Source organism: Roseovarius sp. (assembly GCF_030373445.1).
In the GTDB taxonomy this organism is placed as follows: domain Bacteria; phylum Pseudomonadota; class Alphaproteobacteria; order Rhodobacterales; family Rhodobacteraceae; genus Roseovarius.
The window spans coordinates 1-108,211 of sequence record NZ_JAUCYU010000015.1; the positions used below are offsets into that span (position 1 = coordinate 1).

At 65.9% G+C, this 108,211-nt stretch carries 113 protein-coding genes and 1 tRNA gene (1 of these 114 cut by a window edge); 53 read left to right on the plus strand and 61 right to left on the minus strand.

All coding sequences use genetic code 11. The features are described 5' to 3' along the window. From QUV18_RS21610 to QUV18_RS21625, 4 genes are all read left to right on the plus strand, one after another. Positions 1-1,080: phage major capsid protein (locus tag QUV18_RS21610; protein WP_300896232.1), on the plus strand; the 1,080-nt coding region annotated here is incomplete at its 5' end. Further along, positions 1,080-1,691 carry an HK97 family phage prohead protease gene (locus QUV18_RS21615; RefSeq protein WP_300896234.1) on the plus strand — a complete coding sequence of 204 codons (612 nt, stop codon included), beginning with the start codon at positions 1,080-1,082 and terminating at the stop codon, positions 1,689-1,691. The genes QUV18_RS21610 and QUV18_RS21615, both read left to right, overlap by 1 nt. Continuing rightward, positions 1,691-2,227, plus strand: coding sequence for a hypothetical protein (locus QUV18_RS21620; protein ID WP_300896235.1), 537 nt, complete (start codon positions 1,691-1,693; stop codon positions 2,225-2,227). The genes QUV18_RS21615 and QUV18_RS21620 overlap by 1 nt, the downstream gene beginning before the upstream one ends. Before the next feature lies 1 nt (position 2,228). Then, positions 2,229-3,293, plus strand: a complete 1,065-nt coding sequence (locus QUV18_RS21625; protein WP_300896237.1) for a phage portal protein — start codon at positions 2,229-2,231, stop codon at positions 3,291-3,293. 424 nt (positions 3,294-3,717) lie between these two features. Here QUV18_RS21625 and QUV18_RS21630 read toward each other — a convergent pair whose 3' ends face one another. Together QUV18_RS21630 and QUV18_RS21635 are read right to left on the minus strand one after the other, a co-directional pair. Continuing rightward, on the minus strand, positions 3,718-3,966 hold the full coding sequence (locus QUV18_RS21630) for a hypothetical protein (RefSeq protein WP_300896238.1): 249 nt from the start codon (positions 3,964-3,966) through the stop codon (positions 3,718-3,720). A 111-nt stretch (positions 3,967-4,077) separates the two neighbouring features. Continuing rightward, positions 4,078-4,305 (minus strand): helix-turn-helix transcriptional regulator, encoded by a 228-nt coding sequence (locus QUV18_RS21635; protein ID WP_300896239.1) that lies wholly within the window; start codon positions 4,303-4,305, stop codon positions 4,078-4,080. A 74-nt stretch (positions 4,306-4,379) separates the two neighbouring features. Between QUV18_RS21635 and QUV18_RS21640 the strand changes: the two genes are divergently transcribed. The 6 genes from QUV18_RS21640 (at position 4,380) to QUV18_RS21665 (ending at position 7,025) form a co-directional block, all read left to right on the plus strand. Further along, complete coding sequence (locus tag QUV18_RS21640) at positions 4,380-4,607, plus strand: hypothetical protein (RefSeq protein ID WP_300896240.1); 228 nt, start codon at positions 4,380-4,382, stop codon at positions 4,605-4,607. Continuing rightward, positions 4,600-4,824 carry a hypothetical protein gene (locus QUV18_RS21645; protein WP_300896241.1) on the plus strand — a complete coding sequence of 75 codons (225 nt, stop codon included), beginning with the start codon at positions 4,600-4,602 and terminating at the stop codon, positions 4,822-4,824. The genes QUV18_RS21640 and QUV18_RS21645 overlap by 8 nt, the downstream gene beginning before the upstream one ends. Continuing rightward, positions 4,821-5,087: a hypothetical protein gene (locus tag QUV18_RS21650; protein ID WP_300896242.1), complete on the plus strand. Its 267-nt coding sequence runs from the start codon at positions 4,821-4,823 to the stop codon at positions 5,085-5,087. The genes QUV18_RS21645 and QUV18_RS21650 overlap by 4 nt, the downstream gene beginning before the upstream one ends. Positions 5,088-5,187: 100 nt before the next feature. Then, positions 5,188-5,748 carry a hypothetical protein gene (locus QUV18_RS21655; RefSeq protein WP_300896244.1) on the plus strand — a complete coding sequence of 187 codons (561 nt, stop codon included), beginning with the start codon at positions 5,188-5,190 and terminating at the stop codon, positions 5,746-5,748. Between the two features lie 3 nt (positions 5,749-5,751). Then, a complete protein-coding gene (locus QUV18_RS21660) occupies positions 5,752-5,925 on the plus strand; it encodes a hypothetical protein (RefSeq protein ID WP_300896245.1) in 174 nt (57 codons plus the stop codon). After that, complete coding sequence (locus QUV18_RS21665; protein WP_300896246.1) at positions 5,922-7,025, plus strand: tyrosine-type recombinase/integrase; 1,104 nt, start codon at positions 5,922-5,924, stop codon at positions 7,023-7,025. The genes QUV18_RS21660 and QUV18_RS21665 overlap by 4 nt, the downstream gene beginning before the upstream one ends. Before the next feature lie 10 nt (positions 7,026-7,035). Here the strand turns inward: QUV18_RS21665 and QUV18_RS21670 are convergent. After that, positions 7,036-7,112: transfer RNA gene (locus tag QUV18_RS21670), tRNA-Arg, on the minus strand. 46 nt (positions 7,113-7,158) lie between these two features. After that, the gene (truA, locus tag QUV18_RS21675; RefSeq protein WP_300896247.1) at positions 7,159-7,926 is read right to left on the minus strand and encodes a tRNA pseudouridine(38-40) synthase TruA; all 768 of its coding nucleotides are present in this window, start codon (positions 7,924-7,926) and stop codon (positions 7,159-7,161) included. Positions 7,927-8,173: 247 nt separating this feature from the next. On the opposite strand from truA, the gene QUV18_RS21680 reads away from it, so the two are divergent. Both QUV18_RS21680 and QUV18_RS21685 read left to right on the plus strand, forming a co-directional pair. After that, the gene (locus QUV18_RS21680) at positions 8,174-9,601 is read left to right on the plus strand and encodes a YcjX family protein (protein WP_300896248.1); all 1,428 of its coding nucleotides are present in this window, start codon (positions 8,174-8,176) and stop codon (positions 9,599-9,601) included. Beyond that, the gene (locus QUV18_RS21685; RefSeq protein ID WP_300896249.1) at positions 9,598-10,599 is read left to right on the plus strand and encodes a YcjF family protein; all 1,002 of its coding nucleotides are present in this window, start codon (positions 9,598-9,600) and stop codon (positions 10,597-10,599) included. Before QUV18_RS21680 ends, QUV18_RS21685 begins: the two co-directional genes overlap by 4 nt. Before the next feature lie 39 nt (positions 10,600-10,638). Here QUV18_RS21685 and QUV18_RS21690 read toward each other — a convergent pair whose 3' ends face one another. Further along, entirely contained in the window at positions 10,639-11,049 is a 411-nt protein-coding gene (locus tag QUV18_RS21690; protein WP_300896250.1) for a group III truncated hemoglobin, read from the minus strand. Between the two features lie 215 nt (positions 11,050-11,264). Here QUV18_RS21690 and QUV18_RS21695 point away from each other — a divergent pair, with 215 nt between their 5' ends. Both QUV18_RS21695 and ileS read left to right on the plus strand, forming a co-directional pair. Continuing rightward, on the plus strand, positions 11,265-11,684 hold the full coding sequence (locus tag QUV18_RS21695) for a hypothetical protein (protein WP_300896251.1): 420 nt from the start codon (positions 11,265-11,267) through the stop codon (positions 11,682-11,684). A 29-nt stretch (positions 11,685-11,713) separates the two neighbouring features. After that, positions 11,714-14,626 (plus strand): isoleucine--tRNA ligase, encoded by a 2,913-nt coding sequence (ileS, locus tag QUV18_RS21700; RefSeq protein WP_300896253.1) that lies wholly within the window; start codon positions 11,714-11,716, stop codon positions 14,624-14,626. 80 nt (positions 14,627-14,706) lie between these two features. Here ileS and QUV18_RS21705 read toward each other — a convergent pair whose 3' ends face one another. Continuing rightward, positions 14,707-15,696, minus strand: coding sequence for a hypothetical protein (locus QUV18_RS21705; RefSeq protein ID WP_300896254.1), 990 nt, complete (start codon positions 15,694-15,696; stop codon positions 14,707-14,709). Positions 15,697-15,951: 255 nt separating this feature from the next. On the opposite strand from QUV18_RS21705, the gene QUV18_RS21710 reads away from it, so the two are divergent. Together QUV18_RS21710 and folD are read left to right on the plus strand one after the other, a co-directional pair. Further along, positions 15,952-17,628, plus strand: a complete 1,677-nt coding sequence (locus QUV18_RS21710) for a formate--tetrahydrofolate ligase (RefSeq protein WP_300896255.1) — start codon at positions 15,952-15,954, stop codon at positions 17,626-17,628. 78 nt (positions 17,629-17,706) lie between these two features. Continuing rightward, complete coding sequence (folD, locus tag QUV18_RS21715; protein ID WP_300896256.1) at positions 17,707-18,609, plus strand: bifunctional methylenetetrahydrofolate dehydrogenase/methenyltetrahydrofolate cyclohydrolase FolD; 903 nt, start codon at positions 17,707-17,709, stop codon at positions 18,607-18,609. Positions 18,610-18,877: 268 nt separating this feature from the next. Here the strand turns inward: folD and QUV18_RS21720 are convergent, their stop codons facing one another. The 16 genes from QUV18_RS21720 to QUV18_RS21795 form a co-directional block, all read right to left on the minus strand. Further along, positions 18,878-19,303, minus strand: a complete 426-nt coding sequence (locus QUV18_RS21720) for a PaaI family thioesterase (protein ID WP_300896257.1) — start codon at positions 19,301-19,303, stop codon at positions 18,878-18,880. A 60-nt stretch (positions 19,304-19,363) separates the two neighbouring features. Next, positions 19,364-20,026: a ligase-associated DNA damage response endonuclease PdeM gene (gene pdeM / locus QUV18_RS21725; protein ID WP_300896258.1), complete on the minus strand. Its 663-nt coding sequence runs from the start codon at positions 20,024-20,026 to the stop codon at positions 19,364-19,366. A 53-nt stretch (positions 20,027-20,079) separates the two neighbouring features. Continuing rightward, positions 20,080-22,485: a ligase-associated DNA damage response DEXH box helicase gene (locus QUV18_RS21730; RefSeq protein ID WP_300896259.1), complete on the minus strand. Its 2,406-nt coding sequence runs from the start codon at positions 22,483-22,485 to the stop codon at positions 20,080-20,082. 145 nt (positions 22,486-22,630) lie between these two features. Continuing rightward, the gene (locus QUV18_RS21735) at positions 22,631-23,941 is read right to left on the minus strand and encodes an ATPase (protein ID WP_300896260.1); all 1,311 of its coding nucleotides are present in this window, start codon (positions 23,939-23,941) and stop codon (positions 22,631-22,633) included. 113 nt (positions 23,942-24,054) lie between these two features. Beyond that, positions 24,055-24,555 (minus strand): prepilin peptidase, encoded by a 501-nt coding sequence (locus QUV18_RS21740; protein WP_300896261.1) that lies wholly within the window; start codon positions 24,553-24,555, stop codon positions 24,055-24,057. Then, a complete protein-coding gene (locus QUV18_RS21745; protein ID WP_300896262.1) occupies positions 24,556-25,413 on the minus strand; it encodes a tetratricopeptide repeat protein in 858 nt (285 codons plus the stop codon). It abuts the gene before it with no gap. Positions 25,414-25,442: 29 nt separating this feature from the next. After that, positions 25,443-25,991, minus strand: coding sequence for a tetratricopeptide repeat protein (locus QUV18_RS21750; protein ID WP_300896263.1), 549 nt, complete (start codon positions 25,989-25,991; stop codon positions 25,443-25,445). 27 nt (positions 25,992-26,018) lie between these two features. Continuing rightward, complete coding sequence (locus QUV18_RS21755; RefSeq protein ID WP_300896264.1) at positions 26,019-26,996, minus strand: type II secretion system F family protein; 978 nt, start codon at positions 26,994-26,996, stop codon at positions 26,019-26,021. A 4-nt stretch (positions 26,997-27,000) separates the two neighbouring features. Then, positions 27,001-27,969: a type II secretion system F family protein gene (locus QUV18_RS21760; protein WP_300896265.1), complete on the minus strand. Its 969-nt coding sequence runs from the start codon at positions 27,967-27,969 to the stop codon at positions 27,001-27,003. A gap of 5 nt (positions 27,970-27,974) precedes the next feature. Further along, positions 27,975-29,420, minus strand: a complete 1,446-nt coding sequence (locus QUV18_RS21765; RefSeq protein ID WP_300896266.1) for a CpaF family protein — start codon at positions 29,418-29,420, stop codon at positions 27,975-27,977. A 15-nt stretch (positions 29,421-29,435) separates the two neighbouring features. Continuing rightward, positions 29,436-30,674 (minus strand): AAA family ATPase, encoded by a 1,239-nt coding sequence (locus QUV18_RS21770; protein WP_300896267.1) that lies wholly within the window; start codon positions 30,672-30,674, stop codon positions 29,436-29,438. 250 nt (positions 30,675-30,924) lie between these two features. Further along, positions 30,925-31,581 carry an OmpA family protein gene (locus tag QUV18_RS21775; protein WP_300896268.1) on the minus strand — a complete coding sequence of 219 codons (657 nt, stop codon included), beginning with the start codon at positions 31,579-31,581 and terminating at the stop codon, positions 30,925-30,927. Positions 31,582-31,597: 16 nt separating this feature from the next. Then, the gene (locus QUV18_RS21780; protein ID WP_300896269.1) at positions 31,598-33,016 is read right to left on the minus strand and encodes a type II and III secretion system protein family protein; all 1,419 of its coding nucleotides are present in this window, start codon (positions 33,014-33,016) and stop codon (positions 31,598-31,600) included. Between the two features lie 225 nt (positions 33,017-33,241). Next, the gene (cpaB, locus tag QUV18_RS21785) at positions 33,242-34,111 is read right to left on the minus strand and encodes a Flp pilus assembly protein CpaB (protein ID WP_300896270.1); all 870 of its coding nucleotides are present in this window, start codon (positions 34,109-34,111) and stop codon (positions 33,242-33,244) included. A 177-nt stretch (positions 34,112-34,288) separates the two neighbouring features. Next, positions 34,289-34,495, minus strand: coding sequence for a hypothetical protein (locus tag QUV18_RS21790; protein WP_300896271.1), 207 nt, complete (start codon positions 34,493-34,495; stop codon positions 34,289-34,291). A gap of 188 nt (positions 34,496-34,683) precedes the next feature. After that, positions 34,684-34,872 (minus strand): hypothetical protein, encoded by a 189-nt coding sequence (locus tag QUV18_RS21795; protein ID WP_300896272.1) that lies wholly within the window; start codon positions 34,870-34,872, stop codon positions 34,684-34,686. Positions 34,873-35,281: 409 nt separating this feature from the next. On the opposite strand from QUV18_RS21795, the gene QUV18_RS21800 reads away from it, so the two are divergent. After that, positions 35,282-36,064 (plus strand): lytic transglycosylase domain-containing protein, encoded by a 783-nt coding sequence (locus tag QUV18_RS21800; RefSeq protein WP_300896354.1) that lies wholly within the window; start codon positions 35,282-35,284, stop codon positions 36,062-36,064. A 44-nt stretch (positions 36,065-36,108) separates the two neighbouring features. Here QUV18_RS21800 and QUV18_RS21805 read toward each other — a convergent pair whose 3' ends face one another. The 8 genes from QUV18_RS21805 to tldD form a co-directional block, all read right to left on the minus strand. Further along, positions 36,109-36,735, minus strand: a complete 627-nt coding sequence (locus QUV18_RS21805) for a CoA transferase subunit B (RefSeq protein ID WP_300896273.1) — start codon at positions 36,733-36,735, stop codon at positions 36,109-36,111. A gap of 2 nt (positions 36,736-36,737) precedes the next feature. Further along, entirely contained in the window at positions 36,738-37,433 is a 696-nt protein-coding gene (locus QUV18_RS21810) for a CoA transferase subunit A (protein ID WP_300896274.1), read from the minus strand. 294 nt (positions 37,434-37,727) lie between these two features. Next, positions 37,728-38,300, minus strand: coding sequence for a L,D-transpeptidase (locus QUV18_RS21815; protein WP_300896275.1), 573 nt, complete (start codon positions 38,298-38,300; stop codon positions 37,728-37,730). A gap of 139 nt (positions 38,301-38,439) precedes the next feature. Beyond that, the gene (topA, locus tag QUV18_RS21820) at positions 38,440-40,980 is read right to left on the minus strand and encodes a type I DNA topoisomerase (protein ID WP_300896276.1); all 2,541 of its coding nucleotides are present in this window, start codon (positions 40,978-40,980) and stop codon (positions 38,440-38,442) included. A gap of 118 nt (positions 40,981-41,098) precedes the next feature. Next, positions 41,099-43,078, minus strand: coding sequence for an acyltransferase family protein (locus QUV18_RS21825; RefSeq protein WP_300896277.1), 1,980 nt, complete (start codon positions 43,076-43,078; stop codon positions 41,099-41,101). A gap of 156 nt (positions 43,079-43,234) precedes the next feature. Next, complete coding sequence (dprA, locus tag QUV18_RS21830; RefSeq protein WP_300896278.1) at positions 43,235-44,461, minus strand: DNA-processing protein DprA; 1,227 nt, start codon at positions 44,459-44,461, stop codon at positions 43,235-43,237. 121 nt (positions 44,462-44,582) lie between these two features. Then, positions 44,583-45,398: a class I SAM-dependent methyltransferase gene (locus QUV18_RS21835; protein ID WP_300896279.1), complete on the minus strand. Its 816-nt coding sequence runs from the start codon at positions 45,396-45,398 to the stop codon at positions 44,583-44,585. Positions 45,399-45,412: 14 nt separating this feature from the next. Next, positions 45,413-46,834 carry a metalloprotease TldD gene (tldD, locus tag QUV18_RS21840; protein WP_300896280.1) on the minus strand — a complete coding sequence of 474 codons (1,422 nt, stop codon included), beginning with the start codon at positions 46,832-46,834 and terminating at the stop codon, positions 45,413-45,415. 190 nt (positions 46,835-47,024) lie between these two features. Between tldD and coxB the strand changes: the two genes are divergently transcribed. The 10 genes from coxB (at position 47,025) to QUV18_RS21890 (ending at position 55,534) form a co-directional block, all read left to right on the plus strand. Next, complete coding sequence (coxB, locus tag QUV18_RS21845; protein WP_300896281.1) at positions 47,025-47,870, plus strand: cytochrome c oxidase subunit II; 846 nt, start codon at positions 47,025-47,027, stop codon at positions 47,868-47,870. 77 nt (positions 47,871-47,947) lie between these two features. Further along, entirely contained in the window at positions 47,948-48,889 is a 942-nt protein-coding gene (gene cyoE, locus QUV18_RS21850) for a heme o synthase (protein ID WP_300896282.1), read from the plus strand. Next, on the plus strand, positions 48,889-49,050 hold the full coding sequence (locus QUV18_RS21855; protein WP_300896283.1) for a hypothetical protein: 162 nt from the start codon (positions 48,889-48,891) through the stop codon (positions 49,048-49,050). The genes cyoE and QUV18_RS21855 overlap by 1 nt, the downstream gene beginning before the upstream one ends. Next, entirely contained in the window at positions 49,050-49,631 is a 582-nt protein-coding gene (locus QUV18_RS21860; protein ID WP_300896284.1) for a cytochrome c oxidase assembly protein, read from the plus strand. Before QUV18_RS21855 ends, QUV18_RS21860 begins: the two co-directional genes overlap by 1 nt. A 27-nt stretch (positions 49,632-49,658) precedes the next feature. After that, positions 49,659-50,465, plus strand: coding sequence for a cytochrome c oxidase subunit 3 (locus QUV18_RS21865; protein WP_300896285.1), 807 nt, complete (start codon positions 49,659-49,661; stop codon positions 50,463-50,465). 88 nt (positions 50,466-50,553) lie between these two features. Continuing rightward, entirely contained in the window at positions 50,554-51,237 is a 684-nt protein-coding gene (locus tag QUV18_RS21870) for an SURF1 family protein (protein WP_300896286.1), read from the plus strand. Continuing rightward, positions 51,234-52,622: a threonine synthase gene (gene thrC, locus QUV18_RS21875; protein WP_300896287.1), complete on the plus strand. Its 1,389-nt coding sequence runs from the start codon at positions 51,234-51,236 to the stop codon at positions 52,620-52,622. Before QUV18_RS21870 ends, thrC begins: the two co-directional genes overlap by 4 nt. Beyond that, complete coding sequence (locus QUV18_RS21880; RefSeq protein ID WP_300896288.1) at positions 52,619-53,881, plus strand: pitrilysin family protein; 1,263 nt, start codon at positions 52,619-52,621, stop codon at positions 53,879-53,881. Before thrC ends, QUV18_RS21880 begins: the two co-directional genes overlap by 4 nt. After that, positions 53,881-54,465 carry a GNAT family protein gene (locus QUV18_RS21885; RefSeq protein WP_300896289.1) on the plus strand — a complete coding sequence of 195 codons (585 nt, stop codon included), beginning with the start codon at positions 53,881-53,883 and terminating at the stop codon, positions 54,463-54,465. Before QUV18_RS21880 ends, QUV18_RS21885 begins: the two co-directional genes overlap by 1 nt. A 244-nt stretch (positions 54,466-54,709) precedes the next feature. Further along, positions 54,710-55,534, plus strand: coding sequence for an MBL fold metallo-hydrolase (locus QUV18_RS21890; RefSeq protein WP_300896290.1), 825 nt, complete (start codon positions 54,710-54,712; stop codon positions 55,532-55,534). A 95-nt stretch (positions 55,535-55,629) separates the two neighbouring features. Here the strand turns inward: QUV18_RS21890 and QUV18_RS21895 are convergent, their stop codons facing one another. Then, positions 55,630-56,229 carry a GcrA family cell cycle regulator gene (locus QUV18_RS21895; protein WP_300896291.1) on the minus strand — a complete coding sequence of 200 codons (600 nt, stop codon included), beginning with the start codon at positions 56,227-56,229 and terminating at the stop codon, positions 55,630-55,632. 148 nt (positions 56,230-56,377) lie between these two features. Between QUV18_RS21895 and QUV18_RS21900 the strand changes: the two genes are divergently transcribed. Then, on the plus strand, positions 56,378-57,163 hold the full coding sequence (locus QUV18_RS21900) for an ABC transporter permease (protein ID WP_300896355.1): 786 nt from the start codon (positions 56,378-56,380) through the stop codon (positions 57,161-57,163). A 3-nt stretch (positions 57,164-57,166) separates the two neighbouring features. Here the strand turns inward: QUV18_RS21900 and QUV18_RS21905 are convergent, their stop codons facing one another. The 4 genes from QUV18_RS21905 to QUV18_RS21920 all read right to left on the minus strand — a co-directional run bounded on the left by QUV18_RS21905 (position 57,167) and on the right by QUV18_RS21920 (position 60,077). After that, positions 57,167-57,874: a class I SAM-dependent methyltransferase gene (locus QUV18_RS21905; protein ID WP_300896292.1), complete on the minus strand. Its 708-nt coding sequence runs from the start codon at positions 57,872-57,874 to the stop codon at positions 57,167-57,169. 28 nt (positions 57,875-57,902) lie between these two features. Beyond that, positions 57,903-58,253 carry a hypothetical protein gene (locus QUV18_RS21910; protein WP_300896293.1) on the minus strand — a complete coding sequence of 117 codons (351 nt, stop codon included), beginning with the start codon at positions 58,251-58,253 and terminating at the stop codon, positions 57,903-57,905. Positions 58,254-58,401: 148 nt separating this feature from the next. After that, complete coding sequence (locus QUV18_RS21915) at positions 58,402-58,968, minus strand: hypothetical protein (RefSeq protein ID WP_300896294.1); 567 nt, start codon at positions 58,966-58,968, stop codon at positions 58,402-58,404. A 62-nt stretch (positions 58,969-59,030) separates the two neighbouring features. Beyond that, entirely contained in the window at positions 59,031-60,077 is a 1,047-nt protein-coding gene (locus QUV18_RS21920; RefSeq protein WP_300896295.1) for a Glu/Leu/Phe/Val dehydrogenase dimerization domain-containing protein, read from the minus strand. 125 nt (positions 60,078-60,202) lie between these two features. On the opposite strand from QUV18_RS21920, the gene QUV18_RS21925 reads away from it, so the two are divergent. Then, on the plus strand, positions 60,203-60,658 hold the full coding sequence (locus QUV18_RS21925) for an Lrp/AsnC family transcriptional regulator (protein WP_300896296.1): 456 nt from the start codon (positions 60,203-60,205) through the stop codon (positions 60,656-60,658). Between the two features lie 16 nt (positions 60,659-60,674). Here QUV18_RS21925 and QUV18_RS21930 read toward each other — a convergent pair whose 3' ends face one another. Both QUV18_RS21930 and QUV18_RS21935 read right to left on the minus strand, forming a co-directional pair. Next, positions 60,675-60,953: an acylphosphatase gene (locus tag QUV18_RS21930; protein WP_300896297.1), complete on the minus strand. Its 279-nt coding sequence runs from the start codon at positions 60,951-60,953 to the stop codon at positions 60,675-60,677. A 68-nt stretch (positions 60,954-61,021) separates the two neighbouring features. Further along, positions 61,022-61,420: a DUF2177 family protein gene (locus tag QUV18_RS21935; protein WP_300896298.1), complete on the minus strand. Its 399-nt coding sequence runs from the start codon at positions 61,418-61,420 to the stop codon at positions 61,022-61,024. Positions 61,421-61,568: 148 nt separating this feature from the next. Between QUV18_RS21935 and lepA the strand changes: the two genes are divergently transcribed. Further along, the gene (gene lepA, locus QUV18_RS21940; protein ID WP_300896299.1) at positions 61,569-63,368 is read left to right on the plus strand and encodes a translation elongation factor 4; all 1,800 of its coding nucleotides are present in this window, start codon (positions 61,569-61,571) and stop codon (positions 63,366-63,368) included. Positions 63,369-63,413: 45 nt separating this feature from the next. Here the strand turns inward: lepA and QUV18_RS21945 are convergent, their stop codons facing one another. Further along, positions 63,414-63,557, minus strand: a complete 144-nt coding sequence (locus QUV18_RS21945) for a hypothetical protein (protein WP_300896300.1) — start codon at positions 63,555-63,557, stop codon at positions 63,414-63,416. Between the two features lie 385 nt (positions 63,558-63,942). Here QUV18_RS21945 and QUV18_RS21950 point away from each other — a divergent pair, with 385 nt between their 5' ends. Beyond that, entirely contained in the window at positions 63,943-64,125 is a 183-nt protein-coding gene (locus QUV18_RS21950) for a CTP synthetase (protein ID WP_300896301.1), read from the plus strand. An 892-nt stretch (positions 64,126-65,017) separates the two neighbouring features. Then, positions 65,018-65,263: a hypothetical protein gene (locus QUV18_RS21955; protein ID WP_300896302.1), complete on the plus strand. Its 246-nt coding sequence runs from the start codon at positions 65,018-65,020 to the stop codon at positions 65,261-65,263. Positions 65,264-65,717: 454 nt separating this feature from the next. Here QUV18_RS21955 and QUV18_RS21960 read toward each other — a convergent pair whose 3' ends face one another. Continuing rightward, on the minus strand, positions 65,718-66,473 hold the full coding sequence (locus QUV18_RS21960) for an alpha/beta fold hydrolase (RefSeq protein ID WP_300896303.1): 756 nt from the start codon (positions 66,471-66,473) through the stop codon (positions 65,718-65,720). Positions 66,474-66,550: 77 nt separating this feature from the next. Here QUV18_RS21960 and QUV18_RS21965 point away from each other — a divergent pair, with 77 nt between their 5' ends. Then, positions 66,551-66,925: a hypothetical protein gene (locus QUV18_RS21965; RefSeq protein ID WP_300896304.1), complete on the plus strand. Its 375-nt coding sequence runs from the start codon at positions 66,551-66,553 to the stop codon at positions 66,923-66,925. Here the strand turns inward: QUV18_RS21965 and QUV18_RS21970 are convergent. Together QUV18_RS21970 and glyA are read right to left on the minus strand one after the other, a co-directional pair. Next, complete coding sequence (locus tag QUV18_RS21970) at positions 66,864-67,754, minus strand: DUF817 domain-containing protein (protein WP_300896305.1); 891 nt, start codon at positions 67,752-67,754, stop codon at positions 66,864-66,866. The two genes, QUV18_RS21965 and QUV18_RS21970, sit on opposite strands and share 62 nt — an antisense overlap. 70 nt (positions 67,755-67,824) lie before the next feature. Further along, complete coding sequence (glyA, locus tag QUV18_RS21975; RefSeq protein WP_300896306.1) at positions 67,825-69,132, minus strand: serine hydroxymethyltransferase; 1,308 nt, start codon at positions 69,130-69,132, stop codon at positions 67,825-67,827. A gap of 169 nt (positions 69,133-69,301) precedes the next feature. Between glyA and QUV18_RS21980 the strand changes: the two genes are divergently transcribed. From QUV18_RS21980 to QUV18_RS22000, 5 genes are all read left to right on the plus strand, one after another. Then, positions 69,302-70,069 carry an NAD kinase gene (locus QUV18_RS21980; RefSeq protein ID WP_300896307.1) on the plus strand — a complete coding sequence of 256 codons (768 nt, stop codon included), beginning with the start codon at positions 69,302-69,304 and terminating at the stop codon, positions 70,067-70,069. 267 nt (positions 70,070-70,336) lie between these two features. After that, positions 70,337-70,843 carry a hypothetical protein gene (locus QUV18_RS21985; RefSeq protein WP_300896308.1) on the plus strand — a complete coding sequence of 169 codons (507 nt, stop codon included), beginning with the start codon at positions 70,337-70,339 and terminating at the stop codon, positions 70,841-70,843. A 65-nt stretch (positions 70,844-70,908) separates the two neighbouring features. Continuing rightward, entirely contained in the window at positions 70,909-71,322 is a 414-nt protein-coding gene (csgH, locus tag QUV18_RS21990) for a curli-like amyloid fiber formation chaperone CsgH (protein WP_300896309.1), read from the plus strand. Positions 71,323-71,366: 44 nt separating this feature from the next. After that, on the plus strand, positions 71,367-71,747 hold the full coding sequence (locus QUV18_RS21995; protein ID WP_300896310.1) for a curlin repeat-containing protein: 381 nt from the start codon (positions 71,367-71,369) through the stop codon (positions 71,745-71,747). Positions 71,748-71,929: 182 nt separating this feature from the next. Then, entirely contained in the window at positions 71,930-72,127 is a 198-nt protein-coding gene (locus QUV18_RS22000) for a CsbD family protein (protein WP_300896311.1), read from the plus strand. Between the two features lie 60 nt (positions 72,128-72,187). On the opposite strand, the gene QUV18_RS22005 is transcribed toward QUV18_RS22000, so the two are convergent. The 3 genes from QUV18_RS22005 to QUV18_RS22015 form a co-directional block, all read right to left on the minus strand. Next, positions 72,188-74,080, minus strand: a complete 1,893-nt coding sequence (locus tag QUV18_RS22005; protein ID WP_300896312.1) for a propionyl-CoA synthetase — start codon at positions 74,078-74,080, stop codon at positions 72,188-72,190. 552 nt (positions 74,081-74,632) lie between these two features. Then, positions 74,633-75,070, minus strand: a complete 438-nt coding sequence (locus QUV18_RS22010; RefSeq protein ID WP_300896313.1) for a hypothetical protein — start codon at positions 75,068-75,070, stop codon at positions 74,633-74,635. 6 nt (positions 75,071-75,076) lie between these two features. Then, positions 75,077-77,356, minus strand: a complete 2,280-nt coding sequence (locus QUV18_RS22015) for an NADP-dependent malic enzyme (RefSeq protein WP_300896314.1) — start codon at positions 77,354-77,356, stop codon at positions 75,077-75,079. Between the two features lie 164 nt (positions 77,357-77,520). On the opposite strand from QUV18_RS22015, the gene QUV18_RS22020 reads away from it, so the two are divergent. From QUV18_RS22020 to QUV18_RS22040, 5 genes are all read left to right on the plus strand, one after another. Next, positions 77,521-77,913 carry a cytidine deaminase gene (locus tag QUV18_RS22020; protein ID WP_300896315.1) on the plus strand — a complete coding sequence of 131 codons (393 nt, stop codon included), beginning with the start codon at positions 77,521-77,523 and terminating at the stop codon, positions 77,911-77,913. Between the two features lie 4 nt (positions 77,914-77,917). Beyond that, a complete protein-coding gene (locus QUV18_RS22025; RefSeq protein ID WP_300896316.1) occupies positions 77,918-79,222 on the plus strand; it encodes a thymidine phosphorylase in 1,305 nt (434 codons plus the stop codon). Then, positions 79,222-80,418 carry a phosphopentomutase gene (locus QUV18_RS22030; protein WP_300896317.1) on the plus strand — a complete coding sequence of 399 codons (1,197 nt, stop codon included), beginning with the start codon at positions 79,222-79,224 and terminating at the stop codon, positions 80,416-80,418. Before QUV18_RS22025 ends, QUV18_RS22030 begins: the two co-directional genes overlap by 1 nt. Before the next feature lie 74 nt (positions 80,419-80,492). Continuing rightward, a complete protein-coding gene (upp, locus tag QUV18_RS22035; protein ID WP_300896318.1) occupies positions 80,493-81,125 on the plus strand; it encodes a uracil phosphoribosyltransferase in 633 nt (210 codons plus the stop codon). 63 nt (positions 81,126-81,188) lie between these two features. Then, the gene (locus QUV18_RS22040; protein ID WP_300896319.1) at positions 81,189-82,457 is read left to right on the plus strand and encodes an SPOR domain-containing protein; all 1,269 of its coding nucleotides are present in this window, start codon (positions 81,189-81,191) and stop codon (positions 82,455-82,457) included. 210 nt (positions 82,458-82,667) lie between these two features. Here QUV18_RS22040 and QUV18_RS22045 read toward each other — a convergent pair whose 3' ends face one another. The 3 genes from QUV18_RS22045 to QUV18_RS22055 all read right to left on the minus strand — a co-directional run bounded on the left by QUV18_RS22045 (position 82,668) and on the right by QUV18_RS22055 (position 86,441). Beyond that, entirely contained in the window at positions 82,668-83,039 is a 372-nt protein-coding gene (locus QUV18_RS22045) for a hypothetical protein (RefSeq protein ID WP_300896320.1), read from the minus strand. 205 nt (positions 83,040-83,244) lie between these two features. After that, on the minus strand, positions 83,245-84,270 hold the full coding sequence (locus QUV18_RS22050; protein ID WP_300896321.1) for a hypothetical protein: 1,026 nt from the start codon (positions 84,268-84,270) through the stop codon (positions 83,245-83,247). Positions 84,271-84,803: 533 nt separating this feature from the next. Then, complete coding sequence (locus tag QUV18_RS22055; RefSeq protein WP_300896356.1) at positions 84,804-86,441, minus strand: AMP-binding protein; 1,638 nt, start codon at positions 86,439-86,441, stop codon at positions 84,804-84,806. 736 nt (positions 86,442-87,177) lie between these two features. Between QUV18_RS22055 and QUV18_RS22060 the strand changes: the two genes are divergently transcribed. Then, entirely contained in the window at positions 87,178-87,825 is a 648-nt protein-coding gene (locus QUV18_RS22060) for a sulfotransferase family 2 domain-containing protein (RefSeq protein ID WP_300896322.1), read from the plus strand. 171 nt (positions 87,826-87,996) lie between these two features. Beyond that, positions 87,997-88,638: a Hint domain-containing protein gene (locus QUV18_RS22065; RefSeq protein ID WP_300896323.1), complete on the plus strand. Its 642-nt coding sequence runs from the start codon at positions 87,997-87,999 to the stop codon at positions 88,636-88,638. A gap of 79 nt (positions 88,639-88,717) precedes the next feature. On the opposite strand, the gene QUV18_RS22070 is transcribed toward QUV18_RS22065, so the two are convergent. The 11 genes from QUV18_RS22070 to QUV18_RS22120 all read right to left on the minus strand — a co-directional run bounded on the left by QUV18_RS22070 (position 88,718) and on the right by QUV18_RS22120 (position 98,278). Continuing rightward, on the minus strand, positions 88,718-90,916 hold the full coding sequence (locus tag QUV18_RS22070; RefSeq protein ID WP_300896324.1) for a 3-hydroxyacyl-CoA dehydrogenase NAD-binding domain-containing protein: 2,199 nt from the start codon (positions 90,914-90,916) through the stop codon (positions 88,718-88,720). Between the two features lie 12 nt (positions 90,917-90,928). Next, positions 90,929-91,444: an NADAR family protein gene (locus tag QUV18_RS22075; RefSeq protein ID WP_300896325.1), complete on the minus strand. Its 516-nt coding sequence runs from the start codon at positions 91,442-91,444 to the stop codon at positions 90,929-90,931. A gap of 5 nt (positions 91,445-91,449) precedes the next feature. Then, the gene (locus QUV18_RS22080; RefSeq protein WP_300896326.1) at positions 91,450-91,578 is read right to left on the minus strand and encodes a hypothetical protein; all 129 of its coding nucleotides are present in this window, start codon (positions 91,576-91,578) and stop codon (positions 91,450-91,452) included. Next, complete coding sequence (locus QUV18_RS22085) at positions 91,575-92,048, minus strand: cupin domain-containing protein (protein ID WP_300896327.1); 474 nt, start codon at positions 92,046-92,048, stop codon at positions 91,575-91,577. Before QUV18_RS22085 ends, QUV18_RS22080 begins: the two co-directional genes overlap by 4 nt. Further along, on the minus strand, positions 92,048-93,259 hold the full coding sequence (locus QUV18_RS22090; RefSeq protein ID WP_300896328.1) for an acetyl-CoA C-acetyltransferase: 1,212 nt from the start codon (positions 93,257-93,259) through the stop codon (positions 92,048-92,050). Before QUV18_RS22090 ends, QUV18_RS22085 begins: the two co-directional genes overlap by 1 nt. A 13-nt stretch (positions 93,260-93,272) precedes the next feature. Beyond that, the gene (locus QUV18_RS22095) at positions 93,273-93,911 is read right to left on the minus strand and encodes a glutathione S-transferase family protein (protein WP_300896357.1); all 639 of its coding nucleotides are present in this window, start codon (positions 93,909-93,911) and stop codon (positions 93,273-93,275) included. A gap of 151 nt (positions 93,912-94,062) precedes the next feature. Next, complete coding sequence (locus QUV18_RS22100; RefSeq protein WP_300896358.1) at positions 94,063-95,223, minus strand: acyl-CoA dehydrogenase family protein; 1,161 nt, start codon at positions 95,221-95,223, stop codon at positions 94,063-94,065. A gap of 13 nt (positions 95,224-95,236) precedes the next feature. Then, positions 95,237-95,782 carry a hypothetical protein gene (locus QUV18_RS22105; protein ID WP_300896329.1) on the minus strand — a complete coding sequence of 182 codons (546 nt, stop codon included), beginning with the start codon at positions 95,780-95,782 and terminating at the stop codon, positions 95,237-95,239. After that, on the minus strand, positions 95,779-95,991 hold the full coding sequence (locus QUV18_RS22110; protein ID WP_300896330.1) for a hypothetical protein: 213 nt from the start codon (positions 95,989-95,991) through the stop codon (positions 95,779-95,781). Before QUV18_RS22110 ends, QUV18_RS22105 begins: the two co-directional genes overlap by 4 nt. A gap of 55 nt (positions 95,992-96,046) precedes the next feature. Continuing rightward, positions 96,047-97,825, minus strand: coding sequence for an acyl-CoA dehydrogenase C-terminal domain-containing protein (locus tag QUV18_RS22115; RefSeq protein WP_300896331.1), 1,779 nt, complete (start codon positions 97,823-97,825; stop codon positions 96,047-96,049). A gap of 51 nt (positions 97,826-97,876) precedes the next feature. Further along, a complete protein-coding gene (locus QUV18_RS22120; protein WP_300896332.1) occupies positions 97,877-98,278 on the minus strand; it encodes a MerR family DNA-binding transcriptional regulator in 402 nt (133 codons plus the stop codon). A gap of 304 nt (positions 98,279-98,582) precedes the next feature. Between QUV18_RS22120 and QUV18_RS22125 the strand changes: the two genes are divergently transcribed. Beyond that, positions 98,583-99,359, plus strand: a complete 777-nt coding sequence (locus QUV18_RS22125) for a methyltransferase domain-containing protein (protein ID WP_300896333.1) — start codon at positions 98,583-98,585, stop codon at positions 99,357-99,359. 99 nt (positions 99,360-99,458) lie between these two features. On the opposite strand, the gene QUV18_RS22130 is transcribed toward QUV18_RS22125, so the two are convergent. Then, a complete protein-coding gene (locus tag QUV18_RS22130; protein ID WP_300896334.1) occupies positions 99,459-99,830 on the minus strand; it encodes a MerR family DNA-binding transcriptional regulator in 372 nt (123 codons plus the stop codon). 120 nt (positions 99,831-99,950) lie between these two features. Here QUV18_RS22130 and QUV18_RS22135 point away from each other — a divergent pair, with 120 nt between their 5' ends. The 5 genes from QUV18_RS22135 to QUV18_RS22155 all read left to right on the plus strand — a co-directional run bounded on the left by QUV18_RS22135 (position 99,951) and on the right by QUV18_RS22155 (position 104,629). Beyond that, entirely contained in the window at positions 99,951-100,373 is a 423-nt protein-coding gene (locus QUV18_RS22135) for a PaaI family thioesterase (RefSeq protein ID WP_300896335.1), read from the plus strand. Then, positions 100,373-100,882 (plus strand): PaaI family thioesterase, encoded by a 510-nt coding sequence (locus QUV18_RS22140; RefSeq protein WP_300896336.1) that lies wholly within the window; start codon positions 100,373-100,375, stop codon positions 100,880-100,882. The genes QUV18_RS22135 and QUV18_RS22140 overlap by 1 nt, the downstream gene beginning before the upstream one ends. Beyond that, positions 100,875-102,194 (plus strand): MATE family efflux transporter, encoded by a 1,320-nt coding sequence (locus QUV18_RS22145; RefSeq protein ID WP_300896337.1) that lies wholly within the window; start codon positions 100,875-100,877, stop codon positions 102,192-102,194. The genes QUV18_RS22140 and QUV18_RS22145 overlap by 8 nt, the downstream gene beginning before the upstream one ends. A 119-nt stretch (positions 102,195-102,313) precedes the next feature. Next, the gene (locus QUV18_RS22150) at positions 102,314-103,132 is read left to right on the plus strand and encodes a bifunctional allantoicase/(S)-ureidoglycine aminohydrolase (RefSeq protein WP_300896338.1); all 819 of its coding nucleotides are present in this window, start codon (positions 102,314-102,316) and stop codon (positions 103,130-103,132) included. Positions 103,133-103,633: 501 nt separating this feature from the next. Then, the gene (locus QUV18_RS22155; protein ID WP_300896339.1) at positions 103,634-104,629 is read left to right on the plus strand and encodes a type I glyceraldehyde-3-phosphate dehydrogenase; all 996 of its coding nucleotides are present in this window, start codon (positions 103,634-103,636) and stop codon (positions 104,627-104,629) included. Between the two features lie 144 nt (positions 104,630-104,773). Here QUV18_RS22155 and QUV18_RS22160 read toward each other — a convergent pair whose 3' ends face one another. Both QUV18_RS22160 and puuE read right to left on the minus strand, forming a co-directional pair. Continuing rightward, positions 104,774-105,259, minus strand: a complete 486-nt coding sequence (locus tag QUV18_RS22160; RefSeq protein ID WP_300896340.1) for an ureidoglycolate lyase — start codon at positions 105,257-105,259, stop codon at positions 104,774-104,776. Further along, positions 105,256-106,674: an allantoinase PuuE gene (gene puuE, locus QUV18_RS22165; protein WP_300896341.1), complete on the minus strand. Its 1,419-nt coding sequence runs from the start codon at positions 106,672-106,674 to the stop codon at positions 105,256-105,258. The genes QUV18_RS22160 and puuE overlap by 4 nt, the downstream gene beginning before the upstream one ends. A 147-nt stretch (positions 106,675-106,821) precedes the next feature. Here puuE and uraH point away from each other — a divergent pair, with 147 nt between their 5' ends. Then, on the plus strand, positions 106,822-107,175 hold the full coding sequence (uraH, locus tag QUV18_RS22170) for a hydroxyisourate hydrolase (RefSeq protein WP_300896342.1): 354 nt from the start codon (positions 106,822-106,824) through the stop codon (positions 107,173-107,175). 422 nt (positions 107,176-107,597) lie between these two features. Beyond that, a protein-coding gene (locus tag QUV18_RS22175) for an HWE histidine kinase domain-containing protein (RefSeq protein WP_300896343.1) crosses the window boundary here: on the plus strand, positions 107,598-108,211 show its 5' portion. Its footprint extends 973 nt past the window's final position; 614 of the gene's 1,587 nt are visible here — the first part of the coding sequence; its start codon is at positions 107,598-107,600; the stop codon falls past the right edge of the window.

The window sequence follows — 108,211 nt, forward strand, 5'->3', positions numbered from 1 at the left end:
AGGCTCGGGCCTTACCGAAGGTCGGCGCTCTTACACCATTCGATGGGACACTATCGTTTCGAGGTTCGCCAGGTCGCGGCGGCTCTCGACCATGGCCACCAGATCGACGGTGAGACGGCCGAGATTGTGCAGGAGCTTCGGAGCCAAGGCACCTATCAGGGCATTCCGGTGCCATGGCAGGCGCTCGAACAGCGAGCCGGCGAAACGATCGCATCGGGCACACCCGATCCCGTACAAACCCGTCCGATCATTGACCGGCTCTTTCCGCAATCGGTCGCTGGCCGCATGGGGGGCGCGATGATCAATGTGGGCCAGGGCGAGGTTGAATATCCCGTCACCACATCCAGCGTTTCGGCAGGCTGGCAGACTTCGGAAACGGGTGACGTAGCGGGGCCGACCGCCTACGCCACGACCGACCGCCCGCTTGCCCCGGATCACACGCTGGGCATCACGATGAAGATCACCCGGAAGTCTCTTAAACAATCGGGTGCGGCTCTTGAACAGGCTGTACGGCGCGACATGAATGGCGCCATTGCTCAAGAGCTTGATCGCGTGGTGTTTCTCGGTAGCGGTGCGAGCGGTGAGCCTGATGGGGTTGTTGCCGGAGCTTCTGGTTACTCCATCACCGAAACCGCTGTTGACGCAGCGGCGTCCTGGTCGGCCTTCCGCTCGGCGGTGGTCCGTTTCATGACGGCATCGGCGGCAGGTTCGCCCAATGCTGTGCGGATGCTGATCCGCCCGGAAATCTGGGACGCAATGGACGGCACCGTATTTGACAGCGGCTCGGGCATCACCGAATGGGACCGTCTGGTGAAACATATCCCGGCTCAGAACGTCTCGATGACCCCGAATGCGCTTGCCGCACCTAGCGGCTCGCCAACGGCATCCAAGGCGCTGCTCACGACCACGACTGGCGGCGTTCCCCCGTTCTGGGTGGCGACTTGGGGCGCGGTAGATATGATCCGCGACCCCTACACCGATGCAGCATCGGGCGGGCTTCGGATTACCGGGCTCGCGACCATGGACGTGACTGTGAGCCGCCCGGCGCAGCTCGAAGTGCTGACTGGGGTGCAAGACTGATGCTGTTCGGCGGCCATAGCGGCGGGCTGGAACTCCGCAAGCGGGCATCCGGCGCTTTGGCGCTGCGTGGCCGCTTTCCCTACAATAAGCGTGCGGTCCTCAGTGATGGGGGCCGCACCGGCAGGCCGCGCAAAGAGGTCATTGCACCCCGCGCATTTGCTTACCGCGTCAATATTCCGACCGAGGACATTCATTTCCTAATTGGGCATAGCTATGACCGGCCCCTTGCGAGTCGGGGTGCGGGCACTTTGCTGCTGAATGACAGCGATGAAGCTCTGACTTTCGAAGCGGAAATCTCGGAAGAAATGCAGGACGTAACCTATGTTCGCGACTTTCTCGCGGGCTTCACGGCTGGTCTGATTATGGGGCTTTCCCCTGGTTTCCGCATTCCTCCGGCGCGCACGGTGCCCGACGCCGAGACAGTCGAAGAAGAAGATCCCGAGGAAGGCGAGGCGATTATCCGCACTGTCAATCAGGCGCTTCTCTATGAGATCAGCGCGGTTACGCGTCCCGCCTATGACGAGGCTCAGATTGAAGCCCGCACTTGGGCCGCGTCTGAAGCTGCCGGACATCGGCCGCTGGTCAATCACTTGAACAGATGGAGGTTGTGATGGTTGAAGTTCTCGACAGAACAGAGGCCACACCGGCAAGTTATCCAGCGCCACCTTCGGGGTTATCTGACGCTGCCATGACGCTCAACAGCGATATGATCTGGCAACGGATCGAGGGATACATCGCCTACCGATGGACAGAGCGTGAAGTGAAATGGGTCGTGGAAGGACCGGGCAACTGGGAGCCTTCATTGGGGCCGGCCACGATCACAGCCGTGGAAGTATGGCAGGACTTTGCGTGGAGTAGCACCTCGCTCAATGCCAGCCCGCTCGGCGGTTATGAACTTACGGGACCAGGACCATATCGCTTCACAGCGAACGTAGGCGGCGCGGACGTGCCTGAAGATGTTAACCAGGCATTCAGGCGCTTGGCCGAGTACATGGCCGACTCATCGGGTGAATACGCTGGATCCACCACAGAAAACTATTCGGTCGGTCCGGTCGCAATGCAATTCCAACGTCCAGTAAACTGGCTTGCTCGTGCGCTGCAACATAGCGGCGCGGCTGACCTGCTGCGCAAATATAGGAGAGTTTGAAATGTGGCCCTTTTCTAAACGAGTTGAACCGGAGACGGAAAAGCGTTCCGCTATGTCTGGCTTTACCGCCGAACTCATGGCAGCACGGGAATCCTACGTTAGTGGTAGGCGTGGTATTGCAGAACTCACGGGCACGGTGCAGGCGTGCGTGTCCCTCTGGGAGGGTGGTTTCGCGCTCGCAGATGTAGATGGCGCGCCATTATTGAGTCGCCAGCACATGGCGATGGCGGGCCGTGCCCTGGCTCTTCGGGGCGAGGCCGTATTCCTCATCCGTGATACGGGTCAGGTCGTGCCGTGCGCCGATTGGGATTTGCGCACTCGGGACGGAGTGCCGCGCGCGTATCGTGTCAGCATGTCCGAAATTGGTGGCGGTAACACCGAGACAGCGTTGGCGGCAGAAGTGTTGCACTTCCGAACCGGTGTTGATGGCGTGGCACCGTGGGCCGGTTCTGCGCCGCTGAGACGTGCGCAACTCACGGCAGGATGGCTGCAGGCTATCGAAACGGCGCTTAGCGAAGTCTACGAGAATGCTCCGCTCGGCTCGCAGATTGTGCCGTTCCCTGAATCGACCGAGACCGACATGGATAAATTGGGCAGTCAGTTTCGCGGCAAGCGGGGTAGAGTGTTGATCCGAGAGAGCGTTAACGTGGTTTCGGCCGGTGGCCCTGCGCCCCAACAGGATTGGCGGGCTTCGGATGTGTCTCCGGATTTAAGCAAGGCCATGACGCGCGAGTCTTTGGACGCGGCACGCAACTCAATTCTGAATGTCTTTGGCGTGCTGCCTGGTTTGGTGTCTTCAACGGCAACCGGCCCGATGGTGCGCGAGGCTCAGAGGCATTTGGCGCAGCTCGTTTTGCAGCCGATCGCGATGCTAATGGCCGAGGAAGCGACGGAGAAGTTTGGTGCCCCGATTAAGATCGACTTGGTGCGGCCGGCTCAGGCGTTCGATGCAGGGGGGCGGGCGCGCGCGTTCGCGGGCATGGTGCAGGCAATGGCGCAGGCCAAGGAAGCGGGCCTCGATCCTCAGCAAGTCGAAAACAGTCTGAAATTCATAGACTGGGAATAGGGTTGGTCGCCCGCGGGATACTCTACCTCATTCTGTCCCGCAAAAGACCCGGATCAGTCGGAAAGTGCCGAAAAACCCCGACACGGTGCAGCGGTTCTTCCCACCGCGTGGCGCCAAAATGGGCCGGGGCGGGAAGCCTCGGCCCTACTTGTTAGCTTCGCTGCCCTTCGCAGTAATGACGAAACTTCGCGAGTCATCACAACAATCGCAGTTCTCGATCAGGCCCTTTTCCTGAAGTGCAAACCATACGCTATCGCTAATACCGCGTACCTTTCCGATACTTTCGCAACCACCTGAAAAGCAACCCAACACCTTGCGTTCCTTATCCGTAAGCCCGTCCATCGATCTCCTTTCAGCGCCTAACGTTGCCCATATACCCCCGCGATTGACCGTGACTATTCGGTGCTCGATCTTTCGCGTGTTGCTATAGTATGTCCGTGCAACTGCCTTCACGCTGAAGCTTTTTTGCACGTGTTAATTGCTCAATAGCTTTTTCATCCCTGTTCATCTCAAGGTATTCTCGAGCTAATCCTATTGCACTCCTGTAAATTATGCATGTGGTGCTCTGATCGCGTTCTAGCTGGCGCTGTTCCTGCCATTGAGGAATAAAAATGATTGCTCCTGCGCCGAAGGCAACTGCTCCAACAATAATTCCAAGCTGCGAATTTTTCATGCTTTGGCCCTCAATAAATGCCGACCTCTGAAGATTAGCACTGTAAATTCACAGTCGCGACTTTTCACTTCCGGGCAGGCGCCGTCCAATTCCGTTCTTTGGAAGTGCGAACTACCCTTTTCGAAGCCTCACGCCTGGCCCGCCGCCATTTTTCTCGATGAACTCTACCCCGGCGGCTTCGAGGGCGGAGCGGATTGCAGCGATCGTTTTCTGTCGCGGGACACGCGACCCTTTTTCGTAGTCAATCAACGTCGCGCGCGCGATACTGGCAGCCTTCGCCACCTCCGATTGTTCTAGGTTCAAGATGGCGCGGGCCGCGCGGCATTGTTCTGGTGACATATTAAGTCCGACTTGAAGTCAGATTTAGAATCTGACATGGTGACTGATATTAACCCAATCCGGAGACTGAAACAATGATCAAGACAATTTCCGACCTGCAACTTGAGGCGGTTTACCTGGCCGGGCTGATCGGCGGTGCTGAGGTGCTGACCGAACAAGCTTCGGACGGGGCCGAGGAAGACCCCCTGACGAAGATGGCCAACAACTCTCTGCCAGCAATCTTTGAAGACCTGCGGCGGCGAGCCGATGCGATTGCCGATGATCTGGAGAAGCTTGAGAAACAGGAGAGACAAAATGCGTGAAGAACTCAGTGACATGACCCCGCAGGAAAAGATCATCGCCGCTATGAGCATCATACAGCACAGCATCCTCGCTGAGGATTCGAGGTGCAATCCGGGCAAGATGTTCACGCAGCGGCACTTTCCGACTGCCGGCTTGGAGCTTGCCGAAAAGCTTCTGGCCGATGTTCTTCCACTTATGGACGAATTGGAGACACCGGCAACTGGAGGTGCAGCGTGACAAGCCCATATTCAGAAGCGTTCAACGGCACCAACCAAGTGCTGGGCCTGACAAGCAACTTGCTCGACGCGCTCTATGACTTGGCGATGGATAGCAACACGCTCGGAACGTCTGAGCCGGAGGCAATGCAGCTAATGGCCGTGTTGGAGGTTGCCCGCGAGAAGGCACACAAGGCGGCGGAGTTGCATGAGGCCGAATGGGAGGTGGTGCGTGAAATGACGCCACCGGCGCAGGACACACACCAGAAGGCAGACGGAAATTAAGAGCAAGTTGATTGCCGGGGCTTTGCCCCGGCATTCGTTATTGACCATAAGGCTCTTTGCATCTATATTAGATTTCAATGAAACTTAATGTGGTGATCTAATGAAGCGTGAGGCGCTGAAATACCTAAGCGAAAATTGGCATGTTGGCCTCGTCGGTTCTGCAGAAGCGGCAACACTTTTGCGGATGAGGCCGAATACCCTGCGAACGCGAATCGCGCGCAATCAAGCATTGGCGATTAGGGACGGAGATGACCGCCAGCGGGCGGCCGTATCTTTCACGGGTTATCAACTCGTATACAATCTCATCCAAGACCGCCTCCTTGAAAACCATTTCCCGCTTGAGCCAAGGGTGGGTGAGGGTTTCCCCGAAGCGTACGCCGGCTGGGTCCACAGCAGTATCCTGAATGAGCCTTACCAATTGGGCGCAATCATCAGGTTTGACAGACAGAACGGGAATGGTGTGAGCCATCTTTTTGAAGATGGGAACGTCGAAGCGTGGACAGGCGATGCCGCGTTGATCCTACCTATAGGAACAATGGTCCTGCGAATGGCTATAAATCTCTATGTTAAAAGCGGTAAGCCGGAGGTTGTCGAGGCTCTGGCAAAGGCGCGGGACTTTTTGTCCGACACAGAGATATCCGTTTCCCATCCTGACGAGTAAAGTATGCCCGCACGCCGAACCACCATCACCCAAGCCGAGCTTACCCGATACCTGAAAGCGTATCGGGATGCAGGCATTCCGGTGGCGCGGACGGAAATCAGCCGTGACGGCAAGGTGGTGATCTTCACGACCGACAACGCGGCCAGCGACGATGCGAACCCATGGGATGCCGGATGAAGCATCGGAAGCAATATCCGGGCGCATCGCCCTACACGGACCGCCACGGACGGCGGCGCTGGCGCTTTCGTAAAGGTGGGTTCTCCGCCGAACTTGGCTCCGACTACGGCTCAGACGACTTCCAGCGCCGGTATGAAGCCGCAGTGGAAGGGCACCGGACACGCGGCCTTGTAGGCGTGGAACGCACGCGGCCGGGCTCTGTCTCGGCGCTTGTCGCGTCCTACTATCGCTCGCCCGATTTCCTCGGACTATCCGACAGCACGAAGCGCACCTATCGCGGCGTGATTGAGCGTTTCCGGCAAAAGCACGGCGACAAGCCGGTTAAGCTGATGCAGCGTCGGCACGTACAGAAGATCCTCGCTGAGAAGTCCGAGACACCGGCCGCCGCGAACAACCTTCGAAAGCGGCTTATTACGTTGCTGGATCATGCCGTTTCGCTCGATTGGCGCCCGGACAATCCGGTCCGTGCAACGAAACCCTACCGGCTCGACAGCGGCGGGCATCACACGTGGGACGAGGGCGAGATTGCCCGCTTCTTCGAAGTGCATCAGCCTGGCACGCTCGCACACAGGGCGGTAACGCTCATGCTTTATACGGGCGCGGCGCGTGTCGATGCCGTGGCACTCGGATGGCAGAACGTGAAGGGCGAGCGGCTCGAATATCGGCGCAGCAAGACGGGCTCGGCCGTTTCCATGCCGATACACCCGGACCTCGCCGAGGTGATGGCAGACTGCCCGCGCGATGCTCTGACCTTCCTGCAGACCAATCGGGGCGCGTCCCGCTCGCCGAACGGACTGGGCAATATGATGCGCGAATGGTGCGATGAGGCCGGCTTGCCGCTGTGCAGCGCTCATGGTCTGCGTAAAGCCTGCGCCCGGCGTCTGGCAGAGGCTGGAGCCACCGCCCACGAAATCGGCGCTGTGACCGGGCACAAGACCCTGGCCGAGGTTCAAAGATACACCGCGGAGGCGCAGCGCGGAGGCATGGCCGACTCTGCATTTGGCAAGCTCATCGCAAGGCCGAATGGTGAACAAAACGTGGTGAACCTGCGGAATAGGTTCGCCAAAGATGCGCATAAAGCACTGAAAAAAGGAGACTAATCGGTATGGTTGGCGATCCCGCGAGGACTCGAACCCCGAACCTGCTGATTAGAAGTCAGCTGCTCTATCCAGTTGAGCTACGGGACCGCTGGGGTCTCGTTTAGCCGCCCCTCGGGGCAAGATCAAAGGCTAATCACGCGAAGGGATCGTCCGGGTAGCGCACCTCGGCGAGGTAGAGACCGTGGGGCGGGCAGACCGGCCCGCAGGCGGCGCGGTCGCGGGCGGCCAGCGCGGTGGCGACATCGGCGGGCGCCCAGGCGCCGGCGCCAACGCGTTCCAGCGTGCCGACGATGGAGCGGACCTGGTTGTGCAGGAAGGATCGGGCGCGGAGGCGGAAGTGAAATTCGGGGCCGGAGAGGCCTGTCGCGGGTTCGATGGTGATCTCGTCGAGGGTTTTGACCGGGCTTTTCGCCTGGCAGATGGTGGAGCGGAAGGTGGTGAAGTCGTGGTGGCCGATGAGGTGGGCCGCGCCCTCGCGCATGCTGTCGAGGTCCAGCGGGTTGCGGACGTGCCAGACGAGCCCCTTGTCATGGGTGGCGGGGGCACGGCGCATGAGGAGGCGGAAGAGGTAACGGCGCTCGGTGGCGGAGAATCGGGCGTGCCAGTCGTCGTCAACCCGGGCGCAGGCGAGGATGGCGACGGGTTGCGGTTTCAGGTGGTAGTTGAGGGCCTCGGAGAGGCGGAACGGGTCCCAGTCCTTGGCGAGGTCGCAATGGGCGACCTGGCCGAGCGCGTGGACGCCGGCATCGGTGCGGCCGGCGGCGGCGACGGTGTGCGGGCCGGGTTCGAGGCGGTCGAGCGCCGTCTCGATCGCGCCCTGCACCGAGGGCTGGTCGGCCTGCCTTTGCCAGCCGGCAAAGGGGGCGCCGTTATATTCGACCTTGAGCGCGTAGCGTGGCATGACGCGGCTCTTAGCGCGGGGGCGGGTTTCGGACAATCCCTTGACGAAAGGTTAACGGCGGGGGCTTTTGCGCTAGCTGGGCTCGCCGCGATGGCACGGTCGATGGGGTGCTTTCTAGGCAAGGGCTGTTGACCGTTTCCTCCCCCAGCGCACGGTGCCGGATGCAACGCCCCCACTGGCAAGTGCCCGCCGTGGTGTCTATCTTGACGCAAGACAGTGAACGGACAGGCAGACAAGGGCAGGCCCATTGGTCATTTCCTCCATCGCAGACGGGCTGACACGCGGGATCGAAGGCGTGTCGGACACGATTTCCGAGACGTTTTTCGAGCCGGTGATCCGGCTGGGGGTGACCGGGCTGTCGCGGGCGGGCAAGACGGTGTTTATCACCTCGCTTGTGGCCAACCTGATGGACCGGGGGCGGATGCCGGGGCTGGTGGCCGCCGGTGACGGGCGGATATCGGCGGCGTTTTTGCAGCCTCAACCGGACGACACGGTGCCGCGGTTCGATTACGAGACGCATCTTGGGGCGCTGACCGGGGCCGCGCCGCACTGGCCCGACAGCACGCGGGCGGTGTCGGAATTGCGGTTGTCGTTAAGGGTGCGGCCCTCCGGTTTGCTTTCGGGGTTTTCGGGGCCAAGGACGGTGCACCTGGATATCGTGGACTACCCCGGCGAGTGGCTGCTCGATCTCGGGTTGATGGACAAGGATTTCGCCACGTGGTCGGCGGAGATGCTGACGCGGCTGGAGGGCCGGGGCGAGGGGGCGGAGTACCTTGCCTTGGCCAAGGAGACGGATGGGGCCGAGCCCTTGGAAGAGCCCAGGGCGCAGGCGCTGGCACGGGCCTACACGGCGTACCTGACGCAGGCGCGGGGCGCGGGGTATTCGGATTGCACGCCGGGGCGGTTCCTGTTGCCGGGGGATTTGGAGGGTTCGCCGGTGTTGACCTTTGCGCCGTTGCCCAAGCCCGGGACCACGCCGCGCAAGTCGCTCTGGCGCGAGATGGAGCGGCGGTTCGAGGCGTATAAGTCGCGCGTGGTGACGCCGTTCTTCCGCGATCACTTTGCCCGGATCGACCGGCAGGTCGTGCTGGTCGACGTGCTGGGCGCGATCCACCGGGGGCCGGCGGCAGTGGAGGATATGCGGCAGGCGATGGCGGATATCCTCGGCGCCTTCCGGCCGGGTCGGAATGCGTTTCTGAGCCGGCTGCTGCGGGGGCGGCGTGTGGAAAAGATCCTGTTCGCCGCGACCAAGGCGGACCATCTGCATCATACCCAGCACGGGGCGCTGGCCGGGATCATGTCGGCGCTGATGCGCGAGGCAAGGGACCGGGCGGATTTCGCCGGGGCCGAGACGCGGGCGATGGCGATTGCCGCCTTGCGGGCAACGACCGAGGAGACAAGGCCGCATGAGGGCGGAACGGTGGAGTGCGTGCGCGGGACGTTGTTGAACGAGGACGGGTCGCGCGGGAAGCAGGCGGCGTTCTATCCGGGCGCATTGCCGGACGATCCGGCGCGGCTGTTGAACCCGGCGCGCGAGGGGGCGGAAAAGTGGCTCGATGCCGATTACCAGGTGATGCGGTTCGCGCCGGCGCCGCTGACATTGCGGCCCGGCGATGGGCCGCCGCATATCCGGCTCGACCGGGCGGCGCAGTTCCTTTTCGGAGACCGGCTATGACGAAGGGCCCTATCCTCTTTGACCTTGACGAAACCGACGCGGCACCGGGCCCGGATGCCGCGCCGCCGGTGCCGGACCCGGAGATGCCGGACGCCCCGGAGGGGCGGGCGATGCTGACCGTGGCGACGCTGGCGGCACGGCGGCCGTCGCGGCTGGCCCGGTGGTTCTGGGGGCTGTTGCTGACGCTGCTGGGGGCCGTGCTGTCGGTGGCGGCTTGGGATTTCGCCATGGGGCTGATCGGGCGGTGGCCGGTGGTGGGCTATGGGATTTCGGCGCTGATCGTGGCGGTGCTGGTGCTTTTGCTGGCGATCGCGGTGAAGGAGCTGGCGGCGTTTGCGCGGCTGGGGCGGCTGGATACGCTGTTCCGCAAGGCCGAGGAGGCGCTGGCGGGCGATGACCTTGGCAAGGCGCGCGAGGTGACGCGGGGGCTGGTGGCGCTTTATTCGGGGCGCGAGGATACGCGCTGGGGGCGGGAGCGGCTGGCCGAGGCGCAGGCGGACCAGTTCGACGCTGCGGCGTTGCTGGGCGTGGCGGAGACGGAGTTGCTGGGGCCTTTGGATGCGGTGGCCACGCGCGAGGTCGAGGCGGCGGCGCGGCAGGTGGCGGCGGTGACGGCGGTGGTGCCGCTGGCGCTGGCCGATGTCGTGGCGGCGCTGACGGCGAACCTGCGGATGATCCGGCGGATTGCCGAGGTCTATGGCGGGCGGTCGGGCACGCTGGGAAGCTGGCGGCTGGCACGGGCGGTGATGACGCACCTGGTGGCGACGGGGGCGGTTGCCGTTGGCGACGATATGCTGGGCTCGATCGCCGGCGGCGGGATGCTGTCGCGGCTGTCGCGCCGGTTCGGCGAGGGGGTGGTGAACGGGGCGCTGACGGCAAGGGTCGGCGTGGCGGCGATGGAGGTGTGCCGGCCGCTGCCGTTCGCGCGGGTGGCGCGGCCCTCGGTGACGTCGCTGGTGCGGCGGGCGCTGACGGGGCTGTTCGGGCAGGGCGGATAGGTTCCGGATTCCGGTGGGTTGGCCCCCACCCTACGGGCGCTAGCGCAGCTTGGGGATGCCGCCTTCGTGGGTTTCGCGCTCGGTCACGCTGGCGCGGAGGGAGCGGCCGATGCGGTGGGCGAGGGCCGACCACGCGGCGGCCTGGTCGGGGCGGAGTTCGGCGTTCAGGACGATGTCGAAGAGCGCGAGCCAGGTGGAGAACATGCCGGGGCGGACGTTGCCGGCGTTGACATGGGCGGCGACGGGGGTGCCGTCATAGCCGCGCTCGTGCAGGATGGTGTTGGCCCAGAATGCGGCGACCTTGGCCTCGTGGGCGGGCCAGTCGGTGACGTGCCTGGCGAAGACGGGGCCCAGGCCGGGATGGTGGCGGATGCGGTCGTAGAAGACCGCCACGACCCGCTCGATCTCGGGGCGGGTGATGTCGAAGCGCGGGGGCAGGGCGGTGGTCATGGGGGAGATTTGACCGTGGCGGCGGGGAGTTGCAAGGGCTGGGGGCGATTCGAAGGTTAACGGCCTTGTTTTGAAGGGAGGCCGACGTCGGTATCACGTCGGTATTTCGTCGGTATCGCGTCGGTGTCGGGGGCTGTGGAGCGATGGGTTGATGTGGCGTTCCGGGCGCAACGGGCGAGATGTTGTGTCGGGCGCAACAGGGGTGGGGCGGAATTTTGGAAAATTCCGGGTCGGAAAATTCGAATTTTCCGTCGCGGGCGGTGAGGTTGGGTGGTGCGGAATTCGCGCGAATTCCGGGGCTGGAAAATGCGCATTTTCCGGGTCGTTTTCCGCGCGGAAAACGGGCGCGTGGAGGGCGGGTGCCGGCGGCGAGCGTGGCGGCGCTGGCGGGGACGGGATTTGAGTATTTTTGGAAAGATGAAGCGGGGGCCGGGGTGTATCTCGTGTCGGCAGGGGATGGCTGCAAGGGCTGCGGCGCCTCGGCTCTGGACGCCGCCGGGCGCGCGGCCTATAACCCGCCCCATGATGCACCTGTTCGCGATCATCATTCGAATTACATGCCCGGCGCTCTGAGACTGACGAGCCGCCGGGACAAGGCGCATGGCAAGCCGCGCCGCCCCCTCATCCAGACCTGAGACCACCCAAGTGACAAAGGACGTCACCCATGTGTGCCGACATGCCCGAATACAAAGACACGCTGAACCTGCCGAAAACCGATTTCCCGATGCGCGCCGGCCTGCCCAAGCGCGAGCCCGAGTGGCTGGAGCGCTGGAACGCTCTGCGCATCTACACCCGCCTGCGGGACAAGGCCGTGGTCGAGGGGGACCGGACACCGTTCACCCTGCATGATGGCCCTCCTTACGCCAACGGGCATCTGCATATCGGGCACGCGCTGAACAAGATCCTGAAGGACATGGTGGTGCGCAGCCAGCAGATGATGGGGCGCGATGCGCGTTACATCCCCGGCTGGGATTGTCACGGCCTGCCGATCGAGTGGAAGATCGAGGAGCAGTACCGCGCCAAGGGCGAGAGCAAGGACAAGGTCGATATCGTCGATTTCCGGCAGGAATGCCGGAAGTTCGCCGAGGGCTGGATCGACGTACAGCGGGACGAGTTCAAGCGGCTGGGCGTGACCGGGAAATGGTCGAAGCCCTACCTGACGATGGATTTCCGGGCCGAGCGGATCATCGCGGAGGAGTTCCAGAAGTTCCTGATGAACGGGACGCTGTACCAGGGCTCGAAGCCGGTGATGTGGTCGCCTGTGGAGAAGACCGCGCTGGCCGAGGCGGAGGTGGAGTATCACGACAAGGAGAGCTTCACGATCTGGGTGAAGTTCGAGGTGGCGACCGAGGGCGAGTTGCAGGGCGCGAGTGTGGTGATCTGGACGACGACGCCGTGGACGATCCCGAGCAACAAGGCTGTCGTTTATGGCGAGGACTTCGCCTATGGCCTTTACGAGGTCACTGGTACGCCGGAGCAGTGCTGGGCGAACGTGGGTGACCGGTTCATCCTGGCCGACAAGCTGGCGGGCGACGTGATGGGCCGGGCAAGGCTCGAGCCCGACATGTGGAAACGCGTGCGGGATGTGAGTGCCGAGGAATTGTCGGGGCTGAGCCTGAAGCATCCGCTGGCCGGGGCCGAGGGGTCGAACGGCGAGTGGGATGATCTGCGTGATTTCCGTGCGGCCGATTTCGTCACGGACGAGGAAGGCACCGGGTTCGTGCATTGCGCGCCGAGCCACGGGATGGAGGAATATGAGCTCTATCGCGGGCTGGGGATGCTCGAGCAGGTGATCACCTATAACGTGCTGGATGACGGCACCTTCCGCGAGGACCTGCCGTTCTTCGGGGGCACCGAGATCCTCAACCGGAAGGGCAAGGAGGGCAATGCCAACAAGGCCATCATCGACAAGCTGGTCGAAGTGGGCGGCTTGCTGGCGCGGGGCAAGATCAAGCACTCCTACCCGCATTCGTGGCGGTCGAAGGCGCCGGTGATCTACCGCAACACGCCGCAGTGGTTTGCGGCGATCGACCGGGCCGTCGGCGACGGGCAGGACGCGTGCGGCACCACGATCCGCGAGCGCGCGCTGACGTCGATCGACCAGGTGAAGTGGACGCCGAAGACGGGGCGGAACCGGCTGTATTCGATGATCGAGGCAAGGCCGGACTGGGTGTTGTCCCGGCAACGGGCCTGGGGTGTGCCGCTGACCTGCTTCAAGAAGGCGGGGGCGATGCCGACCGATCCGGAGTTCCTGCTGCGCGACGAACGCGTCAACGCGCGGATCCTGGAGGCGTTCGAGGCAGAGGGCGCGGATGCGTGGTACAAGCCCGGCGCCAAGGAACGGTTCCTGGGGAATGACTATGACCCCAGCGAGTGGGAGAAGGTCGACGACATTCTCGACGTTTGGTTCGATTCCGGATCGACCCATGCCTTCGTGCTGCGCGACCGGGAGGATGGCAGCGAGGACGGGATGGCCGACCTCTACCTCGAAGGGACCGACCAGCACCGGGGGTGGTTCCATTCCTCGATGCTGCAGGCCTGCGGGACGATCGGGCACGCGCCTTATCGCGGGGTGCTGACCCACGGCTTCACGCTCGACGAGAAGGGCAACAAGATGTCCAAGTCGTTGGGCAACACGGTGGCGCCCGAGGAGGTGGTGAAGCAGTATGGCGCGGATATCCTGCGGCTTTGGGTGGCGCAGTCGGATTATACCGCCGATTTGCGGATCGGGCCGGAGATCCTGAAGGGCGTGGCGGATGGCTATCGGCGGCTGCGCAACACGATGCGGTTCATGCTGGGGGCGCTGAGCCATTTCAGCGAAGAGGATCGGGTTGATCCGGCCGATATGCCGGAACTGGAGCGCTGGGTGCTGCACCGGTTGGCGGAGCTCGATCACAAGGTGCGGACGGGCTATGCCGAGTATGACTTCCAGGGCGTGTTCCAGGCGCTGTTCAACTTTGCCACGGTGGAGCTGAGCGCGTTCTACTTCGATATCCGGAAGGATGCGCTTTACTGCGACGGCGACACGCAGCGGCGGCGGGCGGCAAGGACGGTGATGGATATCCTGTTCCACCGGCTGACCACGTGGCTGGCGCCGGTGCTGGTGTTCACCATGGAAGAGGTCTGGCTGGAGCGGTTCCCGGGCGAGGAGAGCTCGGTGCACCTGGTGGATATCCCCGAGACGCCGGCGGACTGGATCGACGAGCCGCTGGCGGCGAAATGGGCGCAGGTGCGGCGGGCGCGGCGCGTGGTGACTGCGGCCCTGGAGGTGCAGCGGACCGACAAGGTGATAGGGGCGAGCCTGGAGGCCGCGCCGGTGGTGCATGTCGAGGATTCCGAGATGCTGAAGGTGCTGAAATCGGTGAATTTCGAGGATATCTGCATCACCTCGGCGATCTGGCTGACCGGCGACCCGAGCCCGGCGGAGGCGTATCGTCTGCCAGAGGTCGAGGGTGTGACGGTGGTGTTCGAGAAGGCCGAGGGCGAGAAGTGCCAGCGGTGCTGGAAGATCCTGCCGGACGTGGGTACGCATAAGCATCCGGGCACCTGCAAGCGGTGTGACGAGGCGCTGGGCTGAAGCTTCTGCCCGGTTGACACACAAGGGGAAAGCCCGCCGCGAGGGATCGCGGCGGGCTTTTTCATCGGGTCGTCAGGGGGTTACATGACCCGGATGTAGTAGTGGTAGACCGGCACGACATAGGCTTCGCCCTGGTCGTTGGCCGCCTGGTCTTCATTCGCGGTCATGTCGGTGTCGGCTTCGGCCGAGCTGCCGGTGCCCTGGGTCGTGCCATCGGCGGCGTTGTTGGCCGCGCTTACGCCGCCGGTCGTATCGGCGTTGTCGGACAGGCCGTCGGCCGCGACGCTGGTGTTGTTCTCACCATCGACATAGTCCTTGGCGCTGGCCGAGCTGCCGCCACTGGCGGCGTCGCCACCGGTCGTGGCGTTCGAGCCGCCTTCGGCCTTCAGGCCGGCCGGCTGGGCCGCCCAGACGCCGGCGCCGCGGTATTCCTGCGGGGAAATGCCGCCGCTGCTGTCGGCGTCGAGCTCGTCGAAGCGGGCCTGGATGGCCTGATCGTCGAAGCTGGTTTCGGAGACGTCGGTCTCGTACTCGCTGGCCGTGATGATGCCGTCGCCGTTGGTGTCGTGCATCTTGAAACGCTGGGTGGCGGCGCGGGCGAATTCCTCGCTGGTTTCCGAGTCGGAGCCGCCATAGCTCATGGCGTCCTGGGTCTCGGTGTCGCCGTCTTCCCAGGCGGTCTGTGCCTGGTCGGCCCAGTCTTCGGCGCTGAGTTCGGACGTGTCGTCATCGGCGAGGTGCGACCAGTCGGCCATGTTGTACTTGCCCTGCTCCTGGCCGGTTTCGGCGGCGTCGCGGGTCATCTTCTCGGACTTGCCGAGGCAGTCGACATATTCCTGCTTGGTGATCTCGCCGTCTGAGTTGGCGTCGAGGGCGCCGTAATCCTGATCGCGCATGTCCTCGATCTCGGCGCGGGTCAGCTTGGCGTTCTCATCGGTGTCGCCCCAGTTGAAGGCGTTCTCGCAGATGTTGTTGCCTGCGCTGCTGGTGTCGGCGGTATCGGTCGCGGCGAGCGCGGGGGCACCGGCCAGCATGGTGGTGGTCAGAAGCGTGGTGAAAATCCGTGTCATTCTTTTCCTCCTTTCAGGAGCCGGGAGGATCCCGGCGGGCGATCTGTCGCCGCCTTCTGACCTGCCAACGGGACCTCCCCCTTTCGGGTTCCATGGGAGCCGTCGGGCGCAAACCGTTTCCGATATGAAACGATTCCGCCGCCTCTCGCCGCAAGAGGTGCGGGAAATGTCGGATTCGCAATTCGCTTGTTTTGCGGGGTTCTGTATTGACCGCACCGAGAGACTCCGCCGCCTGCGGCCACCAGAGGACCAGACATGAGCCACAAATCCGACATCGAGATTGCCCGCGAAGCCAAGAAGAAGCCGATCCAGGAGATCGGCGACAAGCTGGGCATCCCGTCCGACCACCTGCTGCCCTATGGCCATGACAAGGCGAAGGTGAGCCAGGAGTATATCGACTCGGTCCAGAAGAACGGGACCGGCAAGCTGATCCTGGTGACCGCGATCAACCCGACGCCGGCGGGCGAGGGCAAGACAACGACGACCGTGGGCCTGGGCGACGGGCTGAACCGGATCGGCAAGAAGGCGATGATCTGTATCCGCGAGGCGAGCCTCGGCCCGAACTTCGGGATGAAGGGCGGCGCCGCCGGCGGTGGGTACGCGCAGGTGGTGCCGATGGAGGACATGAACCTTCACTTCACCGGCGATTTCCACGCGATCACCAGCGCGCACAGCCTGCTGTCGGCGATGATCGACAACCACATCTACTGGGGCAACGCGGCCGATATCGACACCCGCCGGGTGACGTGGCGGCGCGTGGTCGACATGAACGACCGCAGCCTGCGGCAGATCACGTCGAGCCTTGGCGGGGTGGCCAACGGGTTCGCCCGCGAGGACGGGTTCGACATCACCGTGGCGTCGGAGGTCATGGCGATCCTGTGCCTTGCCTCGAACCTCAAGGATCTCGAGGAGCGGCTGGGCGCGATGATCGTGGCCTATCGCCGGGATCGCACGCCGGTCTACTGCCGCGACATCAAGGCGGAAGGGGCCATGACCGTCCTGCTGAAGGACGCGATGCAGCCGAACCTGGTGCAGACGCTGGAGAACAACCCCGCCTTCGTGCATGGCGGCCCGTTCGCCAACATCGCGCATGGCTGCAACTCGGTCATCGCGACGACGACCGCGCTGAAGATCTCGGATTACGTGGTGACGGAGGCCGGCTTCGGTGCCGACCTTGGCGCCGAGAAGTTCATGAACATCAAGTGCCGCAAGGCCGGACTGGCGCCGTCGGCGGTGGTTCTGGTCGCCACGGTGCGGGCGATGAAGATGAACGGCGGCGTGGCCAAGGCCGACCTTGGCGCCGAGAACGTGGAGGCCGTCAAGAAGGGCTGCCCGAACCTTGGCCGGCATATCGAGAACGTCAAATCCTTCGGCGTGCCGGTGGTGGTGGCGATCAACCACTTCGTCAACGACACCGAGGCCGAGATCCAGGCGGTGAAGGATTACGTCAAGGAGCATGGCGCCGAGGCGGTTGTCTCGCGGCACTGGGCGGACGGGTCGAAAGGCTCGGAAGACCTGGCGAAGAAGGTGGTCGAGGTGGTCGATGCCGGGAACGCGAATTTCGGCCCGCTCTACCCCGACAGCATGCCGCTTTTCGAGAAGATCGAGACCATCGCCAAGCGCATCTATCGCGCCGACGAGGTTCTGGCCGACAAGAAGATCCGCGACCAGCTGAAGCTGTGGGAAGAGCAGGGATACGGCAACCTGCCGGTCTGCATGGCCAAGACGCAGTACAGCTTCTCGACCGATCCGAACCTGCGCGGGGCGCCGGTGGGGCATTCCGTGCCGGTGCGCGAAGTGCGGCTGTCGGCGGGGGCCGGGTTCGTCGTGGTGGTCTGCGGTGAGATCATGACGATGCCGGGCCTGCCCTCGAAGCCTGCGGCCGAGAACATCCGGCTGAACGACGCGGGCGAGATCGAAGGGTTGTTTTAAGAGGTTGGTGGGTTGACACCCACCCTACGGTCAGGTCGTAGGGTGGGTGGAACCCACCATTTTGTCAGGGATGGATAAATGACCGCTCAGATCATCGACGGGAAAGCCTTCAGCGCGAAGGTTCGGGAAAAAGTCGCGGCGCATGTCGCGAAACTGAAAGACGAGCACGGGATCACGCCGGGCTTGGCGGTGGTCCTGGTGGGCGAGGACCCGGCGAGCCAGGTCTACGTGCGCTCGAAGGGTGAGAAGACCGTCGAGGCGGGGATGAACTCCTATGAGCACAAGCTGGACGCCGGCACGTCGGAGAAGGACCTGCTGGCGTTGATCGACCAGTTGAACAACGACCCGGACGTGCATGGGATCCTTGTGCAATTGCCGCTGCCGAAGCACCTTGACGAGGACCTGGTGATCAACTCGATTAGCCCCGAGAAGGATGTGGACGGGTTTCACATTTCGAACGTCGGGCTGCTGGGGACCGGGCAGAAGAGCATGGTGCCCTGCACGCCGCTGGGCTGCCTGATGATGCTGCGGGAGCATCACGGGAGCCTGTCGGGGATGGATGCGGTCGTGATCGGGCGGTCGAATATCGTGGGCAAGCCGATGGCGCAGCTTCTGCTGGGCGATAGCTGCACCGTGACGATCGCGCATTCGCGGACGAAGGATTTGCCCGAGGTGGTGCGCCGGGCGGATATCGTGGTGGCCGCGGTGGGCCGGCCGGAGATGGTGCCGGGTGACTGGATCAAGGAAGGCGCCACGGTGATCGATGTGGGCATCAACCGGATCGATGCACCGGAGAAGGGCGAGGGCAAGACGCGGCTCGTGGGTGACGTGGAGTTCGCGTCGGCCTCGGAGCGGGCGGGGGCGATCACGCCTGTGCCGGGCGGTGTCGGGCCGATGACGATCGCCTGTTTGCTGGCCAATACCGTGACGGCCTGTTGCCGGGCGAACGGGGTGCCGGAGCCGGAGGGGCTGACGGCCTAATTTGTCGGGTTTTTGAATGAAGGGCGCCCCGGGGGTTCCGGGGCGTTTTTTTTGTATGAGGGTGTTAGGTGGGTTGGCACCCACCCTACGGTGCGGAGACGCGCGAGGGCCTGCCCGTGGGGTGGCGCTGCCCACGCTTGGAGTTGGTACTTTATGGTGGCCAAGCACATCCGACATTCCAGCGTGGCGTGACGACCGCAAAAGCGCCAGCCCGTGGGGACGGGCAGGCGCTCGCGCGGCGGGCTTACGCCCTTGATTCCGCGCGATGTCAGGCGGCGGGCTTCACCGCGATCGTGGTGCCCATGAGCATGGCGATGTGCGTCTCTTTCCCGTCCTGCACGGCGTAGACATCCGATTGCACGATGACCAGCCGGCGGCCGGGTTTGATGACCTTGCCGCGGGCGATGAGCTTCTCGCCCTGGCCGGGGGCCAGGAGGTTGATCTTGAGCTCGGTGGTGAGGATTTCGGCGTCGTCGGGCATGACCGAGAGGGCCGAGTAGCCGGCGGCGGAATCGCCGATGGCGAAGGTGAGGCCGGCATGGGCGAAGCCCTGTTGCTGGAGGCTGCCGGGGAGGATGGGGGCCTCGACCTCGATGGCGCCGGTTTCGAGATGGCCGAGGCGGGCGCCGAGGGTGGTCATCATCGACTGCTTGGCGAAGCTTTGGCGGATTTTCTCTTCCATTTGCGGGGTCATGGCGAGCCTTTCCTGTTCGCTTCGCAGGGTAGCGGGGCGGCGCGGGAAGGGGAACGGGTTTCAGCGGGGCAGGGGCACGGCGTGGGGCACGGGGCCGGTCAGCACGGCGATGGCCTCGTCGCGCATGAGGGGGGCGAAGGCGCGGTCGTTGCTGCGCAGGCCCCCTGTATAGGTGCCGTAGGCGGGCATGATCACGCGGTCGGCGTCGATCAGGAAGGCGGGGCGGGTGATGGCGCGGCCGCGGGTGCGCAGGGTGGTTTTCGGGTGGTAATGGCCTGAAATCTCGCCGCTTTGGCCGGGTTTGGCGATGTGGCGGAAGGTGAGGGGCGGGAGGGGAAGCTCTGCGAGGTGGGTGCCGCCGAGTTCCACGGGGCCGGGATCGTGATTGCCCTCGATCCAGACCCAGCGGCGGCCGGCTTGGAGAGCTGCGATCCAGAGTTTTTCCTCGTCGCGCAGCGCATCCGCCGCGGCGCGGTCGTCGAAGCTGTCGCCGAGGCAGATGACGGTGGTGGCCTCGGTCAGGCGGAGATCGTCCTCGAGGCGGGAGAGGGTATCCTGGGTTTCGTAGGGGGGCAGGTAGCCGTCGCCCAGCCGGGCGCGGCGTTCGGCCTTGCCCAAGTGCAGGTCGGAGATGCAGAGCAGCCCCTCGGCGGGCCAGTAGAGCGCGCCGGAGCCGAGCGCCACGAGCGGCGCGCCTGCGAGGGAGAAATCATGCCCGTTCATGCATTGTTCTTCGCTTGGAAAGGGGGCGATTTCAAGGCCCTGCGCACGGAAATTCAGGTGGAGAGGCCGGCGGCGGCCATGAGCCGCTCGGTTTCCTCGGCCAGCAGGCGTTCCTGTGCCGCGCCTTCGACGGGCATGCGGCCGTGTTCGAGGAAGAGGGGGGCGGCAAAGGGGGTGACGCGGGGCAGGCGGAGCAGGTCGATGCGGCCGTCGATGCGGGTGATCATTTCCTCGATGCGGCCGAAATCGATCAGGCCGCGCATGGCCTCGGTGCGGGTGATCTGCAGAAGGAGGTGGTCGGGGTCGTACTTGGCCAGCGTGTCGTAGAGGATGTCGGAGGAGAAGGTGGCCTGGCGGCCGGATTTCTTGGCGGACGGCGTGTTGCGCTGGATGAGGCCGGCGATGGTGGCCGAGGCGCGGAAGGTACGTTTCATGAGCTGGTTGCCGGCGAGCCAGCGGTCGAGCCCGTCGCGGAGGGCGGAAAGCTCGAAGAGCGGGCCCGGGTCGGTGAGCGGGTCGAGGCCCCAGATGAGGGTGGCGTAATCGGTGGAGACGAAGCCGAGGGGGTGAAGGCCCAGTTCCTCCATCCGCTTGGTGAGGATGAGGCCGAGGGTCTGCTGGGCGTTGCGGCCGGCGAAGCCGTAGATGCAGGCGTGTTCGCGGCCCTCGTGGGGGAAGCTTTCGATCAGCAGCTCGCCGGATTTGGGCAAGCGGGACATCTCGGCCTGCAGGCGGAGCCAGTCGGCGGTGTGGGCGGGGAGCGAGGACCAGTCGCCGCCGTTCAGGAGCGAAAGGATGCGCTGGCTGAGCTGGGTGGAGGTGGCGAACTTGGTGCCGCCGAAGACGGCGATCTTGGGCTGGCGGCCGCGGTCGCGGCTGACCTCGACGGTCATTTCACGCAAGCCCTCGTAGCGGACGATCTCGCCGCCGATGAGGAAGGTGTCGCCGGGGGTGAGGGAGGCGGCGAAGGCTTCCTCGACCTCGCCCAGGGGTTTGCCGCCGCGGGAGCGTTGCATGCGGACCTTGAGGAGGTCGGTGTCCTGGATGGTGCCGATATTCATGCGGATGAGGCGGGCGCTGCGCGGGTCGCGGAGGTGCCAGAGGCCGTCGGTCTGCTTGAGGCGCTGCCATTGGTCGTAGGCGCGGAGCGCGTAGCCGCCGGTGGCGCAGAAGTTGAGGCAGGCGTCGAATTCGTCGCGGGTGAGATCGGCATAGCCGCCGGCGGTGGTGACCTCGGCGTAGAGGTCGGAGGCCGAGAAGGGGCCGGAGCAGGCGCGGATCAGGATGTGTTGGCAGAGCACGTCCTGGGGGCCGCGGCCGCGCGGTTCGCCGTCGAGGTCGTGGTCGCGGACGGCTTGCAGGGCGGCCTGGCATTCGACGACTTCGAAGCGGTTGGCGGGCACGAGGAGGGCCTTGGAGGGAGCGTTGTAATTGTGGTTGGCCCGGCCGATGCGCTGGACGAGGCGTTTGACGTTCTTGGGCGCGCCGACCTGGATGACGAGATCGACATCGCCCCAGTCGATGCCGAGGTCGAGCGAGCCGGTGCAGACGATGGCGCGGAGGAGGCCCTGTTGCATGGCGGCCTCGACCCGTTCGCGCTGGACCCGATCGAGGGAGCCGTGGTGGATGCCGATGGGCAGGCTTTCCTCGTTCGCGAGCCAGAGGTTGTGGAAGAAGATTTCCGCCTGCGCGCGGGTGTTGTGGAAGATGAGCGTGGTGCGGTGGCGGCGGACCTGGTCGAGGACGGCGGGGATGGCGTAGGCGGCGCCGCCGCCGGCCCAGGGGGGCCGTTCCTCGGTGGTGAGCATGGCGATGTCGGGTTCGGGGCCGGGGTCGGCCTGGAGGATGTCGCAGGGGTCGGGGTGGCAGGCGAGGAGGCGGGCGATGGCGGCGGGGTCTTCGACGGTGGCCGACAGGCCGACGCGCCGGAGGTTCGGGCAGAGGGCCTGCAGGCGGGAGAGGGCGAGCATGAGCTGGTCGCCGCGTTTCGACTCGGCCAGAGCGTGGATTTCGTCGATGACCACGCGTTTGAGGCCGGCGAAGGTTCTGTGGGCGTCCTCGTAGGAGGTGAGGAGGGCGAGGCTTTCGGGGGTGGTGAGCAGGATATGGGGCGGGTCGGCGCGCTGGCGTTTCTTGCGCGACGACGGCGTGTCGCCGGTGCGGTCGTCGATGCGGATGGGCAGGCCCATCTCGCTGACCGGGGTGGTGAGGTTGCGCTTTATGTCGGCGGCCAGCGCCTTGAGGGGGGAGATGTAGAGGGTGTGGAGGCCGTCGTGATCGGTCGTGGCAAGGTCGACCAGCGTGGGCAGGAAGCCCGCCAGCGTCTTGCCGCCGCCGGTGGGGGCGATGAGGAGCTGCGCCGGGGCGTCGGCGCGGTCGAGCATGGCCTGCTGGTGCGGGTGGATGTGCCAGCCGCGGGCGGCGAACCAGTCGATGAAGAGCGGGGGCAGGGTGGTCATGCCCCGGTATCTAGACCGGCGGGGGGGCGAGGGCGAGGGGTGTTTGCTCGCCGGCCCTTTCGGGCCGTCTCGCGCCGTTCTGCTCGTCCGCCCTTGCGGGCGGCCTCGCGGTTCCGGGGGAGTGAAGCGGTCGGCTATCCGGCCGTCACTTCACGATCTTCTCGTCCGCGACGAACATGTTGGCCCAGGCGCGGTCGATCAGTTCGGGGGTCATCTGGTAGGGGATGCCCTCGAATTCGCAGGTGGCGATCATCTGGTCGATGAGGAAGACCGGCTGGTAGTTGGCGTAGATGTTCTTGATCGTCGGGTATTTCTTCTTGAGCAGGTGCAGGAGCGAGGCCTCGTCGAGCGGCATCTGCTTCTTCTTGGCGACCATGGCGAAGATCTTGAGGAAGTCGGCCTGGCTGGGCCCGTCGATCTTGATCTTGAAGAAGATCCGGCGGAGCGCGGCCTGGTCGAAGATCTCGTTGGGGTGGAAGTTGGTCGAGAAGATCACCAGCGTGTCGAAGGGCACCTCGAATTTCTCGCCCGATTGCAGGGCGAGGATGTCTTTCGATTCCTCGAGCGGCACGATCCAGCGGTTGACCAGCGCCTGCGGCGGTTCGGCCTGGCGGCCGAGGTCGTCGACGATGAAGATGCCACCGGAGGATTTGAGCTGCAGCGGCGCCTGGTAGGTGCGGGCCGTGGGGTTGTAGACGAGGTCGAGCATCGACAGCGACAGCTCGCCGCCGGTGACCACGGTGGGGCGTTCGCAGCGGACGTAGCGGGTGTCCCATGTGCGGCGGCGGCGGAGGCTCTTCGGGTCGTCGGTTTCGACCTCGGCCTTGGAATGGACGATCGGGTCGTAGACGGTGATCACCTGGCCCGCGTACTCGATGGCGCGGGGGACGTAGATCTTGTCGCCCATCGCGTCGCGGATGCCGTTGGAGATCGAGGACTTACCGTTGCCCGGCGGCCCGTACATCAGGATCGAGCGGCCGGCCGAGACGGCGGGCCCGAGATAGTCGAGCAGGCTGTTGGGCAGGACGAGGTGGCCCATGGACTGGACCAGTTCCTCGCGCGTGATCTGGATGTTGCGGATCGACTGGCGCTTGACCTGTTCGCCGTAGACGGCGAGGGGCACGGGCATGGCGCCGAAATATTCCGATTGCGAGAGCGCGTCGAGGGCACGGGCCTTGCCGCTGTCGGTGAGCTGGTAGCCCATTTCGGAGCCGGCGGTGGCGCTGAGCGTGCCCATCGCCTCGACCATCGACTGGGAGCGGGCCATGTCCATCAGTTCCTGGGTGACGGCGCGGGGCAGGCAGATGGCTTCGGCCAGGTCGCTGACGAGGTCGAGGTTCTTGCGGAACATCGTCTTGATCAGGATGTCGCGCATCATCACGACGGGGAGTTGCATGTCCTCCAGCCCCTTGGGGGGCGGGGGTGGCTGGACGCCCTGGGATGCCTGCATGTTCATTGGAGTCTGCCCCTGTTGTCGGTTCCGGTCGGGGGCAATATCGGGGGGAAAAACGGTGAAAATGTGGAAGCGGGCGGGCGTGGTGTGGGCATCGCGGCGCGGATGGCCGGGCGTCAGGTTCCGTAGGCCGCGCCGAGGGCGAGGTAGACGATGAGCGTGGCGCCGAGGGCAAAGCCCATGGGGAACTTGCGGCCGCGGTCCCAGCTTGTCCAGTCGGGGGCGAGGCGGCGGAGCGCGGTGTGCTTGGCGATGCGGTGGGTGACGAAGCAGGCCAGCAGGTTCGCCGCGAAGATCAGGCAGAGCGGGCCCACGTCGCCCGGGTCGATGAAGGGGGCGGCGGCGGCGATGAACTTGCTGTCGCCCGCGCCCATCAGGCCTATGACGTTGGCGCCGAACATCAGCACCAGCACCACCACCATGGTCAGCAGGCGCCAGGGGTAATCGGCCCAGGGCAGGGCGATGAGGCCGACCACGAGGAAGACCGCCGCCAGCGCCAGCACCGATAGGTTGGGGATGCGCATGGCGGACAGGTCGCTCCACATCACCCAGAGGCAGAGCGGGACGACGAAGGGCAGGAACCAGAGCGCCTCGGATGGCGAGATCGCGAGGGCCATCTAGTTGCTCACGTTGGCCTCGAGCGCGGCAAGAGACCGCGCGGCGGCCTCGAAATGCTGGGGATGGGTGTCGATGGCGTCGCGCAGGAGGCCCTTGCCGATGGTGGTGTCGCCCTGCTTGATGGCCGAGAGCGCCAGCGTGTAGAGGAGCTGCGCCCGTTCGGTCTGGGAGGTGTCGACCACGGGCAGGGAATAGTTCTTCTGCGCGCCGCGGGCGAGGACGAGGTTGTTCTTGGCGGTGAAGAGCGTCTTGTCCTGCCGGATGGCATCGGTGAAGAGGCGTTCGGCCCCGGCATAGTCGCCGCGGGTCAGCTTGGAATAGCCCCAGTTGTTCATCACCCCGGCGGGGCGGGTGGTCAGGCCGATGGCGGTTTCGTAGAAGCTGTCGGCTTTCTGCCATTCCTGGTTGCTGTCGGCGACCATGGCCTCGAGCCGGTAGCGCTTGAAGCTTTCGAAGGTCGGCGGGATGCGGTCGAGCACCTGCTCGGCGCGCTCCCAGTCGTTGTTGCGGATGAGGGCGTCGGCAAAATCGACGCGATCCTCGTCGGTGGCCTCGGGGTGTTCGGCCACGGTCTTCCATGCCGAGACGGCCTCGGTCGAGCGCTTGGCGCGCACGAGCGACTTGGCAAGGCCGCGCGACAGTTCCAGCCGTTCGGGCTGTTCGCCGGTGGCGCGCTGGAAATAGGAGACGGCCTCGTTCGGGTCGGCCACGGAGAGCATAACGTCGTTGAGGTTGGTTTCGTCGACCACGTTGACGCCCTGGAAGGCGCGGTCGACATCGGTGCCTGACTTCTTGTCGCATGCGGAAAGCGCAAATGCGCTGACAGCGCATACGCTCATGATCATCAGTTGGCGCATTTTTGCGTCCTTTTACTGCCCTTGCCTCGTCATGGTATCTTGCGGATCAGGTAGTCGCTGGTGCCCCGCCGTACCAATTTGTAATCTTGTTCTTCCTCGGGAGTGTACTCGGAAATTTCGGATTTTTCGAGTGCTAACCGCAAATTGTCGCGAATTGAGTCACTTTGGCCATTATCGAGGGCGTAGGCGCGGCGGAAGACCTGTTCCGCTTCCGCAATTTCGCCACGTTCCATCAGCACGACGCCCAGATTGTTCCAGATTTCCGGGCTGCGCTCGTCCTTGTCGAGCGCCTGGCGGAGCAGGCGTTCGGCGGTGTGCAGGCGGCTGAGCTTGAGGTTTGCGGTGCCGATGCCGGAGAGCACCTCGGCGGTCATGCCCTGCTGGAGGGCGGCGCGGGAATAGGCGTCGATGGCCAGTTCGTATTCGCCCGCATCCATCAGCCGGTGCCCGACGAGCATGCCGTCGACGGCTTCGGCACCGGACTTGATGCCCGGCGCGAAGGGGTTGTCACGCGAAACGCCCTCGCTGCATGCAGCAAGGGCGATGCAGGTCAGGAAAACTGCCCGTGCCCGTATCATGTCTGCCCCGCCATTTCGGCGTTGTGGTTACTTGCCCGCCATCGTGAACAGTTCCATGATGCCCAGAACCGACGGCCCGACAAGGATGATCAGTAGTGGGGGCACTGTAAACATCATCGTGGACAATGTCATCTTCGTCGGCAGCTTGTTGGCCTTTTCCTCGGCGCGCATGACCCGTTTGTCACGCATCTCGCTGGCGTAGACCCGCAGGGCGTCGGCGATCGAGGTGCCGAAGGTCTGCGACTGGATCAGCACGGTGACGAAGCTGGAGATGTCCTGGACGCCGCAGCGTTCGGCCATGTCGCTGAGCACGGAGGGCTTGTCGCGGCCGGCTTTCATCTGTTGCGAGACGATCTCGTATTCCTGGGCCAGCGCCGGGTAGGAGGCTTGGATCTCGCGGGCGACGCGGACGATCGCCTGGTCCATCGACTGGCCCGCCTCGACGCAGGTGAGCATCATGTCGAGACTGTCGGGAAAGCCCTGTTCGATCTCTTCCTGGCGCTGTTGCAGGCGCTTGGTGACCCAGTACTTGGGCAGCATGTAGCCCACGCCGCCCGGCCCGAGCGTGTACATCAGCGTCTGCTGGGTGGTGGTTTCATCGTTGGAGACGAAGAAGACGAAGTAGATCACGCCGAGCACCAGACCGCCGAGGCCGAGGGCGAACTGGGCGAAGTGGAAGTAGCGCACGGCGTCGCGGTCGCGGTAGCCGGCCTGCATCAGCGTCAGGCGCATCTTGCTGAGCGCCTTCTCGTCCTGCGGTTCGAGGAAGGTGGCGTATTTCTCCAGCTTCTCGTTGCGCGACTTGGCGCGCAGGCGATCCTTGCCGGAGTCGGGGGCCTTGCCGGAATTGTTGGCCTTCTTCAGCTTTTCGAGCGGGTCCTGGGACTGTTTGATCAGGATCGGGATGCAGATCAGGATCAGGACCACGCCGAGCGTGCCGACGGCAATCAGCGGGCCGAAGGGGCCGAGCTGATCGGTGAGGGTTCCGGTGAGTTGATCGAGCATGGCCTCAGACCTTGATGTTCACGAGCGACCGCATGACGAAGATGTTCGTCACGAGGAACCCGCCCACGGCGATACAGGCCGGGATAAAGAGCGGGTGGGTCATCGCTTCGTCGTAATAGTCGGGCTTGACCATCTGGATGCCCACAAGGGCGAGGATCGGGAAGGCCGACAGGAAGTTGCCGGACCACTGCGCCTCGGCGGTGATGGCCTTGACGCGGCGGAACAGGCGGAAGCGGGCGCGGATCACCTTGGCGAGACCGTCGAGGATCTCGGCCAGGTTGCCGCCCGATTGCTGCTGGATGGTGACGGCGACGGCGAGGAAGCGGAGATCCTGCATTTCGAGCCGTTCGGCCATGTCTTTCAGCGCCTCGCCCACGTCGCGGCCATAGGCGCTTTCGTCGGCGATGATGCCGAACTCGGTGGCGAGCGGGTCGGAGACCTCGTTGGCGACGATGGAGATGGCCGACGAAAAGGGGTGGCCGACACGCAAGCTGCGGACCATGAGTTCGATCGCGTCGGGGAGCTGTTCCTCGAGCAGCTGCATGCGCTTGGAGGCCTTGGAGTTGATCCAGACGAAGACGCCGCCGATGCCGATGCCGATGGAGACCGCGGCGCGGACCGGCACCTCGGTATCGGTGCCGACGGTAAGCCCGGCGAAGGCCACGACCGACACCGCGCCCATCAGCATGATGAGCTGTTTCGGGGTGAAGGCGATGGCCGCCTTCTGCGCCTTGGAGGACAGGATCGCGTAGATCGGGATGTTGCGCGCCTTGAGGTGCTGGGTCATCTCCTTGCGGAGTTTCTCCATCACCTGCTCGCGGTTGCCCATCTTGTCGAGCATGTCGAGCCGGCGGTTGACGCGGCTGTTGAGGCTGATCGATTTGCCGAAGACGGTCAGGTAGATGCCCTCGACGAGGACGAGCACGCCGAAGAAGATCAGGCCGTAGATGATGGGTTCGATACTGAGGCTCATGTGCGTTACTCTGCCGCGACGGGTTCATAGATGCTGGGGGGCAGGTCGTAGCCCCACAGGCGGAAGCGTTCCGAGAAGTTCGAGCGCACGCCGGTGCCGGTGAAATGCCCGATGATCTTGTTGTCGGGGGTCAGGCCGGTGCGCTGGAAGCGGAAGATTTCCTGCATGGAGATGACATCGCCTTCCATGCCGGTGATCTCGGTGATCGAGACCATGCGGCGCGAGCCGTCCTGGAGGCGCGAGGCCTGCACGATGAGGTTCACGGCGCTGGCGATCTGGCTGCGGACGGCCTTGAGCGGCATCTCGATGCCGGCCATGGCGACCATGTTCTCGAGCCGCGAGATGCCGTCGCGGGCGTTGTTGGCGTGGATCGTGGTCATCGAGCCGTCGTGGCCGGTGTTCATGGCCTGCAGCATGTCGATCACTTCCTCGCCGCGCGTCTCGCCGACGATGATGCGGTCGGGGCGCATCCGCAGGGCGTTCTTGAGACAGTCGCGGGGCGAGACCTCGCCCTTGCCCTCGACGTTGGGGGGGCGGCTTTCCATACGGCCGACATGCGTCTGCTGGAGCTGAAGTTCGGCGGTGTCCTCGATGGTGAGGATGCGTTCGGAGTTGTCGATGAAAGACGAGAGCGCGTTGAGCGTGGTCGTCTTACCCGAGCCCGTACCGCCCGAGACGATGACGTTGAGCCGGGTGGCGACAGCGGCCTGGAGGTAGGCGGCCATTTCCTCGGAAAAGGCGCCGAAGCGGACGAGATCGTCGATACCGAGCTTGTCTTTCTTGAATTTCCGGATCGAGACAAGGCTGCCGTCGACCGCGATGGGCGGCACCATGGCGTTGAAGCGCGAGCCGTCGGCGAGGCGGGCGTCGACGTAAGGGTTGGATTCGTCCACGCGGCGGCCCACGGCGGAGACGATCTTGTCGATGATCCGCAGGAGGTGTTTTTCATCCTTGAAGGTGACGTCGGAGAGCGAGAGCTTGCCGTCGCGCTCGACGAAGATCTGGTGCGGGCCGTTGACGAGGATGTCGTTGACGGTGTCGTCCTTGAGCAGGGTTTCGAGCGGGCCGAGGCCCTTGACCTCGTCGTAGAGCTCTTGCGTGAGGGTGGAACGGTCTTCGCGGTTGAGGACGATCGAGCGCTCTTCCAGCACCTCGGCCGCGATCGAGCTGATCTCGGCGCGGAGGTCGGATTCGGTGGCGGTGTCGAGCGCCGCGAGGTTGAGGTTGTCGAGCAGGGAACGGTGCAGGTCGAGCTTGATCTCGGCCAGCCGCTCCTTGCGCTTGCGGTCCTTGTCGATCGGCGAGGGCGCGGCCGCCTGCGTGGGCGAGGGCCGGCGCAGCGAAGTGGGCTTGGGCGCCTCGGCCTGCTGCGGCTTGGGCATCTCGACCGGGGTCTTGACCTTGGCGGCCTGTTCGGGCGCGGCGCCCGATTTCTTGTAACGAGAGAACATGTGTTAACTACCTTTTCAAGCCGCTTCCTCGGCGTCGGGCTTGCCGATTTCGTGCAGGGAGGCGGCCAGTTTGGCGATTTCCTTGCGCAGCGGGTTCTTGGCCGCCGAATGGGCGAGCGGCGTGCCGTGATCCCCGGCCTGGGTGACGACGCGGCCGCCATCGGGCAGCTGGACCTCGATGCTGATCTCGAGGCTTTCGGCCATGCGCTTGACGCGGCTCTTGCCGTTGAGATCGGTGAACTTGGGCGAGCGGTTCAGGCAGAAGCGAAGCTTCTCGACCGGCAGGTCCTCGGAGCGGAGCGCGCGTTTGAGGCGCAGGGCGTTCTGTGCCGAGCGCATGTCGAGCTCGAGCGTCACGAAGTAGATCTGCGCGGCATTGAGCACGGTTTCCGTCCACTGCACGAGGGTGGCGGGCATGTCGACGATCACGTAGTCGAATTTCGAGCGGGCGAATTCGAGCACGCGGCCCACATCCTCGGGCGTGATCATGTCGAGGGGCAGCATGTCGGTGGGCGCGGTGAGCACCCAGAGCTTGTCCTCGAAGGCGATCAGCGACTGCTTGAAGATGTCTTCGTCCATCGATTCGGTGTCGGACCACATCTCGAACACCGCGTCGCGGCGGGGCAGGTCGAGATAGGTGGCGGTGGAGCCGGTCTGAAGCCCGAAATCGAGCAGGCAGACGCGCGGCGGGTCGTTCTTGTCGACGGTGGCCAGTTCCCAGGCAAGGTTGACGGCCATCGTGGTGGCGCCGGTACCGCCTGCAAGGCCCTGGACGGCGAGCAGGACGCCGTCGCCGGGCGTGTTGCCGGCGGCGAAGGGGGTGCCTTCGACGGTGGCCTGTTCCTCGCGCCGGCGGATGCGTTCGATCGCCGCCTCGAGCTCGCCCTCGGGAAGGGGGTAGGGCACGAATTCGTCGGCGCCCTGGCGCAGGAGCTGGTGCAGGACGGCGGGGCTGACATCCTCGGCGATGAGGATGACGCGGATGCCGCGGGCGCTTGCCATGGTGATGATTTCGCTGAGCAGCGGGATGTCGTCCTCGTCGGAATCGTCGATCGCGACGGCGGCGAACTCGATTCCGGCGGCCTCGGGCTGACCGAAGAAGGCCAGCGCCTCGTTGATGTTCAGATCGCCCCAGGCTTCGCCCAGCGCGGCTTCCATGTCCTCGATGAGCAGGTCGAAGTTCTGCACATCTCGGCTGACCGTGCAGGCGACAAGCGGTATCTGGTCCGTATTGCTGCTCTCACTACTCGTCATTCCGGGTCCCATTCATCAATCTGCGGCGCATCGGTGCGCCCCTGCGCCCCTCGCAGCGCCGCCCCCGATCACGTCCCGGGGAACTCGTTATGGTGGGAACTTCGCCGAAAATCTGGGCAACATTTGGGCCAAAAAACTCCAATTGTGCGGAAGCGGTAGACAAAAAAAGCCCGCCATTGTGGCGGGCTTCTTCAGGTGGCCCGGCAGTTGCCGGACAGGGAGATTCCGGTGTGGCGGCCCCGAAGGGCGCCTATTCGGCGGCGCCCGCCAACTCGTTGCCGACGATCTGCAGTGTTGTCGGGGACGTGGCGCTTTCGACATATTCGCGGTAGACGACCTCGGCATACTTGCCGTCCATGATGATCGGGTGGGAGGCCACGAAGCCGCTGACCTCGGTGACGGTGCGGCGGTTGCGGCGCTCGCGGCCCTGGGTCATGACGACGGGCTGGGTTTCGCCGAAGGACGCCACGGCCTCGAGGCGCGAGCGGCTGATGCCCTGGCTGGCGAAGAAGTTCACCACCGCCTGGGCCCGGCGGAGCCCGAGGCTCTTGTTGTAGGAGGGGGAGCCCACGAGGTCGGTGTGGCCGTAGACCCGGAAGCGAACCTCGGGAAACTGGCGGATGAAATGGGCCTGGCGGCGCAGCACGTTGACGGCGGTGGCGTCGAGCCGGGCCGAGTTGAAGGCGAAGTTCACCGTGTTGCCGACCTCGCTGGCGAAGCGGCGCGACAGATCGACGGCGTAATGCTTTTCGCCGGTCATGACCTGGGTGTTGTTCATGGTGGAATTGCCGAAAGTGCCGCCATCGGTGATGGAGCCCGATTCCGAGTAGGACCGGAGCACTTCGGTGGGGTAGGAGCACGCGGTCAGCGCCAGAAGGGCCGTTGTCGCAATGAGGGGTCGTTTCATGGCGCTGTCCTCTCGCCTAGTCCATTACGTAGCCGTAGGAGCCGTTGAAATCCTGCCGGGCGACTTCGCCTGCCGGGCTGTTCTCGGGGATGTCGCGGGCGACGCGGCCGTCGAGGAACAGTTCGCGTTCGCTGGGGATGCGCACGCGGTCGGTGGGCAGGGCCAGCGCCTCGCCCGTGGTGGGCGTCACGAGATGGGCCGAGACGATGATCACCAGTTCGGTCTGGGCGCGCTGGTAATCGGCGCTGCGGAAGAGCGCGCCGAGCACCGGCACGTCGCCGATCCAGGGCACCTGGCCGCTGTTGTCGCGGAAGTCGTCCTGCAAAAGGCCGGCGATGGCGAAGCTTTGCCCGTCGCGCATGGCGACGGTGGTGGAGGTGTCGCGGCGGCGGAAGGCATTGACGGTCAGCCCGTCGACGACAAGCGCGTTGGCGGCGTCGATCGAGGAGACGGCGGCCGCCAGTTCGAGGTTGATCACCCCGTCATCGACGACGCGCGGAATGAAGTTGAGCTCGACGCCGAAGGGCTTGAACTCGATCGTGGTAACGCCGTTTTCCTGGGCCACCGGGATCGGGTATTCGCCGCCGGCAAGGAACTTGGCCTCCTGCCCTGACAGGGCGGTGAGGTTCGGTTCGGCCAGCGTGCGGACGACGCCCTTGGTTTCCAGCGCCTCGAGCAGGATGCCGACCTCGGTCGAGCCGATGTCGAAGCCGAAGGCGATGGCGCCGTTGTTGCTCTGGACCGAGGGGATGGCGCCGGCGAGGGTGTTGAGCACGGCCCCTTGGGTGTTGGTGGTGTTGGTGCCGCCGATGACGCCGAGGCCGGAATTGTTGCGCCCGTCGATCGAGAGCGATGTGCCGAGCGCCTTGGAGACGCTGCGCTGCATCTCGGCGAAGCGGACCTTGAGCATGACCTGGTGCTTGCCGGCGACCGACATGAGGTTCGAGACGCGTTCGGGCGCGTAGCGCTGGGCCAGTTCGAGGGCGCGGTCCATGCGGGTGGTGCTGCTGACCGTGCCCGAGAGCACGATGCCGTCATTGGCAGAGCGGACCTCGATCGCCTCGCCCGGCAGGACCTGGCGGAGCCGTTCCTTGAATTCGGAGATGTCGGCGCTGACGCGGACCTCGACATTGGTGATGAGGCGGCCGGTAGCGTCGAGCAGGGTCAGGGTGGTGCGGCCCGGCGACTTGCCAAGCACGTAGATCGTGCGGTCGGACAGGGTCGAGAAGTCGGCGATGGCCGGGTTGGCGATGCTGAGTTCCGCGAAGGGCACGTCGCTTTCGACCACGACCGCCTGGTTCATGGTGATGCTGAGGTCTCGTCCGGTTCCCTTGCGGACGACCTGGAGCGACTCGGCCATGGCCGCGCCTGCAATCGGCCCGTACGCCAAAACCAGCCCCGCCAGGGCGGCCTTGAAAAAGCGCGTAATTGTCATGTGACCTGCCTTTCCGATCACGCCTCGAGAAGCGGGTCTTGGCGCCCGCATTTCCGTCAGGATGTGCTAATTCCGAAATTTTTGCAAGAATCAATGACTTTCGGCCCGGCTTTGATGAAGTTTTTGCGGGATCGTTGCGCGAATGAAACCCTTTTCCTGTGCGCGGGAATGCGAAAAGGCGCCGCGGGGGGCGGCGCCTTTGGATGTCTCGTCGGGAAAACCGGGTCAGTTCGTGCAGGGGATCGGGGTCTCGATCACTTCGCCGCCGCGCCGGGTGCGAATGGTGCAGACCTCCTGCTGGACGGGGGCGCTTTCGACCACCTGTTCCTCGATGCCGAGCAGGCTGCGCTGATCGACCTCGATCGCGTCGGCGATGGAATCGTCCTCGGCGCCAACCAGCGACAGGGAGAGACGCCCGGTCGATTGGGCCTGTGCCAGCGCGGCCACCTGTTGCGGGCGGGCCGACACGGTGACGGTGCGGGCGATGGTCGCCTCGGTGGTGTCGGCGTTGGCCTCCTGGTCGACGGCGATCAGCTTGACGTTGGTCTCGATCAGCTTGGTCACGTCCTTGGCGCCGCGGCCCTCGAGCTGGGTGCCGGAGGTGGCGGACTGACCGGTCCAGTAGATGTCGACGCGGTCGCCGGGGCGCAGGAAGCCCGAGACGCCGCTGGTGACGTCGACGTTGATGGCAAAGGCGCGCATGCCGCGTTCGAGCTGCGAGGTGATGCCGGCCTCTTCGCCGGGGCCGGTCACCTTGACGGTGAGGATCGCCTCGTTGGGTTCGATCGAGCGCAGGACGGTGCGCGGCTCGGCCTCGCCCTTGGGGAAGAGCGCCTCTTCCGTCTCGAACACGCCTTCGGGCAGCGACATGGCCGGGAAGGGGGTGAGACGGACGTCGTCGAGGTTGAGCTCCTGCCCGTATTTCAGTTTCTTGGTGGCGACATAGATCTCGACCGTGTCGATGCCGGGGTCGCGGTTCGACCGCTCGTGGGCCAGCTCGGCCTGGTACCGCTGGATATAGCTCTTGGCCATGTAGACGGCAAAGCCGGCAAGGCCGAGGCCGAGTATGAGGACGAGTCCGAAAACCAAACGCATGGCCTTATCCTTTCGATGGACTGCTCTTCGTGCGGCCCCTCTCGGGCCGGTTTTCCGGCAGATGTTCTGACGCGGCAATATGGCGAAAGAAGGGAAGGCCGGTGGCGGTTTGACGATTGTTCCGCCCGCGATCGGGCCTGCGCGGTGCCGCCGGCAGGCCGGCGCGGCGGGCCGGGGTCAGCTTTCGGCAGTGACCTGCTTGCCCGAGACGGAGGTGCCGATATCGCTCGACAGGACGTCGATCGCGCCGCTGATGCTGGCGGTCGATACGGCGGCCAGGCCCACGACGCTGGCGACGATGACCACCCATTCGGCGTTGGCGGAGCCGTCCTCTTCGCGGAGGTGGGTCTTGATCATGCGGCGGATACTGCTGGGGAGTTTCATGTCGGGCTCGCTCTCGTGTCTTGTCGACCGGCCGGCCGTTCGCATTGCGACGGCGGTCCGGATCCTGTGTCAGATCAAGGGATGGGCCGAGGCCCGGTGACCACGCGACGCGTGCCCTCGTAGAAAAGCAAATGGCCGCGAAATCGGAACTTCGCGGCCACGTGCATGTCGTCAGGCGAAGGCGCCTATTAGTCGCCGTTCGAAACCGACTTGCCGGAAACGCCCGTCTGGATCGAGCTGGCCAGGGTGTTCACACCGCCGGAGACGGTCGACACGCCGGCAACGCCCAGGCCGACAACAGCTGCGGTCAGAACGACCCAGTCAACAGTCACGGCACCTTCTTCGTCGTTGCGGAATTTTTTGATGAACTTGATCATGGTTGGTCCCTCCAAAGGATCACTTGGGTTTCAGTTGTTCGTAACCGTTTCAGCTTTCTGTGGGCCGCCTCTCTCTAAGGCCCGCTGCCGTTGCGGTATGAGCAGATATAGCCAGTGGAATCGGGCAGGATTTGGGCGGCTTTGGTAGCATTTTGTGAATCGGAATTTTTTTGGCTTGATGGGGGTTAACTATCTGAAATAGAACGATTTAAAAGTTAAAAATTTGTCTTGCAGAGGTGGATTTCCCGGCTTTTGGGCGGAAATCGTACCTGTTTCCGTTTCTGTGGCGGGCACAAAAGCCGTGAAACAAATCCATTTTTGAGATAGGGTCTCGCAAAAAGAACGAGGCAGTGCAGTGAAACCCTATATTATATGCGCGGCGGCGCTGGGCCTTGGCCTGTGCGGTGCGATGCCCGGTTCCGCGGACAGCCCGCCGCCCTATCCCGATTTCACCTTCAAGATGTCGAAACCGCCCAAGCCCGGCACCAAGAAACGGATCAACGTGCAGATCGAGCCGGGCGACCAGGTGGTCGCGAAACCGTCGAAGCCGAAGCCCGAGGAGAAGGAGAGCGGCACGCAGAGCGCCGCCGCGGCCTCTGGGCGGTATGACTGGTTCTGGAGCAAGGTACCGCCCGGGCTGGCCGAGGACCCCGCCCTGCGGCTGCGGAGCGCCTTTGCCAGCCTCGAGGACGGGCCGGGCGGGGTAAAGGTCGCCGGGCCGCGGCTGCAGGCGCTGCAGAACATCGCCTCGGCCCAGGGGGCCAACATATTGCGGGCGACGATCGGGACGGACGTGTCGCCGGCGCTGGTGCTGGCGGTGATCTCGGTGGAGTCGGGCGGGCGCAGTACCGCGGAGAGCCACAAGGGCGCGCAGGGGCTGATGCAGCTCATGCCCGATACCGCGACGCGGTTCGGGGTGACGGACAGCCTGTCGAGCGATCAGAACATCAAGGGCGGGGTCGCCTATCTCGACTGGCTGCTGAAGGAGTTCGGGGGCGATGCCGTGCTGGCGCTGGCCGGGTACAACGCGGGAGAGAACGCCGTGAAGCGCCATGAGGGCGTGCCGCCCTACAGCGAGACGCGGGATTACGTGCCCAAGGTGCTGGCGGCCTTCCAGGTGGCCGGGGGGCTGTGCAAGACGCGGCCCGAGCTGATCACCGACGCCTGCGCGCTGAACCTGGCGGTGAAGTAGGTGTACGACGCGCCCCGGGCCAAGCCCGGGGCGCCCGTTTCGTTTCAGACGATTGTCGCCTCGGTCTTCTCGATGATCTCCTCGCGGGTGACGTCGGGGGCGCATTCCACGATGGTCAGGCCGCCCTCGGTCACGTCGAGCACGCCGAGGTTGGTGATGATCCGGTTGACCACCCCGGTGCCGGTGAGCGGCAGGGTGCACTCCTTCAGGAGCTTCGTCTCGCCCGCCTTGTTGGTGTGGTCCATGACCACGATCACGCGGCGCACGCCGGCGACGAGGTCCATCGCGCCGCCCATGCCCTTGACCAGCTTGCCGGGGATCATCCAGTTCGCGAGGTCACCGTTCTCGGCTACTTCCATGGCGCCGAGGATCGCCATGGCGATCTTGCCGCCGCGGATCATGCCGAAGCTCATGGCGCTGTCGAAGTACGAGGTGTGCGGCAGTTCGGTGATGGTCTGCTTGCCGGCGTTGATCAGGTCGGGGTCTTCCGAGCCCGCCACCGGGAAGGGGCCCATGCCCAGCATGCCGTTTTCCGATTGCAGCGTCACGTGGACGCCTTCGGGAATGTAGTTCGGCACGAGCGTGGGGATGCCGATGCCGAGATTGACATAGGTGCCGTCTTCCAGCTCCTGTGCGGCGCGTGCCGCCATCTGATTGCGATCCCAGGGCATGATCAGGCCTCCCTCACGGTACGTTGTTCGATGCGCTTCTCGTGCTCGCCCTGGATCAGGCGGTGCACGTAGATGCCCGGCAGGTGGATGTGATCGGGGTCGAGCTCGCCGGGTTTGACGATCTCTTCCACTTCCATGATGCAGGTCTTGCCGCACATCGCCGCCGGCGGGTTGAAGTTGCGGGCGGTCTTGCGGAAGATGCAGTTGCCCGTTTCATCCGCCTTCCATGCCTTGACGATGGAGATGTCCGCGAAGATGCCGCGTTCGAGGATGTAGGTTTCGCCGTCGAAATCCTTGTGCTCCTTGCCCTCGGCGATCTGGGTGCCGACGCCGGTCTTGGTGTAGAAGCCGGGGATGCCGGCGCCGCCGGCGCGCATGCGCTCGGCCAGGGTACCTTGCGGGTTGAATTCGAGCTCGAGCTCGCCGCCGAGGTACTGGCGCATGAATTCCTTGTTCTCGCCCACGTAGGACGACATCATCTTCTTGACCTGCCGCGTCTGCAGCAGCAGGCCGAGGCCGAAATCATCGACGCCCGCGTTGTTCGAGGCAACGGTGAGATCCTTGACGCCGGATTTCTGGATGGCGTCGATCAGCAGTTCGGGGATGCCGCACAGGCCGAAGCCGCCCGCGGCGATCAGCATCCCGTCTTGGAGAAGCCCGTCCAGCGCGTCGGCGGCGGACCCGTAGATCTTGCTCATGAAATGAACCCTCCTGTCATTCGGCCCCGATATGACGGAGCGGGCGGGAGAGAGTCAACGGCTGGGCCCGGAAGAGGGGGTGGAATAGGGTTTCTACGTAATAGAGGTACGCACTTGGTTTGCTCCGCCGGGCGAGCGCCAGCCCGTGGGGAGGCGCTCGCCCGGCGCCACGCCATGGCGCGGCTTGATTCCGGGCGTGTGTCTGGCCGAGAGGGAAGGGGTGCTCGTTTCCGTGTCCGCCACTCGCGGCACCCGAGGCCCCGGGTCAGGCCCGGGGCGGGTATCAGACCTGCGTCAGATGATCCGCACCTTCGTGCCCACCGGGGAGATGCCGTAGAGCTCTTCGATCATCTCGTTGTAGAGCCCGATGCAGCCGTCCGAGGAGCGGCGGCCGATCTTGCGGGTGTCGTGGGTGCCGTGGATCAGGTAGGCGGGCCAGTCGAGATACATGGCGTGGGTGCCGAGCGGGTTGTCGGGACCCGGCGGCATGTATTTCAGATCGGGGTTGCGTTCGACCATGCTGGGGGTCGGGGTCCAGTCGGGGCCGACCTTCTTGCGCACGATCTCGGTGAAGCCGCGCTTGGTCAATTCGTCGGTCATCGGCACGGAAGTGGGGTAGATGCGGTAATCCTCGCCCGCGCCGTTCCAGTAGTGGAGTGCGCGCGAGACGGTGTCGGCGATGATGTAGGCCGGCGCGCCAGGGTCGAAATGGTCGCGCCAGTCCTTCTGCTCGAACGACGAGATGTTGCGGCGCACGCCGGGTTCGGCCGGGAGTTGCTCCTGCTCCTGCGCGAGGGCAGGGGTGACGATGGTCGTGGCGATGCCCGAAAGGACCAGGGTGCGGCGGGTGAGGGTGTGGCGGGGCATCTTGCGTGCTCCTTCTGCTCGAGGGTGTTTCGGGCAGATGTGCCACGGCCCCGCGCGGCGCGGAAGCCAACGGGCCGTCACAAGCGCGTGAGCCGCCCCGAAAACGGGGCGGCTGCGTGCCGGGTGCATCGATATAGGGCTATTTCCCGGCGGCGGCCTTCTTGGCCGGGGCTTTCTTCTTGGCGGGCGCCTTGCCTTTGCCCTTGCCCTTCTTGGCGGCCTTCTCGGCGATGAGTTCGACGGCCATTTCCATGGTGACGTCATCGGGCTCTGTGCCCTTGGGCAGGGTGGCATTGACCTTGTCCCACTTGACGTAGGGCCCGTAGCGGCCATCCATCACGTTCACCGGACCGCCGCTTTCGGGGTGTTCGCCCAGCTCCTTGAGCGGCTTGGCGGCGGCGCGGCCCTGGCCGCGGCTGGCGGCCTTCTGGGCCAGCACCTCGACCGCGCGGTTCATGCCGATGGTGAAGACCTCCTCGACCTCCTTGAGGTTGGCGTAGAGGCGGCCGTGCTTGACGTAAGGCCCGTAGCGGCCGATGCCGGCCTCGACCGGTTCGCCGTCGTCGGGGTGGGGGCCGACCTCCCTGGGCAAGCTGAGAAGGGTCAGGGCCTTCTCGAGCGTCATGTCGTCGGGGCTCCAGCCCTTGGGGAGGCTGGCGCGGGGCGGTTTCTTGTTGTCCTCGGTGACTTCGCCGCGCTGGACGTAAGGCCCGAAGCGGCCCGAGCGCAGGCTGATCTCGTCGCCATTGTCTTCGCCCAGCACACGGTCGCCCGCCTCGCCCGCGTCGCCCGAGATCGGGCGGGTGTAGCGGCATTCGGGGTAGCGCGAGCAGCCCACGAAGCCGCCCGAGCGGGAGGGTTTGAGGTGCAGCTGCCCCTCGCCGCAGAGCGGGCAGGCGCGCGGGTCGGTGCCGTCGTCGCGGGGCGGGTAGAGCATGGGCGCGAGCGCCTCGTCGAGCTTGTCGATCACCTCGGCGGTGCGCAGCTCGGAGGTTTCGGCGATGGCCGCCGAGAAGTCGCGCCAGAACTCGGCCAGCACCTTCTTGTAGTCGGCATCGCCCGCGCTGATCACATCGAGCTCTTCCTCGAGATTGGCGGTGAACTCGTAACCCACGTATTTGCGGAAGAAGTTCAGCAGGAAGATCGTGACGATGCGGCCCTTGTCCTCGGGGATGAGGCGGTTCTTGTCCTTGCGGACATATTCGCGGTCCTGGATCGTGGTGACGATCGAGGCATAGGTGGAGGGGCGGCCGATGCCCAGTTCTTCCATCTTCTTCACCAGTGTCGCCTCGGTATAGCGGGGCGGGGGCTGGGTGAAGTGCTGTTCGGGGGTGACGCCGCGCTTCTCGGCCTTGTCGCCCTGGTCGATCTGGGGCAGGCGATTGTCGTCGTCATCCTCCGACCCGGTGTCGTCGCGGCCTTCCTCGTAGACCTTGAGGAAGCCGTCGAAGAGCACGACCTGGCCGGTGGCGCGGAGGCCCACCTGGCCATCGGCGCTTTCGATCTCGACCGTGGTGCGTTCGAGCCGGGCGGCGGCCATCTGGCAGGCCAGCGTGCGTTTCCAGATCAGGTCGTAGAGCTTGCGCTGGTCGGCGTCGGAAATCTTCACCTGGCTGGCGTCGCGCGTCATGTCGGTGGGCCGGATGCACTCGTGCGCTTCCTGCGCGTTCTTGGCCTTGTTCTTGTACATGCGCGGGCTGTCGGGGACATACTCGGCGCCGTAGCGATCGGCGATGGCGTCGCGGGCGGCGTGCACGGCCTCGGGGGCCATGTCGATGCCGTCGGTCCGCATGTAGGTGATGAGGCCAGCCTCGTAGAGCCGTTGGGCCGCGCTCATGGTCTGGCGGGCGCCCATGCCGAACTTGCGGCTGGCCTCCTGCTGCAGCGTGGAGGTCATGAAGGGGGCCGACGGGTTGCGCGAGGTGGGCTTGGCCTCGACGCCCGAGATCGTCAGGTCGCGGCTGGTGATGGCCTGGACCGCCAGTTCGGCCTGGGTCTGGTCGGGGATGTCGTAGCGGTCGAGCTTCTTGCCGGCCCAGCTGACCAGCCGCGCCTCGAATTCCTTGCCGCGGGGCGTGGCGAGGAGGGCCTTGACCGACCAGTATTCGCGGGGCTGGAACGCCTCGATCTCCATCTCGCGCTCGACGATGAGGCGGAGGCAGACCGATTGTACCCGACCGGCCGAGCGGGCGCCGGGCAGTTTGCGCCAGAGCACGGGCGAAAGGTTGAAGCCCACGAGGTAGTCGAGCGCGCGGCGGGCGAGGTAGGCCTCGACCAGCGGTGCGTCGACCTCGCGGGGGTTCTTCATCGCCTCGGTGACGGCGGACTTGGTGATGGCGTTGAAGACCACGCGGCTGACCGGCGTGTCCTTCTTGAGGGCCTTGCGCTTGCGCAGCGCTTCCTCGAGGTGCCAGCTGATCGCCTCGCCTTCGCGGTCGGGGTCGGTGGCGAGGATCAGGGCGTTGTCGTCCTTGAGCGCGTCGGCAATGGCCTTGACGTGCTTGCGGCTGTCAGCGCCGATCTCCCATGTCATGTCGAAGCCGTTCTCGGGGTCGACCGAGCCGTCCTTGGCGGGCAGGTCGCGGACATGGCCGTAGGACGCCAGAACCGTGTAGTCGGACCCCAGGTACTTGTTGATGGTCTTGGCCTTGGCCGGGGATTCGACGACGACAACTGGCATGAAAACTCCTTTCGACTCGGGGGTCGCTTATGGCGGGGCAACATGTGGGCTGGCAAGCGGGAATGTCAATGAGGCCCGGATGCGGGGCCGCGGCGGGCCGCCGCCGGTGCCGTTTCTTTCAGCCGTCGGGCGCGAGCAGGGTGCGGCGCAGGAGGTCTTCGGCGGCAGGGGTGAGGCGGAGGGCGCCCTGGTGGCTGAGGTGGTCGCCGTCGCGGAAGAGGAGGGTGTCGCCGTCGTAGAGCGGGCAGATCTCGGGGCCGCAGACGGCGTCGAGGATGGGTTCGAAGAGGATCTGCTCCTGCGCCGCGGCGAGCCGTTCGAAGGCCGGGGCGTAGCTGGCGCGCTGGGCGTCGGCCTCGGACCGGGGCAGGCCGAGCGTGACCTCGTGGCCGAAGAGCAGGCGACGGGCCTGGGTTGGAAGATGGAGCGCGTCGCCCGCGGGCACGTCGTCGAGGAGCACGATCCGGCGGCCGGGCAGGCGCCGGGCCAGGCGGCGCAGGCCGTTGAGGGTGGCGGTGGCGTTGTAGGCGCTGCCCTGGCCCTCGTAGCCGTCATCGACCCAGACATCGCCCGAGGTGCGATAGGTGTAGCCGGTCATCTGGTGCTGCCAGAAGGCGGTGATGTAGACGGTGCGGATATGCGGCCTTGCGTCGAGGAAGGCGATGAAGGCTTCGACCTGGTCGCGCAGCTCGGGGTAGCCGGGCTTGCGCACCCCGGCGAGCGGGCGGAAGCCGGGATAGGTGTAGTGGAAGCCCGCGACGCCCAGGTTTTCGGCGGCCTCGAAGATGGCGGGCGACAGGGCGAAGGCGTGGCTGTCGCCGGCGAAGACGAAGCTGGCGCGGGTGTCGGGCGCGCCGCGGCGGCACACGTCGCCCGCGTCGGCGCGGGCGGCGGTGACGAAGTGGCAGTCGATGCGGGGCTGCATCAGGGGGCCGGTTTCGGTGAGTTCGAGGAAGTCGGGCGGCATGCGCGCGGGCAGCCCGTCGCGGTGGACGGTATAGGCGGCGACGGCGAGGGTGGCGACCGTGGCGGTGGCTGCGGCGGCGAAGACGGCGCCGCGCGAGAGGCGGGCGCGGTTGCGGAAGGGCTGTTCGACGAGGCGCCAGGAGAGGGCCGAGAGGACGAGGGAGAGCGCAAGGCAGGACAACCCTTCGGCGGTCGAGAGGTCTTCGCCCTTGCGGTAGACGGCGAAGGCGATGATCGGCCAGTGCCAGAGGTAGAGGGAATAGGACAGCTTGCCGATCCAGACCATCGGCGGCAGCGCGAGGAGGCGCGCGGCGGGGGCGCGGGCGTTGGTGCCGGACCATATGACCAGCGCGGCGCCGAGACAGGGCAGGAGGGCGGCGGCCCCGGGGAAGCGGGTTTCGGGACCGTAGAGCAGGGTGGCGGCGGCGATCATCGCGAGGCCCGCGAGCCCGGCCGAACCGGTGAGCCAGGCGTGGCGGGCCGGGCGGTCGAGCCAGCCGCGGGCGGTGGCTAGCGCCAGGCCGGAGCCCAGCAGCAGTTCCCAGACACGGTAGTGTGGCAGGTAGAAAGCGGCCTCCGGCGCATCGGTTGCGCCCCGGACCGACAGGGCGAAGGAGAGGAGGCCTGCCAGCGCAAGCAGGATCGCCGGCGGGCGGTTGCGCCCGAGGAGGAGAACGAGCCACAGGAGGGGCGGGAAGAGGAGGTAGTACTGCTCCTCGACGCCGAGCGACCAGGTGTGCAGCAGCGGTTTGAGCTCGGCGGCCTGGGTGAAATAGCCTTCTTGCGTGTAGAACCAGATATTGGCGAGGAAACCGGCGGTCGAGGCCGCGCTTTTGGCATAGCTCACGAGGTCGGTGGGGGTCATCAGGACGAAGGCCGTCCCGGTGGTGGCGAGCAGGACGGTGAAGAGCGCCGGCAGGATGCGGCGGGCGCGGCGTTCGTAGAAGCCCAGGAGCGAGAAGCGCCTTGCATCCATCTCGTCCAGCAGGAGGGTGGTGATCAGGTAGCCGGAGATGACGAAGAAGACATCGACGCCGGTGAAACCGCCGGAGAGACCGAGGCCGGCGTGGAAGACGAGGACCGGCACCACCGCGACCGTGCGCAGACCGTCGATATCTGGGCGATATTGCAAGCGGGGTCTCCTGCCCGGGGGGCCCGGCAGGGTGCGGGCGGGCGTGCGGTTTCGTCCGCATCTTTTGCCCTCAAGCGGGAGGGGGGATCAAGCCCCCCTGTCTTCTGGCCGCGGGACGGCGGCGGCTTGCCAGCCCTTGCGGGCTGTCGCGCGGGCTCAGGCGCTGCGGGAGAGGAGGCCGCCGGGGTGGCGGATGACGCGGCCGTCGAGTTCCAGCTCGGTCAGGACCGGGGCGACGGCAGCGGCGGGGGCCGAGAGGTCACGGATCAGCTGATCCTCGGCCAGTGGGGTGGGGCCGAGGCGCTGGAGGATGTCGCGGTGAAGGATCTCGCTGTGCAGCTTCGCCGTGTCGCGCAGGCTGCGCTTGTCGGGGGGTGGCACGGCGTGGGCGGTATCCGGCCGGGTCAGTTCAGGCTGGGGAGCGTCAGGCTGGAGAGGCTGGGGGGAGACCGGGAGTTCGGGTGCGGCGGTTTCGGCCGGTTCGGTGGGGGCGGCCGGCAGCGCCTCGATCACGTCGGCGGCGTTGCGGACGAGTGTGGCGCCGTCGCGGATCAGCATGTTGCAGCCCGAGGCGCGGGCGTCGAACGGGTGGCCAGGCACGGCGACCACCTCGCGCCCCTGGTCGAGGGCGGTGCGGGCGGTGATGAGCGAGCCGGATTTCGCGGCCGCCTCGATTACCACCACCGCCTGGGCAAGCCCGCTGATGATGCGGTTGCGCGCGGGGAAGTGGCGGGCCTGCGGCACGAGGCCCATCGGCTGTTCCGAGAGGCGCAGACCGTGGGCGAGGAGGTCGTCGGCCAGCCGGGCGTTCTCGGCCGGGTAGATCACGTCGACCCCGCTGGCGAGCACGGCGATCGTGCCGTTTTCGCAGGCGGCGGTATGCGCGGCTGTGTCGATGCCGCGGGCGAGGCCGGAGACGACGATATACCCCGCCTCGGCCAGTTCCTTGGCCAGGGCCCGGGCCATGCGCAGGCCGAGAGAGGAGGCGTTGCGCGCCCCCACGAGGGCGATCATCGGGCGGGAGAGGGCCGAGAGGTCGCCCATGGCCCAGAGAAGCGGCGGGGCATCGGCGGTTTCGGCGAGCAGCCTGGGGTAGGTGTCGTCGCCGAGGGTGATCATGCGGGCGCCGGTGGCACGGGCGGTGGCCAGTTCGGCCTCGGCCACGCCGGCGGGACAGGGGGAGTAATCCTTCGCGCCAGAGGCGCGGGCGAGTTCGGGCAGCGCCTCGAGCGCGGCGGAGACCGATCCGTTCTCGGCCAGCAGGCGGTAGAAGGTCGACGGGCCGACCCGCCGTGAACGCAGCAAACGGAGCCACGATATCCGATCATCTTCCGTGGTGGGTGGGAGTGGGGGGTGAGTGGAAGGATGTGTATCCTCGGACATCGTGACTCCGCCTGCTTGCAAACCATGGGTAGCGCACGCAGGGTTAACGCCAAGTAAACCAAACAAAGAAATTTTGGAGAATCTTGTCTGCATCGCCGCTTTTTCGCGGTGGCGGGTGTATTCAGGCCTTGAGGCCCGTGGCGATCCACACCCTGTGCGGTATCCGGAGCGGGTCTTCGAGGTACTCGGCGCTCAGCAATTGTTCCAAAGCCGAATCGAACTTGGCGACTTCTGCCTCCGGCAAACTGGCCGCGACGCCGGCGCTGGCCCGGATGCGGCCTCGCCATGCGGCGTGGGAATAGGGCTGGTCGATGTCGAAGGAGGCGGTTTCGAGGCCGGTGAAGCCCGCGGTGGCGAGGTCGGTCAGCCATGCGGGGTAGAGCCCGGTGCCGTGGGCCCCGGCCCAGCCCGGGTTGTGGTCGAGGATCAACGCCTCGGTTGCGGCGACCACGTTGCCGGGCAGCGGCAACCAGTCGAAATGGGCGATGAGGCAGCGGCCGCCGGGGCGGAGGACGCGGGCGGCCTCGGATGCGGCGCGGGGCCGGTCGAACCAGTGCCAGCACTGGCCGGCGGTAACGAGGTCGAATGCGGTATCCTCGAAGGGCAGGGATTCGGCGGTGCCTTTCACATACCGGGTGGTGACGCCTGCCTCGGTGTCGAGCTGGACGGCCTGTGCCATCAGCTCGTCGGAGGGGTCGAGGGCCGTGGTCTCGAGCCCCATGCGGGCGAGGCCGCGGGCGAGTGTGCCGGTGCCGGTGCCGATATCGAGGGCGCGGGCCGGGAGCGTTGCGTAGCCGCGGGCGGCGAGGAGGTCGAAGAAGGCTTGCGGAAAGCCCGCGCGATGGGTCGCGTAATCGGCGGCGGTGCGGCCGAAGGAGACGCTGCCGCCGAAGGCGCGGAGGGCGTCGGGGTCTTGCGGGGCGTTGGGCTGCGACATGGGACGCGGCCCGCTCAGGCGGCCGAGCCGCCCACGGTCAGCCCGCCGATCATCACCGTCGGCTGGCCCACGCCGACCGGCACCCACTGGCCGGCCTTGCCGCAATTGCCCATGCCCGGGTCGAGCGCCATGTCGTTGCCGAGCGCGCGGATCTTCTGGAGCGCGGTGGCGCCGTCGCCGATCAGCGTGGCGCCCTTGACGGGCGCGCCGACCTTGCCGTTCTTCACGCGATAGGCCTCGGTGCAGGAGAAGACGAACTTGCCGTTGGTGATATCGACCTGGCCGCCGCCGAAGCCAACGGCATAGATACCGTCCTGCAGATCGGCGAGGATATCGGCCGGGTCGGCATCGCCGCCCAGCATGTAGGTGTTTGTCATCCGGGGCATCGGCGCGTGGGCGTAGGATTCGCGGCGGCCGTTGCCGGTGGGCTCGACCCCCATGAGGCGGGCGTTCTGGCGGTCCTGCATGAAGCCGACAAGGATGCCGTCCTCTATCAGCACGTTGCGGCGGCTGGGCGTGCCCTCGTCATCGACGGTGATCGAGCCGCGGCGGTCGAGGATGGTGCCGTCGTCGAGCACGGTGACGCCGGGGGCGGCGATGCGCTGGCCCATGAGGCCGGCGAAGGCGGAAGAGCCCTTGCGGTTGAAATCGCCCTCGAGGCCGTGGCCGATGGCCTCGTGCAGGAGGATGCCGGGCCAGCCGGGGCCGAGCACCACGTCCATGACGCCCGCGGGCGCCGGTTCGGCGCGGAGGTTGACGAGGGCGATACGGAGCGCTTCCTGCGTCTTGGCCTGCCAGTCGGCCGGGTCGAGCAGCCCGTCGAGCCCGAGCCGCCCGCCGCCGCCGGCGCCGCCGGATTCGCGGCGGCCGTCCTGTTCGACGATTACGCCCACGTTCAGGCGGGTCATCGGACGGATATCGGTCACCTCGGTGCCGTCGGGGCGGAGAATCACCACTTCCTGGTGCGAGGCGGCGATCGTGGCGCTGACCTGCACGACGCGCGGGTCGAGATCGCGGGCGAAGGCGTCGATCTCGCGCAGGGTTTCGAGCTTGACCGGGAAGGCGGCGCCGGCGATCGGGTCGTCTTCGGTATAAAGGTGCGTGTTGGTGCGGGCGGGCGGCGCGGACATGGTGCCGCCGCCGTCGCCCACGGCGAGGCGGGCGGTCTCGACCGCGCGGGTGAGCGCCCCTTCGGAAATGTCGGAAGAGTGGGCATAGCCTGCCACTTCGCCTCGCACGGCGCGCAGGCCAAAGCCTTCGGAGGCGTCGTAGGAGGCGGATTTCACCCGTCCGTCGTCGAAGACGATGGCCTCGGACCGGCGGCGCTCGAGAAACAGCTCGCCGTCATCGGCGCCGGCGGTCGCCTCGCCCAGCCGTTTCAGGGCGAGATCGCGGTCGAGGGCGGTCTCGAACGGGCGGAAAGGGGTGTCACTCATGGCGTTGTCCTTGTCACGGGGGGCGCGAAAACTTGATCTGAATCAAAAAAGCGTCCGTTTGCCGCAATGGTCTTTCTTGTCTGCGGGGGCAGAATATGGTTTTTACCGTCAGCGAACGAGGGGGCTGCCCTGCGGCCTGCCCAGAGATTTACTTATACACGACGAACGCTTCAACCGATCAGGGTGCAAAATGCGAAGACTTTCCAGCCTGCTGGCCGCCATGGCCGCAATGACCGCCTTCCCCGCCATCGCGCAGGAGGCGGCAGAGAACATCGGCAAGCCGCACGAGGGGGGCATCGGGTTCCAGGTCGCCGCGACCGAACTGGCGCGCGACATCCACTGGCTGGACGGCATGATCAACATCATCATCGCGGCGATCGTGGTGTTCGTCTGTGCGCTGCTGGCGATCTGCATCCTGCGTTACAACCGCAAGGCCAACCCTGAGCCGGCGAAATTCACCCACAACTCGCCGGTCGAGGTGGCGTGGACGATCATCCCGATCGTGATCCTGGTCTTCATCGGCGCGTTCTCGCTTCCGGTCCTGTTCAAGCAGCAGGAGATTCCCGAAGGCGACATCAATATCAAGGTGACCGGCTACCAGTGGTTCTGGGGCTACGAGTACGAAGACCACGATTTCGGCTTCGAGAGTTTCCTGCTGCCGCGCGAGGAACTTGAGGAGAACGGCTACAGCCCCGACGAGTACCTGCTGGCGACCGATACCGCCGTCGTGGTGCCGGTGGGCCAGACCGTGGTCATGCACGTGACCGGCGCCGACGTGATCCATTCCTGGACGATCCCGGCCTTTGGCGTGAAGCAGGACGCGGTGCCGGGCCGGACCGCCCGCCTGTGGTTCACCGCCGAGAAGGAAGGCACCTATTTCGGCCAGTGTTCGGAGCTTTGCGGCAAGGACCACGCCTATATGCCGATCACGGTCAAGGTCGTGAGCCAGGAGGAATACGACGAGTGGCTTGACGGCGCGATCGAGGAATACGCCGGCACGCCGCGGTCGGTCGACGTGGCCTCGGCCGCCGAGTGATGTGAGTTATTGGTGGGTTGGCATCCACCCTACGGGACGTGCGTAGGGTGGGCGAGACCCGCCATCCGGAGACCCAGATGAGCGACGCAAGCGTTTCAGCCAGCACATCGCAGACCGGCGAGGCCGGGTTCGGCGATTATTTCGCCCTGCTCAAGCCGCGGGTGATGACGCTGGTGGTGTTCACCGCCTTCGTCGGCCTCTACGCCGCGCCGGGTGCCGTGCACCCGGTGGTGGGCTTCGCCGCGATCCTGTTCATCGCCGTGGGCGGCGGCGCCTCGGGCGCGCTGAACATGTGGTGGGATGCCGATATCGACCGGGTGATGAAGCGCACCCGGAACCGGCCGATCCCGTCGGGTCGGATCACCGAATCCGAGGCGTTCGGCTTCGGCATGGCGCTGGCGGGCTTTGCCGTGGTGATGCTGGCGCTGGCCACGAACCTGCTGGCGGGGGCGCTGCTGGCCTTCACCATTTTCTTCTACGTGGTGATCTATTCCATGTGGCTGAAGCGCTGGACGCCGCAGAACATCGTGATCGGCGGGGCCGCCGGGGCGTTCCCCCCGATGATCGGCTGGGTCGCCGCCACTGGCAGCTTCAGCCTCGAATCGGTGCTGATGTTCGCGCTGATCTTCATGTGGACCCCGCCGCATTTCTGGGCGCTGGCGCTGTTCATGCGGTCGGATTACGACGATGCGGGCGTGCCGATGCTGACGGTGACCCACGGGCGCCGGGCGACGCGGGCGCATATCCTTGTCTATACCCTGCTGCTGGCCGCGCTGGCCGTGGGTGCGGGGTTCACCTCGATCGGCGGGCCGGTCTACCTGGCCACGGCCGTGGTGCTGAACGCGCTGTTCCTGAAAGGGGCCTGGGCAATCTGGCGGCGCGACGAGGGGGCGGCGGAGGCCGATGCCTACAAGGTGGAGCGGTCTTTCTTCAAGCTGTCGCTGCTCTATCTCTTTGCACATTTCGGAGCGATCGCGCTTGATACCGCGATGGCGCCGCTGGGCCTGGGAGGCTGGTGATGGCGTTGTCGAAACAGCATGACCTGCACAAGCGGCGCTTCTCGCGCAACCTTGGCCTTGGCCTTGTGCTGGCGGGGTTCGTGGCGCTGGTCTTCGGGCTGACCGTGGCGAAGGTGTCGACGGACGATTTCACCATGCCGATCAACGAGGTGGCGGACTGATGGCGATGGATGGCAACACCAAGACCGTGGTCAAGCTTGTCAGCGTGGTCGTGGTGATGGGCGGGCTGGCCTGGGCGTCGGTGCCGTTCTACGACTGGTTCTGTCGGGTCACCGGGTTCGGCGGCACCACCGGCACGGCGTCGGCGGGATCGCGCGAAATCCTCGACGAGACGATCAAGGTGCGTTTCTCGGCCTCGAAGGAGCGCGACATGCCGTGGGAATTCAAACCCATGCAGCGCGAGGTCGAGATCCGGCTGGGCGAGACGGGGCTGGCCTTCTTCGAGGCCTACAACCCCACCGACCGGCCCGTTGCGGGGCAGGCGGCCTATAACGTCACCCCCTACGAGGCGGGCGGGTTCTTCGACAAGATCGACTGTTTCTGCTTCACCGAGCAGGTGCTTCAGCCCGGCGAGCGGGTGGAGATGCCGGTGACCTATTTCGTTGATCCCGAAATCCTGCAGGATCGGGACGCGAAATATACCAACGTGATCACGCTTTCCTACACGTTCTACGAAATCGACCTCCCCGAAGAGCAGGCAGCGCTTGCGACGGACGGCGAAACAAGTACAACCACGAATTAAGACACGCTCTGGCGAGGGATACGCACCATGGCACATGAGAAAAACCACGACTACCACATCCTGAGCCCCTCGGCCTACCCGTTCATCGGCGCGGTCGCAGGGTTCGTCATGCTCTTTGGCGCCGTTCTCTTCTTCCACGGAAGCGGGCCCTGGGTGCTTCTGATGGGGACCGTGGGCGTGGCCTACACGATGTTCGGCTGGTGGGCCGAGACCATCAAGGAGAACCACGTGGGCGATCACACGCCCGTCGTGCGGATCGGCCTGCGTTACGGGTTCATCCTGTTCATCATGTCCGAGGTGATGTTCTTCTCGGCCTGGTTCTGGACCTTCTTCAAACATGCCATGTACCCGATGGACCCCGAGGGCGCGAGCCCGCTGGTCGAGGGTGTCTGGCCGCCCGCCGGGATCGAGACGTTCGACCCCTGGCACCTGCCGCTGATCAACACGCTGATCCTGCTGTGCTCGGGCGCGGCCTGTACCTGGGCCCACCACGCGCTGGTGCATGAAAACAACCGCGAAGACATGAAATGGGGCCTTGTCCTGTCCATCGCGCTGGGTGCGCTGTTCACCGTATTCCAGGTGTACGAGTACAGCCACGCGGCCTTTGGCTTCTCGGGCAACATCTACGGCGCCACCTTCTTCATGGCGACGGGCTTCCACGGGGCGCACGTGGTCATCGGGACGATCTTCCTGTTCGTCTGCCTGATGCGGGTGCTGCGGGGGCACTTCACCCCCGAGAACCACGTGGGGTTCGAGGCCGCGGCGTGGTACTGGCACTTCGTCGACGTGGTGTGGCTGTTCCTGTTCGCCGCCGTGTATATCTGGGGCGGCTGAGGCCGGCGTAAGGTGCGCGGAGGCGCACCCTGCACAAGATCCCTAGGGTGCGCTTGAGGCGCACCCTTTTCACTTGAGGACCCGGACCGTGCGTTTCATCCTTCCCCTGCTATTCGGTATCGCCGGTGTCGCTGTACTGGTGAGCCTTGGAGTCTGGCAGGTGCAGCGGCTGGCGTGGAAACAGGAGATCCTGGCCGAGATCGAGGCGAAGATCGCGGCCGAGCCCGTGGCGCTTCCGGAAAGCCCGGAGCAGGAGGCGGACAAGTACCTGCCGGTCGAGATGACCGGACGGTTCCAGCCGGGGCTGCTGCGGGTGCTGGTGAGCCAGAAGCACGTGGGGGCCGGGTATCGGATCATCTCGCCCTTCGAGACGGAGAAGGGGCGGCGGGTGCTGCTCGATCGGGGGTTCATCAAGATCGACGGCGAGATGCGCGCGCCGCCGACCGGGCCGGTCGAGGTGACCGGCAACCTGCACTGGCCCGATGACCGCAATTCCTCGACCCCCGAGAATGACCGGGCCGGGAACATGTGGTTTGCCCGTGACATCGGCCAGATGGCCGAGGTGTTCGAGACCGAGCCGCTGTTGGTGGTGGTACGGGAAATGTCGCCCGATGACACGGGCGCGACGCCTTTGCCGGTAGACACGAGCGGCATTCCCAACGATCACCTCGAATACGCGATCACGTGGTTTTCGCTGGCCGTTCTGTGGGCCGCGATGACCGGCCTGCTTATCTGGCGCATGCGCCAACCTGCAAAAGGTGCCGAGACATGAAGTATATCTCGACCCGGGGCAACGCCCCCGTTCTGAGTTTCGAGGAGGCGATGCTGACCGGGCTGGCCCGTGACGGCGGCCTCTACCTGCCCGAAAGCATTCCGCAGATGAGCCACGCGAATATCGCCGCGCTGGAGGGGGTGAGCTATGAAGAGGCCGCTTTTCGGGTGATGTGGCCCTTCCTTGGCGGGGCGTTCACCGAGGACGAGTTCCGTGGGATCATCGAGCGGGCCTATGCCGGGTTCGCCCATGATGCGCGGGCGCCCCTGGTGCAGCTCGGCTCGGGGCATTTCCTGCTGGAGCTGTTCCACGGGCCGACGCTGGCTTTCAAGGATTTCGCGATGCAGCTGATCGGGCAGCTCTTCGAGGCGTCGCTGACGCGGTCGGGGAACCGGGTGTGCATCGTGGGCGCCACGAGCGGCGACACCGGCAGCGCGGCGATCGAGGCGTTCCGGGGGCTGGAGGCGGTGGACGTGTTCATCCTGTTCCCGCATGGCCGGGTGTCGGAGGTGCAGCGCCGCCAGATGACGACACCGTCGGAGGACAACGTGCACGCGCTGTCGGTGACCGGGCATTTCGACGATTGCCAGGCGCGGGTGAAGGACATGTTCAACGACTTCGCCTTCCGTGACGCGGTGGGGCTGGCCGGGGTGAACTCGATCAACTGGGCGCGGGTGCTGGCGCAGGTGGTGTATTACTTTACCTCCGCGGTGTCCGTGGGTGCCCCGCACCGAAGTGTGAGTTTCACCGTTCCCACGGGGAATTTCGGGGATATCTTTGCCGGGTACATCGCGAAACGTATGGGCCTGCCGATCGACCGGCTGGTCGTGGCGACGAACCAGAACGACATTCTGCATCGCTGCCTGAGCGCCGGGGATTACACGCCCGATGGGGTGATCCCGTCGATCAGCCCGTCGATGGATATCCAGGTGAGCTCCAATTTCGAGCGGGCGCTCTACTATGCCTATGGCGAGGATGGGAATGCCGTGGGGCAGTTGATGGACGAGCTGAAGGCGGGCGGATTCAAGGTGAGCCAGGGCGCGCTGGAGGCGCTGCGGGAGAGCTTCGATTCCGGCAATTGCTCGGAGGAGGAGACGCGGGCGACGATTGCCCGGTTGTGGACCGGCACAGGCGAGTTGCTGTGCCCGCATTCCGCCGTGGGCGTGAAGGTGGCCGAGGAGCATCATGCGCCCGGCACGCCGATGATTACCCTGGCCACGGCGCACCCGGCCAAGTTCCCCGACGCGGTGGAAGAGGCCAGTGGCCTTCGACCCCCCTTGCCCTTGCATATGGCCGACCTGTATGACCGGTCAGAGCGTGTGACACGGGTCGAGAACGACCTTGCCGCCATCGAAGACATCATCAAGGACCGCACCGGCCATTGACCGTTAATCTCACGACCCTTCCGAACGGGTTCCGCATCGTCACCGAATACATGCCCGGCCTGCAATCGGCCGCCATCGGCGTGTGGGTTCTGGCCGGCGCCCGGCACGAGACCGCACCGCAGAACGGTATCGCGCATTTCCTCGAGCACATGGCGTTCAAGGGAACCGAGCGGCGCAGCTCGCTTCAGATCGCCGAGGCGATCGAGGATGTGGGCGGCTATATCAACGCCTATACCTCGCGCGAGGTGACGGCCTTCTATGCGCGGGTGCTGAAGGAGGACGTGTCGCTGGCGCTGGACGTGGTGGCGGACATCCTGCGCCAGCCGGTCTTTGACCAGCGCGAGATCGAGGTGGAGCGGGGCGTGATCCTGCAGGAGATCGGGCAGGCGCTGGACACGCCCGACGACATCATTTTCGACTGGCTGCAGGAGAAGGCCTATCCGGATCATCCGCTGGGCCGCACGATCCTGGGGGAAGAGGCGCGGGTGAAGGGGTTTTCGCGCGAGGACCTGACCGGCTTCGTCGAGCAGCATTACCGGCCCGGACAGATGATCCTGTCCGCCGCCGGGGCCGTGGACCATGACGCGCTGGTCCGCGATGCCGAGCGGTTCTTCGGCGACATGCGCGGCGACAATGCCGGGCCGGCGCCGACCGCGCGGTTCGAAGGCGGCGAGAGCCGCCGGGTGAAACAGCTGGAGCAGGCGCATTTCGCGCTGGCCTTCGAGAGCCCGAATTATACCGACCCCGGCGTTTACGCGGCGCAGATCTATTCCTGTGCCCTGGGGGGCTCGATGTCGTCGCGGCTGTTCCAGGAGATCCGCGAGCGGCGGGGGCTTTGTTACACGATCTTCGCGCAGGCCGGGGCCTATTCGGATACCGGGATGATGACGATCTATGCCGGCACCGCAGGCGCGCAGATGCAGGACCTGGCGCAGATCACCGTGGACGAGATGAAACGGGCGGCCGAAGACCTGAGCCCGGCGGAGCTTGAACGGGCCCGGGCGCAGATGAAGGCCGGGTTGCTGATGGGGCTGGAAAGCCCGTCGAACCGGGCCGAGCGGCTGGCGCGGATGATCCAGATCTGGGGAAGGGTGCCGGGGATCGACGAGGTGGTCGAGCGCATCGACGCCGTCACCCTGCCGGAGGTGCGGGCAATCGCCGAGACGACGATCACCAGGGCCCCCGCCGCCATGGCGCTTTACGGCCCGGTCGAGGAGGCGCCGACGCTGCAGGCGCTGCAGGAAAGGCGCGCGGCCTGATGTTTCTGCCGCGCCGGAAAACGCGGATCGAAACCGAACGCCTGACGCTGCGCCAGCCGCAGCTTTCCGATTTCCGCGAATGGTCGGCGCTGCGTGAACAGAGTGCCGATTTCCTGGTGCCGTGGGAGCCGCAATGGGCGAGCGATCACCTGTCGCGCAAGGGGTTCACCAACCGGGTGTACTGGGCGCAGCGGTCGATCTCGGCGGGCTCGGCGGTGCCGCTGTTCCTGATCCGGCGGGAGGACGAGGTGCTTCTGGGGGCGATCACACTGGACAATATCCGGCGGGGGCCGGCGCAATCGGGGACGCTGGGCTACTGGGTGGGCGCGCCATTCGCCCGGCAGGGCTACATGCGCGAGGCGATTTCCGGGATCGTGCATCACGCCTTCGAGCGGCTTGACCTGTCGCGGCTGGAGGCGGCGTGCCTGCCGGAGAACCAGGCCTCGCGGCGGTTGCTGGAGAAATGCGGCTTCAAGTACGAGGGCGTGGCCCAGAGCTATCTGCAGATCAACGGGCGGTGGCGGACGCATGTGCTGTACGCGGCTTTGCGGGCTGACCGGCGGGGGCGAACGGGGATCGGGTAGGGGTTGGGGGCGCTGCCCCCGACGTTGAAATTCTCTTGGAATTTCAACGCCTCCCCCGGGATATTTTTGGCCAGAAGAAGCCGGGACGGGTTTTCCGGCGCGGTTCGGCGGCGGCGGTGCGGGGGCCATGAAGCGCGATTCTTGTGCGCTTTGGTTGAGCGTTTCGGACGTGGCGGGGCTTTCGGCGTCTCCGACGGTGACAACGGGGCCGGCCGTGCTAACTTCGCGTAAGGAGGTGCCGCCGATGCTTCGTCTTGCGTTGTTTCTGATTGCCCTTTCATCCGCCGCCATGGCGCAGGAGCGCCGGCCGAGCCATTGCATCGCGGTGGCCGAGTCCACGCCGGGGGTCGAGTATGTGCAGCCGGTGGCCTATACCGACCCGGTACCGGAGCAGTCGGTGCGCATACGTTACGTGACCCATGCGAGCTTCCTGTTGCAGACCGAAGGCGGGCTTTCGGCGGTGACGGATTTCACCGGCTTCCTGGGCAATGTCGATTTCATCCCCGACGTGGTGACGATGAACCATGCCCATTCGACGCACTGGACGGCGCATCCCGACCCGGCGATCCCGCATGTGCTGCCGGGCTGGGGCGAGGAGTTCGGGGCCGGGATCGATCATTACGTCGATTTGGGCGAGATGGTGATCCGCAATGTCTCGACCGATATCCGTTCGGCCTGGGGCGAGGGGGTGGAGCCGGAGGGCAACTCGATCTTCGTGTTCGAGGTGGCGGGGCTTTGTATCGGGCACCTGGGCCACCTGCATCACGAGCCGAGCGACGAGCAATATGTCGCCATCGGGCGGATGGACGTGGTGATGGTGGCCGTCGATGGCGGGCTGACGCTGGACCTGCCGTCGGTCATCCGGGTGATGAACCGGCTGAAGGCGTCGATCGTCATCCCGATGCACTGGTTCGGGGACGGCACGCTGGGGGCCTTTCTTGACGGGATGCGCGAGCAGTTCGACGTGGTGCCGACCGAGGGAAGCGAATTGACGGTGTCGCTGGAGCGCCTGCCCGCGCAGCCGACGGTGATGGTGCTGCGGCCGGCGTTCCTGCGCGAGGGGGAGTGAGGCTGAAAGAAGTGGCCCCGGCTCGGGGGCCGGGGCGGGATGACAGCCGTGCGACCGGCGCGAGGCCCCGGGTCAGGCCCGGGGCGGGGAGCCGCCTAGCGTTTGCGGTCGCGGCGGGAGCTCATCGGCTGGAAGGCCACGCCGACATGAGCCTCGCAATAGGGCTTGCCGGATTGCACGGGCAGACCGCAGAACCAGAAATCCTCGGTCGCGGGGTCGCCGACGGGCCATTTGCAGGTGCGCTCGGTCAACTCCATCAGGGTAAGCTTCTTGGCTTTCTTCTCGACCTCGCTGACCTTGGCCAGCGCCTCGGGGTCGATCTCGTTCGCGGAGGGTTGGGGCGGAAGGGGCTGGCCGGCCGGGATGATCGCCTTGGCGCGGCTGGCGGAAGCGGTGGTCGCCTCGGCCGGTTCCTCGGCGGTCACGTCGGGCTTGGCCTCGGGGCGCGGGGCGGGTTTGGCGGCGGGTTTGGGCTTGTTGCGTGGCTTGGCCGCCGCCGCGGGCTTGGGCTTGGGCGCGGGTTCGGCCGCGGCGCCGCCGCCCGAGCCGTTGCGGTTCGACAGGCCGAGCCGGTGCACCTTGCCGATCACGGCGTTGCGCGTCACGCCGCCCAGCTCCTTGGCGATCTGGCTGGCAGACTGGCCCTCGGCCCACATTTTCTTCAGCTTCTCGACACGCTCGTCGCTCCAGGACATGCGCCACCCCTTATGTCAAAAGGCGGCCAATCGGCGGGCCGCCCGGTTCCTTTTCAGAGGCTTCTATTCTAATCACTGCAGCATGAGTTACAAGGTATCGAATCACGCAGTCACGCCCGAGGGCGCCACGGGCACACCTGCGATCCGGATGGGCAGCCGCCGTTTCGGGCGGGTCAACTGGATGGGGCTGTATACGCTGTGCGCCCGAGAGATACAGCGGTTCATGTCGGTCTGGACCCAGACGCTGCTGGCGCCGCTGGTGACGGCGGGACTGTTCATGATGATCTTCTCGATCGCCATCGGCCCGCGCCGGGGCGAGGTGATGGGGGTGGATTTCACCACCTTCATCGCGCCGGGCATCCTGATGATGACGGTGATCCAGAACGCGTTCGCCAACACGTCCTCGTCGATCGTGATCGGCAAGGTGCAGGGCAATATCGTCGACACGCTTATGCCGCCGCTGAGCCCGGCGGAGCTGGTGATCGGGTACCTTGCCGGCGCGGTGGGGCGCGGGGTGTTCGTGGCGCTGGCGATCAGCGCGGGGCTGCTGCTGTTCCTCGGGATCGTGCCGGAGCATCCGCTCTGGGCGCTGAGTTTCGTGGTGCTGGGCTCGGCGCTGATCGGGGGGCTGGGCATGGTGGCGGGGATCTTCGCCAACAAGTTCGACCAGATGGCGGCGATCACCAATTTCATCATCACGCCGCTGGCCTTCCTGTCGGGCACGTTCTACTCGGTCGAGGCGCTGCCGCCGGGGCTGCGGGAAATCACCCATGCCAACCCGGTCTTCTACCTGATCGACGGGGTGCGGTTCGGGGTGATCGGGGTGTCGGACAGTTCGCCCTGGCTGGGGCTGGCCGTGGCGGTGACGGCGACGCTGGCAGTGTCTGCGCTGGCGTGGTTGATGTTCCGGCGGGGCTATCGGCTGAAGGCCTGAAGCTCAGGCCGGGGTGAGCGCGCAGGTCAGGCGGACCTTTCGGCCCTCGCGGAAGTAATCCTTCATGCCGGTGCGGTCGTCGCCCAGCAGGAGCGCGTGGTCGACCCAGGTCAGGTCCATCCCCAGTGCCTCGGCCATGAACTCGGTCGCGCGGCGGCTGGGCACGCCCACCACGGTATGGGTCTGGCCTTCGATATCCGTGACCGCGTTGAGCGGGTTGGAGACCTCCTCCTTGAGCACCTGCACCATGGCGTTGTCGACCTTGATGAACTCGCTGTCGATGATGATGAGTTGCGGGCCCAGCCGGCGCAGGAGCGAGAGCAGGCGGAAATGATCCATGATGTGGTAGAAGATGCCGTAGACGGCGATGACGTCGAAGCTTTCGCCGGCCGCGATGCGCGCCTCGATCTCGGTGAAGAGGTCGTTGCAATGAAGCGTGACGCGCGGCTTGAAGGGGGTGTCGGGGAACTTGTCGAAACGGGCGACGAGGTCGGCGCGGGCCTCGACGCCGATAACCTCCTCCGCGCCGGCATGGGCCAGCGCGTAGGACCATCGCCCGTCATGGGCAGCCAGGTCGAGCACGCGGGCGCCCGCGATCTGGGGCTGGAACGGGTCGATGATCAGGCGGTGGCGCTGGTCGAGCCGGTGGACGGTGGTGGCGTTGTCGTCGTAGGGCGGCAGGGATTTGAGGAAATCGAAAAAACCGCTCATGCCGCCTGCCTCCGTCTTGCCTGCCTTATCAGGTGCACAGCTGCTCGGCGAGCTTGCCGTACCGGACATAGGCATCCCAGAATTCCTCGTCGGCGGAGCGCTTGGACTGCCGGATTTCCTGGGCGCGGTGCGGGTCGGAGTAGAAGCTGACCGCGCGCCGCTGTTGCGAGGAGGTGAGCGTCTTGTCCGCCGCCGCCTGGATGCAGCCGCACAGTTCGCGCGTGCGGCCGTCGCGGCCGGATTGCAGGCAGGCCTTGCTGATTGGCCCGAAGGCGACCGGGGCCGAACGCATGACAACCACGCGATCGGCGTCGCGCGGCCCGCTGCCGCCGCAGCCTGCAAGAAATACCGCCAGTCCGAGAAGTGTTACCCGCTTCATCACCGTTGCCCGTATCTGCCAGTCCGCCAAACCTGCCGGGGTTGGGCCCCCGGTCAGAAAGGTGCGGATCGATTTGCCCGATCATCGCTCAAACGGGCAGGATTTACAATCGGCAAGATGTGGGCCGGCCAGGGCGAAAGCGGGCTTTCTATTCGATCTTGCCACTCCACGAGCCGAAACTTGTCCATTTCTTGGGCAGGAGCGAGCCGGAGGTCAGGGCCGGGTTGGCGTGGCCGGTGTCGCGGAATGTCACGCGCAGGCCGCCGCCCCTTGTGCCATTGCTGTCGAGTTGCAGGTCCTGCCGGGGGATCCTGACCTCGAGCTGCCGGTCCGCATCACCGGCGCGCCAGTCGCGCGAGAGGCGGACACAGCCGGCGGGTGCGCCGGCGTAGCTTTGGCTGGGGGCGACCTGCCGGAGGAAGTTGAGGTTGTAGGTGAGCACCTCGTTGCCCAGGGCAATGGAGCCCTTCTGGAGCACCCTGTCGCCCTTGTGGCGGACATAGGCGGTGAGCCGCTCGCTTTCGGCCCAGACGCCGCAGAGGCCGGTCTTGCCTGACCAGTTGCGCAGCTCGACCGCGACGGTGACGCCGCCCCCGGTGGAATATTCGCCGCCGCCCAGCACCGGCGAGGGGCCGAGCTTGACCGTGGTGCCCGCCGCGGCGGCGGTGCAGGCGAGCGCAAGCGCGAGGGGAACAATCAGGCGGAACGGGCGCATCTGGGCCTCCTTCATCGGGTTGGACGAAGGGTACGCCCTGTGCGGCCGCCGGGCAAGCGTCGTCAGCCGGCCCGGGCCAGCATCCGGTCCTCGACGATGCGGTCGGCGAGGTGGGCGGGGCTGGCGTTCTCGCCCTCGGCGCGGGCGAGGATGCGCTCCATGGTGGTTTCGATGGCCTTGAGCTTGTCGGCGACCCAGGGGGCGGGATCCTCGATATGCAGGATCTCGGCGGCCACGTTGATGATGCCGCCGCCATTGGCGACGTAATCGGGCAGGTAGAGGATGCCGCGGGTGTGCAGGAGGTCGGCATCGGCGTCGGTGGCAAGCTGGTTGTTGGCGGCGCCAGCGACGAGTTTCGCCTGAATTTGCGGGATGGTTTCGGCGTTGAGGATGCCGCCGATGGCGCAGGGAGCGAAGATGTCGGCCTCGGCCGCGTGGATGGTGTGCGGGTCACCGACGGCGGTGTTGAAATCGCGGGCCGTGGTTGCGGTGCGGGCGGGATTCATGTCGGCGACGACGAGCTTCGCGCCTTCGTCGTGCAGCAGGCGGCAGAGATGCCAGCCGACATGGCCGAGGCCCTGAACCGCAACGGTCTTGCCGGTCAGGTCGCGGCTGCCGAAGACGCGGGCGGCGCCGACTTTCATGGCGCCAAGCACGCCTTGGGCCGTAACCGGGGAGGGGTCGCCGCTGGCATGGGCGCCGTCGTCGCGGCCCGCGACGAAGCGGGTGACGCCGGCCATGATTGCCATGTCCTCGGGGGTCATACCCATGTCTTCGGCTGTCCAGTAGCGGCCCTCGAGCAGTTCGACCGCGCGGCCCATGGCGCGCAGGAGTTGCGGGGACTTTTCCTTGACCGGATCGCCCATGATCACCGCCTTGCCGCCGCCCAGCGGCAGGTCGGCGGCGGCGTTCTTGTAGCTCATGCCGCGGGAGAGGTTGAGCACGTCCTCGAGCGCTGCCTCGTCGCTGTCATAGACCCGCATCCGCAGCCCGCCCGCTGCCGGGCCACGTGTGGTGGAGTGCAGTGCGATGAAGCCGCGGAGCCCGCTGGCCGGGTCCTCGACGCGGTAGACTTCCTCGTGGGTGTTGGACGAAAGGCGTGTCAGCATGGTGTTTCCCCTCCTGTAACAGAGGTAGGCATAGCCGAAGCCGGGTGCAAAAAATCAGCAAAGATCGGCTTGATATGGTGTAGGATTGGTGGAAATCACCAGTAAAGCCGGGAGTGGTGGAGGAAATGGACAAGACCGATCGCCAGATCATCGCTGCGCTGCAACGGGACGGGCGTCAGAAGCTGGCCGACCTGTCCGAGCGGATCGGCCTGTCGCCCACCCCGCTGGCGCGGCGGATCGCGCGGCTGGAGAAGGATGGGATCATCACCGGCTATTCCGCGCGGGTGGACCAGGAGAGTCTGGGGCTGCCGCTGAACATCTTCATCTTCGTGGAGCTGGAGAAACAGACGCGCGCGGCGATCACCGCCTTCGAACGCGACCTGCGGCGGTTCGAGGAGGTGATGGAATGCTACCTGATGACCGGCACGCGCGATGTGCTGATCCGGGTGGTGGCGGCCGACCTTGCGGCGTTCGACAGGTTTCTCGAGGATGGCTTGATGCAGACCGAGAACATCCGGTCGATGCGGTCGAGCTTTGCCCTGCGGACGATGATCCGGCGGAATGCGTTGCCGCAGGGGTAGTGGGGGCGAGCCCGCCTCAGCGCAGGATCTCGAACCCGTTCTGGCCGGGCCAGTCGGCCTCGCTCACGTCGACCGAGCGCACGACCGCGGCGGGCGGGCCGTGGTTCAACTCCCGAAGCATCTCGTCGACCGAGCTGACCGGGCCGGCCATCAGCGTTGTGACCGCACCGTCGGATTCGTTCCTGACCCAGCCGGTCAGCCCCCGCACCTTGGCCTCGATCTGCGTCCAGGCGCGGAACGAGACCCCCTGAACCCGGCCTTCGATCCGGGCGTGAACGGCTTTCGTGTCGGACATGGCAGCCTCCCTGGCGGTTTTTCCCGCAAGTATAGCACAGGGCGGCCCGGGAATCCCCCGGGCGAAATTCACGACAGGCGGCTGACCGCCACAACGCCCAGCCACGCCGAGACGGCCGTCAGGGCCGTGCCCCAGGCGAGGTCGGTCGCGACCATCTGCCAGGACCAGTGTTTGAGCGTGGCGAAATTGGTGAATTCGTAGGTGCCGTAGGCCAGAGCGCCCACGACCGCGCCGTTGAGAAGCGCCATCGAGGGCTGGCCCGCGCGCAGGGCGGGGAGCGAGACGAGGTAGACGAGCCCCGCCACGTAGGCGGCATAGAAGGCGAAGGCGGGGCCCATTCGCACGCTGTCGGCCAGAAGCTCGCCCGCGTGGCGCTCGAAGACCGGTTTCACGAGGTAACGCAGGCCGAGGAAATCGAGCCCGAAGAAGATCACGGCGGTGACGAGATAGAGCCAGATGGCGTGCATGGGGGTCTCCTTTCGGCAAGGAGGTAGGGCGGGGCGGCGGGCGGTCCATGGGCGGTGGCGGCGGGGGGCGCATAATCGTCATCCGGTGGGCCGCGCGCCGCTCAACCCACCTTGACCCTAAGCGCAATCCGCCTCATATCCCAACGTCATGACACCGCTCTCTCACATCCGCAATTTCTCTATCGTGGCGCATATCGACCACGGGAAATCCACGCTGGCCGACCGCCTGATCCAGATGACGGACACGGTGGCCGAACGCGACATGAAGGAGCAGTTGCTCGACTCGATGGATATCGAGCGGGAGCGCGGAATCACCATCAAGGCCAACACGGTGCGCATCGATTATACCGCCGATGATGGCGAGCAATACGTGCTGAACCTGATCGACACGCCCGGCCACGTGGACTTTGCTTACGAGGTATCGCGGAGCATGCGCGCGGTCGAAGGCTCGCTTCTGGTGGTGGACAGCACGCAAGGGGTCGAGGCGCAGACGCTGGCCAACGTCTACCAGGCGATCGACGCCGATCACGAGCTGATCCCGGTGCTGAACAAGATCGACCTGCCCGCGAGCGATATCGACCGGGTGGCCGAGCAGATCGAGGACGTGATCGGGATAGACGCCTCGGGCGCCATCCCGGTGTCGGCCAAGACCGGGCAGGGCATCCGCGAGGTGCTGGAGGCGATCATCCGCGATCTGCCGCCGCCCAAGGGTGACCGCGACGCGCCGCTCAAGGCGATGCTGGTGGACAGCAAGTACGACCTTTACCTTGGCGTGGTGGTGCTGGTGCGGATCATGGACGGCGTCATGAAGAAGGGCGACCGGATCAAGATGATGCAGACCGGCGCGGTCTATAACGTGGAGCGGATCGGCGTGTTCCGCCCGGCGATGACCGTGGTCGACGAGCTGGGCCCGGGCGAGATCGGGTTCATCACCGCGTCGATCAAGCAGGTGCGCGACACGCGGGTCGGCGACACGATCACGACCGAGAAGAAGGGCTGCGAGAAGCCGCTGCCCGGCTTCAACCCGTCGGTGCCGGTGGTGTTCTGTGGGCTCTTCCCGGTGGATTCGGCCGAGTTCGAGGATCTGCGGGACGCGATCGAGAAGCTGGCGCTGAACGATGCGTCGTTCAGCTACGAGATGGAAAGCTCGGCCGCGCTTGGCTTTGGCTTCCGCTGCGGGTTCCTGGGGCTGCTGCACCTCGAAGTGGTGCGCGACCGGATCGAGCGGGAGTACGATATCGAGCTGATCACCACCGCGCCCTCGGTGATCTACCATGTCTACATGAAGGACGGCTCGCAGATCGAGCTGCACAACCCGGCCGACATGCCCGACATGACCCATGTGGACCATGTCGAGGAGCCGCGGATCAAGGCGACGATCCTGGTGCCGGACGAGTTCCTTGGCGACGTGCTGAAGCTGTGCCAGGATCGACGGGGCATCCAGCTTGACCTGACCTACGTGGGCGGCCGGGCGATGGCTGTCTATGACCTGCCGCTCAACGAGGTGGTGTTCGACTTCTACGACCGGCTGAAATCGGTGACCAAAGGCTATGCCTCGTTCGATTACCAGCTCGAGGGATATCGCGCCGACAACCTCGTGAAGATGCAGGTCCTGGTGAATGACGAGCCGGTCGACGCGCTGTCGATGATGGTGCACCGCGACCGGGCGGAGATGCGCGGGCGGGCGATGTGCGAGAAGCTCAAGGACCTGATCCCGCGCCACATGTTCAAGATCCCGATCCAGGCGGCGATCGGCGGCAAGGTGATTGCCCGCGAGACGCTGTCGGCGCTGCGCAAGGACGTGACGGCGAAGTGTTATGGTGGGGATATCACCCGGAAGAAGAAGCTGCTGGAAAAGCAGAAGGCCGGGAAGAAGAAGATGCGCCAGTTCGGGAAGGTGGAAATCCCGCAGGAAGCGTTCATCTCGGCGCTGAAGATGGACGGGTGACGCCGGCACTTGCCGGCTGGCGCCCGTTTTCCTGAGCCTTCAAGCCTAGAACAGGCCTTCGTCGTTGTTCTCTTCCTCGGCGATCTTGTCGGCGGCGACGACGGCGCCGGCCCCTACGAGGGGTGCGCAATTTGCCAGCAGGGGCAGGGTGCAGGCGAGGGCAAGGGCGGTCCAGAGTTTACGGGTCATCGGGGGCTCCTTTTCTGTTCGGGGTGGCGGTGGCTTAGCGGATCACGGCGGTGGTCACGTCCTCGACGTCCTGGACGAAACCTTTCGTCGTCTCGCAGCCGGCGAGGGCGGCGATCAGGGGCAGGGCAAGGAGAAGTCGGGTCATGTCGGGCCTCGTTCGCTGTCTTGACCCTGCGATATGTGGCGGTTTCGGCGGATTGCAAAATCTGAGGTTGCATTTCGGCAAGGAGTTGCCGAAAGGCGGCGTGGAGGCGCCTGGGGTGCGCATGAAGGGCCCGAACGTGGCGCGGGAGGCCGCTATGTGCGGTTTGATCCTCGTCAATGCGTCATCTGGCGCCCCGTGTCATGGATCGTCTCGGGACCGCGCCTGAGACGGAGACATACCATGTGGCTGATCATGATCCTTCACCTGTTCATCGGGGCGACCCTTGCCGGGAGCGCCGTCATCGCCGCGCTTGTCGCAGGGCAGGACACGCTCGGGGCGATCCTGGTGGCCGCCGGGGCGGGATTCGTCGTGGCGTTTCCGGTGTCGTGGGTGGTGGCAAAACGCTTGCGGGGGCTGTCCTGAGGGGCAAAAGCGTTCGCGGGTGCAGAAAATCCGGCGGGTGCACGGTGTTTGACCAAACGTCAACTTATCCCCGTGCAAGCCAGCCGGGCGTAACGCTTTTCCGGCCTTGTCCACAGGATTCCTGCAAGGTTATCAACCGTTTGATCCACAGCTTTTTTCCATGCTGCAGTGCTATTTTCTTGCGCGACTCGGGGCCCCGCGTAACAGTTATATGACCGGACGGGATCGCAGAGACCGGACGGTGCGCAAAGGCCCCCCGGAGCCGGCGCGAAGGGAGACGAGACAACGGGCGCGAGCCCGGCGTTTAACGGCCCCTCCGCAAGGGTTCATGGCATGGCCGCAGCGAGACGGGTTGCTTCGCAGCCGTCCGGATCGCGGTGATCATGCCAGGGTTCTGAGCAGGCCACGACAGACCGTGACACCCCCAGGGGTTGGTCGCTGTGGCAGCCGAAGGCCGCTAGGCCGGAGGCACGCTGACGGTCGCGAGGCCCGAGGCAAACTGGCCGACAGGCCCTTCGGGGCAGGACGACCAGCAAGGCGTCAGGGTGCGGGAAAGGTCATCCGACCGGAACCGCGATGCAAGGACCGCGTCTGAGCACCTGACGCCTATCCTAATTCTTGCCCCTTCAAGGGCAAACGGGACCCGTGCCAATGGCAATCGGGTCCCGCCGTCTTGGATGCTACCGCGTCTGTTGCACCTGTGACGCCACCCATACACTGGAGATGCGGGGCGGGCAACTACATCTGGTAGTGCCCTACGGTATTTCCCCTGACGGCATGGCATTTCCGCAAAACCTGGGTCGGCGCCTTTCCGCGGAGGCCGGAGTGGACGCTATTGCGGCGCGGGGAATCAGGTTACCGTAGCGTCACCCATGCCGGAGAGGAGATCGACATGACACGCTATGCCCTTGCCGCCGCCGTGATATTGGCCGCTGCGCCGGTCATGGCTGCGCATTGCCCGCAGGATATGGCCAAGATCGATGCGGCCCTTGCAGCGAGCAGCGCGGAGCTGAGCGAAGAGGACCTGGCCCAGGTGAAGGAGCTGCGCGCCAAGGGGGAAGAACTGCACGAGGCCGGTGATCATGCGGCCTCGGTCGAAGAACTTGGAAAGGCGATGGAAATCCTCGGGATCGAGTAATTTTTCATCGCAATTGATTCAAATCAAGGCGGTTTGCTCTTCCGTTGGGTAAACTGCCTTCTGACAAGACCGGATCGCACCAAGCCGATCCCTGCGATGAGTTCGCATCTGCCGACGGCGCCCGTGCTGGGCGGGCCGTCGCGCAAGCGGAACGGGCGGCGGGCGTGGGGATGCCCGCGATCGCCCGATTGCCGCACCAGCCGGGGAGCCGGCGGGACGGTCCGGTGTTGGTGTCGCCTGATGATCTAGGACACCCGGGCGGCACACCCCTTCTTAAGGAAGGGTAAAGGGCGGCGGTGCGGAGGAGGAGCCCGCCGCCGCCCGATCTTTTCCGACAATAAAGAATGGTGAGGTGACGCGAATTCCGTGTGAAGGATGCGCGCGTTGCGCGGGCGTGTCGTGCGCAGGTTCAAACGGAAAGCTTGCACAAAGGCAATGTGGGCGGTGGTTATCCTCAGCCAAGCCAGGTGCGGACCGCGGCCTCGAATTCGCGCGGTTTCTCGGCATGGACCCAGTGGCCCGCGCCGGGGATCTTGGCGAAGCGCGCCTTCGGGAAGAGGGTCTTGATGGTGTCGCGGTGGTCGTGGGTGACGTAGTCGGACTCTGCGCCCGTCAGGAAAAGGGTTTCACCTTCGTAGGGGCCGGAGAGGTCGGGGAAGGTCATGATGCTGTCCATCTCGGCGCCGAGCGTGTCGAGGTTGAGAAGCCATTCGCGGTTCTTCACGTCGAGCGATTGCAGGAAGAAGGGCACCAGCGCCGGATCGTCGACATGGGGCGCCAGCAGCTCCTGCGCGTCGGAGCGGCGCTCGATCCCGGAAAGGTCGACCGCTTTCATGGCGTCGATGTATTTCGCCTGTGAGTGGCCGTAGGCGACGGGCGCGATGTCGGCCACGATCAGGCGATTCACGAGGTCGGGCTGCGTGAGCGCCAGCGTCATCGCCGCCTTGCCGCCCATGGAGTGGCCGAGCAGGTCGAAGGGCCCGTCGAAATGGTCGATCACCTCGGCCAGGTCGGCGGCGAGGTCGCGGTAGGTGTGGGTGTCGAACCACGGGCTGTGGCCGTGGTTGCGCATGTCGACGGCGACGACCTTGCGTTCATCCGCGAGCCGCTTGGCGATCACGCCCCAGTTGCGCCCCGAGCCATAGAGCCCGTGGGCGATCAGCAGGCCGGGCTTGTCGGTGGGGCCCCCGTGTTCGATGACGTTCAGCATGGGCGAGCGATAGCGCAGACGCGCGTGGATCGCCAGCCCTGTTGAGTGCGTCGCCCGGGTGCGCTAGGGAAGTCGGTATGATCGACACGGCGAAGTTTCACCAGCGGGCCGAGAGCCTGAGCGAGATGCTGCAGAAGCGGCTGGGCGTGCGGGGCAAGAGCCTGAAGGCGCGGCTGTCGCGGGCGGGCCGGCGGCTGCCCAAGGCGCAGCGGCGCGCGGGCGAGACGTTGCTGCGGGCTGAGCGGCTGATGGGTCATCCCAAGCTTGCGCGTCTGGCCGACCCGGTGGAGACGGATCAGGCGTTCGACAGCATCACAGGGCATCTCAAGCGGTTCGACCGGGCGGAGGCACGGCGCAACGCTGTCATGACATGGCTGGCGGTGGTGGTGTTCAACCTGCTGCTTCTGGGCGGGCTGGTCGTGGCGCTGGTGCGGTGGCAAGGTCCTCTCTGACCAGCGGAACGGGCGAAAGCGGGCGGCGGACCACGAGGGTCACCGTGACGAAGGCCACGTAAAGCAGAAGGTACCAGGAACCGAGCTTGCCGAGGCTGACGAGTTCGAGCCGGGCCTGGCCGGAATAGACCCAGGTGCCGGTCATCGTGCCGATATTCTCGGCCACCCACAGGAAGATCGCCGACAAGAAGGCCGCGAGCGGCAGGGGCATCCAGTAGAGGTTGTCGCCGATGCGGTACCAGATGCGGGTGCGCAGGAAGAGCAGGACGGTCGCGGCAAAGAGGATGAGCCGGATGTCGGGCAGGAAGTGGTGGGCAAAGAAGTTCACGTAGATGCCCACGGCCAGCAGCATGGTCATCCAGTAGGGCGGGTAGGGGGCGAAGCGCATGTCGAAGACGCGAATGGTGCGGGCCATGAAGCTGCCGACGCTGGCATACATGAAGCCCGAGAAAAGCGGCACGCCGAGGATCTTGAAGAAACCGGGTTCCGGGTAGCTCCATGATCCGGCGTGGACCTTGAAGAACTCCATCGCCGTGCCGGTGAGGTGGAAGAGGGCGATGACGCGGGCCTCTTCCCAGGTTTCCAGTTTCAGGGCGAGGAAGAGGGCCTGAAGGCCGAGGGCCATGATGACAAGGACATCATAGCGGTGAAGCGGCATGAGGTCGGACCAGATCAGCTTGGTGCCGATGATGGCCACGAGAAGCGACAGGCCGAAAAGGCCGGACCAGCCCATCTTGAGCAGGAACATGACAAGTTCCGCTGCCCAGCCGGGCAGGCGGGCGCGCATCCAGTCGCCGAGATGGCGCTCTATCCGGCGGGTCGTCGTCATGGCGACATAAGAAGGCCGCGGCGCCGGTATGTCCAGCGCCGCGGCCCTTTTTCCGTGGGTCAGGCCCGGATCAGAGGTTGGGGTAGAGCGGGAAGCGCTGGCACATGGCCATGACTTCGCCTTTGACCTTCGCCTCGACCGAGCCGTTATCGTCGGGTCCGTTGGCGGCCAGCCCGTCGACCACCTCGACGATCCAGTCGGCGATCTGGCGGAACTCGGCCTCCTTGAAGCCGCGGGTGGTGCCGGCGGGGGTGCCGAGGCGGATGCCGCTGGTCACGGTGGGCTTTTCCGGGTCGAACGGGATGCCGTTCTTGTTGGTGGTGATATGGGCGCGGCCAAGCGCGGCGTCGGTGATGTTGCCGGTCACCTTCTTGGGCCGCAGGTCGACGAGCATCACGTGGGTGTCGGTGCCGCCGGTGACGATATCCAGACCGCCCTTGATGAGCTGGTCGGCCAGCGCGTCGGCATTGGCGCGCACCTGCTTGATGTAGGTCTTGAACTCGGGCTGCAGCGCCTCGCCGAAGGCCACGGCCTTGGCGGCGATCACGTGCATCAGCGGGCCGCCCTGGATGCCGGGGAAGATGGCCGAGTTGACCTTCTTGGCGATGTCCTCGTCATTGGTGAGGATCATGCCGCCACGGGGGCCGCGCAGGGTTTTGTGCGTGGTCGTGGTGGCGATGTGGGCGTGGGGGAAGGGCGAGGGATGCTCGCCTGCCGCGACGAGGCCGGCGAAGTGGGCCATGTCGACATGCAGGTAGGCGCCGACCATGTCGGCGATCTCGCGGAAGCGGGCGAAGTCGATCACGCGCGGGATGGCCGAGCCGCCGGCGATGATCATCTTGGGCTTGTGCTCTTTCGCCAGTTCCTCGACCTGGTCGTAGTCGATCAGGTTGTCCTGCTGGCGGACGCCGTATTGCACGGCGTTGAACCACTTGCCCGACTGGTTGGGCGCGGCGCCGTGGGTGAGGTGGCCGCCCGAGGCAAGGTTCATGCCGAGGATGGTGTCGCCCGGCTGGAGCAGGGCCTGGTTGACGCCCTGGTTGGCCTGCGAGCCGGAGTTGGGCTGGACGTTGGCGAAGCCGCAGTTGAAGAGTTGCTTGGCGCGCTCGATGGCGAGATTCTCGGCGACGTCGACATACTGGCACCCGCCATAGTAGCGGCGGCCGGGGTAGCCTTCGGCGTACTTGTTGGTGAGAACGGAGCCCTGCGCCTCCATCACGGCGGCCGAGACGATGTTCTCGGAGGCGATCAGTTCGATCTCGTCACGCTGGCGGCCAAGCTCCGATTCTATGGCCTTGGCGATCTCGGGGTCGCGCTCGGCGAGGGACTGGGTGAAAAAGTCTTTGCCCTCAAAGGGCTGGTTTCCGTCGTGCGGCATTGTGATGACTCCGTCCGATTGCCTTTGCGGCGATTTCCTATCGGAAACTGGCTTTGGTTGAAAGATGGTAAAGCGACAAAACCCCTTGCAGTACCGGCATATTCCGCGCAACACCGGAGACACAAGTATCGTAAGAGCCAAGAAAAAGGCGCATCGGAAACCCAAGCTCATGGCCAAGGACTTCAAGATCGCCTTTGTCGCCAGCGACGTGGCCGTGGCCCAGACGGCGCGGGCCGCGCTTGTCCAGCGGTTCGGCCAGACCGAGGAGGCCGAAGCCGACGTGATCGTGGCCCTGGGGGGCGACGGGTTCATGCTGAGCACGCTGCACCGGACCCAGAACCTCGACACGCCGGTTTACGGGATGAACCGGGGCACGGTCGGGTTCCTGATGAACGAATACAGCGAGAGCGACCTGATGGAGCGGCTGGCGGAAGCGGCGGAAGAGGTGCTGAACCCGCTGTCGATGACCGCCAAGACGGTGGATGGCAAGCTGCACAAGGCGCTGGCGATCAACGAGGTCTCGCTTTTGCGGGCGGGGCCGCAGGCGGCGAAGCTGAAGATCACCGTCGACGGGCGGCTGCGGCTGGCCGAGCTGGTCTGTGACGGGGCGCTGCTGGCAACGCCGGCGGGGTCGACCGCGTACAACTATTCCGCGCACGGGCCGATCCTGCCGATCGGGTCGGACGTGTTGGCGCTGACGGCGGTGGCGGCGTTCCGGCCGCGGCGGTGGCGGGGGGCGCTGCTGCCCAAGGCGGCGGAGGTACGATTCGACGTGCTGGATGCCAAGAAGCGGCCGGTGATGGCCGATGCGGACAGCCTGTGGGTCGAGAATGTCGTCTGGGTGGTGATCCGGTCGGAGCCCAGCATCGTGCACCGAATCCTTTTCGACCCCGGCCACGGGCTGGAAGAGCGCCTGATCCGCGAACAGTTCGAATAAACCGCCTCCAGGCGCGTGTCATCGGCGATGCCCGCAAGGGGTGCGTTCGTTTTTCCGCCGATGCGCGAAATCGGGAACCATTCGGCAAACCCCTGTAAACAAGCCGTTTTCGCCGTTGTTATCGGATAGCAAGGCCATGGTTATCCCATGTCCGGGCCCGGTTATTGCCTGTCTCGCGGCACCGGCCCCATCGTTTGTCGTGTGGTCGACGCGGCACAGCGCCGGCCCGCCAGAAACACGAACGCTTCGTCTGAAAGGACAATGACAATGACCAAGGCATATCACATCAAGACCGCCGCTCTCGCGCTGCTGATCGGGTTCGGCGCGGCGTCGACCTCCTTCGCGGACAGCAACCGCGTGTCGATCAGCCAGTTCGGCCGCGACCACAGCATCGGCGCGTCGCAGGGCGGCACGTATAACCGCCTGAACGTGTACCAGCGCGGCAACAGCAACCTGTCGATCCACACGCAGGACGGGCGTCGGAACAGCGTTTCGGTCGAACAGTCGGGCCGCATGAATGACGCCGTGACCGGGCAGATCGGGCGCAACAACCGCTCGGTGACCGGCCAGTCGGGCCGTTACAACAACGCGCTCACCAGCCAGTCGGGCCGGTGCAACATTGCCGGTGTCGCCCAGTTCGGGCGCAACCACACGGCCGATGTCGACCAGTCGGGCAACTGCAACGCCGTCGGCGTGATCCAGACCGGCAAAGGCAACCACGCGACCTCGCGCCAGACGGGGCGGGGCAACGTTTCGGTCATCGTTCAGGACTGACGCACAAGGCGGGGCGCGCGCCCAAGGCGGCGCGTGCCCGGCCCAACCGGGAAAGGACCAAGAGGATGAAACGCAAGCTACCCACAGCCGCCCTTGTCATACTGGCCGCCGGATCGGCAACCGCCTTCGGCGCCTTCGTCGGCCAGGGCGAGGCCCATGAAACCGCACGCGCCAGCGCCGACGGCCTGAGATGCGCCGTCGTGACCCGCGACCTTGGCGACACGGTGCAGATTTCCGGCAAGGTCACGGCCGAGCGGGACGTCTCGGGCACCTACGCGCTGAGCATCCGCCAGTCGAGCGGCGGCGGGCAGGCGGAGATCGACCAGGGCGGGGAATTCGCCGTCGGGGCGGGCCGCACCGTGACGCTTGGCGAGGCCACGATGGGCGGCACGGCCCAGTCCTATACCGCCGATCTCGAACTGACGGTCGATGGCCAGCGCCTGCGCTGTCGCCCCGCGGCCGACACCAAAGACCTTTGAGCCCACAACACGTGATCCCACAACACGCCGACAGGAGTTTTCCCATGCGCCGCTTCATGCTTCCCTTTGCCGCCGGTCTCGCGCTTTGCGCCGGCATCGCCTCTGCCGACCCGAGCGACCGGGTGGTCGGCATTACGACCGGGCAATACTCCCACAGCCAGTCGCGCGAGAATGTCGGCTGGACCGGGGGCGGTGCGAACGCCTTTGGCCAGGCGCGGACGCGGAACGGCGCCGCCCTCTTCGGCAATGCCCGCCCCCAGGGCAGCCGCGCAACGGTGGTGCAGGCGGGGAACAACAACTCGGCCACCGTCCGTCAGCGGGGCAACAACAAGCGCGCCACGGTGATCCAGCGGGGCAATGACACGGACGTGACGATCGACCAGCACGGCGAAGGGCCAGGCGGCGCGCTCGTGTTGACATGGTGAGGCCCCGGGCGGCGGAATTTCGCTTGAAAGTCAGGTAGTTCTGTACGGTTTCTGACAGATGAAGGGGATCTGCGCCGAAAGCCGCCGCCCGTGGGCGGCGCGGCCGGACGAGGACGGAACCTTTCCCGGGTGGTCACGTTGGGACTGGACACGCAGCAACCATCGACACCATGGAGGATGTCATGAACTGGGATCAAATCGAAGGCAACTGGAAGCAACTCAAAGGCCAGGCCCAGGAGCGCTGGGGCGAGCTGACCAATGACGAGCTGGACCAGGCGAAAGGCCAGCGCAGCCAGCTGGTGGGCAAACTGCAGGAACGGTACGGCTGGGCCCGTGAAGAGGCCGAGCGTGAAGCCGACGAGTTTGCGCGGCGGGTCTGACCTGCCCCTTCGGACAAGAGTTTACGGCGGCCCTTCGCGGGCCGCCTTTTCTTTTGCGCGTCAGGTTTTGGCGTAGCCGATCGTCTGCAGCGCCTCGGAGATCTCGTCGAGGATCGCCGGGTCGTCGATTGTGGCGGGGAGCTTGAATTCCTGCCCGTCGGCGATCTTGACCATGGTGGCGCGCAGGATCTTGCCCGAGCGGGTCTTGGGCAGGCGGTCGACCACGACGCAGAGCTTGAAGGCCGCGACCGGGCCGATCCGGTCGCGGACCAGCTTGACGCATTCGGCGGTGATCTCCTCGTGCGGGCGGTTCACGCCCTTGGTGAGGCAGACGAAGCCCACCGGAAGCTGGCCTTTGAGCGGGTCGGTGACGCCGATCACGGCGCATTCGGCCACGTCGGGATGGCTGGCCAGCACCTCTTCCATGCCCCCGGTCGACAGGCGGTGGCCCGCGACGTTGATGACATCGTCGGTGCGGGCCATGATGTAGAGGTAGCCGTCTTCGTCGATCATCCCGGCATCACCGGTCTCGTAATAGCCCTTGTAGGTGGTGAGATAGGATTTGCGGAAACGGTCCTCGGCGTTCCAGAGGGTCGGCAGGGTGCCCGGGGGCAGCGGCAGCTTGATCGCCACGGCGCCAAGGGTACCCGGCGCCTGTGGCTGGCCGGCCTCGTCGAGGATGTCGATGTCGTAGCCCGGGAAGGGCACGCCGGAGGAGCCGATCTTGACCTCCATCTTCTCGATGCCGACGGGGATGCCCGTAATGGGCCAGCCGGTTTCGGTTTGCCACCAGTGGTCGACGACCGGCACGCCGAGTTGGTCGGCCGCCCAGTTGAGCGTGTCGGGGTCGGCGCGTTCCCCGGCGAGGTAGAGGACGCGGAGGCAGCTCAGGTCGTATTTCCGGACGAATTCGCCCTTGGGATCGTCGCGCTTGATGGCGCGGAAGGCGGTGGGGGCAGTGAAGAAGCTGCGCACGTTGTGCTCGGAGATCACCCGCCAGAAGGTGCCGGCGTCGGGGGTGCCGACGGGCTTGCCTTCGAAGACGATGGCGGTGTTGCCGTGCACCAGCGGGGCGTAGCAGATATAGCTGTGGCCCACGACCCAGCCCACGTCGGAGGCGGCCCAGAACACGTCGCCGGGGTCGACGTTGTAGATGTTCTTCATCGACCAGTTGAGCGCCACGAGGTGCCCGCCGGTGGGGCGGACGACGCCCTTGGGCGCGCCGGTGGTGCCGGAGGTATAGAGGATATAGGCGGGGTGGTTGCCCTCGACGTGCACGCAGTCGGCGGGTTCGGCGCCTTCCTGGAAGGCGTACCAGTCGTGGTCGCGGCCCTCGGTCAGCTCGACCGGGTGCTGCTCGCGCTGGTAGATGACGCAGAACTCGGGCTTGTGTTTCGCCAGCTCGATGGCGCCGTCGTAAAGCGGCTTGTATTGCACCACGCGGCCCGGCTCGAGCCCGCAGGAGGCGGCGATGATGGCCTTGGGGCGGGCGTCGTCGATGCGGACGGCGAGTTCGTTGGCGGCGAAGCCCCCGAAGACGACCGAGTGGATCGCGCCGAGGCGGGCGCAGGCGAGCATCGCCTCGAGCGCCTGGGGCACCATCGGCATGTAGATGATGACGCGGTCGCCCTTCTCGATGCCCTGTTTCTTCAGCGCGCCGGCGAGGGAGGCCACGCGGTCGAGCATCTCGGCATAGCTGATCTTTTCCTTGGTGTCGGTGATCGGGCTGTCGTAGATGATCGCGGTGCGGTCGCCGTTGCCGGCGGCGACGTGGCGGTCGAGCGCGTTGTGGCAGGTGTTGACCTTGCCGTCGCAGAACCACTCGTAGAGAGGGGCATTGTCGTCGAAGAGCGCCTTCGACGGTTTCTCCTCCCAGTCGATGCCCTCGGCGGCCTGCATCCAGAACCCTTCCGGATTCTGTTTCCAGCTGTCATAGACCTCTTTGTATCCCATGGTGTTCTCCTCCGCTCCGTTGGGATACGTGTTACGGGACGCGCTGGCGCTGCGGCAAGAGGGGCGATGCGATGCGTGGCAGATTACCGCACAGAATTTGCAGGTTTTGCCCGAAATCCTTTGCAAACTTTTGCAAAGTTTAAAAAATTTTCAACCGGGATGGTATTTCGCGGTCGGTTTGCAAAAGTTTGCAGAACCGGTGCGGAGAATCATCGGCACAACGACTTGCCATCCCGAGGGGCGGTTTACCACGTTCGGGACGGCGTTGCGCGGAAAGGCGGCTACCGTACGGAGGTTTTTCGCTCAGGGTGATTTTCGACATCGGCGATGTCGAAAACATATCAGAATCGAGGGCGGCGCGGGCCTATTTTCGGGCTACGGTCCGGCGCGGTGCCGGGCCGATCATCACAGGGTGCTGTTGCCATGGGCGACAAGAAACAAAAGCCGGCCAAACCCGGCACGAAACCGACGAACAAGTAATCTTCCCAGATCCCCATCTCGACGCCGCAGCGCAGCCCCTGCGCTGCGGCACCTCGTTTTTGCGCAAGCCTTTCAGGTGTCGTAGCCGCCCTCTTCCCATGGCGGAAAGAACATCAACGTATGCCCCGGCAGCAGGTCGACCAGAGGCGGGTCGTCAGGCGCGACTTCTTCGGTGCGGATGGCCGCGCCGAAGATATGGCCGTCATGCCTGATCGAGAACGGTTGCACCCTGATATCCCCGAACGAATGCGGCCCCAGCCAGCGGATATGTGCGGCGAGACGGGCCTCCCACTCGGCGGCGTCGATCTCGTCTCGCGGACCCAGCCTTTCGATCTTGCAGAAGGTGAACTGGCCATCCGCCGCGAAGCGGTAGGTGCAGAGGTAATCCACGGGCGCGCCGTCTTCCGTCACGAACTGGCTGTCTATCCAGAACAGCGAGCCGTCCTTGCAGGCGCCGATGCGTTTCAGGTGATGGTCGTCGCGATAGAGGTGCAGCATGAACTCCGACATGGGCGCTCAGCCGTAATGCGCGACCGGCGTGCCCGCGATGGCCGCCATGTTGAGCAGGCCGCGCGCCGTGACGCCGGCGGTGACGATATGGGCGCGGTTGCCCATGCCCATCAGGATCGGCCCCACTTCGAGCCCGCCGCCCTTGGCCTTGAGGATGTTGCGCACGCCCGAGGCCGCGTCGGAATTCGAGAAGATCAGGATGTTGGCCGCCCCTTCGAGCCGGTTGTCGGGCAGGAGGCGCTCGCGCAGTTCGGCGCTGAGCGCGGTGTCGACGTTCATTTCCCCCTCATAGGCGAAATCGCGCGGCTTGCTGTCGAGCACGTCGAGCGTGGCGCGCAGGCGCTTGCCGGAATCGCTGCCCTGGTTGCCGAACTGGGATTGCGAGCAGAGGGCGATCTTGGGCTCGATCCCGAAGCGGCGCACGTGGCGGGCGGCGCCGATGGCGATCTCGGCCAGCTGCTCGGGCGAGGGGAAGACGTTGACATGGGTGTCGGCGATGAAGAGCGGGCCATCTTCGAGGATGATCATCGAGAGCGCGCCCTGGGGGTGGCAATCGTCGGAGCATAGCACCTGCGAGATGTAGTTCAGGTGCCAGTGATATTCGCCGAACGTGCCGCAGATCAGGCTGTCGGCCTCGTCCCGGTGGACCATGACGGCGCCGATGGCGGTGGTGTTGGTGCGCATGATCGCCTTGGCGAGATCGGGCGAGACGCCGCGGCGCTTCATCAGGGCGTGGTAGCTGCCCCAGTAATCGCGGTAGCGGGGGTCGTTTTCCGGGTTGACGATGTTGACGTCGCGCTCGGGCCGGATTTCCAGGCCGAGGCGTTCGCAGCGGGTGGTGATCACCTCGGGCCGACCGATCAGGATGGGCTGTTCGGTGGTCTCCTCGAGGATGGCCTGGGCCGCGCGGAGCACGCGTTCGTCTTCCCCTTCGGCAAAGACGATCCGGCGCGAGGCGGTGCGGGCGGCGTCGAAGACCGGGCGCATGAGCAGGGCGGACTTGTAGACGCTGGCATCCAGCCGGTGCTTGTAGGCATCGAGATCGTCGAGCGGGCGGGCGGCGACGCCGGTTTCCATGGCCGCGCGGGCGACGGAGGTGGAGACGATGCCCGAGAGGCGCGGGTCGAAGGGTTTGGGGATCAGGTAGTCGGCGCCGAAGGTGAGTTGTTCGCCCTTGTAGGCCGCCGCCGCCTCGGCCGAGGTGGTGTGGCGGGCGAGTTCCGCGATGCCCTCGACACAGGCGATCTGCATCTCGTCGTTGATCTCGGTCGCGCCGACGTCGAGCGCGCCGCGGAAGATGAAGGGGAAGCAGAGGACGTTGTTGACCTGGTTGGGGAAGTCGCTGCGGCCGGTGGCGATGATGGCTTTCGGCGCGACCTCGCGGGCGACGTCGGGCATGATCTCGGGCGTGGGGTTGGCCAGCGCGAAGATGATCGGGCGGTCGGCCATCTTCGCCACGTGTTCGGGCTTGAGCACGTTGGGGCCGGAGAGGCCGAGGAAGAGATCGGCGCCGTCCATCACGTCGTCGAGCGTGCGCAGGTCGGTTGCCTGGGCGAAGGCGGCTTTCTGGGGGTTCATGTCCTCTTCGCGGCCTTCGTAAACGAGGCCGTGGATGTCGCAGAGCCAGACGTTGTCGCGCTTCACCCCCAGTTTCAGCAGGAGGTTGAGGCAGGCAATGCCGGCCGCGCCGCCGCCGGTGGAGACGATCTTGATGTCCTCGAAGGATTTGCCGGCGACGTGCAGCGCGTTGCGGGCCGCGGCGCCGACGACGATGGCGGTGCCGTGCTGGTCGTCGTGGAAGACGGGGATGTTCATCCGTTCGCGGCAGATCTTCTCGACGATGAAACAGTCGGGGGCCTTGATGTCCTCGAGGTTGATGGCGCCGAAGGTGGGTTCGAGCGCGCAGACGATTTCGGCTAGGCGCTCGGGGTCGGATTCGTTCACCTCGATATCGAAGCAGTCGATATTGGCGAATTTCTTGAAGAGCACCGCCTTGCCCTCCATCACCGGCTTGGAGGCGAGCGCGCCGATATTGCCGAGGCCGAGGACAGCGGTGCCGTTCGAGACCACGCCGACGAGGTTGGCGCGGGAGGTGTAGAGGCTGGCCGCCTTCTCGTCGGCCTTGATTTCAAGGCAGGCTTCGGCCACGCCGGGCGAGTAGGCCAGCGACAGGTCGCGGCCGTTGGCGAGCGGCTTGGTGGCCCTGATCTCCAGCTTGCCGGGCTTGGGGAACTGGTGATAGGCCAGTGCCGCCTGGGTCTGGGCGTCCTTGGGGGTGTCGGTCATTCTGGTCCCTCCCGCGATTTGGTTTAGTGCTAAACCATTTTCTGCGGCGTGCAAGAAGCTGCCTTCCGGCGCGGCAATTCGCGCAGCGTCAGCTTGCATATCGGGTTCATGGCGCGCAATCTTTATCTGGCCGGTGCGCCGGCCGAGTGGGAGAGGTTTGCCAGATGTCGTTGATCGAGGATGCCGCGAAGGTTCGCGAAAAGGCCTATGCACCCTATTCCGGGTTCAAGGTGGGTGCGGCGATCCGGACCGTGTCGGGCCGGGTGTTCGTGGGCTGCAATGTCGAGAACGTGGCCTATCCGGAGGGGACCTGTGCCGAGGCCGGGGCGATTGCCGCGATGGTGGCGGCGGGCGAGGGCGAGATCGCCGAGGTGGCGGTGATCGCCGACAGCCCGGCGCCGGTGACGCCCTGTGGCGGATGCCGGCAGAAGCTGGCGGAATTCGGAGGCGCCACGGTGCCGGTGACGATGGCGACGGTGGCGGGGGTCGAGAAGACGGTGACGCTGGCCGAGCTGCTGCCGCTGGCGTTCGAGCAGGCCCATATGGCGAAAGACTGACAGGTTGGATGCGCGTGCGATCATTGCCGCCCTGCGGGACGGGCGGGGCGCCTCGGCGGAGGAGATGACGTGGTTTGCCAACGGGTTGGCGAGCGGGCACGTGAGCGATGCACAGGCCGGGGCGTTTGCCATGGCGGTGCTGCTGAAGGGGCTGAGGCCCGAGGAACGGACGGCGCTGACGCTGGCGATGCGGGACAGTGGCGAGACGTTGCGGTGGCGGCTGAATGGGCCGGTGATCGACAAGCATTCGACCGGCGGGGTGGGCGATTGCGTGAGTTTGGTATTGGCGCCGGCGCTGGCGGCGTGCGGGGCCTATGTGCCGATGATCTCGGGCCGGGGGCTGGGCCATACCGGCGGGACGCTCGACAAGCTGGAGGCGATCCCGGGGCTGCGGACCGACATGAGCGAGGCGCAGCTTTACCAAATCGTTAACGCAGCGGGGTGCGCGATCGTCGGCGCGACGGGGCAGGTGGCGCCGGCGGACCGGCGGCTTTACGCGATCCGCGACGTGACCGCGACGGTGGAGAGCCTCGACCTGATCACCGCGTCGATCCTGTCGAAGAAGCTGGCCGCCGGGCTGGATGGCCTCGTGCTGGACGTGAAGCTTGGCAGCGGGGCGTTCATGAAAGGTAAAGAGGACGCCCGCGCGCTGGCACAGGCGCTGGTCGAGACTTCTAATGCCGCCGGCTGCCGGACGAGCGCGGTGATTTCCGACATGAACCAGCCGCTGGCCCCGGCGCTGGGCAACGGGCTGGAAGTGGCCTGTGCGATGCGGGTGCTGACGGGGCAGGCGGCGGGGCCGCTGGCGGAGTTGAGCGCGGTGCTGGGCGGGCTGGCGCTGGCCGGGGCGGGGCTGGCGAAGGATGAGAGTGAGGGTGCGGAGAAGATCCGGGCGTCGCTGGCCGATGGGCGCGCGGCCGAGCGGTTCGGCCGGATGGTAGGCGCGATGGGCGGGCCGGTGGGGTTCGTCGACCGGTGGGCGTGGTTTTTGCCGGAAGCGACCGTGATCCGGGAGTTCAAGGCGGAGCGCGCCGGGTTCGTCGCCGCCATGGATGGCGAGGCGATGGGGCTTGCGGTGATCGAGCTGGGCGGCGGCCGGCAGGTGGAAGGCGACGTGATCGAGCCGAGCACGGGGCTGTCGGACATCGTGGCGCTTGGCGCGGAGGTGGAGGCGGGCCAGCCGCTGCTGCGCATCCATGCCGCAAGGGCCGAACATGCCGACCGGGCGGAGGCGATCCTGCGGCGGGCCATTACCATCGGAGACGCCGCGCCGGAGCTGCCGCCGCTGGTGCATGAGAGGGTCGGCTGATGGCGCGGGTATTCCTGATCGTGATGGATTCCGTGGGCATCGGCGGGGCGCCGGATGCGGGCGAGTACCTGAACGCGGGCGAACCGGACACGGGGTCGAACACCGTGGCGCATATCGCCCAGGCGCGGGCCGGGCTGAAGATGCCGGTGCTGGACAGGCTGGGGCTGGGCGCGGCGGTGAAGCTCGCCTCGGGCAAGATGGCGCCGGGGTTGGGGGCCGCACCGGAGGGGCTGTGGGGCGCGGCGAGCGAGGTGTCGAAGGGGAAGGATACCACCTCGGGGCATTGGGAGCTGGCCGGGCTGCCGGTGCCGTTCGACTGGCATTACTTCCCCGACGAGGAACCGGCCTTTCCCGAGGAGATCACCGAGGCGGTGAAGCGGCTGGCCGGGACGGAGGGCGTGCTGGGCAATCGCCATGCCTCGGGCACGGTGATCCTCGAGGAATTGGGCGAGGAGCATATGCGGACGGGCTGGCCGATCTGCTATACCTCGGCCGACAGCGTGTTCCAGATCGCGGCGCATGAGGAGGTTTTCGGGCGCGAGCGCCTGCTGACGCTCTGTCGCGAGATCGCGCCGATGCTGCACGAGATGCGGGTGGGCCGGGTGATCGCCCGGCCGTTCACCGGCGATGCCGAAAGCGGCTTCCGGCGCACCGCCTATCGCCGGGATTTCGCCATGACGCCGCCGGGCTGGACGCTGTGCGACTGGGTCAGGGCCGCGGGGGGCCGGGTGCACGGGATCGGCAAGATCGGCGACATCTTCTCGATGCAGGGGATCACCGACGTGGCCAAGGGTACCGATGCGGAGTTGATGGGGCACCTGGCCGACGCGCTGGAGACGGCGGAGGACGGGAGCCTGACCTTCGCCAATTTCGTGGAGTTCGACGCGGTCTATGGCCACCGGCGCGACGTGGAGGGCTATGCCGCCGCGCTGGAGTGGTTCGACCGCAAGGTCGGGGAATTGCTGCCGCGACTGGGCGAGGGCGACGTGATGATCCTGACCGCCGATCACGGCAATGACCCCACATGGCCCGGCACGGATCACACGCGCGAGCGGGTGCCGGTGCTGGTGGCCGGTGCGGGCAAGGGAGAGATCGGGCAGGTGGGTTTCGTCGACGTGGCTGCGAGCGTGGCGGCGTGGCTGGGCCTCGAGAATGGCGGGCCGGGGCGCAGTTTTCTGACCCCGCCGGAGGGATGAGCGCGGCATCCGGCGTTGCCCTCGGGGCGCGATTGCGGGAAAAGGCGGGGCAGACAGCCTGAGAGGAGCCGGAGATGAAAGAGCACCTGACCGTCGTCAAGCACCCGCTGGTGCAGCACAAGCTGACCCTGATGCGGGAAAAGACCACATCCACGGCCGTGTTCCGGCAGCTTCTGCGCGAGATCAGCCAGTTGCTGGCCTACGAGGTGACGCACCAGCTGCCGATGACGACGCGGCGGATCGAGACCCCGCTGGAGGAGATGGACGCGCCGGTGCTGGACGGGCGCAAGCTGGCGCTGATCTCGATCCTGCGGGCGGGGAACGGGCTTCTGGACGGGATGCTGGAGCTGATTCCCTCGGCCCGGGTGGGGTTCGTGGGGCTCTACCGCGACGAGGAGACGCTTCAGCCGGTGCAGTACTATTTCAAGGTGCCCGAGCTGCTTGACGAGCGGCTGTCGATCGTGGTCGACCCGATGCTGGCGACCGGCAATTCCTCGGCCGCGGCGGTGGACCTGGTGAAGAAGGCGGGCGCGAAGGACATCCGATTCCTTTGCCTGCTCGCCGCGCCGGAGGGCGTGGCGCGGATGAAGGAGGCGCATCCGGACGTGCCGATCGTGACGGCGTCGCTGGACGAGCGGCTGAACGAGATGGGCTATATCCTGCCGGGGCTGGGGGATGCGGGCGACCGCATGTTCGGCACGCAATAAGGGAAACCTGTTTACTCACATCCTATTATGAGGCAATCTCGACCCAGTTACTCTGGGGGTAAAATGAGATTAGCAAGTGTGCTGGCGACGGCTGCCATCGTCGTGTCTTGCGGGTCTGGCATTGCCCAGGCCCAGATCAAAAAAACGGTTCCGGCGGAGTTCCCGCCGGCGTCCTATACCGGCCGGCAATATGTCGACAGCACCGGATGCGTGTTCATCCGGGCGGGCGTTGACGGCGCGGTGAACTGGGTGCCGCGGGTGAGCCGCGGACGCAAGCAGATCTGTGGAATGCAGCCGACCCTGTCGGGCAACCAGATCGCGGCGGCACGGGCGCCGAGGGCCACGGCCCCGGTGACGCAGCCCGCGCCGGCCCCGGCGACGACGACCGTTGCGCGCAAGCCTGCGCCGGCGCCGGCTGCGACGCCGCTTTACCGCTCGGCCCCGCCGCCGAAGCCGGCCGCGACCACGCCCGACCCGGTGCCGGTGACCGCCCCGGTGGCCAAGCCGGAACCCGCGCCCAAGCCGCGCCGGGTGGTGGTGGCCAATTGCGCGAACCTGAGCCCGCAATCGCAGCAGTACATCAATTCGACGAACCGCTACACGATCCGCTGCGGCCCGCAGAGCGCACCGCACGTGACCGAGCGGGCGACCGCGGGCCCCAACGCCACGGTCTACAACCCCGGTACGCCGACCGGTGTCACGTCCTACAGAACGGGCAGCTATGCCGCGCCGGGCTACGTGACCGCGACGACGAGGGTGGCGCCGAAGCATGTCTATGCCAACCAGAAGGCCAGCACCGAGGGGGTCTACGTGCCCGAGGGCTATGTCTCGGTGTGGGAGGATGACCGGCTGAACACCCGCCGGGCGCACCAGACCTTTGCCGGCAAGGCGCAGATGGAGCAGCGGTGGACCAAGACCACGCCGCGGCAGCTGAAGCAGCCGGCGGTGGGCCCGGTGGTGACGGAGGCGGACGTGGTGACGCGCTCTGCGGTGTCGACGCCGATGGTGATGAGCTTTGCCCAGCAGGGCGCGCCGCAGGCGAAGGCCGCGCCGAAGCCGGCCGCCACGATGGCCGCGACGCCCAAGGTCGAGACCCGGGCGGCGAGCCATCGCTACGTGGAGCTGGGCAATTTCAGCGACCCGGCCCACGCCAAGCGGACGGCGCAGAAGCTGGCCAATTCCGGCCTGCCCGCGCGGATGGGCAAGGTGACCCACAAGGGCAAGACCTACACGCTGGTCATGGCCGGGCCGTTCACGACGCAAAGCGCGCTTGACAGCGGGCTGGCCCGGGTGCGCGGCATGGGCTTTGCGCAGGCGAGCCTGCGTCGGTAGGGACCGCGGTTCGGAGACGAGGAGAGGCGGCGCCGGAAACGGGGCCGCCTTATTTTGTCTAGAGTATGAGAGCTTGGACCACCCCTTTGCGTTTCGTGTTGCAATTCGAGGCCGAACGTCTTGTGAGCTTGGCGGCATGTCCATGGACGTCTTTCGAAGAAATCCTCGGAAGCCTACTGTCCCGAAGGTTGGCTCGGCGGGACAATTCGGTCATTGGACGAAACGGAGGGATATGAGCATGGCCGTCGAAAGGACGAGTGCGACCAAGGCGCCAGCAAGCGCGGGGTCAGGGACGAAGAACGCGGTATAAAGTATTGATGCGCAGTCCAAACTGGCAAGCCACAGAGCAAAGCACGAGACGAACGCGCATAGGCTGAACACTGCCATTTCGAAGATCGCGATGCGACGCCGTGCTCTCAAGGTCCGAATTGTGAGGGGCACCATGAACAGGACGAATGCCATCAGGAGCGCATCATCGTCCGAACCGGAACTCATCAACTGCTTGCAAAAAAACGGCCCGTTCGAACTGCGCTCGGCCAAGCCCGGCGAGAAGCTGTCGTATCCGAATCCGACAACAACCATGACGATTAGCGAGGCTATATAAGTACAGGAAATAGCGCGACGTGTCATAAAGCAGATTTTTAACCGATACTATGATGGCGACAAAGGGCTCTGAGCGAACACTTTGCTTCGGGCTTAATGAACGTTCGTTTGCACCACGGGATGCAAAGGGCTGGGGGCTTTGGCGGCGGGTTTCCTGCCGCGCGGATACCGCGGCCGGATCCGACTAGCCGCCGCAGATCGCCTGCAGGCGGAGCCAGTCGGAATCGCTGAGCAGGGCCGGCGGGGCGCCGTCGGCGAAGGGGTCGGCCTCGATCAGGCCGAGGGTGGTTTCGCCGGTTTCGTCACGGGCATAGGCGTAGGGCGCGGCGCGGACCGACCAGGCCTCGAACCCCGCCAGCAGGGTCTCGGTGTCGAGGCTCATGCCGGGGCTGTCGAGCAGGGTGTCGGCATAGGCGTCGAGCGTGCCGTCGTCGATATCGCCGGTGGTGAGCAGCCGGAAGCTGGCCCAGACCGAGCTGGCCTCGAGCAGCTGCGCCAGCGGGTCGCGGGCCTCGGCCCGGAGGCGTTCGGCCACCAGGTAGCCCGCCACCACGTCGGGCTCGTCATATTGTTCCACCAGCCCGCGGCCGATGAGGATGGTCGAGCCGGGCAGGTGGATGGTGCCGTCGATCCCCTCGCGCATGACCTCGAGATAGCCGGGGCCATCGGGGCCCGGCACGCGCTGGGCCAGTTTATCAAGGGCCGCGCGCCCCTCGGGCGTGGTGCAGGGGGGGCCGGTTTCCTGCTGGATATGGCGGAAAAGGGCGGCGCCGATCTCGGCCCGCTTGACCTGCGGGACGACGGTGACGGCGTGGCGGCGCACGGCCTGTGGCAGCCAGATCACGGCAGCGGCGGTGACGATGACCAGCACGGCCAGCAGGATGACGAGGCGCAGCCGGCCGGGATGGGGGCGGCGGCGGTCGATCGCGGCACAGAGCTTCTCGATGGCGGCGATCATGTCGGTTTCGTCTTCGGAGAGTTCGAGCGTCTCGCCCGGGTCGCCGTCGGGGTGGTAGATGGCGGGGCGCCGGCCGGGGTTGGCGCGGGCCACGGCGGCGAGCGACCAGTGGGTGAGCGCGCGTTCCTGAAGGTCACTGATGATCAGGGTGGCATCGCCGATCGAGACGATCACCTCGGTGCGCTGGGCATCCGGGGTTGGGCGCCACAGGCCCGAGGCTTCCAGCCGCTGGTATTCTTTCAGTGCCGTCATGGCTTTATGGGCCTGCTCTGCCTTTTCGGAAACCTTAGCACGGGGTGGTGGCAGGCGGCAATTGCCGGGTGACATCAAGGGTTTTGCTGATTCGATGGTTAATGGCGAGGAATGGAAGGGGGGCCGACGTCGGTATCACGTCGGTATTTTGTCGGTATCGCGTCGGTTTCCGGGGCTGTGAGGCGGTTGGTTGATGCGGCGTTCCGGGCGCAACACGCGAGATGTTGTGTTGGGCGCAACGGGGGTTTGGGGGGAGGGGGCGGCTGTGTGAGGCCCCGGGTCAAGCGCGGGGCGGGGTGTTTTGGTGTGCTTTGCGAGAGTATGAGTGGGATCGGTGAAAGAGCCGGGCGGCGCCCGTCCGCGGGTGGGCGCACCGACGGATGAGTTGGTTGATTTATGGTGCGGTCCACCTCTGTCGATTGCTCTGCATGGCAATGTTGCAGAAGCGCCCGCCCGATGGGGCGGACGGGCGCTGCCCAGCGTCGCGCCTTTGGCGCGACTTTATTCCGGGCGGGGATCCGAAGACGCCGCGTCTATTCCGCCAGCCCCTCCTTCAGGGCCTGGCGCAGCTCGAATTTCTGGATCTTGCCGGTGGAGGTTTTGGGCAGTTCGCGGAAGACCACCTTCTTGGGGGTCTTGAACCCGGCGAGGCGTTCGCGGGCAAAGGCGATGAGGTCGTCCTCGGTGACGGTGGCGTCTTCCTTGACCTCGACGAAGGCGCAGGGGACCTCGCCCCATTTCTCGTCGGGTTTGGCGACCACGGCGCAGAGCAGGACGGCCGGGTGGCGCATCAGCACGCCCTCGACCTCGATCGAGCTGATGTTCTCGCCGCCGGAGATGATGATGTCTTTCGCGCGATCGGCGATGCGGAGGTAGCCGTCGGGGTGCTGGAGGGCGATGTCGCCGGAGTGGAAATAGCCGCCGCGGAAGGATTCGGCGGTGGCCGCGGGGTTCTTGAGGTAGCCTTTCATGACCGAGTTGCCGCGGATCATGATCTCGCCCTGGGCCGTGCCGTCCATCGGGATCTGGGACATGCTTTCGGCTTCCATCGAGGTGATGTCTTCCATCATCGGCATGAGCACACCGGTGCGGGCCTTGATGGCGTAGCGTTCGTCGTCGGTCTCGTCGTTCCAGCGGCTTTGCCAGACGCATTCGGTGACGTGGCCGTAGGTTTCGGTCAGGCCGTAGACCTGCGTGACGTTGAAGCCCAACGGTTCGATCGCCGCCAGCGTGGCGGCGGGGGGCGGGGCGCCGGCGGTGAAGACCTCGACGATGTGGTCGAAGTCGCGGCGGTCGGCGGGCTTGGAATTGACGATGGTGTTCAGAACGATGGGCGCGGCGCCGAAATGGGTGACGCCTTCGTCGGCGATGGCGTCGTAGATGTTCTTCGCCGTGATGTCGCGGCAGCAGATCACGGTGCCGCCCACCATGGGCACGGCCCATGTGTGGTTCCAGTTGTTGCAGTGGAAGAGCGGCACGATGGTGAGGTATTTCGCGCCGCGGGGGATGGGCCAGCTGACGGTGGTGCCCATGGTCATGAGGTAGGCGCCGCGGTGGTGGTAGACCACGCCCTTGGGCCGGCCGGTGGTGCCGGAGGTGTAGTTGAGCGCGAGGCTTTCCCATTCGTCCTGCGGCATGATCCAGTCGAAACCGGGGTCGCCGGTGGCGAGGAGGTCGTCATAGGTCAGGTGGTCGCCGCTGGCGGGGATGCCAGCAATGGGGTCGGGGACCTCGATGATTTTCGGGGCGGGGCCGTCCATCTTGCCGATGGCTTCGAGCGTGACAGGGAGGAGGGCGCTGTCGATGAGCGCCACCTTCGCCTCGCCGTGATCGAGGATGTAGGAGATGGTGTCGGATTCGAGCCTTGTGTTGATGGCGTTGAGCACGGCGCCGCAGGCGGGCACGCCGAAATGCGCCTCGGCATGGGCGGGGATGTTGGGCAGGAGGGTGGCCACCACGTCGCCCGGTTCAACGCCCAGTTTTGTCAGGCCGGAGGCGAGGCGGGTGCAGCGCTCGTGGTACTCGGCATAGGTCTTGCGGAAGGTCTTGTAGACGAGGGCCTCGTCATCGGGGAAGAGACGGGCGGCGCGGCGGAGGTGCGAAAGGGGCGTGAGCGGCACGAAATTGGCCGCGTTCTTTTCCAGTCCGGTTTCGTCCTTCATCCAGCCCATGTCGCTCTCCTCCTTCGCGGTGGGTGTCAGACCAGGGATATTGCGCATTTGGGGCGGCAAAGCAAAGGGTTTGGTTTGGGGAACTTGGCGGTGCGGTTGGGGGCCGGGCGGGCGACTGCCCGTGGGGTGGCGCCGGTGGCCTTTCAGTGATGTGCTTTCATGCCAGCCAAGCACTTCTTCACTTGCAGGACGGCGCGACGCCCGCGAAAGCGCCAGCCCGTGGGGACGGGCAGGCGCTCGCCCGGCGCCGCGCCCTTGGCGCGGCTTGATTCCGGGCGGGGTTGGGCGGCTGATCTGGTTGGCCTGGTGGAGAGGGCCCGGGGGGCGGTCGGGCGCTGCCCGGCGGCGAGCCGTTGGCTCGCCTTGACGCCGGGCCGGGGGGCTGATCCCAGTTTGCCTTGTGGGGAGGCCCCGGGTCAGGCCCGGGGCGGGTGAGTGAGCGATTGCGCGTCCCGGTCTTGAGCCGGGACCTCGAGCGGTGAAGGGGACGTGTGCCGTCGGATGGTGAGCCGGGCGGGTGACTGCCCGTGGGGTGGCGCTGCTGACCTGAGTGGTGAGCACTTTATGGTTGCCAAGTACATCCAACCTGCTTGTGTGTTGCTTCATTCGCAAAAGCGCCAGCCCGTGGGGACGGGCAGTCGCTCGCCCGGCGCCGCGCTTTGGCGCGGCTTGACTCCGGGCGGGTGGCTCGATTGAGAGGTTTCTCTTTTGGCCACTCCCTCGTAGCATCCCGCCCATGATCATCTCGCCCGGGCGCAATTATATCTTCGTCCATATCCCCAAGACCGGGGGCACCTCGCTGGCCCTGGCGCTGGAGGGGCGGGCGATGAAGGATGACCTGTTGATCGGGGATACGCCGAAGGCCAGGAAGCGGCGGGGGCGGGTGCAGGGTGTCACCTCGGCCGGGAGGCTTTGGAAGCACTCGACCTTGCGGGATATCGACGGGCTGGTGAGCCGGGCGTTCATCGAGGGGGCCTTCGTTGTCACGATGGTGCGGAACCCGTGGGACAGGGTGGTCAGCTATTATCACTGGCTCAGGGCGCAGGGGTTCGATCATCCGGCGGTGAGGCTGGCGAAGGCGGTGGGGTTCAGCGCGTTCCTGAACCATCCGCAGACGCGGGAGAGCCTCAGGGCGCATCCATATGGCAGCTATGTCACCGGGCCGGAGGGCGGGGAGCGGTGCGACCTGTTCATCCGGCTTGAACGGTTTGCGGAGGATGCGGAGGCATTGTGGGAGCACCTGGGGTTTCGGCTGGAGCTGCCGCGTGTCAACGCCTCGGAGCGGGGGGTGGCGTATCGGGACTACTACTCTGAGACCGATTCGGCGCTGGTGGGGGAGCTCTGCGGGGCGGATATCGCGCGGTTCGGGTACGTGTTTTCGTGAGGCTGGTGTCTGCCGGGTGCATGGTGCGGGGCCAGGAGGGGTTCTGTTTCCCTTGGTGAAACAGTGCCGCATTTCCGCCATCTTTCCGGCAAACGAGCGCCGCAGGTGTGGCCGGATGATCAACCCCGGCGACGCGGCCGGGTGCCTCCGGCGACAGAATTGGACAACGAGATGTTTGAGTCATTTTCCTTGGCCGACCCCGAGAGCCCCGAAGGGCCGGTGATATCGGGCCTCGTGTCGGGCACGCGGGTGGCCACGGCGATGGGTTGGCAGCCGGTGGAGCGGGTCTGCGCGGGCGACAGGGTTCTGACCTTCGATGCCGGGCTGCAGGCGGTGACGCAGGTGACGCGCCACGGCTTTTCCGGGCCGGGTGACTGCCCGAAGGCCTTCTGGCCGATCGAGGTGCCGGAGGGGGTGCTGGGCAACCGGGAGGTCATGCATCTCATGCCGCAGCAGACGATCATGGTGGAGAGCGACACCGCCGAAGACCTTTACGGTGATCCGTTCTCGCTTTTGCCCGCCGAAGCGATGGACGCCTTGACCGAGAGCCACCGGGTGCCCCCGCAGGATGGCTTCGAGGTCGTCCGCCTGCATTTCGCGACCGAGCAGGTGGTGTTCGCACGGGACGGTTTGCTGTTCCTGTGCCCGTCCTCACGCGACATGGTCGCGGCGGCGTGGGAGGCGCCGCAGGATCCGTTATACGCGATCCTGCCGCTGGACGAGGCGCGCTTCCTGGCCGGGCGGATCGAGCTGGAGGCGGCTTGTGCCGTTGAGGCCGAGTCCGAGGGTTGCATGGCGGGCCTGCCGGCCTGACGATCGGGCCGGGAAAGAGAAACCGCGCAAGGTGAAGGCCTTGCGCGGTTTTTCGTTTTTCAGCAGAGCACCTGAAAGGTCAGGCGGCCTGATCCTCGGAGGTGCCGAAGCGGGCGTAGAAGGTCTGGTTCTTCTCGGCCAGCTCGCGCAGCAGGTCGGGGGTGGTGAAGCGGGGGCCGAACTTCTCGGTCAGCTGATCGCAGCGCTCGGCGGCATAGGGAGCCCCGATGATGTCGAGCCACGAGAACGGCCCGCCGGACCAGGGCGCGAAGCCCCAGGCGAGGATGGCGCCCACGTCGCCTTCGCGGATGTCTTCGAGCACGCCTTCCTCCAGCGCGCGGACGGCTTCGAGCACCTGGGCGAACATCAGGCGGTGCTGCACCTCGATCAGGTCGGGCTGGTCTTCCGCGCGGGGGTACTTGTCTTGCAGACCCGGCCAGTAGCCCTGACGCTTGCCCTTCTCGTCGTAGTCGTAGAAGCCCGCCTTGGACTTGCGGCCCAGGCGCCCTTCGCCTTCCATCCAGAAGATGACCTCGTCGACGGCCTCGTCGGGGTAGTCGTCGCCCATCGCCGCCTTGGTCGCGCGGGCGATCTTGGCGCCGAGGTCGATGGAGGTTTCATCGACGAGTTGCAGCGGGCCCACCGGGAAGCCAAGCTGCCGCGCCGCGTTGTCGATGAGCGCGGGGGCGATGCCCTCGGCCACCATGCGGATGCCCTCGTTGATGTAGGGGATGATGCAGCGGTTGCAGTAGAAGAAGCGCGCGTCGTTCACCACAATCGGGGTTTTCCTGATCTGGCGGACATAGTCGAGCGCCTTGGCCACGGCGCGGGGGCCGGTCTCTTTCCCCTTGATGATCTCGACCAGCATCATCTTCTCGACGGGCGAGAAGAAGTGGATGCCGATGAATTGCTCGGGGGTGTCCGACGCCTTGGCCAGCTCGGTGATCGGCAGGGTCGAGGTGTTGGTGGCGAAGATGCAGTCGTCGCCCACATGGGCCAGCGCCTGTTTCGTCACCTCGGCCTTGACCTTGGGGTCTTCGAACACCGCCTCGATGATCAGGTCGCAGCCGTCGAGGGCCGCGTAATCGGTGGTGGCGGTGATGAGGTCGAGGGCCGCGGCCTTCTTCTCTTCGGTGGCCTTGCCGCGCTTGATGCCCTTGTCCATGTAATCGGCGGTGTAGGCTTTGCCCTTGTCGGCGGCCTCCTGTTTCTGGTCGATCAGCACGACCTGCATGCCGGCCATGGCCGAGACGAGGGAAATGCCCGCGCCCATCATGCCGGCGCCGAGGACGCCGACTTTCTTCACCCTCTGGTCGGGCACGTCGGGGCGGTTGGCGCCCTTCTCAAGCGCTTCCTTGTTGACGAAGAGCGACCGGATCATGGCCGAGGAGGACGGGTTCATCAGGACGTTGGTGAACCAGCGCGCCTCGATCTTGAGCGCGGTGTCGAAGGGGACAAGCGCGCCCTCGTAGACGGCGGAGAGGAGGGCCTTGGCGGCGGGGAAGGCGCCCTGGGTCTCCTTGTTCACCATGGCCGAGGCACCCACGAAGGTCATGAAGCCCGCCGGGTGGTAGGGGGCGCCGCCGGGCATCTTGTAGCCCTTCTCGTCCCACGGCTTGACGATCTGCGGTTCGCTCAGAACCCACTCCTTGGCCTTGGCGAGCAGCTCCTCGGGGGCCACGACCTCGTCGACCACGCCGGCGCTCTTGGCCTTTTTCGGGTCGTTCAGCTTGCCCTGCAGCAAGAGCGGCGAGGCCGCCATGGCGCCCAGCTTGCGGACAAGGCGGGTGGTGCCGCCCGCGCCGGGGAAAATGCCGACCATGATCTCGGGCAGGCCGATCTTGGCCTTGGGGTTGTCGGCGGCAAAGATGCGGTGGCAGGCGAGCGGGATTTCGAGGCCGATGCCGAGCGCCGTGCCGGGGAGGGCGGCGGCGATGGGCTTGCCGCCCTTGTTCTTGTCGTCCATCCCGCCGCGTTCGATCTTGCGCAGGATCCCGTGCATGTTCATCAGCCCCTCGAACAGGCCCTTGGCCGGCTCGTCGCCCGCCATGTCCTTCATTTTCGAGATGACGTTCAGGTCCATGCCGCCGGCAAAGCTGCCCTCCTTGCCGGAGGTGATGACGATGCCCTTGACCGCGTCATCGGCCAGCGCGTCGTCGATCAGCCCGTCGAGCACGGGCCAGGCTTCCATGGTCATCACGTTCATGGACTTGCCTTCGGTGTCCCAGGTGATGACGGCGACGCCATCGGCGCCTTTTTCCATCGTGAAATCAGTCATTTGGTCTGTCTCCTATTCACCAGCCATGCAGGCCGCTGCTTCGGCCGGGTGCCGGGTTGAAAGTTCGTCGCGGATCTCGGTCAGGATCCGGCCCAAGAGGTTCTGGCCGGGCCAGTCGGCCACGGGGGTTTGCGCGGCGGTGTCGGCGTCGAGGCCGATGCCCCAGATCGTGTCCATCGGGCTGGCTTCGGCCAGGGGCTTCGGCGCGGTCTGGAAGAGCTTGCGCCGGAGGCCCTTGTTCTGGTCGAACTTGGCGAGGTTGACCTCCCGGACGAGGGCATAGCGGCCATTGGCCCATGTGCCTTCGTCAAAGCCCCTTACCGTGCGGCCGAGCGCCTTCTGCTTGCCCGGGTCCTGTGCGGCGAGGATCTGGCTCGCGGTGTCCCGGTCCTCGAACATCAGGGCCTTGCCGTACATCATCGCCTGTTCCGCGCAGTTGAATTCGACCTCCCACAGGGACATCCGGCAGGGCTGCCATTGGCTGAACGGCCCTGACCAGAAGAAGTGATATCCCTGCGGGGTGGTCATTGCGCTTACACCCGCTCGATGACGGTGGCGGCGTCCCTGCCGGAGGCGACGCAGAGCGTGGCGAGGCCGCACTCCTTGTCGGAGCGTTCCAGATCGGCGCCATCGGCGCCTTTTTCCATCGTGAAATCAGTCATTTGTTGTCTCCCGTGTAAGGGGTTCCGTCCTTGCGCGTGTAGGTGAAACCTTCCGCGGTCTGGGTCGCTTTGAGGTCGAGATCGCTGTACCAGGCGGTCTCGGTCGGGGTGCGGGTGCCGATGACGAGGAAGCGGGCCTCCTCGTCCGTGTCGTTGACGAGCTGGTGGCCGTTGCCGTCGCCCGCCCTGAAGGCGGCGCAGTCTCCGGGCTGCATCGGGTGGCGGCCTGAATCGTCGATGAGCGTGCAGCGGCCGGAGATCACCATCACGAACTCGTCCTGCTGCTCGTGCCAGTGGCGGAGCGAGGATTTCCCGCCGGGGGCAAGGATGACGATATTCGCCCCGAACTGGGTGAGCCCGCCTTCGTCGCCCACGCGCAGGAACGAGCGGCCCGCCACCTCGGCGTCGAGCGGCGCCGGGTAGCTCGAACCCGTGCGGAGCGGCAGGGCGGAGAGGTCGATCTTCGGCATCACACCCGCTCGATGATGGTGGCCGCGCCCATGCCGGAGGCGACGCAGAGCGTGGCAAGCCCGGTTTCCTTGTCCGAACGTTCGAGCTCGTCCAGCAGCGTGCCGAGGATCATCGCGCCGGTGGCGCCCAGCGGGTGGCCCATGGCGATGGCGCCGCCGTTGACGTTGACCTTCGAATGGTCGACGTCGAAGGCCTGCATGAAGCGGAGCACGACCGAGGAGAACGCCTCGTTCACCTCGAAGAGGTCGATGTCGGAAAGCGCCATGCCGCTGTCTTTCAGCGCCTTCTGCGTGGCCGGAACGGGGCCCGTCAGCATGATGGTCGGGTCGGTGCCCACCTTGGTGGTCTGGCGGATGCAGGCGCGGGGCTTGAGGCCGTATTTCTCGCCGAACGCCTTGGAGCCGATGAGCAGGCCCGCCGAGCCGTCGACGATGCCCGAGGAGTTGCCGGCGTGGTGGATGTGCTCGATCTTCTCCAGGTGGGGGTACTTGAGTTTCGCCACCGCGTCGAAGCCGGGCATGACCTCGCCCATCTCCTTGAAGGATGCCTTCAGCGCGCCGAGCGACTGCATGTCGGTGCCGGGGCGCATGTACTCGTCATGATCGAGGATGGTCAGGCCGTTCTGGTCCTTCACCTCGATGATGGAGCGGGCGAAGCGCTTGTCCTCCCACGCCTTGGCGGCGCGTTTCTGAGATTCGACGGCGAAGGCGTCGGCGTCATCGCGGGAGAAGCCGTACTCGGTGGCGATGATGTCGGCGGAAATGCCTTGCGGCACGAAATAGTTCTCCATCGCCACGGTCGGGTCGACGGCCACGGCGGCCCCGTCGGAGCCCATGGCCACGCGGCCCATCATCTCGACGCCGCCAGCGATGTAACCCTCGCCCGCGCCGCCCCGGATCTGGTTGGCGGCGAGGTTCACGGCCTCGAGGCCGGAGGCGCAGAAGCGGTTGATGGCAAGGCCCGGGATGCCCTCGTCAAGCTCGGAGGCCAGCACGGCGGTGCGGGCGAGGCAGCCGCCCTGTTCCATCACCTGGGTGACGTTGCCCCAGATCACGTCCTCGACGGCGCAGCCATCGAGCCCGTTGCGGTCTTTCAGCGCGTTCAGCACCTGGGCGGAAAGGCGCAGGGCGGTCACCTCGTGCAGGGCGCCGTCCTTGCGGCCCTTGCCACGGGGGGTGCGCACCGCGTCGTAGATATATGCGTCAGACATGAAGTCTCCTTTCTCAGGCCCGGTCGGCAGGGCTGCCGGGCATCAGGTCGTAGGGATGTTTCCAGCCCGGCGTGTTCTCGATGTTCGAGAGCCACCGGTCGATTTCGGGCCAGTCCTTGCGGTCGAAGCCGAAGGGTTCTGGGTAAAACAGGTAGGCGCAGCAGGACATGTCGGCATTGGTGATGCCGTCGCCGACGATCCAGTCGCGGCCCTGGAGATGGGCGTTCAGGACCGCATAGGCGGCCTTGAGCCGGCCCTGCATGAAGCCGATCACGTCGGCCGGGCGCTTGTCCTCGGGCAGAAAGTTCATCAGGAAGCGGGTCATGCCGGCCTGGCTCGACATCTTGTGATTGTCCCAGAAGACCCAGCGCAGCACCTCGTAGCGTTCGGCCTCGTCGCGGCCGCCGAACTTGCCGGTCTTGTCGGTGATGTATTGCTGGATCACGCCCGATTGCGAGGTCTTGAAATCGCCGTCGACCAGCACCGGCGCCTCGCCCATGGCGTTGATCTCGCCGCGATAGGCGTCGGAGCGGGTCTCGCCGTTGAAGAAGTCGACCTTGACCGGTTCCCAGTCGAGGCCGGACAGTTCCAGAGCCAGCGCCGCCTTGTAGGCGTTGCCGCTTTCGCCGAAGCAGTAGAGTTTCATGGTCATGGCGCGGTCCTCCCGTGCGTTGCGCGTGTGGGTGTCGTTGGATTCGAGTATTTTCGCCAAGAAGAAGCGGGGGTTGCGGTTCCCCTCGGGCTTCTTCTTGGGAAAAATACTCCCGCCGGAGGCTCCTGCCCGGGCGGCCGGGTGCGGCGGGTCAGGGTTTGGCGGTGAATGAGCGGGAAATCAGCTCCTTCATGATTTCGTTGGTGCCGCCGTAGATGCGTTGCACGCGGGCGTCGGCCCACATTTCGGCGATGTCGTACTCGGCCATGTAGCCATAGCCGCCGTGAAGCTGGACGCATTCGTCGAGCACCTCGAACTGGGTGTCGGAGATCCAGTATTTTGCCATGGCGGCCTTTTCGACGGATAGCGCGCCGCGCAGGTGTTCGGCGATGCATTCGTCGAGAAAGGCGCGGGCGACGCGGGTCTTGGTCAGGCATTCGGCCAGCTTGAAGCGGGTGTTCTGGAACTGCATGATCGGGCCGCCGAAGGCCTGGCGTTCGTTGGCATAGGCGATGGTGCGTTCGACGCCGCCTTCCAGCGCGCCCTGGGCGCCGCAGGCGATGATCAGGCGTTCCTGGGGAAGTTGCTGCATCATCTGGATGAAGCCGCGGCCTTCCTCGCCGCCGAGGATGTTCTCGGGCGGGACGGCGACGTCGTCGAAGAAGAGCTCGGAGGTGTCGCCGGCGTGGAGGCCCGATTTCTCGAGGTTGCGGCCACGGGTGAAGCCCTCGGCCCTTTCGGTTTCGATGGCGACGAGGGAGATGCCCTTGGCGCCCTGCGAGGGGTCGGTCTTGGCGGCGACGAGGATGAGGTCGGCGTGCTGGCCGTTGGTGATGAAGGTCTTCTGGCCCGAGACGCGGTAGGCGTTGCCGTCGCGCACCGCCTTGGTCTTCATGCCCTGGAGGTCGGAGCCCGCGGCCGGTTCGGTCATCGCCAGCGCGCCCACCATCTCGCCCGAGACCATCTTGGGCAGCCAGCGCTTCTTCTGATCTTCGGAGCCGTAGGCGAGGATGTAGTGGGCCACGATACCGGAATGAATCGGGTTGCCCCAGCTTGCGAGGTTGGCGCGGGACTGTTCGATGCAGATCACCGCCTCGTGGCCGAAATCGCCGCCGGCGCCGCCGTATTCCTCGGGAATGGAGGGGCAGAGGAGGCCCAATTCGCCCGCCTGGGTCCAGGTGTCGCGGTCCATGATGCCGGCCTTGCGCCAGCGCTCGAAATGCGGGCGCCATTCGTCGGTAATGAACTTCGCCGTCATTTCCGAGAGCATCTGGTGTTCGTCGGTCATCCATGCGGAGCGGGTCTGGTGCATGTCTTTCATCGGATCACTCGCTCCCTTGCGTTGCGCTGCCTTCGGAAAAATCGACGCCCTCGTAATCCGGGTAGGCGGCCTCGAGAACGCCGACCTGTTGAGCATCGTCGATGCGGACGAGGTACCAGGCGTCGCCGTCCTGGAACGCCAGCGTCACGGTGTCGGAGCGCCGGGCCTCATCCTGCCCGTCGCGGCGGACATACGCGGTGGTCGGGATCAGCACGTAGACGCGCCCCGCGGAGGTTTCCCTGACCTTGGCCGAGGCAAGATCGATCCGGTACTCCTCGATCGAGGCGGTTTTCATCATCCCGGCAAGCGCCTGCTTCATCGCCGTCAGAACCTGTGCCTCGGTGATGTCGTAGGTTTCCGACGTGGTCGCGAGGATGCCCGGGGGGATCACGGTGAAGACCGCGTCGATGTCGCCCTGCTCGAAGGCCTGTTCGAAGCTGTCTATGCGCGCCTGCAGGCTTGCCTGTTCGGCCTGCGTGAGGTCGCGGGCCGCGACGGGGGCGGCCAGCAGCAGGCAGACGGCGAGCGTTCCGGGCAGGCGGCGGATCATCGTTTGCGCGCCTCGAGTTCAGAATTGAAGAGGCGCAGCCGGTGGGAGAACGTGTCCTCGTTGATCACGCTGTCGAAGTTTTCGAAGAGGAAGGAAAGCGCCTCGCCCTCGTCGAGCCCGGCTTCCTGCGCGAATTTCTTCAGGCGCCTGTAGGCGTCTTCGGTCATCGCGGCGTTGAAGCGGCGCGTCAGACGGAATCGTTTCGGCATCTTTCCTCCCCTCGAAAATCCCTCTCGTAGGGTGCGCTTCAGCGCACCCCCTTCGTCAAAACAGCTCGGCCTCCAGCTCCATCACCGGGTCGGCGCCGCTTTCGATGCGCTTGAGGTGCATCGCGGTCGCCGGCAGGCGGCGGGACATGTAATAGCGCCCCGTCTTGAGCTTGGCCTTGTAGAAGGCCTCGTCCGAGGTGCCGCCCTCGAGCGCCGCGTGCGAGACCTTGGCCATCTTCGCCCACATCAGGCCGATGCAGACATGGCCGAAAAGATGCATGAAGTCATACGATCCCGCCAGTGCCGCGTTGGGGTTTTTCATGCCGTTCTGCATGAAGAACATGCCCGCGGATTGCAGGTGCTTGGAGGATTCCTTGAGCGGGTCGAGGAAATCCTTCTTGAGCGCCTCGTTGCCCTCGTTCTCCTTGATGAAGGTCTTCACCATCTCGAAGAAGGCCATCACGTGCTTGCCGCTGTCGGCGGCGAGCTTGCGGCCGACGAGGTCGAGCGCCTGCACGCCGTTGGCGCCTTCGTAGATCATCGCGATCCGGGCGTCGCGGGCGAACTGGGACATGCCCCATTCCTCGATATAGCCGTGGCCGCCATAGACCTGCTGGGCGAGGATGGTCATGTCGAAGCCTTCATCGGTCATGAAGCCCTTGATCACGGGCGTCAGGAGCGAGATCAGCCCCTCGGCATCGGCATCGCCCGCGCGGTGCGAGCGATCGATCATCTCGGCGCCCCAGAGGAGGAAGGCGCGGGCGCCCTCGACGAAGCTTTTCTGGTCGAGCAGGGCGCGGCGGATGTCCGGGTGGACGATCAGCGGGTCGGCCGGGCCGTCGGGGTTCTTGACGCCGGTCACGTCGCGGCCCTGGAGCCGGTCCTTGGCGTATTCGAGCGCGTTCTGGTAGGCGACTTCGGCTTGCGCCAGGCCTTGCATGCCGACGCCGAGCCGGGCCTCGTTCATCATGGTGAACATGGCGCGCATGCCCTTGTGCTCTTCGCCGAGGAGGTAGCCCGTCGCCCCGTCGTAGTTCATCACGCAGGTCGAGTTGCCGTGGATGCCCATCTTCTCCTCGATCTTGCCGCAGGAGACGCCGTTGCGCTCGCCGAGTGAGCCGTCTTCCTTGACCATGAACTTGGGCACGATGAAGAGCGAGACGCCCTTGATGCCCTCGGGGCCGCCGGGAATCTTGGCGAGGACAAGGTGGATGATGTTGTCGGCCATGTCGTGTTCGCCGGACGAGATGAAGATCTTCTGGCCGGTGATCCGGTAGCTGCCATCGTCCTGCGGGTCGGCCTTGGTGCGCATGAGCCCGAGATCGGTGCCGCAATGCGGCTCGGTCAGGTTCATGGTGCCGGTCCAGTCGCAGGAGGCCATCTTGGGCAGGTAGGTCTCTTTCTGCTGGTCGGTGCCGTGGGCGAGGATCGCCGAGGCGGCGCCATGGGTCAGGCCCTGGTACATGGTGAAGGCCTGGTTGGCGGCCGAGAACATCTCGCCCACCGCGGTGCCGAGGATGTAGGGCATGTTCTGTCCGCCATATTGCTCGGGCAGGTCGAGAGCCGTCCAGCCGCCGGCGCGCACCTCGTCGAAGGCGGCCTTGAAGCCCGCGGGCGTGCGCACGACGCCGTTCTCGAGGCGGCAGCCCTCGGTATCGCCCACCACGTTCAGCGGCGTCAGCAGGTCGCGGGCGATCTTGCCCGCCTCTTCCAGCACCGCGCCGGTGAAGTCGGCGTCGAGCTCGGCATAGCCGGGCGTGCCGGAGGCCGATACGTTTAGCATGTCATGCAGGATGAACTGCATGTCCTTGGTGGGGGGCGTGTAGCTCGGCATGGTCGTCTCTCTCCCTTTGTCCCTCGGGGGCCGGTCCGGCTTTGGGCCGGATTACTCGGCGGCGTTCTTCTGCTGGCGGATCGAGGCGATCATCTTCTCGCCCCACTTCATCTGCCCGCGCAGTTCCTCTATTGCGCCGTTCAGCTCGTCGCGCTGCTGGACCAGCTCGGCGAGGCGTTTCTCGGCGAGGTGATAGGTCTCGGTCAGCTGGGTGAGCTGCTGGTCGCCCTTGTCGTAGAGGTCGAGCAACTGGCGGATTTCCTCGAGGCTGAAGCCGAAGCGCTTGCCGCGCAGGATCAGCTTGAGGCGCGCACGGTCGCGCTTGGTGAAAAGGCGCTTCTGCCCCACCCGGCGGGGGAACAGCAGCTCCTTGGATTCGTAGAAACGCAGGGTGCGCGGAGTCACGTCGAAGGCGTCGCACATCTCGCGAATGCTCATCGTTTCGTCGGTCATTGGTTCGCTCGTTATCATTACGTCAACTTGTACTTACCTGCGCATCCGGCCCCGTGGTTACAACAGGGTTCCATGTTGACGTAACTACTACGTTGCGTCACTTTGAGATGACGTAAGATCAGGCAAGGGAAACAGGCTTTTGCGGCAATTTCCTGAGCCTGACGGGCGGCAAAAATCTGCTGGTCCGGCGGGTTCTTGCCGGTTTTCGGCGGGGCCGGAGGCAGTGAGTCGGGCTTGTGCAGGGGGGCGGTATGCATAAGTCTGGTGTTCACATTTCAGCAATTCCACAGAACCGGGGGCCCGGATGACCGACGACCTTTACGACGATCAGACCATCACCTTTCTCGAAGAGCTCTGGGGCGAGGGGTTCCTGTCGCCCGGCGGGCCGGACGAGGTGCGGCGGGTGCTGCACGGGGTGGATATCACCGGCAAGCGGGTGCTGGATATCGGCTGTGGCTCGGGCGCCTGCGCGGTGCTGATCGCCCATGACCTTGGCGCCGACCATGTCACCGGCATCGATGTGGAGGAGCCGGTCTGCGGCGCGGCACGGCGGCGGGCCGAGGAGGCCGGGCTGTCGGAGCGGATCAAGGTGGAGAAGGTCGAGCCGGGGCCGTTCCCGTTTCCGGACGGGAGCTTCGACGTGGTGTTTTCCAAGGATTCGATCATCCACATTCCCGACAAGGCGGCGATGGCGAAGGAGGCGTTCCGGATCCTGAAGCCGGGCGGCATGTTCGCGGCGTCGGACTGGCTGATCGGGCATGATGACGACCCGTCGCCGGAGATGGTGGAGTATATCAAGTCTGAGGACCTCGATTTCGCCATGGCCTCGCCCGCGACCTACGAGACGGCGATGCGGGAGGCCGGGTTCGAGGAGGTCGAGCTGGTGAACCGGAACCCCTGGTATGCGGAAGTGGCGGCGGAGGAACTGGCGTGGCTGACCGGGGACACGCGGCCGGGGCTGGAAGAGCGGCACGGCAAGGAGTTCATCGGCCACCAGGTGGAGACCTGGACGAAGATGCTGCGGGTGCTGGAGAAGGGCGAGCATTGCCCGCATCACATCCGGGGGAAAAAGCCGGAGTGATCTTGGAGTGGGGTGTGGTGGGTTTCACCCACCCTACGGGTTGCCGCGCGGGGCAATGGTCGGCGCGGGGTCCCGGCTCGGGGGCCGGGACGGGGAGTGTCACGAGGTGAAGTTCTTCGCTACCTCGTCGCGGGTGTCGCGGAGTTCGGTCATGGCCTCTTCGAGCTGGGCGCGCTGGCGGTCGAGTTCGGCGAGCTTCCGGTCGGCCATCTCGACCCAGTTGCGCATCTGGGCCTCGGTGCCTTCCTCCTCGTAGATCTCCAGCCACTGGCGGATTTCCTCGAGCGCGAAGCCCCAGCGGCGGCCGCGCAGGATGAGGGTCAGGCGGGCCACCTCGCGGGGGCCATAATAGCGCGAGCGGCCGTCGCGTTCGGGGCTGAGCAGCTCGATATATTCGTAATAGCGCAGGGTGCGCGGGGTCACGTCGAATTTCGCGCACATTTCCTTGAATGACAGGCGGTGTTCCGGCATCGTTCAGGCTCTCCCTTCATGGAAAGTAGAACCATGCGCGGCGCAGGGCAACTGCCGGTCTTGCGGCCCGGGGCGGTTCCGGCTCATAAAGGGTGCGGCACGGGCAAGAAGGGGAGGCGCATGGGCGTCGACAAGACGAAGATCGCCGAGCAGTTCATCAAGGCCATCCCGCATTCGGAAGCGCTGGGGATGACGGTGACCCGGATCGAGGAAGGATTTGCCACGATCGAGATGCCCTATGACGACCGTTTCGTCGGCGACCCGAAGACGGGTGTCATCCATGGCGGCGCGGTGTCGGCGCTGATGGATACCTGTTGCGGGGCGGCGGCGCTGAGCCATCCGGCCAATGGCGGCTCGACCGCGACCATCGATTTGCGCATCGACTACATGCGCCCCGCCACCCCCGGCCAGCGCATCCGGGCCGAGGCCGAGTGTTTCCACGTGACCCGCACCGTGGCCTTCGTGCGGGCGCGAGCGATGGACGACGACGCCGACCGGCCCGTTGCCACCGCGACCGGCACTTTCACGACGGGGAAGACCTGATGGCGCGCGAGAAGCCCGAACCGGTACAGGTGATCAAGCAGCGCCGCGACGCCGCGCTTCACGCGCTGGTGGACGGGGTGCCCTATATCCGCTTCCTGGGGATCGAGTTCGACCGGCGAGGCGACGAGCTGACCGCGATCATGCCGTTCAAGGACGACCTGATCGGCAACCCGGCGCTTCCGGCGATTCATGGCGGGGCGACGGCCGCCTTCCTCGAGGTGTCGTCGATCATCGGGCTGAGCTGGGCGATGCTGTGGGACGAGATCGAGAGCGGGCGGCTGGACCCCGACAGGCTGGTGGCGGGCGACCTGCCGAGCCTGCCGAAGACGATCAGCTTCACGGTGGATTACCTGCGCTCGGGCCTGCCGCGGGATGCCTATTCCCGCGCCAGGGTCAAGCGTTCGGGCCGGCGCTATGCCAGCGTGCATGTGGAGGCGTGGCAGGACAACCGCGCCCGTCCGTTTGCGCAGGCCACCGGCCATTTCCTGATGCCGCGCGGGGATGGCTGAGGGGCCGCGCGCGATCACGCACGCCCGTGTCCTGCGGATCGCCCTTCCGATCGTGATTTCCAATGCCACGGTGCCCATCCTGGGCGCCGTCGATACCGGCGTGGTGGGCCAGATGGGCCTTGCCGCGCCGATCGGGGCGGTGGGGATCGGGGCGGTGATCCTGACCGCCGTCTACTGGCTGTTCGGGTTTCTGCGGATGGGCACCACGGGCCTGACCAGCCAGGCGCTGGGCGCGGGGCAGGCGGGGGAGGTGGCGGCGCTGCTGACCCGGTCGCTGATGATCGGGCTGACGGGGGGCGTGCTGTTCATCCTGTTGCAGGGGCCGGTTTTCGACGTGGCTTTCCGGGTCTCGCCCGCCAGTGACGAGGTCGAGGGGCTGGCGCGGGAGTACATGGCGATAAGGGTGTGGAGCGGGCCCGCGCTGATCGCCATGTACGGCGTGACCGGCTGGCTGATCGCGCAGGAGCGGACGGGGGCGGTGCTGGCCATACAGGTGGCGATGAACGGGCTGAATATCGGGCTCGACCTGTGGTTCGTGCTGGGGCTCGACTGGGGCGTGACCGGCGTGGCCTGGGCGACCTTCATCGCAGAGTGGTCGGGGCTGGCGCTGGGCCTGTGGTTCTGCCGGGCGGCGTTCCGGGTGCCGGCCTGGCGCGACTGGCCGCGGGTGTTCGACCCGGTGCAGTTGCGCCGGATGGCGGGCGTGAACCGCGATATCCTGCTGCGGTCGCTGATGCTGGAGACGGTGTTCGTGTCGTTCCTGTTCCTTGGCGCGGATTTCGGCGACGTGACGCTGGCCGCGAACCAGGTGCTGTTGCAGTTCCTGCATATCGTGTCGAACGCGCTGGACGGGCTGGCCTTTGCCGTCGAGACCATGGTGGGGCAGGCGGTGGGCCGGCGCGACGGGGCGATGCTCCGGCGCGGGGCGCTGGTGACGAGCCTCTGGGGGGTGATCATCTCGGTCGGGCTGGCGCTGGTGTTCTGGGCGTTCGGGGGGATGATCATCGACCTGATGGCCAAGGCGCCCGAGGTGCAGGCGGCGGGGCGCGAGTACCTTGTCTACATGGTGGTGGCGCCGGTGCTGGGGGTGGCGGCCTACATGCTGGACGGCATTTTCGTCGGCGCGACGCGGGCCGGGGACATGCGCAACATGATGGCGGTGAGTTTGCTGGTCTACGGGGTGGCGGTGGTGCTGCTGGTGCCGTGGCTGGGCAATCACGGGCTGTGGGTGGCGCTTCTGATCAGCTTCGTGGCCCGTGGCGTGACGCTGGGGCTGCGCTATCCGGCGTTGGAGGCGGCGGCGCGGGGCTGAGGCGATCTTCAGGCAAAAGCTGATTGTCCTTCAGCCGGGCGGGGGCGGTTTATGCGTTGCCTTGGCGGCGCGGCGGGGCTTTGCTTGGGGGTGATCCCGAACCTGATGGAAAGCCGCCCATGACCGACCGTAGCTATTATTCCCCCGAGGGCGGCTTGCCGCCGCAGACCGGCCTGCTGACCGACCGGGCCGTGTTCACCGAAGCTTATGCCGTGCTGCCGCGGGGCACGATGCGGGACATCGTGACCTCGCGCCTGCCGCATTGGGAAGGGACGCGGCTGTGGGTTCTGGCAAGGCCGCTGTCGGGGTTCGCCGAGACGTTTTCCCATTACATCATGGAGGTTTCGCCCGGCGGCGGCTCGGCGAAGCCGGAGAGCAACGAGGAGGCCGAGGGGGTGCTGTTCGTGACCTCCGGCGCGGTGGTGGTGACGGTTGGCGGGGAAGAGCATCGGCTGGGCGAGGGGGGCTATGCCTACCTGCCTGCCGCCAGCGACTGGCGGCTGCGGAACGAGGGCGAGGGGCTGGCGGTGTTCCACTGGATCCGCAAGGCCTATGAGCCGGTCGAGGGGCTGGGCTGGCCCGAGCCGGTCTTTGCCGACGAGAAGACGGTGGCGCCACATCCTATGCCGGATACCGAGGGGCGCTGGGCCACGACGCGGTTTGTCGACCCCGAGGACATGCGCCACGACATGCACGTGACGATCGTGACGCTGGAGCCGGGCGCGGTGATCCCGTTCATGGAGACGCATGTGATGGAGCACGGTTTGTACGTGCTGGAGGGGAAGGCGGCCTACAAGTTGAACACCGACTGGGTCGAGGTGGAGGCGGGCGATTACATGTGGCTGCGGGCGTTTTGTCCGCAGGCCTGTTACGCGGGCGGGCCGGGGACGTTCCGCTACCTGCTCTACAAGGATGTGAACCGGCATATGGGGCTGTGAAGCGGAGTTAACTCAAACTTTATCGGATCGCCCGATGCTGCCTTTCGCCGTGACACTTCGCGGCGGAAGGAGGTGAGGACGCTGAACGAAAGCAAGTTCAGACTAGTCATGTTGGCCGTGGCGATCGCGACATTGATCGTGGCCATCATGCAGCTTTGGACAGGGCTTTAGGGTTCTGGTCAAAGAAGGCCCCGCGTAGCGGACACTACGCGGGGCTGATTTAGTGAGAACACTGAAATCAAGTTCAGAATGTGCCCAGTATTCTGGCAATTTCTTAAGATTTAGTAAAGCCGGGTGTGGTTCGAAGGTTAACGTCACCCGGGGCAAGGCGCGTCATGGGGCGATGCCGGTGCAGGGCGAACCTGCCGCGCGTCTCCTAAAATTTCGTGAAGCCATGCGGCGTTGCGCGGGTTTGATCAAATTTCGTGTCAGGGTCTGGCAAATCCGGCGGCGCGGGCGGACAGTCCGGCGCAAAGAGTCCTTGTTCCGGAGAGCCTTGCCATGACCGACACGCCCATTCGCATCGCCCTGAACGGGTTCGGCCGGATCGGCCGGACCCTGTTGCGCATCCTTCTGCGCGAGGGGGCGGATTTCGAGCTGGTGCTGATCAACGACATCGAGCCGCTGGAGACCTGTGCCTATCTGTTCGAGTTCGACAGCGTCTATGGCCCGTGGACGGGCGAGGTGGCGACGGAGGAGGGCGCGCTCATCGTGGATGGCCGGGCGATCCCGTTTCACGCGGCGCCGGACCTGAGCGCGCTGGACCTGGCCGGCGTCGACCTCGTGCTGGAATGCACCGGCATGGGCGGCAAGCGGGCGGTGGCCGAGCGCGGGCTGGCGGCCGGGGCGAAGGCGGTGCTGGTCTCGGGGCCCTCGGCCGAGGCGGACGTGACGCTGGTGTTGGGGGCGAACGAGGGCGAGCTGGGTGGTGAGCGGATCATCTCGAACGCCTCCTGCACCACGAATGCCCTGGCGCCGCTGGTGCGGGTGCTCGATGCCGCCTTCGGGGTGGAAAGCGGCCAGATGACCACGGTGCATTGCTATACCGGCAGCCAGCCCACGGTCGACAAGCCCCGCAGCGCGCCCGAGCGCAGCCGGGCGGCGGCGCTGTCAATGGTGCCGACGACCACCAGCGCGCAGCACCAGACCGGGCTTGTCCTGCCGCATATGGCCGGGCGGATCGAGGCGCGGGCGATCCGGGTGCCGACGGCGAGCGTGTCGTGCATCGACCTGACGGTGCAGCTGCGCGAGACGGTGACGGAAGCGGCGGTGAATGCGGTCCTGAAAGAGGCGGCGGAGGGCTCGCCCGTCTTCGGTTGGACCGAGAAACCGCTGGTGAGCGCCGACCTGCGCGGGCGGCCGGAATCGATCGTGATGGTCGGGCCGGAGACCTCCGTCTCGCGGGGCGGGCTGCTGCGGGTGTTCGGCTGGTACGACAACGAGTGGGGGTTTTCCTGCCGGATGCTGGACATGGCGCGCCTGATCGCGCGGCGGTAGGGGGGCCAGCCCCCCACGTTGAAATCAGGAGATTTCAACGCTCCCCCCGGGATACTTTTGGCCAGAAGAAGCATGGGGTGCGCCCGGTTTTTCTTCTGGCCGGAAATATCCCGGGGTGAGGCCGAAGGCCGAGGGGCAGCGCCCCTATTCTGCTGTGACGGTATAGGGGGTGTCGAACCAGTGTTCCTGCAGGTTCGGGCCCTCGCCGATGCGGTCGATCACGGCGAAGAGGCCGGGGGGCGCCAGCGGCGTGAGGACGCCGTGCCAGGTGTTGCGGGCGATCTGGATGCCTTCGCCGGGCCGGGTGAGGAAGGCGAGCGGGGTGCCGGGGCGGCCGCTTTCGTCGGGGGCGACGATGACGAGGAAGCTGGTCTCGTACATTGGCAGGAAGGCCTGGGAGCCCAGCGGATGGCGTTCGACCATGTCGAGCCGGTAGGGGAGGCTGCGGGGCTCGGCGTCGAAGAGGCTGATGCCGGGGGTGCCGTCGGTGATGTCGGCCAGGGCCAGCGCGTGGTGGCGGCCGCAGAGGCCCTGGTTGATCATCATGTCCGGTTCGGGGCGGCGGGCGATGACGGTGCCGAAGGGGGCGAAAGCCTCCGGTGTCAGGGGGGTGGCGGTGATGTCGGTCACGGCAGGAGGTCCTGCAGGCGCAGCTCGGCGATGCGCTCGACCTGGGCGCAGGCGGTGGCGAATTCGGTGGCGCTGTCATTGGCGAGGCGGGTTTCGAAGGCGTCGAGGATGCCTTGTTTGTCGTGGTCGCGGACGGCGATGATGAAGGGGTGGCCGTGCTTGGCGACATAGGCGTCGTTGAGGCGGGTGAAGGTGGCGCGTTCGGCGTCGGTCAGCATGTCGAGCCCGGCGGAGGCCTGTTCGGCGGTGGAGTCGCTGGTCAGGCGGCCGGCGGCGGCGAGTTTGCCGGCGAGGTCGGGGTGGGCGTTGAGCACGGCGAGGCGCTTGTCGCGCGGGGCGGCGCGGAAGGCGCGGGCCATGGCCGCGGCGAGGCCCGCGGCGCTGTCATGGGCGGGGCCGAGTTCCAGCTCGTAGGCGTTTTCGGCGACCCAGGGGGAATGTTCGAAGATGTCGCCGAAGCGGGTGACGAACCTGTCGCGGTCCATCTCGGAGGGGCGCTCGAGGCGTTCGGGCGGATGGGTTTCGGCCCAGTGGCGGGCGATGTCGATGCGGCGGGCGACCCAGACGCCGCCATGCGCCGCAATGTGGTCAAGGAAGCGTTGCAGGGCCATGACGCGGCCGGGGCGGCCGATCAGGCGGCAATGCAGGCCGATGGAGAGCATCTTCGGCGCGCCGGCCTCGCCTTCGGCATAGAGCGCGTCGAAGCTGTCGCGGAGATAGGCGAAGAACTGGTCGCCGGCGTTGAAGCCCTGCGGCGTGGCGAAGCGCATGTCGTTGCAGTCGAGCGTGTAGGGGATGATGAGCTGATCGCGGCCCGCGAGGGTGACCCAGTAGGGGAGGTCGTCGGCGTAGGTGTCGGAGATGTAGTCGAATTCGCCCGTCTCGGCGGCGAGCGGCACGGTGTTGACCGAACAGCGGCCGGTGTACCAGCCGCGGGGTTTTTGGCCGGTGACGTGGGTGTGGAGGCGGATGGCCTCCTCCATGTCGGCGCGTTCGGCCTCGGGCGTGTGGTCCTTGTAGTCGATCCATTTCAGGCCGTGGCTGGCGATTTCCCAATCGGCTTCTTTCATCGCTTTCACCTGTTCCGGCGAGCGGGCCAGCGCCGTGGCGACGCCGTAGACGGTGAGGGGCAGGCCGCGCGAGGTGAAGAGCCGGTGGAGGCGCCAGAACCCGGCGCGGGCGCCGTATTCGTAGACCGATTCCATGTTCCAGTGGCGCTGGCCGGGCCAAGGCTGGGCGCCGGGGATTTCGGACAGGAAGGCCTCGGAGGCGGCGTCGCCATGCAGCAGGCAGTTCTCGCCGCCTTCCTCGTAATTGAGGACGAACTGGACGGCGATCTTTGCCTCGCCGGGCCAGTGGGGGTGCGGCGGGATCGGGCCGTGGCCGCGCATGTCGCGAATGTAGCGTTGGGGCATGGCGACGCCTTCCGTGAGTGGTGGATGCCGGTAGTGTAGACGGGGGCTGTTCTGGATACTTTCCGATAAATCCTGAAGGACTTACAATGATTTCCTGCGTGACCGGGGGACCGGGGCGCGGCAGGGTGGCGACAGGAGGACCGATTGATGGCCGGATATCTGACAACCCATGTGCTCGACACCGCGCGGGGCCGCCCGGCGGCGGGCATGACCGTCGAGCTTTACCGGATCGAGGGCGAAAAGCGCAGCCTTGTCAGGGCGTTGCAGACCAATGCCGACGGGCGGACGGATGAGCCGATCCTGCCGGAGGCGGAGTTCGAGACCGGCACGTACGAGCTGGTCTTCCATGCCGGGGATTACATCGATGCCCGGTTCTCGCCGCCGGAGAGCCCGCGGTTTCTGGACGAGGTGCCGATAAGGTTCGGGATGGCGGAAGAGGTGCATTACCACGTGCCGCTGTTGGTGTCGCCGTTCGGGTATTCGACCTACCGGGGGAGTTGAGGTAAGCGAATCGGGGTTAACGGGTTGGAACGGCGTGATTTTCCGGTTTCGGTATCACGTCGGTATTTTGTCGGTATTGCGTCGGTGTTCTTGCGGCGCTTCACCCGGGTTCATGTGGCGTTCGGTGGGGGGTGCCGCGAGATGTTGTGGAGGGCGCAACGGGGGTGAGGCTTGGGCGGCGTGGTGGGTTCGCAGCCACCCTAAGGACGAGGGGCCGGGGGCGTCGGAGGGTGCGAGGCCCCGGGTCAGGCCCGGGGCGCGGGGGAGTTGGAGGTCACGCAACCGGCGCCGGGGCGGGCGGGGGAAAAGGCGCGGATAAGACTTTGTCTTTGCGGCGGATGTTTCTAGATATATGGCTGAGACATAACCGGCAAGGAACAGGTGATCAGGTGCTGAGGCGGCAGGGTACGGGCGCGACGCCGATGAGCTTTCTCTCGGGCGAGGGGGAGATGGCGCGGCGTATCCGCGAGCACGACTGGGCGGCGCATCCGCTCGGGGCGCCGGACGCGTGGCCGCTGTCCTTGCGGGCGGCGCTGGGGATCTGCCTGAACTCGGCCTTTCCGACGGCGATCTACTGGGGGCAGGAGCTGCGACTGCTTTACAACGACGCGTGGTCGTTCATTCCGGGCCCGCGCCACCCCGCCTGTCTCGGCGAGCCGGCGGCGGAGGTGTGGTCGGATATCTGGCACGTGATCGAGCCGCAGTTCACCCGGGTGATCGAGACCGGCGAGGGGCTGTTCGTCGACGACCAGATGCTGCCGATGCGGCGCTACGGGATCGAGGAGGAGACCTACTGGTCGTACAGTTTCACGCCCATCCGCGGCGAGGACGGCAGCATCGTCGGGATCTTCAATTCCGGGCAGGAGACCACCGAGAAGGTGCTGCGGCAGCGGCAGACGGCCTTCCTTTTGGAGGTGGGCGACCGGGTGCGCGAACTGACCGGGGCGGAGGAGATCATGACCGCGGTCTGCCGGATGCTGGGCGAGCACCTGGGTGCGATACGGGTGGGGATCCGCGAGCGCGACGCCGCGGCCGA

What these genes read in the sequence shown, in the direction of transcription:
- QUV18_RS21615 (WP_300896234.1), top strand. Translation starts at nt 1,080, where the DNA reads ATGCTGTTCGGCGGCCATAGCGGCGGGCTGGAACTCCGCAAGCGGGCA.
- QUV18_RS21620 (WP_300896235.1), top strand. Translation starts at nt 1,691, where the DNA reads ATGGTTGAAGTTCTCGACAGAACAGAGGCCACACCGGCAAGTTATCCA.
- QUV18_RS21625 (WP_300896237.1), top strand. Translation starts at nt 2,229, where the DNA reads ATGTGGCCCTTTTCTAAACGAGTTGAACCGGAGACGGAAAAGCGTTCC.
- QUV18_RS21630 (WP_300896238.1), bottom strand. Translation starts at nt 3,966, where the DNA reads ATGAAAAATTCGCAGCTTGGAATTATTGTTGGAGCAGTTGCCTTCGGC.
- QUV18_RS21635 (WP_300896239.1), bottom strand. Translation starts at nt 4,305, where the DNA reads ATGTCACCAGAACAATGCCGCGCGGCCCGCGCCATCTTGAACCTAGAA.
- QUV18_RS21640 (WP_300896240.1), top strand. Translation starts at nt 4,380, where the DNA reads ATGATCAAGACAATTTCCGACCTGCAACTTGAGGCGGTTTACCTGGCC.
- QUV18_RS21645 (WP_300896241.1), top strand. Translation starts at nt 4,600, where the DNA reads ATGCGTGAAGAACTCAGTGACATGACCCCGCAGGAAAAGATCATCGCC.
- QUV18_RS21655 (WP_300896244.1), top strand. Translation starts at nt 5,188, where the DNA reads ATGAAGCGTGAGGCGCTGAAATACCTAAGCGAAAATTGGCATGTTGGC.
- QUV18_RS21660 (WP_300896245.1), top strand. Translation starts at nt 5,752, where the DNA reads ATGCCCGCACGCCGAACCACCATCACCCAAGCCGAGCTTACCCGATAC.
- QUV18_RS21665 (WP_300896246.1), top strand. Translation starts at nt 5,922, where the DNA reads ATGAAGCATCGGAAGCAATATCCGGGCGCATCGCCCTACACGGACCGC.
- truA (WP_300896247.1), bottom strand. Translation starts at nt 7,926, where the DNA reads ATGCCACGCTACGCGCTCAAGGTCGAATATAACGGCGCCCCCTTTGCC.
- QUV18_RS21685 (WP_300896249.1), top strand. Translation starts at nt 9,598, where the DNA reads ATGACGAAGGGCCCTATCCTCTTTGACCTTGACGAAACCGACGCGGCA.
- QUV18_RS21690 (WP_300896250.1), bottom strand. Translation starts at nt 11,049, where the DNA reads ATGACCACCGCCCTGCCCCCGCGCTTCGACATCACCCGCCCCGAGATC.
- ileS (WP_300896253.1), top strand. Translation starts at nt 11,714, where the DNA reads ATGTGTGCCGACATGCCCGAATACAAAGACACGCTGAACCTGCCGAAA.
- QUV18_RS21705 (WP_300896254.1), bottom strand. Translation starts at nt 15,696, where the DNA reads ATGACACGGATTTTCACCACGCTTCTGACCACCACCATGCTGGCCGGT.
- QUV18_RS21710 (WP_300896255.1), top strand. Translation starts at nt 15,952, where the DNA reads ATGAGCCACAAATCCGACATCGAGATTGCCCGCGAAGCCAAGAAGAAG.
- folD (WP_300896256.1), top strand. Translation starts at nt 17,707, where the DNA reads ATGACCGCTCAGATCATCGACGGGAAAGCCTTCAGCGCGAAGGTTCGG.
- QUV18_RS21720 (WP_300896257.1), bottom strand. Translation starts at nt 19,303, where the DNA reads ATGACCCCGCAAATGGAAGAGAAAATCCGCCAAAGCTTCGCCAAGCAG.
- pdeM (WP_300896258.1), bottom strand. Translation starts at nt 20,026, where the DNA reads ATGAACGGGCATGATTTCTCCCTCGCAGGCGCGCCGCTCGTGGCGCTC.
- QUV18_RS21730 (WP_300896259.1), bottom strand. Translation starts at nt 22,485, where the DNA reads ATGACCACCCTGCCCCCGCTCTTCATCGACTGGTTCGCCGCCCGCGGC.
- QUV18_RS21735 (WP_300896260.1), bottom strand. Translation starts at nt 23,941, where the DNA reads ATGAACATGCAGGCATCCCAGGGCGTCCAGCCACCCCCGCCCCCCAAG.
- QUV18_RS21740 (WP_300896261.1), bottom strand. Translation starts at nt 24,555, where the DNA reads ATGGCCCTCGCGATCTCGCCATCCGAGGCGCTCTGGTTCCTGCCCTTC.
- QUV18_RS21745 (WP_300896262.1), bottom strand. Translation starts at nt 25,413, where the DNA reads ATGCGCCAACTGATGATCATGAGCGTATGCGCTGTCAGCGCATTTGCG.
- QUV18_RS21750 (WP_300896263.1), bottom strand. Translation starts at nt 25,991, where the DNA reads ATGATACGGGCACGGGCAGTTTTCCTGACCTGCATCGCCCTTGCTGCA.
- QUV18_RS21755 (WP_300896264.1), bottom strand. Translation starts at nt 26,996, where the DNA reads ATGCTCGATCAACTCACCGGAACCCTCACCGATCAGCTCGGCCCCTTC.
- QUV18_RS21760 (WP_300896265.1), bottom strand. Translation starts at nt 27,969, where the DNA reads ATGAGCCTCAGTATCGAACCCATCATCTACGGCCTGATCTTCTTCGGC.
- QUV18_RS21765 (WP_300896266.1), bottom strand. Translation starts at nt 29,420, where the DNA reads ATGTTCTCTCGTTACAAGAAATCGGGCGCCGCGCCCGAACAGGCCGCC.
- QUV18_RS21770 (WP_300896267.1), bottom strand. Translation starts at nt 30,674, where the DNA reads ATGACGAGTAGTGAGAGCAGCAATACGGACCAGATACCGCTTGTCGCC.
- QUV18_RS21775 (WP_300896268.1), bottom strand. Translation starts at nt 31,581, where the DNA reads ATGAAACGACCCCTCATTGCGACAACGGCCCTTCTGGCGCTGACCGCG.
- QUV18_RS21780 (WP_300896269.1), bottom strand. Translation starts at nt 33,016, where the DNA reads ATGACAATTACGCGCTTTTTCAAGGCCGCCCTGGCGGGGCTGGTTTTG.
- cpaB (WP_300896270.1), bottom strand. Translation starts at nt 34,111, where the DNA reads ATGCGTTTGGTTTTCGGACTCGTCCTCATACTCGGCCTCGGCCTTGCC.
- QUV18_RS21790 (WP_300896271.1), bottom strand. Translation starts at nt 34,495, where the DNA reads ATGAAACTCCCCAGCAGTATCCGCCGCATGATCAAGACCCACCTCCGC.
- QUV18_RS21795 (WP_300896272.1), bottom strand. Translation starts at nt 34,872, where the DNA reads ATGATCAAGTTCATCAAAAAATTCCGCAACGACGAAGAAGGTGCCGTG.
- QUV18_RS21800 (WP_300896354.1), top strand. Translation starts at nt 35,282, where the DNA reads ATGCCCGGTTCCGCGGACAGCCCGCCGCCCTATCCCGATTTCACCTTC.
- QUV18_RS21805 (WP_300896273.1), bottom strand. Translation starts at nt 36,735, where the DNA reads ATGCCCTGGGATCGCAATCAGATGGCGGCACGCGCCGCACAGGAGCTG.
- QUV18_RS21810 (WP_300896274.1), bottom strand. Translation starts at nt 37,433, where the DNA reads ATGAGCAAGATCTACGGGTCCGCCGCCGACGCGCTGGACGGGCTTCTC.
- QUV18_RS21815 (WP_300896275.1), bottom strand. Translation starts at nt 38,300, where the DNA reads ATGCCCCGCCACACCCTCACCCGCCGCACCCTGGTCCTTTCGGGCATC.
- topA (WP_300896276.1), bottom strand. Translation starts at nt 40,980, where the DNA reads ATGCCAGTTGTCGTCGTCGAATCCCCGGCCAAGGCCAAGACCATCAAC.
- dprA (WP_300896278.1), bottom strand. Translation starts at nt 44,461, where the DNA reads ATGTCCGAGGATACACATCCTTCCACTCACCCCCCACTCCCACCCACC.
- QUV18_RS21835 (WP_300896279.1), bottom strand. Translation starts at nt 45,398, where the DNA reads ATGTCGCAGCCCAACGCCCCGCAAGACCCCGACGCCCTCCGCGCCTTC.
- tldD (WP_300896280.1), bottom strand. Translation starts at nt 46,834, where the DNA reads ATGAGTGACACCCCTTTCCGCCCGTTCGAGACCGCCCTCGACCGCGAT.
- coxB (WP_300896281.1), top strand. Translation starts at nt 47,025, where the DNA reads ATGCGAAGACTTTCCAGCCTGCTGGCCGCCATGGCCGCAATGACCGCC.
- cyoE (WP_300896282.1), top strand. Translation starts at nt 47,948, where the DNA reads ATGAGCGACGCAAGCGTTTCAGCCAGCACATCGCAGACCGGCGAGGCC.
- QUV18_RS21855 (WP_300896283.1), top strand. Translation starts at nt 48,889, where the DNA reads ATGGCGTTGTCGAAACAGCATGACCTGCACAAGCGGCGCTTCTCGCGC.
- QUV18_RS21860 (WP_300896284.1), top strand. Translation starts at nt 49,050, where the DNA reads ATGGCGATGGATGGCAACACCAAGACCGTGGTCAAGCTTGTCAGCGTG.
- QUV18_RS21865 (WP_300896285.1), top strand. Translation starts at nt 49,659, where the DNA reads ATGGCACATGAGAAAAACCACGACTACCACATCCTGAGCCCCTCGGCC.
- thrC (WP_300896287.1), top strand. Translation starts at nt 51,234, where the DNA reads ATGAAGTATATCTCGACCCGGGGCAACGCCCCCGTTCTGAGTTTCGAG.
- QUV18_RS21885 (WP_300896289.1), top strand. Translation starts at nt 53,881, where the DNA reads ATGTTTCTGCCGCGCCGGAAAACGCGGATCGAAACCGAACGCCTGACG.
- QUV18_RS21890 (WP_300896290.1), top strand. Translation starts at nt 54,710, where the DNA reads ATGCTTCGTCTTGCGTTGTTTCTGATTGCCCTTTCATCCGCCGCCATG.
- QUV18_RS21895 (WP_300896291.1), bottom strand. Translation starts at nt 56,229, where the DNA reads ATGTCCTGGAGCGACGAGCGTGTCGAGAAGCTGAAGAAAATGTGGGCC.
- QUV18_RS21900 (WP_300896355.1), top strand. Translation starts at nt 56,378, where the DNA reads ATGGGCAGCCGCCGTTTCGGGCGGGTCAACTGGATGGGGCTGTATACG.
- QUV18_RS21905 (WP_300896292.1), bottom strand. Translation starts at nt 57,874, where the DNA reads ATGAGCGGTTTTTTCGATTTCCTCAAATCCCTGCCGCCCTACGACGAC.
- QUV18_RS21910 (WP_300896293.1), bottom strand. Translation starts at nt 58,253, where the DNA reads ATGAAGCGGGTAACACTTCTCGGACTGGCGGTATTTCTTGCAGGCTGC.
- QUV18_RS21915 (WP_300896294.1), bottom strand. Translation starts at nt 58,968, where the DNA reads ATGCGCCCGTTCCGCCTGATTGTTCCCCTCGCGCTTGCGCTCGCCTGC.
- QUV18_RS21920 (WP_300896295.1), bottom strand. Translation starts at nt 60,077, where the DNA reads ATGCTGACACGCCTTTCGTCCAACACCCACGAGGAAGTCTACCGCGTC.
- QUV18_RS21925 (WP_300896296.1), top strand. Translation starts at nt 60,203, where the DNA reads ATGGACAAGACCGATCGCCAGATCATCGCTGCGCTGCAACGGGACGGG.
- QUV18_RS21930 (WP_300896297.1), bottom strand. Translation starts at nt 60,953, where the DNA reads ATGTCCGACACGAAAGCCGTTCACGCCCGGATCGAAGGCCGGGTTCAG.
- QUV18_RS21935 (WP_300896298.1), bottom strand. Translation starts at nt 61,420, where the DNA reads ATGCACGCCATCTGGCTCTATCTCGTCACCGCCGTGATCTTCTTCGGG.
- lepA (WP_300896299.1), top strand. Translation starts at nt 61,569, where the DNA reads ATGACACCGCTCTCTCACATCCGCAATTTCTCTATCGTGGCGCATATC.
- QUV18_RS21945 (WP_300896300.1), bottom strand. Translation starts at nt 63,557, where the DNA reads ATGACCCGTAAACTCTGGACCGCCCTTGCCCTCGCCTGCACCCTGCCC.
- QUV18_RS21950 (WP_300896301.1), top strand. Translation starts at nt 63,943, where the DNA reads ATGTGGCTGATCATGATCCTTCACCTGTTCATCGGGGCGACCCTTGCC.
- QUV18_RS21955 (WP_300896302.1), top strand. Translation starts at nt 65,018, where the DNA reads ATGACACGCTATGCCCTTGCCGCCGCCGTGATATTGGCCGCTGCGCCG.
- QUV18_RS21960 (WP_300896303.1), bottom strand. Translation starts at nt 66,473, where the DNA reads ATGCTGAACGTCATCGAACACGGGGGCCCCACCGACAAGCCCGGCCTG.
- QUV18_RS21965 (WP_300896304.1), top strand. Translation starts at nt 66,551, where the DNA reads ATGATCGACACGGCGAAGTTTCACCAGCGGGCCGAGAGCCTGAGCGAG.
- QUV18_RS21970 (WP_300896305.1), bottom strand. Translation starts at nt 67,754, where the DNA reads ATGACGACGACCCGCCGGATAGAGCGCCATCTCGGCGACTGGATGCGC.
- glyA (WP_300896306.1), bottom strand. Translation starts at nt 69,132, where the DNA reads ATGCCGCACGACGGAAACCAGCCCTTTGAGGGCAAAGACTTTTTCACC.
- QUV18_RS21980 (WP_300896307.1), top strand. Translation starts at nt 69,302, where the DNA reads ATGGCCAAGGACTTCAAGATCGCCTTTGTCGCCAGCGACGTGGCCGTG.
- QUV18_RS21985 (WP_300896308.1), top strand. Translation starts at nt 70,337, where the DNA reads ATGACCAAGGCATATCACATCAAGACCGCCGCTCTCGCGCTGCTGATC.
- csgH (WP_300896309.1), top strand. Translation starts at nt 70,909, where the DNA reads ATGAAACGCAAGCTACCCACAGCCGCCCTTGTCATACTGGCCGCCGGA.
- QUV18_RS21995 (WP_300896310.1), top strand. Translation starts at nt 71,367, where the DNA reads ATGCGCCGCTTCATGCTTCCCTTTGCCGCCGGTCTCGCGCTTTGCGCC.
- QUV18_RS22000 (WP_300896311.1), top strand. Translation starts at nt 71,930, where the DNA reads ATGAACTGGGATCAAATCGAAGGCAACTGGAAGCAACTCAAAGGCCAG.
- QUV18_RS22005 (WP_300896312.1), bottom strand. Translation starts at nt 74,080, where the DNA reads ATGGGATACAAAGAGGTCTATGACAGCTGGAAACAGAATCCGGAAGGG.
- QUV18_RS22010 (WP_300896313.1), bottom strand. Translation starts at nt 75,070, where the DNA reads ATGTCGGAGTTCATGCTGCACCTCTATCGCGACGACCATCACCTGAAA.
- QUV18_RS22015 (WP_300896314.1), bottom strand. Translation starts at nt 77,356, where the DNA reads ATGACCGACACCCCCAAGGACGCCCAGACCCAGGCGGCACTGGCCTAT.
- QUV18_RS22020 (WP_300896315.1), top strand. Translation starts at nt 77,521, where the DNA reads ATGTCGTTGATCGAGGATGCCGCGAAGGTTCGCGAAAAGGCCTATGCA.
- QUV18_RS22030 (WP_300896317.1), top strand. Translation starts at nt 79,222, where the DNA reads ATGGCGCGGGTATTCCTGATCGTGATGGATTCCGTGGGCATCGGCGGG.
- upp (WP_300896318.1), top strand. Translation starts at nt 80,493, where the DNA reads ATGAAAGAGCACCTGACCGTCGTCAAGCACCCGCTGGTGCAGCACAAG.
- QUV18_RS22040 (WP_300896319.1), top strand. Translation starts at nt 81,189, where the DNA reads ATGAGATTAGCAAGTGTGCTGGCGACGGCTGCCATCGTCGTGTCTTGC.
- QUV18_RS22045 (WP_300896320.1), bottom strand. Translation starts at nt 83,039, where the DNA reads ATGGTTGTTGTCGGATTCGGATACGACAGCTTCTCGCCGGGCTTGGCC.
- QUV18_RS22050 (WP_300896321.1), bottom strand. Translation starts at nt 84,270, where the DNA reads ATGACGGCACTGAAAGAATACCAGCGGCTGGAAGCCTCGGGCCTGTGG.
- QUV18_RS22055 (WP_300896356.1), bottom strand. Translation starts at nt 86,441, where the DNA reads ATGGGCTGGATGAAGGACGAAACCGGACTGGAAAAGAACGCGGCCAAT.
- QUV18_RS22060 (WP_300896322.1), top strand. Translation starts at nt 87,178, where the DNA reads ATGATCATCTCGCCCGGGCGCAATTATATCTTCGTCCATATCCCCAAG.
- QUV18_RS22065 (WP_300896323.1), top strand. Translation starts at nt 87,997, where the DNA reads ATGTTTGAGTCATTTTCCTTGGCCGACCCCGAGAGCCCCGAAGGGCCG.
- QUV18_RS22070 (WP_300896324.1), bottom strand. Translation starts at nt 90,916, where the DNA reads ATGACTGATTTCACGATGGAAAAAGGCGCCGATGGCGTCGCCGTCATC.
- QUV18_RS22075 (WP_300896325.1), bottom strand. Translation starts at nt 91,444, where the DNA reads ATGACCACCCCGCAGGGATATCACTTCTTCTGGTCAGGGCCGTTCAGC.
- QUV18_RS22080 (WP_300896326.1), bottom strand. Translation starts at nt 91,578, where the DNA reads ATGACTGATTTCACGATGGAAAAAGGCGCCGATGGCGCCGATCTGGAA.
- QUV18_RS22085 (WP_300896327.1), bottom strand. Translation starts at nt 92,048, where the DNA reads ATGCCGAAGATCGACCTCTCCGCCCTGCCGCTCCGCACGGGTTCGAGC.
- QUV18_RS22090 (WP_300896328.1), bottom strand. Translation starts at nt 93,259, where the DNA reads ATGTCTGACGCATATATCTACGACGCGGTGCGCACCCCCCGTGGCAAG.
- QUV18_RS22095 (WP_300896357.1), bottom strand. Translation starts at nt 93,911, where the DNA reads ATGACCATGAAACTCTACTGCTTCGGCGAAAGCGGCAACGCCTACAAG.
- QUV18_RS22100 (WP_300896358.1), bottom strand. Translation starts at nt 95,223, where the DNA reads ATGCACCAGACCCGCTCCGCATGGATGACCGACGAACACCAGATGCTC.
- QUV18_RS22105 (WP_300896329.1), bottom strand. Translation starts at nt 95,782, where the DNA reads ATGATCCGCCGCCTGCCCGGAACGCTCGCCGTCTGCCTGCTGCTGGCC.
- QUV18_RS22110 (WP_300896330.1), bottom strand. Translation starts at nt 95,991, where the DNA reads ATGCCGAAACGATTCCGTCTGACGCGCCGCTTCAACGCCGCGATGACC.
- QUV18_RS22115 (WP_300896331.1), bottom strand. Translation starts at nt 97,825, where the DNA reads ATGCCGAGCTACACGCCCCCCACCAAGGACATGCAGTTCATCCTGCAT.
- QUV18_RS22120 (WP_300896332.1), bottom strand. Translation starts at nt 98,278, where the DNA reads ATGACCGACGAAACGATGAGCATTCGCGAGATGTGCGACGCCTTCGAC.
- QUV18_RS22125 (WP_300896333.1), top strand. Translation starts at nt 98,583, where the DNA reads ATGACCGACGACCTTTACGACGATCAGACCATCACCTTTCTCGAAGAG.
- QUV18_RS22130 (WP_300896334.1), bottom strand. Translation starts at nt 99,830, where the DNA reads ATGCCGGAACACCGCCTGTCATTCAAGGAAATGTGCGCGAAATTCGAC.
- QUV18_RS22135 (WP_300896335.1), top strand. Translation starts at nt 99,951, where the DNA reads ATGGGCGTCGACAAGACGAAGATCGCCGAGCAGTTCATCAAGGCCATC.
- QUV18_RS22140 (WP_300896336.1), top strand. Translation starts at nt 100,373, where the DNA reads ATGGCGCGCGAGAAGCCCGAACCGGTACAGGTGATCAAGCAGCGCCGC.
- QUV18_RS22145 (WP_300896337.1), top strand. Translation starts at nt 100,875, where the DNA reads ATGGCTGAGGGGCCGCGCGCGATCACGCACGCCCGTGTCCTGCGGATC.
- QUV18_RS22150 (WP_300896338.1), top strand. Translation starts at nt 102,314, where the DNA reads ATGACCGACCGTAGCTATTATTCCCCCGAGGGCGGCTTGCCGCCGCAG.
- QUV18_RS22155 (WP_300896339.1), top strand. Translation starts at nt 103,634, where the DNA reads ATGACCGACACGCCCATTCGCATCGCCCTGAACGGGTTCGGCCGGATC.
- puuE (WP_300896341.1), bottom strand. Translation starts at nt 106,674, where the DNA reads ATGCCCCAACGCTACATTCGCGACATGCGCGGCCACGGCCCGATCCCG.
- uraH (WP_300896342.1), top strand. Translation starts at nt 106,822, where the DNA reads ATGGCCGGATATCTGACAACCCATGTGCTCGACACCGCGCGGGGCCGC.